66 protein-coding genes and 3 pseudogenes are annotated in these 85,561 nt (G+C 74.6%); 38 read left to right on the top strand and 31 right to left on the bottom strand.

What is annotated here, in order from left to right:
• Nucleotides 1-374: 374 nt before the first annotated feature.
• Both aceB and IF83_RS0124005 read right to left on the bottom strand, forming a co-directional pair.
• Nucleotides 375-2,006, bottom strand: coding sequence for a malate synthase A (aceB, locus tag IF83_RS0124010; protein ID WP_030547502.1), 1,632 nt, complete (start codon nucleotides 2,004-2,006; stop codon nucleotides 375-377).
• 411 nt (nucleotides 2,007-2,417) lie between these two features.
• On the bottom strand, nucleotides 2,418-3,194 hold the full coding sequence (locus tag IF83_RS0124005) for a nucleotidyltransferase family protein (RefSeq protein ID WP_078843798.1): 777 nt from the start codon (nucleotides 3,192-3,194) through the stop codon (nucleotides 2,418-2,420).
• Nucleotides 3,195-3,546: 352 nt separating this feature from the next.
• Between IF83_RS0124005 and IF83_RS0124000 the strand changes: the two genes are divergently transcribed.
• Nucleotides 3,547-3,858: a DUF5955 family protein gene (locus IF83_RS0124000; protein ID WP_030547498.1), complete on the top strand. Its 312-nt coding sequence runs from the start codon at nucleotides 3,547-3,549 to the stop codon at nucleotides 3,856-3,858.
• Nucleotides 3,859-3,985: 127 nt separating this feature from the next.
• On the opposite strand, the gene IF83_RS0123995 is transcribed toward IF83_RS0124000, so the two are convergent.
• The gene (locus IF83_RS0123995) at nucleotides 3,986-4,789 is read right to left on the bottom strand and encodes an IclR family transcriptional regulator (RefSeq protein WP_030547496.1); all 804 of its coding nucleotides are present in this window, start codon (nucleotides 4,787-4,789) and stop codon (nucleotides 3,986-3,988) included.
• Nucleotides 4,790-6,005: 1,216 nt separating this feature from the next.
• On the opposite strand from IF83_RS0123995, the gene IF83_RS0123990 reads away from it, so the two are divergent.
• The 7 genes from IF83_RS0123990 (at nucleotide 6,006) to IF83_RS35020 (ending at nucleotide 13,861) form a co-directional block, all read left to right on the top strand.
• Entirely contained in the window at nucleotides 6,006-7,238 is a 1,233-nt protein-coding gene (locus IF83_RS0123990) for a cytochrome P450 family protein (RefSeq protein ID WP_051723268.1), read from the top strand.
• A gap of 201 nt (nucleotides 7,239-7,439) precedes the next feature.
• Nucleotides 7,440-8,246: a GntR family transcriptional regulator gene (locus IF83_RS0123985; RefSeq protein ID WP_051723282.1), complete on the top strand. Its 807-nt coding sequence runs from the start codon at nucleotides 7,440-7,442 to the stop codon at nucleotides 8,244-8,246.
• Between the two features lie 486 nt (nucleotides 8,247-8,732).
• A complete protein-coding gene (locus IF83_RS0123980) occupies nucleotides 8,733-9,683 on the top strand; it encodes a sugar ABC transporter substrate-binding protein (protein ID WP_037681115.1) in 951 nt (316 codons plus the stop codon).
• Complete coding sequence (locus IF83_RS0123975; RefSeq protein WP_030547488.1) at nucleotides 9,680-10,747, top strand: ABC transporter permease; 1,068 nt, start codon at nucleotides 9,680-9,682, stop codon at nucleotides 10,745-10,747. Before IF83_RS0123980 ends, IF83_RS0123975 begins: the two co-directional genes overlap by 4 nt.
• Nucleotides 10,714-11,652, top strand: coding sequence for an ATP-binding cassette domain-containing protein (locus IF83_RS0123970; RefSeq protein WP_030547486.1), 939 nt, complete (start codon nucleotides 10,714-10,716; stop codon nucleotides 11,650-11,652). Before IF83_RS0123975 ends, IF83_RS0123970 begins: the two co-directional genes overlap by 34 nt.
• Nucleotides 11,653-11,864: 212 nt before the next feature.
• A complete protein-coding gene (locus IF83_RS0123965) occupies nucleotides 11,865-13,004 on the top strand; it encodes an ROK family glucokinase (protein ID WP_030547484.1) in 1,140 nt (379 codons plus the stop codon).
• Nucleotides 13,001-13,861 carry a hypothetical protein gene (locus IF83_RS35020; protein ID WP_244177184.1) on the top strand — a complete coding sequence of 287 codons (861 nt, stop codon included), beginning with the start codon at nucleotides 13,001-13,003 and terminating at the stop codon, nucleotides 13,859-13,861. The genes IF83_RS0123965 and IF83_RS35020 overlap by 4 nt, the downstream gene beginning before the upstream one ends.
• Before the next feature lie 208 nt (nucleotides 13,862-14,069).
• On the opposite strand, the gene IF83_RS0123955 is transcribed toward IF83_RS35020, so the two are convergent.
• Nucleotides 14,070-16,031, bottom strand: coding sequence for an SMI1/KNR4 family protein (locus tag IF83_RS0123955; RefSeq protein WP_037681069.1), 1,962 nt, complete (start codon nucleotides 16,029-16,031; stop codon nucleotides 14,070-14,072).
• Between the two features lie 154 nt (nucleotides 16,032-16,185).
• Between IF83_RS0123955 and IF83_RS32525 the strand changes: the two are divergent.
• A pseudogene (locus IF83_RS32525) lies at nucleotides 16,186-16,409 on the top strand (IS5/IS1182 family transposase); the annotation flags it as partial.
• 76 nt (nucleotides 16,410-16,485) lie between these two features.
• Here the strand turns inward: IF83_RS32525 and IF83_RS0123950 are convergent.
• Nucleotides 16,486-18,396, bottom strand: coding sequence for a hypothetical protein (locus IF83_RS0123950; protein ID WP_030547478.1), 1,911 nt, complete (start codon nucleotides 18,394-18,396; stop codon nucleotides 16,486-16,488).
• Nucleotides 18,397-18,674: 278 nt separating this feature from the next.
• Between IF83_RS0123950 and pcaDC the strand changes: the two genes are divergently transcribed.
• The 3 genes from pcaDC (at nucleotide 18,675) to IF83_RS0123935 (ending at nucleotide 21,626) form a co-directional block, all read left to right on the top strand.
• Nucleotides 18,675-19,982: a bifunctional 3-oxoadipate enol-lactonase/4-carboxymuconolactone decarboxylase PcaDC gene (gene pcaDC, locus IF83_RS0123945; protein ID WP_030547477.1), complete on the top strand. Its 1,308-nt coding sequence runs from the start codon at nucleotides 18,675-18,677 to the stop codon at nucleotides 19,980-19,982.
• Nucleotides 19,983-20,099: 117 nt separating this feature from the next.
• Nucleotides 20,100-20,744, top strand: a complete 645-nt coding sequence (locus tag IF83_RS0123940; protein WP_030547475.1) for an MBL fold metallo-hydrolase — start codon at nucleotides 20,100-20,102, stop codon at nucleotides 20,742-20,744.
• Nucleotides 20,745-20,846: 102 nt separating this feature from the next.
• Nucleotides 20,847-21,626, top strand: coding sequence for an exodeoxyribonuclease III (locus tag IF83_RS0123935; RefSeq protein WP_030547474.1), 780 nt, complete (start codon nucleotides 20,847-20,849; stop codon nucleotides 21,624-21,626).
• A 347-nt stretch (nucleotides 21,627-21,973) separates the two neighbouring features.
• Here IF83_RS0123935 and IF83_RS0123930 read toward each other — a convergent pair whose 3' ends face one another.
• Complete coding sequence (locus IF83_RS0123930) at nucleotides 21,974-23,767, bottom strand: SGNH/GDSL hydrolase family protein (RefSeq protein ID WP_030547472.1); 1,794 nt, start codon at nucleotides 23,765-23,767, stop codon at nucleotides 21,974-21,976.
• Between the two features lie 288 nt (nucleotides 23,768-24,055).
• Here IF83_RS0123930 and IF83_RS0123925 point away from each other — a divergent pair, with 288 nt between their 5' ends.
• Entirely contained in the window at nucleotides 24,056-24,508 is a 453-nt protein-coding gene (locus tag IF83_RS0123925) for a DUF6278 family protein (protein ID WP_030547470.1), read from the top strand.
• Between the two features lie 235 nt (nucleotides 24,509-24,743).
• Here the strand turns inward: IF83_RS0123925 and IF83_RS0123915 are convergent, their stop codons facing one another.
• Both IF83_RS0123915 and IF83_RS0123910 read right to left on the bottom strand, forming a co-directional pair.
• The gene (locus tag IF83_RS0123915) at nucleotides 24,744-26,366 is read right to left on the bottom strand and encodes an alpha/beta fold hydrolase (RefSeq protein ID WP_030547467.1); all 1,623 of its coding nucleotides are present in this window, start codon (nucleotides 26,364-26,366) and stop codon (nucleotides 24,744-24,746) included.
• 245 nt (nucleotides 26,367-26,611) lie between these two features.
• Nucleotides 26,612-27,370, bottom strand: a complete 759-nt coding sequence (locus tag IF83_RS0123910) for a hypothetical protein (protein ID WP_030547466.1) — start codon at nucleotides 27,368-27,370, stop codon at nucleotides 26,612-26,614.
• 413 nt (nucleotides 27,371-27,783) lie between these two features.
• Here IF83_RS0123910 and IF83_RS0123905 point away from each other — a divergent pair, with 413 nt between their 5' ends.
• The 7 genes from IF83_RS0123905 (at nucleotide 27,784) to IF83_RS0123875 (ending at nucleotide 40,246) form a co-directional block, all read left to right on the top strand.
• Nucleotides 27,784-28,200, top strand: a complete 417-nt coding sequence (locus IF83_RS0123905) for an effector-associated constant component EACC1 (protein WP_051723267.1) — start codon at nucleotides 27,784-27,786, stop codon at nucleotides 28,198-28,200.
• A complete protein-coding gene (locus IF83_RS0123900; RefSeq protein WP_030547462.1) occupies nucleotides 28,197-32,549 on the top strand; it encodes a caspase, EACC1-associated type in 4,353 nt (1,450 codons plus the stop codon). Before IF83_RS0123905 ends, IF83_RS0123900 begins: the two co-directional genes overlap by 4 nt.
• Before the next feature lie 274 nt (nucleotides 32,550-32,823).
• The gene (gene ggt / locus IF83_RS0123895) at nucleotides 32,824-34,701 is read left to right on the top strand and encodes a gamma-glutamyltransferase (RefSeq protein ID WP_030547460.1); all 1,878 of its coding nucleotides are present in this window, start codon (nucleotides 32,824-32,826) and stop codon (nucleotides 34,699-34,701) included.
• Between the two features lie 254 nt (nucleotides 34,702-34,955).
• Nucleotides 34,956-35,336 carry a PPOX class F420-dependent oxidoreductase gene (locus IF83_RS0123890; RefSeq protein ID WP_030547459.1) on the top strand — a complete coding sequence of 127 codons (381 nt, stop codon included), beginning with the start codon at nucleotides 34,956-34,958 and terminating at the stop codon, nucleotides 35,334-35,336.
• A 212-nt stretch (nucleotides 35,337-35,548) separates the two neighbouring features.
• A complete protein-coding gene (locus tag IF83_RS0123885; RefSeq protein WP_037681066.1) occupies nucleotides 35,549-37,243 on the top strand; it encodes a hypothetical protein in 1,695 nt (564 codons plus the stop codon).
• Between the two features lie 175 nt (nucleotides 37,244-37,418).
• Entirely contained in the window at nucleotides 37,419-38,288 is an 870-nt protein-coding gene (locus tag IF83_RS0123880) for an inositol monophosphatase family protein (RefSeq protein ID WP_051723278.1), read from the top strand.
• Between the two features lie 545 nt (nucleotides 38,289-38,833).
• On the top strand, nucleotides 38,834-40,246 hold the full coding sequence (locus tag IF83_RS0123875) for a phytoene desaturase family protein (RefSeq protein WP_208605935.1): 1,413 nt from the start codon (nucleotides 38,834-38,836) through the stop codon (nucleotides 40,244-40,246).
• Between the two features lie 126 nt (nucleotides 40,247-40,372).
• Here IF83_RS0123875 and IF83_RS35015 read toward each other — a convergent pair.
• The 3 genes and pseudogenes from IF83_RS35015 to IF83_RS0123865 all read right to left on the bottom strand — a co-directional run.
• Nucleotides 40,373-40,597: pseudogene (locus tag IF83_RS35015) on the bottom strand (Clp protease N-terminal domain-containing protein); the annotation flags it as partial.
• A 207-nt stretch (nucleotides 40,598-40,804) separates the two neighbouring features.
• Nucleotides 40,805-40,993 (bottom strand): annotated as a pseudogene (locus IF83_RS35715) (Clp protease N-terminal domain-containing protein); the annotation flags it as partial.
• 4 nt (nucleotides 40,994-40,997) lie between these two features.
• Nucleotides 40,998-41,222, bottom strand: a complete 225-nt coding sequence (locus tag IF83_RS0123865) for a hypothetical protein (RefSeq protein WP_030547450.1) — start codon at nucleotides 41,220-41,222, stop codon at nucleotides 40,998-41,000.
• A 298-nt stretch (nucleotides 41,223-41,520) separates the two neighbouring features.
• Here IF83_RS0123865 and IF83_RS0123860 point away from each other — a divergent pair, with 298 nt between their 5' ends.
• Both IF83_RS0123860 and IF83_RS0123855 read left to right on the top strand, forming a co-directional pair.
• Complete coding sequence (locus tag IF83_RS0123860) at nucleotides 41,521-43,068, top strand: DNA-3-methyladenine glycosylase 2 family protein (protein ID WP_030547448.1); 1,548 nt, start codon at nucleotides 41,521-41,523, stop codon at nucleotides 43,066-43,068.
• Nucleotides 43,069-43,445: 377 nt separating this feature from the next.
• The gene (locus IF83_RS0123855; protein ID WP_078843794.1) at nucleotides 43,446-44,030 is read left to right on the top strand and encodes a methylated-DNA--[protein]-cysteine S-methyltransferase; all 585 of its coding nucleotides are present in this window, start codon (nucleotides 43,446-43,448) and stop codon (nucleotides 44,028-44,030) included.
• A gap of 379 nt (nucleotides 44,031-44,409) precedes the next feature.
• Here IF83_RS0123855 and IF83_RS0123850 read toward each other — a convergent pair whose 3' ends face one another.
• Together IF83_RS0123850 and IF83_RS0123845 are read right to left on the bottom strand one after the other, a co-directional pair.
• Nucleotides 44,410-45,180 carry an SIR2 family NAD-dependent protein deacylase gene (locus IF83_RS0123850; RefSeq protein ID WP_051723263.1) on the bottom strand — a complete coding sequence of 257 codons (771 nt, stop codon included), beginning with the start codon at nucleotides 45,178-45,180 and terminating at the stop codon, nucleotides 44,410-44,412.
• A gap of 313 nt (nucleotides 45,181-45,493) precedes the next feature.
• Entirely contained in the window at nucleotides 45,494-46,090 is a 597-nt protein-coding gene (locus IF83_RS0123845) for an NUDIX domain-containing protein (protein WP_078843792.1), read from the bottom strand.
• Between the two features lie 383 nt (nucleotides 46,091-46,473).
• Between IF83_RS0123845 and IF83_RS0123840 the strand changes: the two genes are divergently transcribed.
• Nucleotides 46,474-47,661, top strand: a complete 1,188-nt coding sequence (locus IF83_RS0123840) for a glycerate kinase (RefSeq protein ID WP_244177183.1) — start codon at nucleotides 46,474-46,476, stop codon at nucleotides 47,659-47,661.
• 337 nt (nucleotides 47,662-47,998) lie between these two features.
• Here IF83_RS0123840 and pssA read toward each other — a convergent pair whose 3' ends face one another.
• From pssA to IF83_RS0123795, 9 genes are all read right to left on the bottom strand, one after another.
• Nucleotides 47,999-48,781: a CDP-diacylglycerol--serine O-phosphatidyltransferase gene (pssA, locus tag IF83_RS0123835; RefSeq protein ID WP_078843801.1), complete on the bottom strand. Its 783-nt coding sequence runs from the start codon at nucleotides 48,779-48,781 to the stop codon at nucleotides 47,999-48,001.
• 55 nt (nucleotides 48,782-48,836) lie between these two features.
• Nucleotides 48,837-49,484 carry a phosphatidylserine decarboxylase gene (locus IF83_RS0123830; protein WP_030547436.1) on the bottom strand — a complete coding sequence of 216 codons (648 nt, stop codon included), beginning with the start codon at nucleotides 49,482-49,484 and terminating at the stop codon, nucleotides 48,837-48,839.
• A 190-nt stretch (nucleotides 49,485-49,674) separates the two neighbouring features.
• Nucleotides 49,675-50,880: an acyl-CoA dehydrogenase family protein gene (locus tag IF83_RS0123825; protein WP_030547434.1), complete on the bottom strand. Its 1,206-nt coding sequence runs from the start codon at nucleotides 50,878-50,880 to the stop codon at nucleotides 49,675-49,677.
• On the bottom strand, nucleotides 50,880-51,392 hold the full coding sequence (locus IF83_RS0123820; protein ID WP_019710957.1) for a MaoC family dehydratase: 513 nt from the start codon (nucleotides 51,390-51,392) through the stop codon (nucleotides 50,880-50,882). The genes IF83_RS0123825 and IF83_RS0123820 overlap by 1 nt, the downstream gene beginning before the upstream one ends.
• A 3-nt stretch (nucleotides 51,393-51,395) precedes the next feature.
• The gene (locus tag IF83_RS0123815; protein ID WP_030547431.1) at nucleotides 51,396-52,376 is read right to left on the bottom strand and encodes an HpcH/HpaI aldolase/citrate lyase family protein; all 981 of its coding nucleotides are present in this window, start codon (nucleotides 52,374-52,376) and stop codon (nucleotides 51,396-51,398) included.
• Complete coding sequence (locus IF83_RS0123810) at nucleotides 52,373-54,394, bottom strand: protein meaA (protein ID WP_030547429.1); 2,022 nt, start codon at nucleotides 54,392-54,394, stop codon at nucleotides 52,373-52,375. Before IF83_RS0123810 ends, IF83_RS0123815 begins: the two co-directional genes overlap by 4 nt.
• Nucleotides 54,395-54,410: 16 nt before the next feature.
• Entirely contained in the window at nucleotides 54,411-55,748 is a 1,338-nt protein-coding gene (ccrA, locus tag IF83_RS0123805) for a crotonyl-CoA carboxylase/reductase (protein ID WP_030547427.1), read from the bottom strand.
• Between the two features lie 595 nt (nucleotides 55,749-56,343).
• Complete coding sequence (locus IF83_RS0123800; protein ID WP_030547426.1) at nucleotides 56,344-57,213, bottom strand: TetR family transcriptional regulator; 870 nt, start codon at nucleotides 57,211-57,213, stop codon at nucleotides 56,344-56,346.
• An 85-nt stretch (nucleotides 57,214-57,298) separates the two neighbouring features.
• Nucleotides 57,299-59,113 carry a 3-hydroxyacyl-CoA dehydrogenase family protein gene (locus tag IF83_RS0123795; RefSeq protein WP_030547424.1) on the bottom strand — a complete coding sequence of 605 codons (1,815 nt, stop codon included), beginning with the start codon at nucleotides 59,111-59,113 and terminating at the stop codon, nucleotides 57,299-57,301.
• 915 nt (nucleotides 59,114-60,028) lie between these two features.
• Between IF83_RS0123795 and IF83_RS0123790 the strand changes: the two genes are divergently transcribed.
• Entirely contained in the window at nucleotides 60,029-60,709 is a 681-nt protein-coding gene (locus tag IF83_RS0123790) for a HEAT repeat domain-containing protein (RefSeq protein ID WP_107046859.1), read from the top strand.
• Nucleotides 60,710-60,784: 75 nt separating this feature from the next.
• Here the strand turns inward: IF83_RS0123790 and IF83_RS32510 are convergent, their stop codons facing one another.
• Both IF83_RS32510 and IF83_RS0123780 read right to left on the bottom strand, forming a co-directional pair.
• Nucleotides 60,785-61,585: a peptidoglycan-binding protein gene (locus IF83_RS32510; protein WP_030547420.1), complete on the bottom strand. Its 801-nt coding sequence runs from the start codon at nucleotides 61,583-61,585 to the stop codon at nucleotides 60,785-60,787.
• Nucleotides 61,586-61,788: 203 nt separating this feature from the next.
• Entirely contained in the window at nucleotides 61,789-62,817 is a 1,029-nt protein-coding gene (locus tag IF83_RS0123780; protein ID WP_030547418.1) for an Rv2578c family radical SAM protein, read from the bottom strand.
• Nucleotides 62,818-62,972: 155 nt separating this feature from the next.
• On the opposite strand from IF83_RS0123780, the gene IF83_RS0123775 reads away from it, so the two are divergent.
• The 8 genes from IF83_RS0123775 to IF83_RS0123740 all read left to right on the top strand — a co-directional run bounded on the left by IF83_RS0123775 (nucleotide 62,973) and on the right by IF83_RS0123740 (nucleotide 72,334).
• Nucleotides 62,973-63,416 carry an SRPBCC family protein gene (locus IF83_RS0123775; RefSeq protein WP_030547416.1) on the top strand — a complete coding sequence of 148 codons (444 nt, stop codon included), beginning with the start codon at nucleotides 62,973-62,975 and terminating at the stop codon, nucleotides 63,414-63,416.
• A 257-nt stretch (nucleotides 63,417-63,673) separates the two neighbouring features.
• Nucleotides 63,674-64,510 carry a M55 family metallopeptidase gene (locus IF83_RS0123770; protein WP_030547415.1) on the top strand — a complete coding sequence of 279 codons (837 nt, stop codon included), beginning with the start codon at nucleotides 63,674-63,676 and terminating at the stop codon, nucleotides 64,508-64,510.
• A complete protein-coding gene (locus IF83_RS0123765) occupies nucleotides 64,503-66,047 on the top strand; it encodes a M20/M25/M40 family metallo-hydrolase (RefSeq protein WP_078843790.1) in 1,545 nt (514 codons plus the stop codon). The genes IF83_RS0123770 and IF83_RS0123765 overlap by 8 nt, the downstream gene beginning before the upstream one ends.
• A gap of 326 nt (nucleotides 66,048-66,373) precedes the next feature.
• Nucleotides 66,374-68,455: a S9 family peptidase gene (locus IF83_RS0123760; protein ID WP_030547411.1), complete on the top strand. Its 2,082-nt coding sequence runs from the start codon at nucleotides 66,374-66,376 to the stop codon at nucleotides 68,453-68,455.
• A 112-nt stretch (nucleotides 68,456-68,567) separates the two neighbouring features.
• Nucleotides 68,568-69,410 (top strand): 4'-phosphopantetheinyl transferase superfamily protein, encoded by an 843-nt coding sequence (locus IF83_RS0123755; RefSeq protein ID WP_078843789.1) that lies wholly within the window; start codon nucleotides 68,568-68,570, stop codon nucleotides 69,408-69,410.
• Between the two features lie 120 nt (nucleotides 69,411-69,530).
• Nucleotides 69,531-70,082: a GNAT family N-acetyltransferase gene (locus IF83_RS0123750; protein ID WP_037681086.1), complete on the top strand. Its 552-nt coding sequence runs from the start codon at nucleotides 69,531-69,533 to the stop codon at nucleotides 70,080-70,082.
• A gap of 285 nt (nucleotides 70,083-70,367) precedes the next feature.
• Nucleotides 70,368-71,264 carry an arginase family protein gene (locus IF83_RS0123745; protein ID WP_030547406.1) on the top strand — a complete coding sequence of 299 codons (897 nt, stop codon included), beginning with the start codon at nucleotides 70,368-70,370 and terminating at the stop codon, nucleotides 71,262-71,264.
• Nucleotides 71,265-71,419: 155 nt separating this feature from the next.
• Nucleotides 71,420-72,334, top strand: coding sequence for an NADP-dependent oxidoreductase (locus IF83_RS0123740; RefSeq protein ID WP_030547405.1), 915 nt, complete (start codon nucleotides 71,420-71,422; stop codon nucleotides 72,332-72,334).
• A gap of 220 nt (nucleotides 72,335-72,554) precedes the next feature.
• Here IF83_RS0123740 and IF83_RS0123735 read toward each other — a convergent pair whose 3' ends face one another.
• From IF83_RS0123735 to IF83_RS0123710, 6 genes are all read right to left on the bottom strand, one after another.
• Nucleotides 72,555-72,911, bottom strand: a complete 357-nt coding sequence (locus IF83_RS0123735; RefSeq protein ID WP_030547403.1) for a VOC family protein — start codon at nucleotides 72,909-72,911, stop codon at nucleotides 72,555-72,557.
• Between the two features lie 149 nt (nucleotides 72,912-73,060).
• A complete protein-coding gene (locus tag IF83_RS0123730; protein ID WP_030547402.1) occupies nucleotides 73,061-73,912 on the bottom strand; it encodes a methyltransferase domain-containing protein in 852 nt (283 codons plus the stop codon).
• Between the two features lie 545 nt (nucleotides 73,913-74,457).
• Complete coding sequence (locus IF83_RS0123725; RefSeq protein WP_030547400.1) at nucleotides 74,458-75,969, bottom strand: bifunctional phosphatase PAP2/diacylglycerol kinase family protein; 1,512 nt, start codon at nucleotides 75,967-75,969, stop codon at nucleotides 74,458-74,460.
• Between the two features lie 654 nt (nucleotides 75,970-76,623).
• Nucleotides 76,624-77,103 carry a CBS domain-containing protein gene (locus tag IF83_RS0123720; RefSeq protein ID WP_051723261.1) on the bottom strand — a complete coding sequence of 160 codons (480 nt, stop codon included), beginning with the start codon at nucleotides 77,101-77,103 and terminating at the stop codon, nucleotides 76,624-76,626.
• Nucleotides 77,104-77,361: 258 nt separating this feature from the next.
• Complete coding sequence (locus IF83_RS0123715) at nucleotides 77,362-77,871, bottom strand: DUF2795 domain-containing protein (protein ID WP_347877121.1); 510 nt, start codon at nucleotides 77,869-77,871, stop codon at nucleotides 77,362-77,364.
• Nucleotides 77,868-79,034: a baeRF2 domain-containing protein gene (locus tag IF83_RS0123710; RefSeq protein ID WP_030547396.1), complete on the bottom strand. Its 1,167-nt coding sequence runs from the start codon at nucleotides 79,032-79,034 to the stop codon at nucleotides 77,868-77,870. The genes IF83_RS0123715 and IF83_RS0123710 overlap by 4 nt, the downstream gene beginning before the upstream one ends.
• A 269-nt stretch (nucleotides 79,035-79,303) precedes the next feature.
• On the opposite strand from IF83_RS0123710, the gene IF83_RS0123705 reads away from it, so the two are divergent.
• From IF83_RS0123705 to IF83_RS0123680, 5 genes are all read left to right on the top strand, one after another.
• Complete coding sequence (locus IF83_RS0123705) at nucleotides 79,304-79,549, top strand: DUF6158 family protein (RefSeq protein WP_030547394.1); 246 nt, start codon at nucleotides 79,304-79,306, stop codon at nucleotides 79,547-79,549.
• Between the two features lie 449 nt (nucleotides 79,550-79,998).
• Nucleotides 79,999-80,424 carry a phage holin family protein gene (locus IF83_RS0123695; RefSeq protein ID WP_030547392.1) on the top strand — a complete coding sequence of 142 codons (426 nt, stop codon included), beginning with the start codon at nucleotides 79,999-80,001 and terminating at the stop codon, nucleotides 80,422-80,424.
• A complete protein-coding gene (locus tag IF83_RS0123690; protein ID WP_030547390.1) occupies nucleotides 80,421-80,690 on the top strand; it encodes a DUF3618 domain-containing protein in 270 nt (89 codons plus the stop codon). Before IF83_RS0123695 ends, IF83_RS0123690 begins: the two co-directional genes overlap by 4 nt.
• 11 nt (nucleotides 80,691-80,701) lie before the next feature.
• A complete protein-coding gene (locus IF83_RS0123685; protein WP_019706331.1) occupies nucleotides 80,702-80,956 on the top strand; it encodes a DUF4235 domain-containing protein in 255 nt (84 codons plus the stop codon).
• Nucleotides 80,957-81,596: 640 nt separating this feature from the next.
• A complete protein-coding gene (locus IF83_RS0123680; RefSeq protein WP_030547386.1) occupies nucleotides 81,597-82,412 on the top strand; it encodes a SigB/SigF/SigG family RNA polymerase sigma factor in 816 nt (271 codons plus the stop codon).
• A gap of 504 nt (nucleotides 82,413-82,916) precedes the next feature.
• Here IF83_RS0123680 and IF83_RS0123675 read toward each other — a convergent pair.
• Nucleotides 82,917-84,278: a PAS domain-containing protein gene (locus IF83_RS0123675; RefSeq protein WP_078843788.1), complete on the bottom strand. Its 1,362-nt coding sequence runs from the start codon at nucleotides 84,276-84,278 to the stop codon at nucleotides 82,917-82,919.
• A gap of 232 nt (nucleotides 84,279-84,510) precedes the next feature.
• On the opposite strand from IF83_RS0123675, the gene IF83_RS0123670 reads away from it, so the two are divergent.
• Complete coding sequence (locus IF83_RS0123670; protein WP_078843787.1) at nucleotides 84,511-85,359, top strand: ANTAR domain-containing response regulator; 849 nt, start codon at nucleotides 84,511-84,513, stop codon at nucleotides 85,357-85,359.
• Nucleotides 85,360-85,561: the final 202 nt, after the last annotated feature.

Here is an 85,561-nt window from a genome sequence, read left to right as displayed (position 1 = left end):
GACATCCCACGCTCCCCATCCCGCCAACGACCATAGCCATCAGCAAGACGAACGACACAACCCTGCTCGAATCACGAGTTTCCCAACGGAGTCGTTCACACCCGGGAGGAATCGCATTTTCCGGCCCCGGGCCGCGCGGCGGTCCGGTAGCCTCTTCGTATCCGTTCGCGAGCCTGCAAGGCACGAACCGGTTTGCCGGGGATACGGCTCCGATGGCGCTGACCGGGTGGATGTCGCCGGGCCTGTCCCGGCGTGGGGCCCCGTCAACGGTCCCGCACCGCGGCTCCGCGGTGGATGTGACTCCGGGCGTGGAAGCCGGCCGCGCAGGAGAGCATGAACCGGTGTGACCGACTGAGCCAACAAGCTCGGTCCGTTCACGACCGAGAAGTTGACTCCAGCAGTTCGTAGGCCGGCACGGTGAGGAAGTCCTCGTACTTCTCGTCGAGGGAGACGCGGAGCAGCAGGTCGTGGGCGCGCTGCCACTTACCCGCCGCGAAGGCGTCTTCGCCCAGTTCCCGGCGGATCGCGGCCAGTTCGTCCGCGGCGATGCGGCGGACCAGTCCGGCCGTGGCCTTCTCGCCGTTCTCGAACTCCACTCCGGCGTTGACCCACTGCCAGATCTGGGAGCGGGAGATCTCGGCGGTGGCGGCGTCCTCCATGAGGTTGAAGATGGCGACGGCGCCTGTGCCGCGCAGCCAGGCTTCGATGTAACGGAGGCCCACCTGGACGGCGTTGACCAGGCCGTCGTAGGTGGGCTCGGCCGTCAGGGAGCCGACGGCGAGCAGGTCGGCGGCGGAGACGTGGACGTCCTCGCGGAGCCGGTCCTTCTGGTGGGGCCGGTCGCCGAGCACGGCGTCGAAGGACTCGCGGGCCACGGGCACCAGGTCGGGGTGGGCGACCCAGGAGCCGTCGAACCCGTCGTTCGCCTCCCGGTCCTTGTCCGCCTTCACCTTGGCGAAGGCGGCCTTGTTGATCTCGGAGTCGCGGCGGGAGGGGATGAAGGCCGCCATGCCGCCGATGGCGTGCGCGCCGCGCTTGTGGCAGGTGCGGACGAGCAGTTCGGTGTACGCGCGCATGAACGGGGCGGTCATGGTGATCGCGTTGCGGTCCGGGAGGACGAACGCCGCTCCGGCGTCGCGGAAGTTCTTGACGATGGAGAAGAGGTAGTCCCAGCGGCCGGCGTTGAGCCCGGAGGCGTGGTCACGCAGTTCGTAGAGGATCTCCTCCATCTCGTACGCGGCGGTGATCGTCTCGATGAGGACGGTGGCGCGGACGGTGCCCTGCGGGATGCCGAGCCGGTCCTGGGCGAAGACGAAGACGTCGTTCCAGAGCCGGGCCTCCAGATGGGACTCCAGTTTCGGAAGGTAGAAGTACGGTCCCTTGCCGAGGTCGATGAGGCGCTGGGCGTTGTGGAAGAAGTACAGGCCGAAGTCGACGAGGGCGCCGGGGAGGGCGCGGCCGTCCTCGCCCCGGAGGTGGCGCTCGTCCAGGTGCCAGCCGCGGGGGCGGGTGACGACGGTGGCCAGCTCCTCGGCGGGGCGCAGCGCGTAGGTCTTGCCGCGCGGGTCGGTGAAGTCGATGCGGCGCTCGTAGGCGTCGATCAGGTTGAGCTGGCCGAGGATGACGTTCTCCCAGGTGGGGGCGGTGGCGTCCTCGAAGTCGGCGAGCCAGACCCTGGCGCCGGAGTTGAGCGCGTTGATCGTCATCTTGCGGTCGGTGGGGCCGGTGATCTCCACACGGCGGTCGTTGAGCGCCGCGGGAGCCGGGGCGACGCGCCAGTCGCCCTCGCGGATGTCGGAGGTCGCGGGCAGGAAGTCCAGGGTGCCGGTGCGGGCGATCTCCTCACGCCGCTCCTTGCGGAGGGCGAGGAGTTCGTCGCGGCGCCGGGTGAAGCGGTGGTGCAGCTCGCCCAGGAAGACGAGCGCTTCCGGGGTCAGGACCTCCTCCTGCCGTTCCACTGGCTCGGCGTTGACGACGGTCGGCGCGGTCGGCACCGGTGCGGACATTGCGGTCACTCCTTCTGGGGCGGTGGGCGGTGGGCGGTGTGAGGGGGGAGGGAAGAGGGCCGGGGCTCGTGTGTGCGGGGTGGCGCGGAGGCTGTGCCGGGGCCCGGGTGGCGGGCTCCGGGGTGCGTGGGGGTGCGCAGGCGGATGAACCTCTGTTAATGGAGAGTAGTTTCCTCATTGTGGAAGTTCAATGCCGGGTGCCGGGTGCCGGGTGGCGGGGGCGCCGGGGCGGGGACGCCGGGGCAGGGGCACCGGGTGGGATGACGGCGAACGGGACCCCGGGTCCGGACGGCGCGCAGGGGTCAGGGCCGTGCAGGGCCGAGGGGTGATGGCGGCGAGTGGTGGCAGGGGCGCGGGGAGGGCAGGCGTAAAAGGCTCGTACCGGCCGTCCTTGGCGTCCCGTGCGGCGGGTCAACCGCCGCCGTCCAGCAGTCGCAGGTCTCCGGGGGTGTCGATGTCGTCGGGGGCCGCGATGTCGGAGCAGTCGACCAGGTCCAGCGCGTCACGGTGCTCCGCCAGGTAGGCCCGGGCGCCCTGGTCGCCCGCGGCCCGCTCGGCGACGGCGGCCCAGTGGGCGGCGCCGAACAGCACCGGATGGCCGCGCCTGCCGTCGTAGGCGGCCGCGGCCAGGCTCGTCCGGGAGTGGCAGGCCGCCCGTACCCGTGCGACAGCCTCCGCGCCCACCCCGGGCTGGTCCACCAGGGCGACGAGCACCGCCGTCACCTCCCCTGCCGTCGCTCCCGCCGCTGTCACCCCGGTGGTGATCCCGTACGGGGTGGCGCGGGGTGAGCCGGGCGGCGCCGGTGAAGCGCCGGGACGGGGAGGAGCCGGCGACCCGAGCGCGATCGGGGAGAGGGAGGCGAGCCCCGCGCGCAGTGAGGAGCCCATGCCCGCCTCCCACTGGGGGTTGCCGACCAAGACGCAGCCGGGGAGTTCCGCACGCGCCCGTACCTCCTCCTCCGCCGCGCCCAGCACCACGTGCACCGGCTCGCAGCCGCCGTCGCGGAGCGCGCGGGCCGCGTGTTCGACGAGCGGCCGTCTCCGGTGGGGCAGAAGCGCCTTGGGCCGGCCGCCCAGTCGCCGGCCGCCGCCGGCGGCCAGCAGCAGACCGGCGACCCGGGGTTCGGGGAGGCCCCTCCGGGCGTCGGTCGCGTCCGTCCCGGGTGCTGTCCCTGCCGGCTCCGTCATGTCCCCTGCATACCGCACCGGTGGCCGTGATGCTGTCCGCCCGTGGCGGGCGGGGCGGACGCTTGCGGCCCTTCCCCGTGCGCAGTCCCGGCCGGTCATCGGCGAGGTTGTCCGGTACGGACGGAATCGTACGGCTGAATTTCGCCCTCTGTGTAGCGCCCGCAGCGGAGAGTGGCGTTAACTGTCCGCAGCCCGGTGCGACTGACTCGTGAGCCCGGGGCCGGTAGGGCCCGTAGCGCCATGTCGAGGAGCGAGGGGAAGCGCGTTGCGAAGTGATCGGACGGACTGCGGCAAGCGGACGGCCATCGTCGCGAAGGCGGGGACCACGGCGGGCGGCCGGGGGCACCGGCCCGTGGACGGAAGCGGTGGCCCGGACCCGCGCGTGGAGGAACTGTGCACCGCGGTGTCGCGGCTCCGCCGGGAGCTGGCGGCCCATCCGGCCGACCTGCGGGACCGGGGCATAGCCGAGGACGAACTCGCCGCCCTCTCCGCCATGGTGAGCGCGGGAGTGCCGGAAATCCCGCGGATGCGGCGCTCCTTGCTCCTGGTCGCGGGAGCCGTGGGCTCGGTCAGCGCGCTGGCGCTGGCGCTGGCGCGGGTGCGCCAGGCGATCGAACTGTTCGGCAGCAGACCGGAGCAGAGGTCGGGCGGCCGGGCCGTGTAGAGAGGCCGGCCGGGCCGTGTAGAGGCCGCGCCTCCCCGGCTGTGCCCGGGCTCGGCGGGGAGGGAGGGGCGGCCGTGTCCGAGGGGCCGGTGGCGCCGGCGCCCCGGCGGGCAGGCGGGGTGGAACGCTAGGCGGGCGTCTCGGCCCCGGTCAGCGTCTCCGACAGCTCGGCCGCGACCTCCCGCAGCAGCGGAACGATCTTCTCGGTGGCCTCTTCCGTGAGTCGTCCCGCCGGCCCGGAGACGGAGATGGCCGCCGCGGTCGGTGAGTCCGGTACGGAGACGGCGAGGCAGCGGACCCCGATCTCCTGCTCGTTGTCGTCCATGGCGTAGCCGGAGGCCCGCACCTCCTCCAGGGCCGTGAGGAAGTCGTCCGGCCTGGTGATGGTCTTCTCGGTGGCGGCGGGCATGCCCGTGCGGGACAGCAGCGCGCGCACCTCGTCGGCCGGCAGGTGGGCCAGCAGGGCCTTGCCGACCCCGGTGGAGTGCGGCAGCACGCGGCGGCCGACCTCCGTGAACATCCGCATGGAGTGGCGGGAGGGCACCTGGGCGACGTAGACCACCTCGTCACCGTCGAGCAGGGCCATGTTCGCCGTCTCCCCGGTCTCCTCCACGAGCCGGGCCAGATGCGGCCGCGCCCAGGTGCCGAGCAGGCGGGCCGAGCTCTCGCCGAGCCGGATGAGGCGGGGGCCGAGGGCGTAGCGGCGGTTCGGCTGCTGGCGGACGTAACCGCAGGCCACCAGGGTCCGCATCAGCCGGTGGATGGTGGGGAGGGGCAGGCCGCTGGTGCCGGAGAGTTCGCTGAGCCCGACGGCGCCGCCTGCGTCCGCCATCCGTTCGAGCAGGTCAAAGGCCCGTTCGAGGGACTGCACGCCACTGGAGCCGTTGGCTGGCCTGGCGGCTGCGGTGGTCCTGTCGCTGGACGGCGGCACGTCGCATCCTTTCGGGGCGGTCGGGCCGGTCGCCGTTACGGGTGGTTACAGGTGCGGGCGGGGGCGGCGGACCGGGTGCCAAGAAGCCTACCGGGCCGCCTCACCGACCCCATGGGGAGCGGTTGTCGGGGCCGGTGGAGGCCGGTGGGCCTCGGGCGGAGGCGTCGGGTGGTGGGCAGGCGGTGGGCAGGCGGTGCGCGGGGGACGGCAGGGACTGGTGGCCGGGGAGGGGCATCGGATGGTGCCGTGAAGTGATCTTCGTGCGGGTCCTGTGAATGCCGTGCGAACATCTGCCAGGTGTGCTTGAGACGGGATCTCTACGCGCGTCATGCTGGGAAAGCGCGGATCCCCCCATGGTGCCCCCCACCTGGTGGCGGCCGTCCTCCCCCACGGGCGGCCGCCGCACCACAGATCGGATTCACGCCGATCGCGGCCCGTCCGCCGCCGTCTGCTCGTCATCCCCCCTCCGTCGACGAGCGGATGCCGCGGCGGCGGTCACCGCGAACCGCGGACCGCAGGTCGGGGGCCGGGGGCTGAACGAGCGGGTGTGCTGCTGAACGAGCGGGCCCGCGGCTGAACGGGAGGGATCGCGCGGCCGGTGCGCCCGTCTCCTCCCACCCCCCGTCCGGCGCAGCCCCGGGCGCGGTTTTCGCGCCCCCGCTGCCCGGCGTCGCGCCGTCGTGGCAGGCGTCCTCCAGGCCGCAGCCCGCCTGAGCGCCTACCGCATCCGCTGTACGGGGCCGTACTGCCGGCGAAGGACCGGTGGAAGGATGCCTCCCTCGCTGGGTCGACGCCCCGTCGGCGGTGCGGCTCGTAGGCTCCCGGTACGCCGGTACGCCGGCGGGTCCGTGTCCGTGTCCGTGCCCGCGGTTGTGCCAGACGCGTAGGCGGTCACATGCGGGGGCACGGTCACGAACGGGGCCATGCCACCACCGTGGGCAGGTCGCGAACACGGTCACGTCACGAAGGGGGCCGGGCCGTCACACCCGTCCACGGACACCGGGCCGGGGCCGGAGCCGGACAACAGCATCCAGAGGAGCGGTAGATGGCGGAGCAGACCGATACGCGGTTAGCGGAGCCGGCGCGAGAGGGGACATCCGGGACCGGACCGCACCACCCGGGGGCCGGCGCGCCGGACCTTCCCGTCCAGCCGGCTCCCGAAGGGCGAGAGGCGCCGGACGTGCCGGGCACACAGGACACACAGGACAGGCCGGGGATGCCGGACGCCCCCCACGGGCGGCCGGAGGCGTCGGGCACGCCGGACCCTCAGATCGTCGATCTCACCGCCTACGGCGACCGCTTCACCTCCGATCCCTATTCCGTCTACGCGGAGTTGCGCGCCCGGGGCGCCGCGCACAGGGTGCGCCTCGACGAGCGGAGCACGGTCTGGCTGATCGTCGGGCATGACGAGGCCCGTGCCGCGCTGGCCGACCCCCGGTTCAGCAAGGACTGGCGCAAGGCGCCGCACATGGAGTTCACGGACTCCCCGATCAACGCCAACATGCTGGACTCCGACCCGCCGGACCACACGAGGCTGCGGCGGCTCGTGGCCCGGGAGTTCACCGCGCGCCGGGTGGAGGCGCTGCGCCCGCGGGTGGAGGAGATCACCGCTGAACTGCTCGACGCGATGGCGGCGGCCCCCGGCGGGCGGGCGGATCTCGTCGAGGCGCTGGCCTTCCCGCTGCCGATGTCGGTCATCTGCGAACTGCTCGGGGTTCCGTCCCTCGACCGCGCGGCGTTCCGCGCCTGGAGCAATGAACTCGTCTCCCGCACCAGCCCGGACGCGGAGAACGCGGCGGTGCACGCGGTGGCCGAGTACCTCGCGGGTCTGATCGAGGAGAAGCGGCGCCATCCCGGGGACGACCTCCTCAGCGGTCTGATCCGCACCACCGACGAGGACGGCGACCGGCTGGCCCCGGACGAACTCGTCGGCATGGCGTTCCTCCTGCTCGTCGCCGGTCACGAGACGACCGTCAACCTGATCACGAACGCCGTGCACGCGCTGTTCCGCCACCCCGACCGCCTGGCCGAGCTGCGGGCCGAACTCTCGCTGACGGAGCAGGTGGTGGAGGAGACGCTCCGCTGGGACGGACCGGTGGAGAATTCCACCTTCCGCTTCGCCCGGGAGGCGGTCGGGATCGGCGGTGTGACCATTCCGGCCGGTGAGGGAGTCGTCATCTCCCTCGCCTCGGCGGACCGCGACCCGGCCCGGTTCCCGGACGCGGACCGGTTCGACCCCGGCCGCCGGGCGGGCGGGCATCTCGCCTTCGGGCACGGCATCCACTACTGCCTGGGCGCGCCGCTGGCCCGGATGGAGGGGCAGATCGCGATCCGCCGGCTGCTGGAACGCTTCCCGGACCTGGCCCCGGACCTGCCGGCCTCGGACCTCCCCTGGATCCCGGGGCTGCTGATCCGCGGCCTCCGCCGGCTGCCCGTGCGGGTCCGCTGAGGCGGCCCGCGGGCGGGTGGGGCCGCGACGTCCGTGACGACGGCCTCCTGACGGGCGTCCGGAGCCGCACGGCGGGCGCGCGGGGCGTCGGCGGCGGACGTCCCGGAGCTCTACGGCGGACGCGAGCGCGCCGCATTGTCCGGACAATCCGACCGGATCGCTGTCCCCGGCCCACCCCGGAGGGCTACCCTCCCCCTCGTGGTGAAGCGTGACGGGGGGCGGACCGGGGAACGGGCCGGGGGTCGCGCCGGGGAACGGGCCGGGGCGGCGTCCTCGCTCCCGCTCGGCGTCGACCGGGGCAGCCCCGTACCGCTCTATTTCCAGCTCGCCCGGCAGTTGGAGGAGTTGATCGAGCGGGGCCGCCTCGCACCCGGCAGTCTGCTCGGCAACGAGATCGAGCTGGCCGCGCGGCTGGGCCTGTCCCGTCCCACCGTCCGGCAGGCGATCCAGTCACTGGTGGACAAGGGGCTGCTGGTGCGCCGCCGCGGGGTCGGCACCCAGGTGGTGCACAGCAAGGTCAGGCGCCCGCTGGAGCTGAGCAGCCTCTACGACGACTTGGAGGCGGCCGGGCAGCGCCCCGCCACCCGGGTGCTGCGCAACACCGTCGAACCGGCCGGTGCCGCGGTCGCCGCGGCGCTCGGGGTGCCCGAGGGGGCGGAGGTGCGCCTCGTCGAACGGCTGCGGCTGGCGCACGGCGAACCGGTGGCAAGGCTCCGCAACCACCTGCCGCCGGGCCTGCTGGAACTGGGCACCGAACGGCTGGAGGCCACCGGCCTCTACCGGCTGATGCGGGAGGCCGGGATCGCCCTGCACAGCGCCCGCCAGTGCGTGGGCGCCCGGGCCGCCACCGCCGCCGAGGGGGCGGAGCTGACGGAGCCGGCGGGGGCCCCGCTGCTGACGATGGAGCGGACCACCTACGACGACACGGGGCGGGCGGTCGAGTTCGGCTCCCATGTCTACCGGGCCTCCCGTTACTCCTTCGAGTTCCAGCTGCTCGCCCGGCCCTGAGGGTTCCGTCGCGCTGCGTGGCCGGGGTGTGAACAGAGCGTCGACCGGGGGCGGATGGGCGGCGGGCGCGGGTGGCGGGTGTCACCGCGCCTGACGCGGCCCCCGGGTGGCTCCGGCAACTTCTCGCGCGCTCCGGGCCGTTGGGCTGTGGCCGAACCGTGTCCCGGACTCCGGGCTGTGCCAGCCGAACCCGGGGAAGGACCTGCGGGGAACAGCACGGCCGGCGGTGACGGATACTTGACCGGCCTGCCGGGACGGGCAGCAGAGCGCGACGGGACGGGCGGGACGGGAAGGACCGGCCGGACACGGGCGGACCGGGCCGGACGGGACGGACCGGACGGCCGGACCGGCCCGCTCCCGGAGCGGCGGGCACCGCACCGGCGACCGCGTACCGCCGGATACGGACAGCGAGAAAGGTATGACACGGTGGCAAGGGCTCACAGAGGCGTACGGACAACGGGCGTGGTGCTGGCGGCAGCGCTGGGCATGACCCTGGCGGCGTGCAGCAGCACGGGCGGGAAGCAGGCCGAGGAGCGGTCCGGGGACGGGGCCGGCGGGCGCTCCGCCGCGGGCACCCCGCAGTGGACCTTCGCCATGGTGACCCACTCCGGTGACGGTGACACCTTCTGGGACATCGTGAAGACCGGCGCCGAGAAGGCCGCGGCCAAGGACAACGTCAAGTTCCTCTACGCGCGTCATGACGAGGGCCAGCAGCAGGCCGAACTCGTCCAGTCCATGATCGACCAGAAGGTCGACGGGCTGATCGTCACCCTCGCCAAGCCGCAGGCCATGAAGGACGTCGTCGCCAAGGCCGTGAAGGCCGGGATCCCCGTGATCACCGTGAACTCCGGCTCCGCCGAATCCGAGAAGTTCGGCGCCATCACCCACATCGGCCAGGACGAGACCATCGCGGGCGAGGCCGTCGGCGAGGAGCTCAACAAGCGCGGGAAGAAGAAGGCCATCTGCGTCCTGCACGAGCAGGGCAACGTCGGCCACGAGGAGCGCTGCGACGGCGCCCGCTCCACCTTCGACGGAAAGATGGAGAACCTCTACGTCGAGGGCACCAACATGCCCGAGGTGCAGTCCGCCATCGAGGCCGAGCTCCAGTCGGACAAGTCCGTGGACACGGTCCTCACCCTCGGAGCGCCCTTCGCCGCCACCGCCGTCAAGGCCAAGGAGAGCGCGGGCAGCGAGGCGGAGGTCAACACCTTCGACCTCAACCCCGCGGTCCTCAAGGGCCTGGAGAAGAAGGACCTCGGCTTCGCCGTCGACCAGCAGCCCTACCTCCAGGGCTACCAGGCCGTGGACCTGCTCTGGCTGTACCGGTACAACGCCGACGTCCTCGGCGGCGGCAAGCCCGTGCTCACCGGCCCGCAGATCATCCACCGGGAGGACGCCGGCAAGCTCAAGTCCTACATCGAACGGAAGACGCGGTGAGCGCGCCGGCCACGACCGCGCCCCCCGCGTCGCCGCCCCCGGCGAAGGCGGACGAGCGCCTGGTGCGCCGGTCCCTGCCGCGCAGGCTGCTCGGGCGGCCCGAGCTCGGCGCCGTGGTCGGCGCGGTCGCGGTCTTCGTGTTCTTCGCGTTCGCGGCCGACAGCTTCCTGACGCCCGCCGGCCTCGGCACGGTGCTCTACGCCTCGTCGGTCATCGGCATCATGGCCGTCCCGGTGGCGCTGCTGATGATCGGCGGCGAGTTCGACCTGTCGACGGGCGTCATGGTGACGTCCTCCGCGCTGGTCTCCTCGATGCTCAGCTACCAGATGTCGGCGAACGTCTGGGTGGGCGTCGGGGTGTCCCTGCTGACGACCCTGGCCATCGGCTTCTTCAACGGCGTCATGCTGGTGCGGACGAAGCTGCCGAGCTTCATCATCACGCTCGGCACCTTCCTGATGCTGACCGGTCTGAACCTCGGCTTCACCAAGCTGATCAGCGGCGGCGTCTCCACCGACACCATCGGTGACATGGAGGGCTTCGAGTCGGCCCGCACCCTCTTCGCCTCGCACCTCCAGCTCGGCGGCGTGCGGCTGGAGGCCACCGTCCTGTGGTGGCTCGGCCTGGTGGCGCTCGCCACCTGGATCCTGCTGCGCACCCGCGCCGGCAACTGGATCTTCGCGGCGGGCGGCGGCGCGGACGCGGCCCGCGCGGTCGGCGTCCCCGTCAACCGCACCAAGATCGGCCTCTACACGGGAGTGGCCTTCGCCGCCTGGATCTCCGGGCAGCATCTGCTGTTCCGCTATGACGCGGTGCAGTCCGGCGAGGGCGTCGGCAACGAGTTCCTGTACATCATCGCGGCCGTCATCGGCGGCTGCCTGATGACCGGCGGCTACGGTTCGGCGATCGGTTCGGCGATCGGCGCGCTGATCTTCGGCATGACCAGCCGGGGCATCGTGTACGCGCAGTGGGAGGCCGACTGGTTCAAGTTCTTCCTCGGGGCGATGCTGCTGCTGGCCACGCTCCTCAACGCATGGGTCCGCAAGCGGGCGGAGGCGACCAAGTGACCGACACGGCCGGTACGGCGGAGAACACCTCGGGAGCGGACGGCGCGCCGGAGGCGGCGGCAACGGCGGAGTCGCCGGGCCACGGCACGCCTCTCGTCGCCCTGCGCGGCGTCAGCAAGTTCTACGGCAACATCAGGGCGCTCCAGGACGTCAGCCTGGACGTCCACGCGGGCGGGATCACCTGCGTCCTGGGCGACAACGGCGCGGGCAAGTCCACCCTGATCAAGATCATCTCGGGGCTGCACCAGCACGACGGCGGGACCTTCGCCGTCGAGGGCGAGGAGCGCCGGCTGTCCTCCCCCCGGGAGGCTCTCGGCCTGGGGATCGCCACGGTCTACCAGGATCTGGCCGTGGTTCCGCTGATGCCGGTCTGGCGGAACTTCTTCCTCGGCTCGGAACCGACCGTCGGCCGCGGCCCGTTCAGGCGGCTCGACGTGGCCACGATGCGCGCGACCACCCGCCGGGAGCTGCTGCGGATGGGCATCGACCTGCGCGACGTCGACCAGCCGATCGGGACCCTCTCCGGTGGTGAGCGGCAGTGCGTGGCGATCGCCCGTGCCATCCACTTCGGGGCCAAGGTCCTCGTCCTGGACGAGCCCACGGCGGCCCTCGGCGTCAAGCAGTCGGGGGTGGTGCTGAAGTACGTCGCGGCGGCCCGGGACGCCGGTCTCGGCGTCGTCCTGATCACGCACAACCCGCACCACGCCTACCTCGTCGGTGACCGGTTCGTCCTCCTCAAGCGGGGAGCGATGGCCGGCAGCCACGCACGGGACGCGATCGGGCTCGACGAGCTCACCCGGCAGATGGCGGGCGGCTCGGAGCTGGAGCAGCTCAGCCACGAACTGGAGCGCGCACCGGCACCGGACCTGGCCCCGCCGGAGGCGCACCGCACCGCGACGGCGTGACGGCGCCGGGGCGCGGGCCCGCTCCCGGCCGCGGCCCGGGCCGGGGCCGTGCCCGCGCCCCGCGCCGGGCAGGGGCCCCGGTCCGCCGTTGTGCGCCGTCCGCCCCGTCTGAGGCACAATCGTCCCTCGGGCGACCGACCATCGCCGACCGGCGGCGCCCGTGCCGTCCGCGCACCGGGCCCGCCGACCATCCCCGACGACCTTGTGAGCCGATGAGCACCTACCGCGAGTTGACCCACCGGGGATCGGCCCGGGCCACCGTCCTGCGGACCGTGGGAACCCGCGAGCGGCGCTCGCACCTCACCGCCCCGCGCGTCCCCACCGTCGGCATCGACATCGGCGGCACCAAGGTCGCCGCCGGGGTCGTGGACGCGGACGGCAACATCCTGGAGAAGATCCGCACCGAGACGCCGGACAAGTCCAAGAGCCCCAAGGTCGTCGAGAACACCATCGTCGAGCTGGTCCTGGACCTCTCCGACCGGCACGATGTCCACGCCGTGGGCATCGGCGCGGCCGGCTGGGTCGACGCCGACCGCTCCCGGGTGCTCTTCGCCCCCCACCTGGCCTGGCGGAACGAACCCATCCGGGACGCGCTGACCGCCCGGCTCGCCGTCCCCGTCATGATCGACAACGACGCCAACACCGCCGCCTGGGGCGAATGGCGCTTCGGCGCCGGGCGCGGCACGGACCACCTCGTCATGATCACCCTCGGGACCGGGATCGGCGGCGCCATCCTGGAGGAGGGCCAGGTCAAACGGGGCGCGTACGGGGTCGCGGGGGAGTTCGGCCATATGCAGGTCGTGCCCGGCGGCCACCGCTGCCCGTGCGGCAACCGGGGCTGCTGGGAGCAGTACAGCTCGGGCAACGCCCTGGTCCGGGAGGCCCGTGAACTGGCCGCCGCGGACTCCCCGGTGGCGTACAACATCATCGACCGGGTCGGTGGCAACATCGCCGACATCACCGGCCCGCTCATCACCGAGCTGGCCCGCGAGGGCGACGCCATGTGCGTTGAGCTGCTCCAGGACATCGGCCAGTGGCTGGGCGTCGGCATCGCGAATCTGGCGGCGGCCCTGGACCCGGCCTGCTTCGTCGTCGGCGGCGGGGTCAGCGCGGCCGACGACCTGCTGATCGGCCCCGCCCGCGACGCCTTCCGCCGCCAGCTCACGGGGCGCGGCTACCGGCCTGAGGCCACGATCAGCAAGGCGCAGCTCGGCAACGAGGCCGGTCTGGTGGGGGCCGCCGACCTGGCGCGGCTGGTGGCCCGCCGCTTCCGCCGCGCCAACCGGCGCCGGGTGGAGCGGCAGGAGCGCTACGAACGGTACGCACAGGTGGTACGAGGAGGCCGGGCATGACCACGGACGAGATCGGGCCCCGCGTCCGGACGGGCGCCGGCGAGAAGGGCACGGGCGGCCCCGGGGCCGGCGGGCGGGACGGCGAGCGCGGCGAGCGCACCGGGCATGGCGAGCGAACGGGACGCGAGGAGCGAGCCGGACGCGGCGAGCCAGCCGGCCGCGACGAGCGCACCGGACGCGAGGGGCACGGCGGTGGCCCCGGCGCGGGAGGCAGCCCCGGCGCGGGTGACGGCATGGCTGGTGACGGCCCGCCCGGGGACGGCCCGGGACCCCGGCGGCACTCGTCGTGGAAGCACCCCAGCAACCGCCGCCGCTGGTTCATCCTGTTCGTCGTCGTCCTGCTCATCGGCGTCCCGGCCGGCTACATCGTGATCTCGGCGGGCCAGAGCCGGGACAGCGGACAGGACAAGCAGGCGCGGGCGGCCGCGGAGGGTCTGACGGCGGAGTGGCCGCCCCGGGTGACCCGCCGCATCTACGAGGTGCCGATCACCGGCTACTCCGCCGATGTCGCCTTCTACGAGACCAACAGCTGGAACACCAGCAAGCTGTATGTGCAGTTCACCACGTCCGAGAACGGGCTGAACCTGTTCCTGGACCGGATCGGCTCCGCCCCCGGAGAGCTGGACCCGGGCAGGGTCACCATCAGCGGCAAGGAGGCCGCCGAGGTCGGCTGGCACCTCGGCGCCGGCCATCCCTCCGCGTCCTCCCGGGCCGTGAGCACCGTGCCCACCGACAAGGAGGACTGGTCCGGCCTGGTACGCAACCTGCCGGGTCCGCGCCCGCGGCTTGAGGTGACCGTCGACCGCAGCAACCCGGAGCATCCGATGGTGTACGTCGTCTCCACTGTGACGCTGTGACCGTGTGAGCCGCGGGTCGCGACGCGTGAGCTGTGACGTGTGAGCCTGCGACGTGTGACCCCGTGAGGTGGGCCGGCACCGGGGCCGGCCCTCGCAGGCACCACGGCCCACCTCGGCCCGGCGGGGCTCGGCACTCGCCCGGATGACGATGGGCATCGGACACGTCCGGGTTCCGGCGCCGTCGGCAGCCCGGGTCCCGGCGGCGTACTCACCGGCCCGCGGTCTCCTCTCCGCTCGTCTCCCCTCTGCCCGCCGCCCGCTCGCCGTGGGGCCCTTCTGTCCATGCGGACCAGTACCACTCGCCGTCACGGGGCGGCCGTGTCCAGGAACGGCTGGTGAACGTGTGCAGCCGCCCGTGAACGATCGCGTGGCGCGGCAGGTGGACACCGAACTCCCCGGCCACCGCCTCCAGCAGCGGCCGTTCCGCCTCGGCGCCGCCCTCCGGGCCACCGAAGAAGCGGCTCGGGTCCAGCACCGGCGGTATCTCCCCGCTCCGCCGGACCTGTCCGTCCACACAGGTGAAGGCGTACTGCTCGGCGCCGTCCCGCGCCACCGACAGGTGGAAGAACGGTTCCCCGTGCCGCGTCCTCAAGTCGCTCCACACCACCACCACGCGGGTACCCGCACTGGCGGCCGCGGCCGGGGAGACGAACCGCTGCCGGTCGAACGAGGCCGGATGGCCGTCGAAGGCGAAGCTCCAGCCGGGTCCGGCGCGGCCGACCGCCAGGAGAGCCCGGTCCTCGTATGACGAGACCTCCCCCCGGCCGTCCAGCAGCCCGCGGTGTGCCTCCCACGAACTCATGGGCGGGTTGAGCGCGGTGCCGTCCCCGTCCGCGAGACGTCCGGGCAGCTCCGCCGGTTGCACCCCCTCCACCAGGACGAACCGGTAGGACGTGCGGCTGCTGAGCGGGTCCGGCTCCGCCAGCCACGCCAGGCCGCCCGGGTCGAGCCCGGCCGTCGGCTCCGGCGTCTCACCCGCCTGCCCGCCCCGCGGCGTGGACAGCAACTCGCGGCCCCGCTCCGGGGTCAGCAGCGGCCCGAGCACCGGGTCGGCCACCCACCCCAGCGGCGCCAAGTGGTCCGGTCCCAGCGGCTCCCACCGGGGCACGGCGTCCACCAGTGTCCGCCACGCCCCGTCGGTGTCCCCCCACCGCGCCGGCTCCCGCGCCCGCTCGACCGCCTCCCCGAACGGTCCGGCGGCCGTGTAGCGGTAGCTGCCGTTCCGCATCCGCTCGAGCAGCGCGTGAGTCAGTGCCCTGACGTCGTCACCGGCGCCGCCCAGTTGGGACGTCAGCGCGGACTCGCCCCGGTACGAGTGGGCCGCGTGCTCGGCCACCAGCGGTGGCAGCAACTCGCTCGCGTACCGCGGGTCCGTCACCAAGTCGCCGAAGGACACCGTGTAGGTCCGTCCGAGCAGGCGGCGTATCTGATCGCCCAACCCTCTCGCCCGCGGCCTGCCGTACTTCCCGGCCTCGTCCAGCGCCTCGACGGCCCGTTCCCACCTGCCGCGCAGGGCCTCCAGCCGGGCCTCCTCCACCAGCGCGTCCAGCTTCCGCGTCGTGTCGTTGACGAACGCCGGCCTCCTGCCGCCCGGGCGCGCCCGTAAGCGGTGGAACTCCCGGTACATCTGCTCCATGAACGCCCTGAAGTTCGCATGCCGCTCGGGTGGCTCGGCCCGCCAGCTCGCCCAGGTGTACACGGCCCACTCGCCGTCTTCGTCCACGTCCTCCGGGTCCATCAGGACGTGGGTGATGTCGGACTCCACGTCGAGCTGCAGACCGCGCCGCCAGATGTCCGCCTCCCGCCGCGCCTCGGGCCCGGCGTCCTCGTCCAGGTACTGCTCGAACATCTCCGCCAGCCCCGACTCGTTCTCGTGCCGGCGCGCGTCACCGGTTCCGGCCAGCAGCCACACGAACCCGCCCGCGTGCCGCCACCCGTCGCTGACTCCGAGGAACTCCCGGTAGGACGGGGGCATCCGGCGGCCGAGGCGCTCCTCCATGGCCGCGATCCGCTCCTCGGACGCGGGCGGGAACCCCAGCCACCGTGCCTGCCGCGCCGCTTCGTCGGCCTCGCTCCGCGTCTCGCCGGCCGGCAGGGCATCCGCCCACTCCCCGCTCCACCGGCGCAGGAAGGAACGCCAGTCGAATCCCGAAGCCGTGGTGTCCGTCATGCGCCCGATGCTGGCACCCGCCACTGACAGCGCCGCGCCGCCCACCGCGTCGTGCAGGACCCGCCGGCCCGTACACGACCGCGCAGCCGTCCGCTGCCCCGGACTCGGCCCGGACTCCGCCGCAGGCGACATGATCCGCGGCGGCCACGGCGTGGTCAGCGGCGACAAGGCCTACAGCTCCCGCCGAAACCGCCGCTACCGGCGACGACGCGACATCGAGCGCACCATCCCCGAGGCCAGGGACCACCAGCGGGCCAACCGCCGGCGCAGAGGCAGCGCAGGGGCAGACCCACCGGCTTCGACCGCGAGCGCTACCGGCGACGCAACGAGGTCGAGCGGACCATCAACCGGCTCAAGAACTCCCGAGCCGTCGCCACCCCGCCCATGATCCGCCGGCTAGGCGTAACGGAGTTCGGCGTCGGACCATCACGGCCGCCGTGCAGGGTGTCGGTGTTCAGCGCGGGGCTGCCGTAGCCGCGGTAAGGATGCGGTGCAGGACGGAGACCGGGATGGCCGGGTTGGTGACCGCTGCGCATGCTGTCTCGCGGTCGTGCAACAGCCCGCCCAGGACGCGGGCCGGCAGCCGCGGACTGCGCACCGCGGTGTCGCGGACGTGGGCCTCCGGGTCGTTCAGTAGCCGCACCGCGTCGGCCGGGGACAGCCGAGGGTCCTCAGCCGCGCGGCGGCGCACCTCGGCTTCGGGATCCCGGGCCAGGCGTGCGACGTCGGCCGGTGTCGACTCTGGATCGTCCAGGGCAAGGCGGCGCATTCGCCCGCTGGGGTCGGCGGCGTAGCGCAACAGGCCCGCACTGGGGAAGTTGGGGTGGCTGCGGGGCCGGCCGGGGTGGCTGAAGCTGCCGTCCCACCAGCGCCAGACCTCCAGCAGCATGTCGGCCGGCGCGTCCTCGCAGGATTCGGCGAGGAACAGGCGGACCACCCGGTCTCCGTCGCGCGCCAGGCGCGCCACGACATCCGGCGGGAGGTGCCGGGCTCGAGCCACACTTCGGCGGACCAGCGGGTGGGACGACGCGGCGAGACGGCGCATCGCGTCGGCGTCGCCGTGCAGGTCCTCGACCCAGGGCAGGGTGTGCGACATCGACGTCGGGTCGAAGTCGTGGCGGACTGCGGCACGTTGCTCCTCGGTGAGGTCGGGGCGCAGCGCCACCGCGGAGCGGATGTCGTCCCGCGGGTCCTCCGCCAACACGGCGACGCCGTGCGCGCCCAGGCCGGGGTTGGCGGCGAGAGCCCGACGCACCTCCGCGTCCCCGTCCCGGACCAGCTCCGCCTCCAGGTCGGGCGCGAGGCGGCACCGTTCGAGCGCCTGCCGCGGGTCGGCCAGGTCGGCGAAAACCTCGCGAGGCATGGGTACGCCGGTGTGGTGGGCGAGCAGCGCAGCCGTGCGCACCGCGTAGTCGGTGTCGGCCAGCAGCCGCTCCCGCAGCTGCGCAGCAAGGTCCTCCCACCGGGCACAAGCGGCCGCCCGCACCCGGGGATCGGCGTCGGCCGCGAGGCCAGGGAGGTGTTGTGCGGGGAGCCCCGGGAGCTCGGCGGCTCGCGCGCGGGACGGGCCGGTGAGGAGGTCGTCGTACAGGTCCTCGGGGAGTTCGGCGCCCCAGACGCAGGCGTGCTCCGCCCAGAGCACGCGTCGATGGGGGGACGGCTCGGCGCGGACCAGACGTACCCACTGATCGGACGTGAGCTTGGGCCGGAAGGTGTCGGCGGGCCTTGACCGCACCCGCGGATCGGGGTGCGTCACGGCGGCGTCGAGGACGGCGGGCCGGTCGCATCCATGCAGGAAGCCCTCCTCCACATCCAGCAGCCGGATCAGCAGGTCGTCCGTCGCAGCCCGATTGAACCCGATCCCCTCCGCCCAGTGCAGAGGCCACGCACGTCGGCCGGGCACCGCCGCCCACACCTTGGCGCGCTCGACCTCCGTCTCGCGCCCGGCGGCCGCGGCGGCCTCCTCCAGCCGCTCCGGCAGTCGGTCGAGGGCCGTCACCCGAGGCCCGCCCTCGCCGGGCACCTCGGCCAGCAGCACCTGCCCGTCGAAGGAGAGCGCCACGAACCCGGGGTCGCCGGTCAACTCCGGCACGCCGCTCCCAGCGTGCCGGACCCGGGTCCACCAGGAGTCGTTGCCGCCGATCCGGTGCTTGAGGACGGCCACCAGAAACTCGCCGTCGATGTCGCGAAGACGGCGCCACCACACGGCATCGAGCGCTTCCCGGGCCACGCCGTCCGGCGCCGCGATCCCCCGCGCGATCCGCCAGCCGGCCTCCGGCGGAAACAGGCTGCCCGGGCGCACGTCCTCGACGACCGTGAGTCCGGCGTGTTCGAGTAGTTCGTGGAGTTTCTCTTGGTGCCGCACGCGGTCATGATCCCCGTCGGCTCGCGGTGGGAGAAGGCCCTCAGCCCGGGCCCAACCGGCCCTCACTCGCGCACATGTCATTGACTGCGACGTCGTCCGGGCGGCCCCACCCGGGCGGCTGAAATCGGCCCCCTTGAGAATCGGCGGCTTTCTCAGACTCCGACAGAGACTTGCCCTGAGGCCGTCGGCAGTGCCCGACGAGTCGAGCCGTGGGTGCGTCGGGCCGCCGGCTTCCCCGGGCTGCGTGAGATTTCGTGACACGTGAGAGGCTCTGGGGCGTGAGCGAGTCAGCACCGAACCCCCTGCACTACCGCTGTGACGGCCCGGAAGACGCCCCCGTACTGGTTCTCGGCCCGGCCCTCGGCACCACCTGGCACATGTGGGACCGGCAGATACCGGAACTGAGCGGGCACTGGCGCGTCGTCCGCTTCGATCTGCCCGGACACGGCGGTGCCCCCGCGCACCCCGCCGGCTCCGTCTCCGACCTCGCCGACCGGCTCTTGGCCGCCCTCGACTCCCTGGGCGTCGACCGCTTCGGTTACGCGGGCTGCGCGCTCGGCGGCGCCGTCGGTGCCGAGCTGGCGCTGCGTCACCCGCACCGCGTCGCCTCGCTCGCCCTGGTCTCCGCGGCGGCCCGCTTCGGCACGGCCGACGAGCACCGGCAGCGCGGGGTCATCGTCCGCACCAACGGGCTGGACCCGATCGCCCGTTCGGCGCCCGAGCGCTGGTTCACTCCGGCCTTCGCGGCCGCGCAGCCCGCGATCGTCGAGTGGTCCGTGCAGATGGTGCGCACCACCGACCCGGGCTGCTACATCGCCGCCTGCGAGGCGCTCGCCATCTTCGACGTGCGCGAGGAACTCGGCCGCATCGGCGTGCCGACGCTCGTGCTCGCCGGGTCCGAGGACCGGGTGACCTCGCCCGCCGACGCCCGCGTCCTGGTCGCCGGGATCCCCGACTCGCGTCTCGCCCTGGTGCCCGGCACCTCGCACCTGGTGCCCGTGGAGCAGCCGTCCGCCGTCACCGACCTGCTGGTACGGCACTTCGCCGGCTCCTGGCCGGGCGCCGCCGACCGTACGCCCGGTGCCGTGCCGGCCGCCGTGTCCGCCGACCGGCGGGCCATCGCCACCCCGCCGCCCGGGGCCCGCGGCGGCCCCATCGGGGAGATCGCCCCGGCGGAGATCCCCGCGGAGACGGCGGCCGGCCGGCCCGACCCGTACGAGCCGGGGATGAAGGTGCGCCGCGAGGTGCTGGGCGACGCCCACGTGGACCGGGCGATCGAGACCACCGACGACTTCACGGCCGACTTCCAGGAGTTCATCACCCGCTACGCCTGGGGCGAGGTGTGGACCCGCCCCGGCATCGACCGGCGCACCCGCAGCGTCATCACCCTCACCGCGCTCGTCGCCGGCGGCCACCTCGACGAGCTGGCCTTCCACACCCGGGCCGCGCTCCGCAACGGGCTGACTCCCGCGGAAATCAAGGAAGTTCTGCTGCAGACGGCGGTCTACTGCGGGGTGCCGGCGGCCAACTCCGCGTTCAAGGTGGCGCGCGAGGTGATCCTGCAGGAGACCACCCCGCCGGTGTAGCAGGATGGCCGGCGGCAAGGCGGCCGGTGGGACGGCGGAGGGCCGGCGGTGCGGGGCCGCCGCCCCCGCCGGGCGCCCGGCAGCACCGCGGCACCGTACGGACAGGAGGAGCGATCAGTGCAGCTCACCAAGAAGGGCCACGCCTGCATCCGGCTGGAGAAGGAGGGCCGGACGCTCGTCATCGACCCGGGCGGCTTCAGCGAGCCCGACGCGGCGGTCGGCGCGGAGGCCGTGCTCGTCACGCACGAGCATCCGGACCACTTCGCCGAGGACCGGCTGCGGGCCGCCCTGGAGGCCAGCCCGGAGGCACGGATCTGGACGCTCGACAGCGTGGCCCGGCAGCTCACCGCGGCGTTCCCCGGCCGGGTGCACACCGTCGGCCACGGGGACACCTTCACGGCGGCCGGGTTCGAGGTCGAGGTGCACGGCGAACTGCACGCCGTGATCCACCCGGACATCCCGCGCGTCACCAACGTCGGCTATCTGCTGGACGGTTCGGTGTTCCACCCCGGGGACGCGCTGACCGTGCCGGGCCGCCCGGTGGACACGCTGATGCTGCCGGTGCACGCGCCGTGGAACAAGGTCGCCGAGATCATCGACTACGTCCGCGAGGTGCGGCCGCGGCAGGCGATCGACGTCCACGACGGCCTGCTCTCCGCACAGGCCCGGCCCATCTACGACCGGATGCTCGGCCCGGGCGGGCCCGGTGTGGCCGGGGCGGAGCACAGCCGGCTGGAGCCGGGCGGCAGCATCGGGCTCTGAGAGGGGATCCGCCCGGGCCCTGGCGGCGGCTCCGGGCGGCGGGTCCGTGCGGTCGGTCACGGCGGGTCATGACTGTCGGCGGTCCCGGGTAGATTCGGTGCCATGCGCATCGCGACCTGGAACGTCAATTCGATCACTGCCCGGCTGCCCCGGCTGCTGGCCTGGCTGGAGAGCAGCGGCACCGACGTGCTGTGCGTCCAGGAGACCAAGTGCACCGACGAGCAGTTCCCCCGCGAGCAGCTGCGGGAGCTGGGCTACGAGTCCGCGGTCAACGCCGACGGGCGGTGGAACGGCGTGGCCCTGGTCTCCCGGGTGGGCCTGGAGGACGTCACCTCCGGCCTCCCCGGCGACCCGGGCTACGACGGCAAGACGGAGCCCCGCGCCATAGCGGCCACGTGTGGCCCGGTGCGCCTCTGGTCGGTCTACGTCCCCAACGGCCGTGAGGTGGGCCACGACCACTACGCCTACAAGCTGCGCTGGCTGGAGGCGCTGCGCGCGGCGGTCGCGGCGGACGCCGCCGGTGAGCGCCCCTTCGCGGTCCTCGGCGACTACAACGTGGCGCCCACCGATGAGGACGTCTACGACCGCTCGCTCTTCGAGGGCTCCACGCACGTCACCGAGCCGGAGCGGGCGGCGCTGGCCGCCCTCCGCGACACGGGCCTGTCCGACGTCGTGCCGCGCCCGCTGAAGTACGCACACCCGTACACCTACTGGGACTACCGCCAGCTCTGCTTCCCCAAGAACCGCGGCATGCGGATCGACCTGGTCTACGGCAACGCGGCCCTGGCGGGCGCCGTCAAGGACGCGTACGTCGACCGCGAGGAGCGCAAGGGCAAGGGCGCCTCGGACCACGCCCCGGTGGTCGTCGACCTGGACGTCTGAGGCCCGGACGGCCGGGCAGCCGGGCACCCGGGCGTGCGAGCCCCGGCCGTTCGGACGCCCGGCCGGCCGGTCCGGGAATCCGCGGAGTCCGGGGGCGGTGACGGCCCGTTCCGGGAGACCGGGTGACACCGGGTCGCGCTTCCGGCGGGCGGTCCCGTCGGCCGGGTTCCGGGAGCGGAGGCCGAGGGGCGGGGTCGGGGCCGGATCGGGGCCGTGGACCGGCCCCGCGCTGCGGCCGGCCCCCTGCCGGGCTCACCGCTTGCGCGGCTCAGCGCCTGCCCGGCTCACCACTTGCCCGGTCAGTGCCTGCGCGGATCCGCGCTTGCCGGGCTCAGCGCCCGCCCGGCTCACCGCCCGCGCGGCGCCAGCTCCCGCAGGTCGATCGAGTCGGCCAGCGCCCGGAGCCCCGCGTGGCCGGGGTGGAGCCCGTCGCCGCTGTCGTACGCGGGCAGCATCCGGGTGGGCTGCCCGGGGTCGCGGAGCACCTCGTCGAAGTCGAGCAGGGCGTCGAACGGCCCGCCGTCCTCCCGCGTCCCCCGCTCGCGCAGATACGTGTTAACGGCCGTCCGGCGGGCGTCCACCTCGGGCGTGCAGTCCGGGTAGCCCTCGCAGGGCGTCAGGGTCGCCGCGACGGCGCGCAGCCCGCGGGCCCGCAGCCGCTCCCCGATGGCGCGCAGCCCGTCGATCACCTGCTCCGGCGGGGTGTCCCAGCGCACGTCGTTGATCCCCTCGAAGACGACGACCGTGCGGGCGGAGGTCTGCGCGAACGCGTCCCGCTCCAGGCGGTGCTGTGCACTGACGCCGGCGGTGTCCCGGTCTGTGCCCTCTCCCGGGTAGCGGTCGGTCACGACGCGGTTGGCCGAGATGCCCTGGTTGAGCACCCCGTACCGGGGCACGTCGTCCTGGGCCAGGAGGCGCCGCGCCAGCACGTCCGGCCAGCGCCGGTTGCCGCCCTCCTCCGAGTAGTTGCCGTCGGTGATGGAGTCGCCGAGCACCACCACGGACCCGGGGCCGCCGCGCACGTCCACCCCGGTCAGGAAGGGGTAGGTGGTGAGGGAGCCGGTGAACGCCGTGCCGCTCGCGTCCCCGGTGCGGTCGCCGCTGTGCTGCTCGCTGAGGTAGGAGCGCTGGATGGCCTTGGTGTGCACCGGTACGGCCGTCACCGTCTCCGGCAGATGAAAGCTGACCAGCAGGTTCGTGTCGGACGGCACGGAGAAGCCGAGCGGGTCGCTCCACGCCTGGGCACCGGCGGGGATCTCGGTGCCGGACCGGCCGCCGAAGGTCAGCCGCGCCGGCTCGCCCCGGGCCTCCGCGCCGTCCCGCTGGACGGCTACGGTGGCGCCGCCGATCCGCACGGGTGCGTCCGCGAAGGTGTTGTCGAGCCGGATCCGGAGCCCGCGCCCGCCGGTGGTGGTGTGCACGACGAGCCGCAGCGTCCGGTCCTCCCACGGCCCGACCTTCGCGTAGCCGCCGACGGCCCGGGACCAGCTGCCGGACCAGCCGGCGTCCGCCTCGCGGACCGAGGCCGCGAAGACGTGCAGATCGGTCTCCGGCCCGGGGTCGCGGGGCAGCGTCACGGAGGCGATGGCCCGGCCGCGCTCCGCGGGCACCGTCACCGCGTACAGCCGGGCCTTCTCGGTGAGTTGCCCGTCCGGGGTGTTGACGTGGGGGAGGGTGACGGCCTTGGTGGCGGCCGGTCCGGAGCGCCAGTCGGGGGCGGTCAGGGTGTAGGTGCCGCGCGTGCCGTCCCGGTAGCGGATGGTGCCGCTGCCGCTCGCGGTGCCGCCGGTGCCGGCGACGAGGAAGGTGACGGAGCCGCCGCGGCCCCTGAGGGCCACGGTCTGGCCGTCGGCCCGGACGTTGTCGGGCTCCCCGGGTGCCGAGCGCGGCCAGGTCAGCCGGGCCGCGTGCAGGGCCAGGGAGCGGCCCGGGGTCCAGCCGGCCGCTCGGAGGTCGCCGGCGGAGAGGGAGCGGCCGTCCCCGTCGAAGTCGGCGTCGTCCGGCCGGGTGTCGTCGCTGATCGCGGTGTTGTCGAACAGCCGGTGGAGAGGGAGCGGGCGGTGCTGGGCGGGCGCGCGTTCGGCGGGGCCGGCCAGGGCGGGGGTGCCCGTGAGGACGAGGGAGAGGCTGGTGAGGAGCACCGTGCCCCAGCGTCCGGGAGGTGCTTTCCGGCGCGCCCGTCCGAGCCGTGCTTCCCGGCGTGCCCTGGACCTCGGCATCGGCGACCAACCCCATCAGTGGCGACAACGACGGCGACGGCGCTCGCACGGCCGCGGGCGGGACGCGGGCGGGCGAACGCGCAGCAGCGATACGACAGGTGCCGGATGAAGCCCCGGAGAGTCCAGGATGACATCGGTGCGAACAATCGGCCAGATGGGGACCGCGCGCCTTGTGGCATCCGGGTGGCCGCGGGTGCCACGCTGACCGGTATGGACATCCCTTTTCTGGGCACATGGCGCAGGCGGCGGGGGCCGGGACGCGGAGTGGCATTACGGAGCCGGGCGGGAGAGCTGTGGGGCGAGGAGGGCGAGGGACCGGCGGAACTGCTCGCGGAATGCGAGCTGTTGCGGGCCCGGGCGGAGTCCGCGGGGATCGAACTCGACGGCAGTCCCGCCTCGTTGGCGGCCCTGGACCAGCTGCTGCCGCGCTGGCGCGACGACCCGGAGGAGCTGTCCCGGCTGGGGAACGACGCGGGTCTCTATCTGGGCACGGTCGTGGTGCGCACGGTGCCCGGTGCCCAGTGGCAGCTGTGGCCGGGCGTGGGGCCGGTGGTGCGGCTCCCGTCGGGGCGGGACCTGGACGCGGTGGGTGACGGCGTCGACTGGGCGGTCAGCGGGGCGCCGGAGCTGTCGCAGGTGTACGCGGAGGCGGCCGAGGCCTGAGCCGTGCCGCTGCCGTGCGGCCGCTGGGGCCGCTGCCGGCGCGCGGGCCCTGGCGCGGAACGGTGCCGTCCCGGGCCGTGTTCCGCGCCGCCGGGGTGCGGCGCACCGGTTCCGCCGAACCGGTGTTCCGCACCCCGGGGCCCCGCCCGGCCGGATGAGGGCCCGGCCGGACGGGAGTCCGCGGAGGGTGCCGCCGCCGTCGGCAAGCGGGCTGTGCCCTGCCGTGCGGCCGGCGTCAGTCCCGCAGGGGCACGGAGACGTACGAGGGGTCGCCGGCGGGTGAGGAGAAGACGAGGTCCGCTCCGCTCGGGTTGTGCTCGATGTAGAGCGGGTCGACGGAGTCGACGACCACGGCCAGCCGGTGCCCGGCGGGCACGTCGTACGCGGTGGAGTACAGCTCCAGGTCCACCGTGAACGGCTTGCCGGGGGTGCGGTCGTGGAAGGTGACGGGCGCGTGGGTGACGAGCTTGCCGAGGCCCAGCGGGCCCACGGAGTAGAGGTAGGCGACGGCCGTACCGCTGGACTTGTCGCTGGTGACGGTGGTGTGCAGCTTCACGGTGCCCCGGACGCGCTGTTCGGTCGGGTAGCGCTCCGACTGCCAGACGGCGGCCAGGGAGCGGGGCAGCAGCGGGATCGAGGCCATGGGCGGGAGCCGGAAGAACTGGTCCAGGATGCTGGAGAGCATGAGGGTGCCGCCGTTGGCCCCGGAGTCGAGGTTGGTGTTGATGTGCTGGGTGGTGCCCAGCGCGATCCGCTCCGTCTTGGACGGGACGGACTTCCAGTCGGCGTAGCTCTCGTAGGCGCCGGTGGAGCGGGACTTGAGCCGGACCGGCAGCTCGCGGTCGACGCCGTTGTCCTCGCCCTTGAGGTGGTGGTCGAGCCAGCGGTGGGCGCTGGTCCAGGCGTCGTTGGGCAGTCCGAGCAGGCCGGTCGCCTCCGCGGTGGCGTGGTCGCCGGGGCGGAACTCCAGCCGCTTCGGGACGGTCAGCTTCTCGAAGAAGTCGGCGTACTGGTTGGGCGGGAAGATCGAGTCGCCCCAGGCGTTGCCGAGCATGACGGCCGCGCCGCCCGCGTTGATCCGGTCGATGTAGGTGACGGGGGAGCGCTTCTTCCCCCAGGCGAGCATGGACTCCTCCTGGGAGAGGTCGGAGGCGAAGAAGCCCTTCAGCACCGTCTCCAGCTCGTCGCTCGGGCGGCCCGTGAGGTAGCCGGCGCCGGTGAGCAGCGCGGCGGACTGGAGGTGCTGGGTCCGGCCGCTGTAGATGGAGTCGATCAGATCGGCCCAGCCGCTCAGCGCGACGACGGCCTTGACGCGGTGGTCGAACCCGGCGGCCAGCAGCCCAATCCCCGCCCCGTACGAGACGCCGGCCATGCCGATGGCGCCGGGGTCGGCGGGGGTGTTGGCGAGGGCCCAGTCGATGACCTTGGACGCGTCCCCGATGTCCTCGGGGCCGGCCACCTCGATCTCGCCGCCCGACTGCCAGAAGCCGCGGGAGTTGTAACTGAGCACGACGTAGCCGTCGTCGGCGAGCTGCTGGGCCTGAGCGAGGTACTCGATCTGCGGCATGGACCAGCTGGTCGGCAGGACGACGAGGGGGTAGCGCCGGGAGCCGTCGCTGCCGGCGGGCGTGACGACGTTCGCGGCGAGCTTCGTCCCGCCGTGGCCGGCGATCTCGACGAACCGGACGGTGGGGGAGGCGAGGGTCGTGTCGGCCGTGATGGAGGAGGCGGAGGGGACGGGTTCGGCCGCCTGGGCGGGCGCGGCGGGGGCGAGGGAGAGGGCGGTGCCGGCGAGCAGGGCGGCCGAGGCCACGCCGGCGGTGGAGGCACGCAGGGGCTTGCGACGAGGGTGTCCCATGGGGGTCAGCTCCTGACATCGGTGCCGGGTGGGTGAGGCCCGGCACGCGAACACGCGGAAGTGACTCGACGGTAACCTCTGGGTTTACCGGGGGTAATAGGCCGGGATGTTACGCGACGGTAACAATGCGGCGGCCCCGGTCGCGGAAGTGGGATGCGGCTGGGCACCGGTGGCCGTCCGACGACCGAGGGGCGCCGGGCGCGTGCGGCTCCATGCCCGGTCCGGAACGGTGATCGTCCCGCAGCTCAGCCGCTGCTCGCCGCCCGGCGGGAGGCGCGGGGACCCGGGACCGGGGCCGGCGTGGTGGCCGCCTCCGTCACATCGGCCACCAGCTCGACCATGTCCGGCCCGTACGCGGCCGAGTTGACCACCTTCAGCAGCAGGACGAACGTGCCGTCACCGTGCTTACGGGCCAGTTTGGCGTGATGCCGCGCCAGATAGCGCACCGCCGCCTGGTTGGCGATCGAGTGCTGTCCGCTGGCCAGGAACACCGGCCGCTTCTTCTCCTCGGCGGTGAGCCGCGCCACGATGACGTGCTCGACCCTGCCCGGCTCCCAGCGGTACCGCTCGGTGCCGATCTTGAACGAGCCGCGGTCCGGGCCCGGCTCCGGGTCGGTGTTCACCGAGATCCCCGGCAGCATCGAGTACAGGTGGGCGGCCATCCGCTGATTCGACACCGGGCCGCCGATGCAGAACTCCGTGCGGTCGCCGAAGCCCTGCTGCGCCGTGTCGTGGGCGACGATCTGCGCGTGCGACTCGCAGTCCTTGATGAGCGCGGAGAGCTCCAGCAGCGCGAACACGTCGCGCCGGGCGACGGTCCAGTCGCTCGCCCCCGCCGACCGGTTGACCACCAGCAGGCACTCGGAGTTGGTCGGCAGCCCGAAGAAGCGCTGCTTGCGGCGGAGTTTGCGGCGCCAGAGGTAGGTCCGGGCGAACCAGCCGATGGACGCGCTGAGTCCGGTGCCGATCACGCCGAGGACGAGGTTGCGCACGTCGTCGTTCATGGCCGGGGATCGTAGCGCTGCGGCGCATCCGTGTTCGAGCGCGGGCGGGTAGTCCGCACCGATGGTGCCTTCCCCGGCGAGCCGTGGGAGAGGGCGGCGAGGAGGCGGGGGCGGGGCACCGGCGGCGGGGTGTGGGCTCCTTCGGTACCGTCTCCGGCTTCCCGCCCGGGTGGCCGGTGAGGTGGCCGGTACCGGTGAGCAGTGGGGGACCGGAGGTGCCGGGGCCGGCCGCCGCCGTCTCCGAGCCGCCGTGATCGAACCGCACGGCACCGGCGGGTGCGGCGGCTGTCCCGTGTGCACGGTGCCGTCGGCACGGCTGCGGGGCGACCGGCGGCCGAAGGGCAACCCTCCCACCCCTAGCGGCCCGGGGCGTTACGCTCTCGCGGAGAGGATTCCGTGCGGACGGGGGGACCATGCGTCTGGTGGTGACGGTGCGCGACGACGCGGAGGAGGGAAGCGGCGCCGCGGAGTTGCGGAGCTGGCTGACCGGCCTGCCGGAGCTCCGCGGCCGCGTGGACCGCGTCGACGCGGGGGAGCCGGAAACGGCCCCGGCGGGCGCCATGGGCGCGGCCACCGACGCGCTGGTCGCGGTGCTGGAACCCGGCGGTGTCGCCGCGGTGTTCGCCGGAGCGGTCGTCGCCTGGGCTCAGACCCGCCGTGCGAGCCACACCATCACCGTGACCCGCCCCGACGGCACCGAGATCACCATCTCCTCCCGCCAGGCACGTTCGATGACCCCCGAGGAAGCCGCGGCCCTCGCCGAACGCCTGGCACGACCAGGAGGAAACGCCCCGGCGCAAGAAGGTGACTCCTCCTCCTCACCGTCATGACGGGCAGCCTCGCGGACGGGGAGGTCCGCGCGGTCCTCTTCGGCACCGGGGCCCATGCCCCGGGATCACGGCTCGCCCCTCTGCCGTCGGTCGACACCACACTCGACGAGGTGCAGCGAACGCTGGCCGACATCTGCGGGATGGACCCGGCGCAGGTCACCCGTGTTCCCGCCGACGCGGGCCCGGCCCAGGTGATCGCCGCGGTGGAGGAGACCACCGGCCGCGCCGGCGGACCCGTGCTGGTGTACTACGTCGGCCACGGTCTGCTCGGCCCCCGTGACGCGTTGTACCTCGCCACCCGCGCCAGCAGGGGCGCCGACCGCGTTGCCCAGGCGGTCCCCTACCGCACCCTGCGCGATCTGCTCGGTGAGGCTCCCCACGGCAGCCTGGTCGTCCTCGACTGCTGCTTCTCCGGACGCGGCACCCCGCCACCGTCCGACGGCGGAGCCCGCAGGCCGTTCGCCACCGCCCGGCCGCGGGGCAGTTTCCTCCTCAGCTCGGCCTCGCACTTCGCGCTCTCCTTCGCCCCCGAGGGCGAACGCCACACCTTGTTCACCGGGCGGCTGCTGCGGCTGCTGCGCGAGGGCGATCCGGCCGGACCACCGTGGCTGACGGCCGACTCCCTCCACGCCGCGCTGGACCGGGCCTTCGCGGAGGACCCGCGAGTGCGGCCCGCCCGCCACAGCGAGGGCATGCTGGGCTCACTCGTCCTGGCCCGCAACCGCGCCTACCCCGCCGCCCCGGCCGCTGCCGCCGGCGGAGCGGAGCCGCCGGCGGACGTGCCCTGCCCCTACCCCGGCCTGGAACCGTTCCGGGCCGAGGACAGCCCGTACTTCTTCGGCCGCGGAGACCTCTCCGCCCGCCTCCTCGACGCCGCCACGGACGACACGGACAGGGGGCCGGTGGTCCTGATCGGGGCATCGGGCGCGGGCAAGTCCTCCCTGCTGCGCGCCGGCCTGCTCGCCCGGCTGGAGGCCCGCGGGCCGGGCGGGACACCGGCCCGCACCCCCGCACTGCTCCTCGCGGCCCCCGGCAGGAACCCGATGCGCACGTTGGCCCGGGCCTGGGCCGCCGCGGCCGGCCTGACACCGGACGAGGCGGCCGCGGGCCTCGGAAAGGGCCGCTTCCCCGACCCACGCCCGGGCCGGCCGGCCTGCCGGCTCCTGGTGGTCGACCAGTTCGAGGAAGTCTTCACCCGGTGCGACGACCCCGGGGAACGCGCCGCGTTCCTCGACCTCCTCACCGGTGACGGACCCGGCCCCCGTCCGAAGGTGGTGCTGGGACTGCGCGCCGACCACTACGGCAACTGCCTGGCCCACCCCGGGCTGCAACGTGTTCTCCCCCGCGCCCTCACACTGTCCCCGATGGGGGAGCCGGAACTTCGCGCCGCCATCGAGGAGCCGGCCGCCGCCGTGGGCCTGACCCTGGAAGACGGACTGACGGACCGGCTGCTGCGCGACCTGACCCAGGGCCAGGACACCGACACGGCAGCCGCACTCCCCTTCCTGGCCCACGCGCTGCGCGAGACGTGGCGGCGCCGCAGCGGCACGCGGCTCACCCTCGCCGCCTACCAGGCCACCGGCGGCATCTGGGAGTCGGTGGCCACCACGGGCAGGGATCTCCATGGATCCCTGGACAAGCAGGGGCAGCGGACACTCCGCACCCTGCTCCTCCTCCTGGTGCACCTGCCTCCGGACGGGGGCACGGCCGTCGTGCGCCACCGGGTCCCGCTCAGCGACCTGCCCGACGGCACCCGGGAGATCCGCGACCGGCTGGCCCGCCACCGGCTGCTGACCGTGGACCACGACACCGTGCAGATCGCCCACGAGTCGCTGCTGCGCGCCTGGCCCACGCTCCGCGACTGGATCCGGGAGGACGCCGCCGGCCTGCTCCTGCGCCAGCGGCTGCGCGCGGCCGCCGCGGAGTGGGACGACGGCGGCCGCAGACCCGAGTTCCTCTACCGGGGCAGCAGACTCCGGGCGGCCCTCGAACTGGACGAACTGCCCGCACGCGAAAAGGAGTTCCTGGACGCCGGCGTGCGGGCCGCCGACCACGAACGGCACCGCGAGGCACGGCGCCGCAAGGTGCTGCAGCGCGTGGCCCTGGCTCTGGCGCTGGCACTGTGCGTGACGATCGCCTCGACGGTGATCGCCCTGCGCCAGTGGCAGGCCGCGGACGAAGCGCACGAGCTGGCCACCCAGCGGGCCCTGCTGGCACAGGCCGGAGCGGCGCGAACGGCCGACCCGGACCACGCCCTCGATCTGGCCCTCGCCGCGTACGCCCTCAAGCCCTCCGCCGACGCCCGCCAGAGCCTGTCCGAGACGCTGTCCGGCCCGTACCGCGGCAGCTTCTCGCGCCGCGGCGGTTTCTTCGACACCGCGCTCAGCCCCGACGGTCGGACGCTGGTCTCCTCGTCGGCCGACGAACTGCACCTGTGGGACGTCGGCCGGATCCCCGCCCCCGACACCCCGCCGGTCAGGCTGCCGTGCGCCTCGGACACCCTCGGACGCGCCGCCCTCGGCGGTCGGGACGGTCACCTCCTCGCCGCCGTCTGCGGCGGCCGGGTGACGCTGTGGGACATCACCGGATTCCACGAGGGCACCGCCCCCCGGCGCCTCGCGTCGCCGCACGTCCGCGACATGCCCGGCCGGGCCGGGGCCGTCGCCCTGGACCGGGACGGAACCAGGCTGGCCGCGGTGGGACGGCGCGGCGAGGACGCCACCGCCGGCGCGCTCACCCTGTGGGACCTCTCCGGCCCCCGGTCCCCGCGCCGGACCTCGGTCACCGGGGACGTCACCGGGACGGACGCGGTGACGTTCGCCCCGGACGGCCGCACACTCCTCACCGTCTCGGAGGAGACCGGCGCACGGGAGGCCCGCCTGTGGGACGTCGCCGACCCCCGGCGCCCCGAGCCCGGCGACCGGCTGCCGGGATCCGGCCCCGCCGCGTTCAGCCCGGACGGCCGCCTGGTGGCGGTCGCCTCATGGAAGGACGTCGGACTCATCGACGTCACCTCCCCCGACGAGACCGAGCCCGTCGCCCGGTGGAGCGCGACCACCAGCTACGTCGAAGGGCTCGCCTTCACCCCGGACGGGACGCGGCTGTCAACCGGGCACCTCGACGGCACCGCGGCCGTCTGGAGGCTCGGCGACCGCGGCACACCGCGCCGGGAGGCCGGCCTGGCGGGCCACGGCCGCGGCCCCGTCGACACCCTGGCTTTCGGCCCCGACGGCCGTTCGATGGTGTCGGTGGGCCGCCAGGAGGCCGTGCGCTGGGAGTTCGCATCCGCCCGTGTCGCGGCGGCCATTCCCGGTGACAGCGACACGATGGACATCGAACTCGCCCCGGACGGCTCGACCTTGGCCTTCGTCCGGCGTGGCCGGATCGAGCTGTGGGACCTCTCCGACCGCGCCGCGCCCCGGCGCACCGCCACGCTCCCGGCCCGTGGGGGAGGCACCTCCGACCTCGCCCTCAGCGCCGACGGCACCCTGCTGGCCTGTGCGTACGCCGACGCCGTCGAACTGTGGGACGTCACCGACCCCGGACGCGCACGCCTCGCCGGCAAGCTCCGCGGGGCGCCGGACGACGATCTCGGGCCCTCCCTCGCCTTCGCCCCCGACGCCCCGCACCTGGCCGTTCTGGGAGACGGACTGCGCCTGTGGGACGTCTCCCGCCCGGCCGACCCCTCGGTGGTCTCCGAGGTCGCCGGCCACAGCGCGCTCGGCGACCTCGCCTTCAGCCCCGACGGGCGCCGGCTCGTCGTCCCCGAGCGGGACGGGGGCGTCAGCCTGTGGGAGGCCGGGGCGGGCCACGACGGCTTGGTGCCCCTGTCCCGCGATGCCCTGGCCGACGTCCGCAGCAGTGAGGTGTTCAGCGCGGACGGCCACATCGCGGTGACCGGTACCCAACTGTGGGACGTCCGCGGCCGCGACGGCCCCGAACTGCTCGGCACCATCGACGGGCGCGCACAGGCGATCCACCCCGACGGAACCCTGGTGGCCACGGCCCCCGGAGTATGGGGCAGTACCGTCACGCTCTGGAGCGTCACCGAACCGGCCCGGGCCCACGTGGCGGGGACCCTCCCGCATCCCGGGTCGGTGTGGGACGTGGTGTTCGCCCCCGACGGCCGGACCGTGCTCACCACGAGCGAAGGCAGCGTCCGCCTGTGGGACCTCGGCGACGGCCCGGCCATCGCGGCCGACCCCCTCGGCATGGCGTGCCGCGTCGCCGACGGTGGTTTCGCGCCCTTCGAATGGCGTGTTCACCTGCCCGGCGTACCGTTCCGGCGGAGCTGCCCCGCGACGCCCTCACAGAGCCGGGACGACGACGCGGCACACGGCACGGGCTGACCCGGCCGACACAGGGATGTGCCGTGACGGCGGGCCGGGCGGCGGGCGCGTGGCGCTGCTGACGGGCAGCGGGCGGCGCGGTTAGGCTGCCGCGAACGACCGCTGCCGGAGGCCTGGTTGGAGCTGTTCGGTCCGGTGGTGCGCGGCCCGCGCGCCGTGTGCGCCGTGTGCGCCGGGTTCCCTGTCCGTGTCCGTGTCGCCCCGCCTCCCGTTCCCTCCCCCCGTACTTCCGTGCCCCCGCGTCCTACCCGAGCCCGTGCCGATGGAGGTTCGCATGACCCGTCCCGCCGCCGTACGGAGTCTGTCGCTGCTCGCGGCCATGGCCGCCGTCCTGTCCACGGCGGCGGCCGCGCCACCGACGGGGGCGGGGACGGGGGCGGTGCCGGCGGACAGCGCCCGGGCCGGCGGGTTTCCCGCCGCGGCCCCGCCCGCCAAGGCACCGGTGGCCACCGGATACGGCGGTGCCGTCGCCAGCGTCGACGCGGACGCCTCGGCGGCCGGCATCGAGATCCTGCGGCGCGGCGGCAACGCCGTGGACGCGGCCGTCGCGACCGCGGCCGCGCTCGGCGTCACCGAGCCCTACTCCGCCGGGATCGGCGGCGGGGGCTACTTCGTGTACTACGACGCGAAGCGGCGCACCGTGCGCACCATCGACGGCCGCGAGACCGCCCCGCGCACCGCCGACGAGACCCTCTTTCTCGGCGAGGACGGCGAACCGGTCCCCTTCGGCGAGGCCGTCACCAGCGGCCTCTCCGTCGGCACCCCCGGCACGGCCGCCACCTGGGACACCGCTCTCGGCGCCTGGGGCACCAAGTCCCTCCGGTACGTGCTGCGGCCCGCCCAGCGGATCGCCCGGCACGGCTTCACCGTCGACGAGACGTTCCGGCAGCAGACCGCCGACAACGAGGAGCGCTTCCGGGACTTCCCCGCCTCCGCCGAGCTGTTCCTGCCCGGCGGCGAGCCGCCCGCCGTCGGCTCGACCCTCCGCAACCCCGATCTCGCCCGCACCTACGGCGAGTTGGCCCGCGGCGGCGGCCGGGCACTGTACCGGGGCGAGCTGGCCCGCGACATCACGGACACCGTCCGCCGCCCCCCGGTCCGCCCCGGCGCCGGCCGCGAGCCGCGGCCCGGTGACCTGACCACCGCCGATCTGCGGGAGTACCGGACGAAGCGCCAGGCGCCGTCCCACACCGAGTACCGAGGCCTGGACGTGTACGGCATGGCGCCGTCCTCGTCCGGTGGTACGACCGTCGGCGAGGCGCTCAACATCCTGGAGAACACCGACCTCGCGGCGGCGGACGAGCGACGTCATCTGCACCGGCTGATCGAGGCGAGCCGGCTGGCGTTCGCCGACCGGGGCCGGTGGGTCGGCGACCCGGCGTTCGAGGACGTCCCGGCGCGGGAGCTGCTGTCGCAGCGCTTCGCCGACTCCCGGGAGTGCCTGATCCGGGACGACGCGGTGCTGAGCAGCCCGGTGGCGCCCGGCGATCCGCGGGACCCGGCCGCCTGCCGCGCGGGCGGCGCGGCGGCGCCGACGACGTACGAGGGCGAGAGCACCACGCATCTCACCACGGCCGACCGCTGGGGCAACGTCGTCGCGTACACCCTCACCATCGAGCAGACCGGCGGCAGCGGCATCACCGTGCCCGGCCGCGGCTTCCTGCTGAACAACGAACTGACCGACTTCTCCTTCACGCCCGCCGGCCCCGGCGTCCCCGACCCGAACCTCCCCGGCCCGGGCAAGCGGCCGCGGTCGTCCATGGCCCCGACGATCGTGCTCGACGCGGACCGCCGGCCGGTCGTGGCCCTCGGGTCGCCGGGCGGCTCGACGATCATCACCACCGTGCTGCAGACGCTCACGAACCACCTGGACCGCGGTATGCCGCTCGCCGAGGCCATCGCCGCCCCGCGCGTCAGCCAGCGCAACACGGCCACCACGCAGATGGAGCCGGGCCTGTGGGACGACCCGGTGCGGCAGCGGCTGGAGGCCGTGGGCCACCGCTTCGCGCGCAACCCGGAGATCGGCGCGGTGACGGGTGTCCGGCTGCTCCCCGACGGCCGCTGGCTGGCCGCGGCGGAGAAGGAGCGGCGGGGCGGCGGTTCGGCGATGGTGGTGGCGGAGGCGGAGGCGGAGGACGGGGAGGAGGGCTGACAGAAGCGGCGGGTCTCGGGCGCGTCGAGTCGAAGGCGTCACGGTCGTCCCGGCTCTCGGCCTCTCGGCCTCCCGGCTCGGCTGTCCGGGGCCGTCCTGGCCCTCTCGGCTGTCCTGGCCTTCTTGGTCTCTCCGGCCGTCTGCCCGTCCGGCTCCGGCATGGGAGCCGGGAGGGGCGAGGAGGAGCCGAGGCGGAGGGGCCGGGCCCCCGGGGCCGGGCATGGCCGTGCGGGTCCGGCCCGTAGGGTTGGCGCATGGTCCCCGACGAACTCGCTCGCGCTCCGTACGTCCGGCTGGTGACCCACCGGCGGGACGGCACCCCCGTGCCCACCCCCGTCTGGGCGGCCTCCGACGGTGAGCGGCTCTACATCTGGACGAAGAGCGACACGGGGAAGGTCAAGCGGATCCGCAACAGCGGCCGGGTGACCGTGACGCCGTGCGACGTGCGGGGTCACGTGGAGGAGGGCGCACGGTCCGTCCCGGGCGAGGCGCGGCTGCTGGACCCGGCGGGGCTCGTCCTCGTCCGGCGGGCCCTGACCCGCAAGTACGGCTGGCGCTTCCGGGTCGTCGACCTGGCCGGAGCGCTGGCGCGGCTGGGCAAGCGGCCGCACACGGGGATCGCCGTCACCTTCTGACCGGGTCCCTGCCCGCCCGGCCTCCGCTCTCGCGGGGCGGCGCGCGCTCCGCTGTCGGCGCGCGCACCGCGCCGTCACATCCGGAGGAAAAGCGTCCGTAGCGTCGCCGTCACTCCCACCGAACACGCGCGGTGTCCAATGCCACGGAGTGGCACGTACCGCGCGGCGGGGAGAGAGACGCGAGAGTGACGGACGGACAACACCTTGCTGCGATGGGGCAGTTCACGCAGGCGCTGGGGGAGCTGACCGCCGCGCTGGAGCCGGCCGACGGCTGGTACGCGGTCTTTCTGAGGCGCGACCCGGAGGGTATGGACGCCTGCTCCCAGGGGCGGGAGATGCTCCCCTGGGATGTGGCCGAGGCCCTGCTCCAGGACTTCGCGGCGTTGTACGGCATCCCCGCCACCGAGCAGGTGTACGAGAGAGTGCGGGAGGCGTACCGGGTGGCCGCCGCCGCGTACGACGCCCGTCCGGGCGGGCGGCAGGCACTCCTGGGCCGGCTCGACGTGATGATCCGGGAACGCCGGTACGCGGCGGTCCGGCTCCGGAGGCTGGCCGGCTCCGCCCCGGGCGCCGGGTCCGCTGTGGGCGTGAGCGCCCGGAACGGTACCGAACTGGCCTGGGCGGAGGACGATGTGAACCGGGCCTCGGCCCGTTGCGCGGAGCTGCGCAGGCGGCTGGAGGCCCTGGACGTCCGGGAGGCCGGGGAGGGCCGGGAGTCCCGGAACGCCGCGGAAGCGGCTGCCCGGGCGACGGGATCGGCCGGGGCCGTTCCCCGGCGCCCGGGGGCGGGCGGCGTCGGCCCCGGGCGTTCCCGGACCGGGGAGGCAGCCCCCGCCGGTCCTGGTTCGGCCACCGGTCCCATCGCCCCGTCCGCGTTCCCAGCCGGACTGACCGGTCCCGCGGCCGGGGCATCGTTCGGTGCGGGGGCACCGTCCGGACCCCGGGCACCGCTCGGACCTGAGGGCTCGCTCGGACCTGCGCCGTCGTCAGTTCCCCCGGCGTCCTCGGAACTCCCCACCGAACCGGGTACCGGACGCCGGCCCCGGAGCCCCGGGCCGGCCGCCGGGCGTGCCGGTGAGCCGGAGTCCCCTCGTCGGGCCGCACCGAAGCGGGCGGTCCGGCCGCGCGGGGCGCGCTTCGCAGGACTGGAGACCGAGGAGGTGGACGAGAACACCGCGCGCGCCGAACCGCCGGCGGCCACCGGCCCCGGCCCGGATCCCGGCCCCGGTTCCGTCCCCGGTCCTCCGGCGGCCGCCCCGGCCGCACCGCGCGGGGCGCGGTTCGCCGGCGCGTACGAGACCGGTGAACGGGACGAGGACGGCGAGCGGCGCGAACGCGCCTCCGCCCGGAACCGGGAACTCCTGGCCGCGGCGCGCGACGAGGCGCGGGAAACGGCGGCCCGGCTGCGGGTTCTGCGGGCCGCGGGCCGCGGCGGCGAGGCCTACGCGCTGCTGTGCGAGGCCGTCTCCGGAGCGCCGCACCGGTTGCCGCTCCTCGCCGGGGCACTGGAGCGGGAAGGGCTGGCCGCCGAGGTCGCCACGCTGGTGTGGGAGGCCGCCGCGCTGCCCCCGCCCGCGCTCGCCGCGGTGGCCGGAGCCCTCGCCGACGCGGGGCGCGGCGACGACTGCCGGGCGCTGCTGGCCCAGTGCGCGGGCCGCCCGGCGGCCGAGGTGGCGGACACCGCGCTCGCCCTGCGCGCCGCGGGCCGCCACGACGAGACCGCGGTTCTGCTGGGCGGGATGCTCCGGGCCCGTACGGACGAGCAGGCGGTCCGGGTGGCGGAGACCGCTCCGGGTGAGCTGGTGCCGCCGTTGCTGGAAGCGGCGGCCGGCTCGCCCCAGCGGTACCGGAACCTCGCGCATGTGCTGCGCGGCGCCGGCCTGCCGGGCGTCCCCGACACGGTGTGACGGCGCCGGGCCGGCCGTGGACGTGGCTGAGCGGTCAGTGGCACCGGTCGTGGTCCGGCCGGTCCGGCTGGCGCGGTGGTGCCGTGACCGGCACGGGGGTCTCGTGCGTGTGGTGCTTGGTGCCGGATGTCCCGGCAGGGGCGGGGTGTCCGACGGTCGTGATTCGATGGACCACATGATCGATGACTTGTCCGCGGAGGAGTGGGCCAAGCTGCTGGACGCCGCCGAGCAGGCCGTGCGCGAAGCCGTGGCCGCCGAGGTGATGCCGCGTTTCCGGCAGCTCGCCTCGCACGAGATCGACGTGAAGACCGGGCCGCACGACCTGGTCACGGTCGCGGACCGGCTGGCGGAGGAACGGCTGACCGCGGCACTGCCCGCGCTGCTGCCGGGCTCCGTCGTGGTCGGTGAGGAGGCCGTGTCCGCGGACCGGCGGGTGCTGGAGGCGCTGGAGGGCCCCGCGCCGGTCTGGATCGTCGACCCGGTGGACGGCACCCGCCAGTTCGTCCACGGCGACCCGGGCTTCTCGACCCTCGTCGCGCTCGCCCGCGAGGGGGAGGTGCTGGCCTCCTGGACGTACGCGCCGGCCACCGACCGGATGGCGGTCGCGGTGAAGGGCGGCGGCGCCCGCCTCAACGGGGAGTTGCTGCGCTGCGGTGCCGCGCAGCCCGGCGAACTGCTGGAGATCGCCACCTCGCACCCCGACTTCACCTCGCTGGAGGAGGACGAGGCCTTCGCCCGGCTCGTGGTCGACGGGGTGGCGCCCCGGCCGTGCGGCTCGGCGGGGCTGGAGTATCTGCACGTCGCCCAGGGAACGCTGGACGCGGTCGCGTTCGGCTGGGAGAACGCCTGGGACCACGCGGCGGGCCTGCTGCTCGTGGCCGAAGCGGGCGGGGCGAGCGCCACCATGTCGGGCGAGCCGTTCCACCTCGCCGGCGGCAACGCCCTGCCCTTCACGGCCGCCCGAGACGGGCGCACGGCCCGGCGGATCCTGGAACTGATGCGCGGCTCGGACCTGCCGAAGCGCAAGGACCAGAGCGGTCACTGAGCCGGTCCCGCGCCGGGGGCCGGGGCCGGGGCGAGGGCCGGCACCGGGGCCGGCCTGCGCTCCCGGAGCTGCCGGGCCTGATCGCGGAAGAGAGCGCGCAGGGCCGCCGAACGCAGACGGCTGCTCGTTGCCCGGCGCCCGGCCGGAGGCCCGGGCCGGAGCGAGAAGCCGGGGCCGGCGCCGGGCCCGGGCGTGGCCGGGGAGACGGTGCCGGGGCGAGGCCGGGCCCAGTGCCCGGGGCGGGCAGTGGGGCCGGGGCCGGGCCCGCACCGTATCCGGTGCTCCGCCGCCGGGCGGGCCTATCCTGGCCACCGGCCGGTAACCGAGCCGCCCGCCCGGCCCGCTGACGGACGTTCAGCGGAACGGGCGGACGCGCGGTGCCGGCCGGAGACCGCACCACCGGGAACGCCGCCGGCCGACCCACCGCAGACCGGGAACCGAGCGGAAGCCGTCAAGGGCCGCCCGGGAACACCGCGCGCGGCGGACCGGACCGGCGGGCGGGCCCGGGGGACCAGCAGCCGAAGGGGAGTCGTACGGTGCCGTCGATGCTCGATGCGGTGGTGGTGGGAACGGGGCCCAACGGCCTGACCGCCGCCGTCGAACTGGCCCGCCGCGGATACGCCGTGGCCGCCTACGAGGCCCGGGACGAGGTCGGCGGCGGGGCCCGCACCGAGGAGCTGACGCTCCCCGGCTTCCGCCACGACACGTGCTCCGCCGTCCACCCGCTCGGCGTCGGCTCGCCCGCGTTCGACACCATGCCGCTCGGCCGCTTCGGGCTGGAGTGGCTCCATCACGACCTGCCGCTGGCCCACCCCTGGGAGGACGGCACCGCCGCCGTGCTGGCCCCGTCGGTGGCGGAGACCGCCGCCTCGCTCGGTGCCCGCGACGCGGGCGCGTACCGGCGGCTGCTGGAGCCGTTCACCGGGCACTGGGAGACCCTCTCCGCCGACTTCCTGCGCACCCAGTGGCTCGGCATGCCCCGTGATCCGCTGCGCTGGGCCCGTTTCATGAGCCTCGCCGGTCTGCCGGTGGCCGTGCTGTCCCGCCTGTTCCGCGGGGGGAAGGCGCGCGCCCTGCTGGCCGGACTGGCCGGGCACGTGATCGCCACGCCGACGAGCATCGCCTCCGGCGGGGTCGCGCTGATGTTCGCCCTCGCCGCGCACGAGCGGGGCTGGCCCATCGCGCGCGGCGGCTCGCAGGGAATCTCCGACGCCCTCACCGGCTACTTGCGGGAGCTGGGCGGCACGGTCCACACCGGCGTCACCGTCAAACGGCTGGACGAGCTGCCGCCCGCGCGCGCGTACGTCTTCGACACCGCGCCGGGCGCCCTCGCGAGGATCGCCGGACTGGGCAACGCCTACCGCGGCTTCCGGCACGGACCGGGCGTCTTCAAGATCGACTACGCGCTGTCGGGCCCGGTGCCGTGGACGGCCCCGGAGGCGCGGCGGGCCGGCACGGTCCACATCGGCCCCACGTACGGGGAGATCGACGACGCGCTGCGGCGGGCGGTCGGCGGACGGGACCCGAAGACGCCGCTGCTGCTCACCGCCCAGCCCACCCTGATCGACCCGAGCCGCGCGCCGGAGGGCAAGCACACCTTCTGGGCGTACGGCCATGTGCCGAACGGCTGGACGGGCGACGCCACCGAGGTGATCGAGCGGCAGCTCGAACGGTTCGCCCCCGGATTCCGCGATCTGGTCCTGGCCCGTGCCACCGCCGGACCGCCCGAGATGGCCGCGAAGAACGCCAACTACGTGGGCGGCGACATCGGGTGCGGGGCCTTCGACGGCCTCCAGTCGGCGATCCGGCCGAAGCTCGCCCGGGTGCCGTACAGCACCGCGCACCCCGCGGTCTTCCTCTGCTCCTCCGCGACCCCGCCCGGCGGCGGCGTCCACGGCATGTGCGGCCACCACGCCGCCCGCCAGGTCTGGCGCCGGCTGCGGGGGATGGCCCGCTGAGACGGCGGTCCCTGTGGGCGCCGTTCGCCGGCGGCCGGGCCGGGGCCCGTGGCGGGCCCGGGGCACGCGCACCGGCCGCCCGCCGGGCCGTTCCGTCCGGCGGGCGGCCGCTCCGCCGCGGCCGCGTCAGGCCGCCCGGCGGAGGCCGGACAGGATCGCGGCGCGCGCCGTGCCCGGCTCGACGCCCATCCGGCGCAGTACGGAGGTGGTGACCTTGTCCTCCGGGTTGAGCAGCCCCAACAGCACGTGTTCCGTACCGATATGACGGTCCTTGAGGGAGAGCGCCTCGCGCAGGGAACGCTCCAGTGCCTTCTTGGCGCGCGGCGTGAAGGGCAGATGCCCGCCGGGGCGGGAACCGCCGCGCGGGTCGCGCCGGAACGGGAACAGCCGCCGGAGACCCCGGCCGGGTGCCGTCCTCTCCGGGGCGGGGTCGAGTGCCCCGGGTCCGAAGGCCGCCTCCGCGCGGCTGCGGATCTCGTCCAGGTCGATGCCCAGGGAGCGCAGGGACTCGGCGTCGTCCGGGCCCAGTCCGCTGCCTCCCCGGTCCGTCAGCCGCTCGACCTCGGTCCGTAAGGACCCGGACGTGACGCCGAGCCGGGACAGTGCCGCGGCGGCCGGGTCGTCCCGCCGGGACAGCGCGGCGAGCAGCAGATGCTCCGAACCGATCTCCGGGTGTCCGAGGTCCCGCGTCTCCCGCTGCGCCTGAACAACGATCTGCCGTGCCTGGTCGGTGAACCGCTCGAACATCCCGTTACCTCCTCGCGTGCTTCTTGTGGACGGCCTGCCTGCTCACGCCGAGCGCGGTGCCGATCTCTTCCCAGGACCAGCCCTGGCGGCGCGCGCTGTCGACCTGGAGTGCCTCCAGCCGCTCCACGAGCCGCCGCAGCGCCGCCACCGCGCGCAGCCCGACCGCGGGGTCGCGGTCCATGGCGGCCTCGGCCGTGTCGCGGGTTTCTCTCGCCTCTGTTCCTGCCATGCTCGTCAATCTAGGTTGACGAGGGATTCCTGTCAACCGTGGTTGACGGGATGGGGGGTGCCGAGCACGGCAGGCCAGAACGCCGCCGCGTACGGGAGGGCCGCCGCGTACGGGAGCGCCGCCGGTTCCGGTGCGGCGCAGGGGGGAACTCCCGCACCCGCGGGCGGACGCACGGCCGTCGGCCGCAGCGCGGCCGGGGGAGACGGGCGGGCCGGGGCCGGGAGCCGGGCACTGCCCCGGGGAGGCTCATGTCGGAAATCCGCCAGTACCACGCCGCGCCGTCCCCGATGCTGGAGGCATGCACACCGACACCGAGAGCTGCGTGCGGGCCGTGCGGTCGAAGGACGCGCGGTTCGACGGCTGGTTCTTCACCGCCGTCCGCACCACCGGCATCTACTGCCGTCCGAGCTGCCCGGCCGTGCCCCCCAAGCCCGAGAACATGACCTTCCACCCCAGTGCCGCCGCCGCCCAGCAGGCCGGCTACCGGGCCTGCAAGCGCTGCCGCCCCGACGCCACCCCCGGCTCACCGCAGTGGAACGAGCGCGCCGATCTCACCGCCCGCGCCATGCGGCTCATCGCCGACGGCGTCGTCGACCGCGAAGGCGTTCCCGGGCTCGCCGCCCGCCTCGGCTACAGCACCCGGCAGATCGAGCGCCAGCTCCACGCCGAACTGGGCGCCGGACCGCTCGCGCTCGCCCGCGCCCAGCGCGCCCAGACCGCCCGGCTGCTCATCGAGACCAGCGAACTCCCCATGACCGACATCGCGTTCGCGGCCGGCTTCGCCAGCGTCCGGGCGTTCAACGAGACGGTGCGGGAGGTCTTCGCGCTCGCGCCGACCCAGCTGCGCACCCGGGCCGGGCGCGGCCGTGCCGGCGCCGGCCCGGGCGGCGCTCCGTACCGGGAGCGCCAGGCCCCGCACCCCGGCGCCGGCCTCCCCGGTTCCGTTCCCGCTCCCGCCACCCTCACCCTCCGGCTGCCGTACCGGGCACCGCTGCACCCCGACAACCTCTTCGGCCATCTCGCCGCCACGGCCGTGCCCGGCGTCGAGGAGTGGCGGGACGGCGCCTACCGGCGCACCCTCCGCCTTCCCTACGGACACGGGGTCGTCAGCCTGCACCCCGGGCCCGGACACATCGGCTGCCGCCTCTCCCTCACCGACCCGCGCGACCTGACCGGGGCCATCAGCCGCTGCCGCCGCCTGCTCGACCTCGACGCCGACCCCGTCGCCGTGGACGAGCTGCTGCGCGCCGACCCGGTCCTCGCGCCGCTCGTGGACAAGGCGCCCGGACGCCGGGTGCCGCGCACCGTGGACGCCGCCGAGTTCGCCGTACGGGCCGTCCTCGGCCAGCAGGTGTCCACCGCGGCCGCCCGCACCCACGCGGGACGGCTCGTCCGCGCACACGGCGATCCGGTGGACGACCCCGAGGGCGGCGGCCTCACCCACCTCTTTCCGTCCCCCGAGGCGCTCGCCGGCCTCGACCCGGAGAAACTCGCCCTGCCCCGCAGCCGCCGGACCACGCTCACCACGCTCGTCGCCGCGCTCGCGTCCGGCGATCTCGCGCTGGACCCCGGCAGTGACTGGCGCTCGACCCGCGAACGCCTCGCCGCGCTGCCCGGGTTCGGGCCCTGGACCGTCGAGACCATCGCGATGCGCGCCCTCGGCGACCCCGACGCCTTCCTCCCCACCGACCTCGGCCTGCGCCGCGCCGCCGCCGCGTGCGAACTGCCCGCGACCCCGGCCGCGCTCACCGCCCGCGCCGCGGCCTGGCGCCCCTGGCGCGCCTACGCCGTCCAGTACCTGTGGGCGACCGACGACCACCCCATCAACCACATGCCCGCCGGGTGAGGACCCCGGACCCGCGCCACCACCCGGCCATCCGCCGACCACATGCCCGCCGGGTGGGTGAGGAGTTCGGACCCGCGCCACCGCCCGGCGGCACCACCGGCCCGGCCATCCGCCCGGCCGCACGTGAGTCCGCACCCAGCTCGGCCGCACTGCGTCCGCACCCGGCCCGGCCGTGCCGCACCCCCCGATCGGCCGCGGAGCGCATCCGCACCGCTCGGCCGCGCACGGCTCCCGCACCCCCCGGGGCGCGGGAGAAACCCGCACCCGCGGACCGTCCGCGGACCGCACACGCACCCGCATCGCACCGCCGCCCCGCGCACCGCACCGCCGGTGCCCCGTACTGTACGAACCGGCCCCTCACGGAGGAACGCAGCGAGATGTCCCAGCCCACCACCACCCACACCGTCGTCGACAGCCCGGTAGGCCCGCTGACGCTGGTCGCCACCGACGGCGTCCTCTCCGGCCTGTACATGACCGGTCAGCGCCACCGCCCCGCCGAGGAGACCTTCGGCAGCCCCACCGGCCCCGGCGGCGCACCGTTCGGTGACGTCGTCCGCTTCCTCGACGCCTACTTCGCCGGGGAGCGCCCGGACTTCGACCTGCCGCTGCACATGGCGGGAACGCCGTTCCAGCGGAAGGTCTGGGCCGCGCTGCGCGACATCCCGTACGGCGAGACGCTCAGCTACGGCGAACTCGCCACCGCGCTCGGCAGGCCGACGGCCTCCCGTGCCGTCGGCATGGCCAACGGCAGGAATCCGATCGGCATCATCGTCCCCTGCCACCGCGTGATCGGTGCGGGCGGCGGTCTCACCGGCTACGGCGGCGGCCTCGACCGCAAGCGCCAACTCCTGGCCCTGGAGGGCGCGATCCCGGCCCCGGCCCTGACTCCGATCCCCGCGCCCGGCTCGCCCGCGGTGTCCACCCCGGCCGGAGCGGGCTCCGCCCACGCGGTCCTCTTCTGAGACCCGGGCCCGGAGCGCGGCGGGACACCGGAGGGCGCGCGGGGAGGCGGCCTCGCGCCGCCGTTCCCCCGTTTCCCGGCCATCTGCCGCCCTCCGGTCGCTCTGCTGACGCCGGGCCCCCGCGCGGTCCGGCCGGGAGCGCCTCGCCGGCCCGCGCACTCGGCCCCTTCTCCGGGCCGGCCCACGGCGCGGGCACCCCAGGGGCGCCGGATACACAGGACGGTGCGGGCAGGCCGGTCCTGCGCCATCCACCGCCCTTCCGGCCACCTGCCGCGCTCCCGGTGCCGCGCCGGCGCTCCGGGCGCGCAGCTCCGGCCCGGGCCCCGGGCCCCGGGCCCCGGGCACCGGGCAACCTGGAGCCGCCCGCGCTCGGCCGGGGCTACGCGCCCTCCTTCGCGATCCGGTCCAGCAGCTCCGGGAGCGCGGTGCCGATCGGTTCCCGCACGACCTCGTCGGCGTGGTCGTCGTACGGCGTGGGCTCGGCGTTGACGATGACGAGCCGGGCGCCGTGCCGCGCCGCCGTCCCGGCCAGCGAGGCGGCGGGCTGCACCTGAAGACTCGTCCCGACCGTGACCATGACCTGGCACGCCTTCGCGATCGCCGTCGCCTGCCCCAGCACCTCCGGGTCCAGACGCTCGCCGAACATCACCGTGGCCGACTTGAGGATCCCGCCGCAGACCCGGCACGGCGGGTCCTCCTCGCCCGCCGCCACCCGCTCCAGCGCCTCCTCCATCGACGAGCGCGCGTGGCACCGCGTACAGCGCACGGCCCGCGCCGTGCCGTGCAGCTCCAGCACCTTGCGGTCGGGCATCCCGGCCATCTGGTGCAGCCCGTCCACGTTCTGGGTGATCACCCGCACCGGCACCCCCGACCGCTCCAGCTCCGCGACGGCCCGGTGGGCGGCGTTCGGGCGGGCGCGCAGCGCGGTGCTGTCCCGGCGCATCCGCCAGGAGCGACGCCGGATCTCCGGATCGCCCATGTAGTACTCGTACGTGACGAGCTTCTGCGCCTCCGGGTCCCGCCGCCACAGTCCCGCCGGGCCCCGGTAGTCGGGAATGCCCGAGTCGGTCGAGATCCCGGCCCCGCTGAGAACCGCCACCAGCGGCGGCTTCCCCTCCGTGCCGCTGCCATGTCCATTGCCGCTGCTCATGCGCCCGAGAGTAAGCGGCGGAACACGGCCCCGCGAGCCGTTTGCGCGTGCTCCGCCGGTCCGTGCCGCCGGGCCGCCCGCGCCGGCCGGTCATGCCGCCCGGCGGCGGGACGGGACCCCCGCGTGGCCGGACAGCGGCCGGGCGGTCCCCCCGTCCCGGCCGGGAGCCGGTACGGCGCCGGCCCTGTTGCGCCGTACCGGCCGGCTCGCTGGCGGGCAGCGCGTCCCGGCGGCCCGGGTCACGGGTCTGGGGGCGCAGCCGGGGCCGGGCCGCCCTGGCGGCGGGCGGCGCGTCCCGGCCGGAGAACCCGGCTCAGCCGGCGAGCGTGCCGCCCGGCTCCCGGCCGTGTTCCAGTTCCACCGGGGACCTGCCCGCCGCACGGGCGGCGAGGGCGGCGCGGACGCGGCGGTCCATGTCGGGGCTGAGGTAGCTGCCGAGCTCGTCCGGGTGCACCAGGCGCCAGGCGGTGAGCTCCTCCTCCTGGAGCCGGATGGCCGCGAGCTGCCGTTCGTCCAGGACTCCGCCGTCGTAGAGGTACGAGACGATCGGCGGGCGGCCCGGGCCCGGCACCCAGTCGACGGCGAGCAGCGGGCCGAGATCCACGTCGAGGCCGATCTCCTCCGCCGTCTCGCGGCGGGCGCCCTGCCGGGGGGTCTCGCCGAGGTCGGATTCCACGGTGCCGCCGGGGAAGATCCACCGGCCGTCGTCGCGGTAGTTGGGCTCGACGACGAGGACGTGGCCCCGGGCGTCCTGGAAGAGGGCCGCGGCACCGGCGAGAATCTTGGGCAGTCCGGCGATGTAGGCGGCGTAGTCGGCGTCGGCCCCGGTAGCGGCGGTCTCGGCGCCGGTGGTCCCAGCGGTCCCGGTGTTTCCGGCCGTCTCCGTGTCGTGAGTCTCGGTGGTGGTCATCCCTCCGAGCGTAGTGCCCCGCCGGAACCCGAGGCTCGGCCCGTCAACCCGGGTAGACGCGGGAGCCGGCTCCCCGGCTCCCCGGCTCCCCGGCTCCGTACTCCGGGCCCCGGACCCGACGGCAGCGCCGCGGGGTCCGTCCCCGGCCGCGTCCCCAGCGGCCTCCGCGGCCGCGTCCACGTTCGCGGCGTCCAACACCGCCACCGCTTCCAGGGCATCGCCGCCCCCGCCCGCGGTCGGTCCGGCCCGTCCGGCCATGGGGTGAATCGGCTACCGCGCCCGGTTGACGCGCGGTTCCCGCGGTCCGGGGGTGTGGGCGGCCGGGTGCGGCGCGGGTAGGGTCACGGCGTCATCACCGTCCGTACGGAAGCGAGGGGTGCACGGTGCCCGACACCGCAGGGGCAGAGACGGGGACGCAGGCGGGAGCGGGGGCCGGGGCGGCGGTGCTGATCGCCACCGACAAGTTCAAGGGCTCGCTCACGGCCGCCGAGGTCGACCGGTACCTCACCGAGGGCATCCGCCGGGCCGCTCCCGGGGCGCGGATCGAGGCCGTGCCCGTGGCCGACGGCGGGGACGGCACGGTCGACGCCGCCCACGCCGCCGGGTTCGAGCGCCGCGAGGCCGTCGTCACCGGGCCGCTCGGCGCCTCGCACACGGCCCGCTACGCGCTCCGCGGTTCCACCGCCGTCGTCGAGATGGCCGAGGCGTCCGGGCTCCGCCACCTCCCCGCCGGGCGGTTCGCCCCGCGCACGGCCACCACCTACGGGACCGGGGAGCTGCTGCGGGCCGCACTGGACGCCGGGGCGCGGGAGATCGTCCTCGGCGTCGGCGGCTCCGCCACCACCGACGGCGGCGCCGGGATGCTCACCGCGCTCGGCGCCCGCTTCCTGACGCCCGCCGGTGAGCCGGTCCCGCCCGGGGGCGGCGGGCTCCGGGAGCTGGCGACCGCCGATCTGTCCGGCCTCGACCCCCGCCTCGCCGCGACGGACCTGGTCCTGGCCAGTGACGTCGACAACCCGCTGACCGGCCCGCACGGTGCCGCCGCCGTCTACGGGCCGCAGAAGGGCGCGACCGAGGCGGACGTGCGGATCCTGGACCACGCCCTCGTCCACTACGCCACCGTGCTGCACCGGGTCCTCGGGGCGCGCGCGTCCGAGTGCGCCGCCGCGCCGGGCGCCGGTGCGGCGGGCGGCGTCGGGTACGGAGCCCTGGCCGTGCTCGGGGCCCGTTTCCGGCCGGGGATCGAGGTGCTGCTGGAGGTGCTGGGCTTCGACGCCGCCCTGCGGCGGGCCGGTCTGGTCGTCACGGGTGAGGGCTCGCTCGACGAGCAGACGCTGCGCGGCAAGGCCCCGGCGGGCGTGGCCGCCGCGGCACGGGCGGCGGGGAAGCCCGTGGTGGCCGTCTGCGGACGGCTGGCCCTCTCCGCCGGGCAGCTCGCCGGGGCCGGGATCGGGCACGCCTACGCCCTCACCGACTTGGAGCCCGACCCGGCGGTCTGCATCGACCGCGCGGGGCCGCTGCTGGTGCGGGTGGGAGAGCGGCTGGCCGCCGACCGGCTGGGGGCCGTCTAGCCACGGCCCGGCTCCCATCCGGCCCTCGTCTGCCTTAGTCCGGCCTGCCTCCGTCAGCCGGCCTCGGCGGCCCCGGCCGTCCGCGCCCGGGGCCGGCTCGCGGGCCTCCTGGCGCACCCGTGGCAAAGCGGGGCGGCAGTTCTCCGGAGCCGGCGGCAGAGGCCCGGTCCGGTACTCGGCAGGGGGCGACGGCCCCGGGCACGGAAGCCCGGAAACGCCCGGACGGGGGCCGGAGACCCGGAGCGGGCGACCCGGACCCCCGGTCGCGAACCGGAAACGCCCGTGGGCCCGAGCGGAGTGCTCGGGCCCACGGGCGCGTACGACGGGCAAGGGAGTGCTACGGCAGCTGGGCCGCCCGGGCCTCGCGGCGGTTGTCGCGGAAGGTGTTCACCCGCCGCGCCGTGGCGAAGAGCGGGATCACCGCGCCCAGCACCACCTGGAGCGCGCAGCCCGTCTGGAGCAGGAGCTGCCCGCCGGGGGAGTCGAAGGCCCAGGCCGCGAGCATGCCCATGCTCGCGGCGATCCAGGCGAGCATGGCGACCGCAAGCGGCCCCCGCGGCTTCGGGTACTCGACCCGGCTCACCATCAGCCACGCCACCCCGATGATCGCCAGCAGCGTCGGGAAGAACGGCAGTTCCAGCAGCACGATCGACACGACCGTCAGGGCTCCGAACGGCGAGGGCATCCCCTGGAAGATGCCGTCCCGCAGCGTGACGCAGGAGAACCGCGCCAGCCGCAGCACCACCGCCAGCAGCACCACGATGGCGGCCACCGCGGACATCAGCTGGTGGGCGCCGTCGGTGACCATGCCCCACACCACGACGAAGTACGCCGGCGCCAGACCGAAGCTGACCAGGTCGGAGAGGTTGTCCAGCTCCGCGCCCATCGCCGAGCTGCGGAGCTTGCGCGCCACGAGCCCGTCGAAGAGGTCGAAGACCGAGGCGAGCAGCATCAGCATGACGGCGGTCGCGGCGCTGTGCCGCGCCATGCCGCTGACCTCGCTGCCCGTGATGTGCGGGATGAGCACCCCGGTGGTGGTGAAGTACACCGCCAGGAAGCCGCAGGTGGCGTTACCGAGCGTGAGGGCGTCCGCTATCGACAGGCGTGTCGACAGCGGCATGTCGTCGTCCTCGTCGGCCTCGGTGTCGGGGACCCACGAGCCGCTGGCCCGGGAATCAATCACGGTCAAGACGAGTCACCCCTGCCTGTGTGGCCTGGCCCACCTCGACGTCCACCTCGACCCCTTCCGGGAGGTAGATGTCGACGCGTGAGCCGAAGCGGATCAGGCCGATGCGCTCACCCTGCTCGACCTTCGTGCCCTGCGTGACGTACGGGACGATGCGGCGCGCCACGGCGCCGGCGATCTGCACCATCTCGATGTCGCCGAGCTCGGTGTCGAAGTGCCAGACCACCCGCTCGTTGTTCTCGCTCTCCTTGTTGAACGCCGGGACGAATCCGCCGGGGACGTGCTCGACGGAGGTCACCGTGCCGGCGAGCGGGGCACGGTTGACGTGGACGTTCAGCGGGCTCATGAAGATCGCGACGCGGGTGCGTCCGTCCTTCCACGGCATGATGCTCTGCACCACACCGTCGGCCGGCGAGATCACTCTGCCCTGGGTGATCTCGCGCTCGGGGTCGCGGAAGAACCACAGCATGCCCGCCGCCAGAGCGGTGGCGGGCACGGCGACCGCTGCCGCGCGCCCGGAACGCCGGGCGCGGGACAGGCTGATGGCCGCGGTGGCCACGGTCGGGAGGAGCCACGGCGACGCGCCGCGCGCGAGGCGGACCCGGCCGCGTGGTGCAGAGGGTTGGCTGTGGGGCATGGATGACCTTCGTAGCGGATGATGCCGCGCTTCGACTGGGGACGGCGGCTTTCCGGGATGGTATCGGTTACGAGCGGCAACTGGGCAAGCCAGAAGCTCAGTCGATGTCCGAACAGTGATCACCCCGGGTGAGCTTCCGTGATCTTCCCGCAGGGAGGAATCGGTACCGAAGCGGAGCGATCCACTGCGATCACCCCTGGAACCGGTATTCCTCCAGCAGACGGCGGCCAATGATCATTTTCTGAATCTCGGCGGTGCCTTCTCCGATGAGAAGCATCGGCGCCTCGCGGTAGAGACGCTCGATCTCGTACTCCTTGGAGAAGCCGTAGCCGCCGTGGATCCGGAAAGCGTCCTCGACGACCTCTTTGCAGTACTCGGAGGCGAGATACTTCGCCATGCCCGCTTCGAGGTCGTTCCGTTCCCCGGAGTCCTTTTTGCGTGCTGCGTTCACCATCATCGCATGAGCGGCCTCGACCTTGGTGGCCATCTCGGCCAGTTTGAACTGGATCGCCTGGTGCTGGGCGATCGGCTTGCCGAAGGTCGTGCGCTGCTGCGCGTAGGAAACGCCCAGCTCGAAGGCGCGCTGGGCGACTCCGCAGCCGCGGGCGGCGACGTTGACGCGGCCGACCTCGACCCCGTCCATCATGTGATAGAAGCCACGTCCGGTGACGCCGCCGAGCACGCGGTCGGCGGGGATCCGCAGTCCGTCCATGATGAGTTCGGTCGTGTCGACGCCCTTGTACCCCATCTTGTCGATCTTGCCGGGGATGGTGAGGCCCGGGCGGACCTCGCCGAAGCCCGGCTCCTTCTCGACGAGGAAGGTCGTCATCGACTTGTGCGGGGCGGTGCCCTCGGGGTGGCCCTCGTCCGTGCGGCAGAGCACCGCGACGAGCGTGGACGTGCCGCCGTTGGTCAGCCACATCTTCTGCCCGTTGAGGACGTACTCGTCGCCGTCCCGGACGCCCTTGGAGGAGATCGCCGAGACGTCGGAGCCGAGCGCCGGCTCGGACATCGAGAAGGCGCCGCGCACCTCGCCGGCCGCCATCCGCGGAAGGAAGTGGTCCTTCTGCTCCTGGGTGCCGTGCTGCTTGAGCATGTACGCCACGATGAAGTGGGTGTTGATGATGCCCGAGACGCTCATCCAGCCGCGGGCGATCTCCTCCACGCACAGCGCGTAGGTGAGCAGCGACTCACCGAGGCCGCCGTACTCCTCGGGGATCATCAGGCCGAAGATGCCGAGTTCCTTGAGGCCCTCGACGATCTGGGTGGGGTACTCGTCGCGGTGCTCCAGCTCGGTGGCGACCGGGATGATCTCCTTGTCGACGAAGTCCCGGACGGTGGAGAGGATCTCCTGCTGGATGTCGGTCAGGCCGTGGGTCTGCGCGAGACGGCTCATCACTTCTCCTGGGACTTGAGCTGGGGGCGGCCGGGCTGCTCGCCGCCGCGCGCCTCGGTGTACTTCGCCGTCGGGACCATCACCTTGCGCCGGAAGACGCAGACCAGGGTGCCGTCCTGCTTGTAGCCCTTGGTCTCGACGTAGACGATGCCGCGGTCGTCCTTGGACCGGGACGGGGTCTTGTCGAGGACCGTGGTCTCGCCGTAGATGGTGTCGCCGTGGAAGGTCGGCGCCACGTGCTTCAGCGACTCGATCTCCAGGTTGGCGATGGCCTTGCCGGAGACGTCCGGCACGGACATGCCGAGCAGCAGCGAGTAGATGTAGTTGCCCACCACGACGTTCTTGCCGAAGTCCGTCGTCTTCTCGGCGTAGTTGACGTCCATGTGGAGCGGGTGGTGGTTCATGGTGAGCAGACAGAAGAGGTGGTCGTCGTACTCGGTGACCGTCTTCCCGGGCCAGTGCTTGTAGACCGCGCCGACCTCGAACTCTTCGTAGGTGCGTCCGAACTGCATGGCTCAGGCCTCCGGCGGGGTGAACTTGGTGGTACGGGTCATGCCGGCGGCGCGGCCCTTGCCGGAGATCACGAGCGCCATCTTGCGGCTGGCCTCGTCGATCATCTCGTCGCCGAGCATGGCGGAGCCCTTCTTGCCGCCCGCCTCGGAGGTGCACCAGTCGTACGCGTCGAGGATCATCTCGGCGTGGTCGTAGTCCTCCTGCGAGGGGGAGTAGATCTCGTTGGCCGCCTCGACCTGGCCGGGGTGCAGCACCCACTTGCCGTCGAAACCGAGGCCCGCGGAGCGGCCGGCGACCTCGCGGAACGCGTCCACGTCGCGGATCTGCAGGAACGGTCCGTCGATGGCCTGCAGGTTGTGCATGCGGGCGGCCATCAGGATGCGCATCAGGATGTAGTGGTAGGCGTCCGCCGGGTAGCCGGGCGGCTGCTGGCCGACGACCAGGGTCTTCATGTTGATGGACGCCATGAAGTCGGCCGGGCCGAAGATGATGGTCTCGATGCGCGGCGAGGAGGCGGCGATCGCGTCCACGTTGACCAGGCCCGCGGCGTTCTCGATCTGCGCCTCGATGCCGATCTTGCCGACCTCGAAGCCCATGGTCTTCTCGATCTGGGTGAGCAGCAGGTCGAGGGCGACCACCTGCTCGGCGTTCTGCACCTTGGGCAGCATGATGCAGTCGAGGTTGGGGCCGGCGCCCTCGACGACCGTGACGACGTCGCGGTACGTCCAGTGGGTGGTCCAGTCGTTGACCCGCACGACCCGGGTCTTGCCCGTCCAGTCGCCGTTGTTCAGGGCGTCGACGATGGTGTGCCGGGCGCCTTCCTTCGCCAGCGGGGCGCAGGCGTCCTCCAGGTCGAGGAAGACCTGGTCGGCGGGGAGACCCTGGGCCTTCTCCAGGAAGCGCGGGTTGCTGCCGGGCACGGCCAGGCAGGAGCGGCGCGGGCGGAGACGGTTCTCGCCGGCGGCGGGGGCGGGGGCGGTCATGCGGAGTCCTCCTGGAGGTCGAGAGGGTCGAGCTTGTTCGCGATCCGGATCTCGTCGGCGATGCGGCCGATGATCTCCGTGATCCCGAAGTCCTTCGGGGTGAAGACGGCGGCGACCCCGGCTTCCCGGAGCGCCCGTGCGTCGGCGCTCGGGATGATCCCGCCGACGATCACCGGCAGGTCCGCGGCGCCGGCCCGGCGGAGCCGTTCCACGACGTCCGGCACGAGCTCGGCGTGCGAGCCCGACAGGATCGACAGACCGACGCAGTGCACATCCTCGGCCACGGCCGCGGAGACGATCTGCTCGGGGGTCAGCCGGATGCCCTGGTAGACCACCTCGAAGCCCGCGTCCCGGGCCCGTACGGCGATCTGCTCGGCGCCGTTGCTGTGCCCGTCGAGGCCGGGCTTGCCCACCAGCAGCCGGAGCTTGCCGCTGCCGAGCTCCTCGGCGGTGCGGGCCACCTTCTGCCGGACGGCGGCGAGCGGGGTGCCCTGCTCGGCCGCGACGGCCAGCGGGGCGCTGCTGACGCCGGTGGGGGCGCGGAACTCGCCGAAGACGTCCCGCAGCGCCCAGGCCCACTCGCCGGTGGTGACGCCCGCGCGGGCGCACTCCAGGGTGGCGGGCATGAGGTTGGCGTCGCCCGCGGCGGCCGCCTTGAGGGCGGACAGGGCGTCCTGCGCGCGGGCCTCGTCGCGCTCGTCGCGCCAGCGGTGCAGGGCCTCCACGACCCGGGCCTCGTTCTCCGGGTCGACCGTCATGATCGCGGTGTCGAGGTCCGCGGTGAGCGGGTTCGGCTCCGTCGACTCGTAGCAGTTGACGCCGACGATCTTCTCCTCGCCGGATTCGATCTTCGCGCGGCGTTCGGCGTGCGAGGCGACGAGCTGGGACTTGAGGTAGCCGGACTCGACGGCGGCCATGGCGCCGCCCATCTCCTGGATCCGCTCGATCTCGGCCAGGCACTCCTCCACGAGGGAGTCGACCTTGGCCTCGATGACGTGCGAGCCGGCGAAGATGTCCTCGTACTCCAGCAGGTCCGACTCATGGGCGAGGACCTGCTGGATGCGCAGCGACCACTGCTGGTCCCAGGGCCGGGGCAGGCCCAGCGCCTCGTTCCAGGCGGGGAGCTGGACGGCGCGGGCGCGGGCGTCCTTGGAGAGGGTGACGGCCAGCATCTCCAGCACGATGCGCTGGACGTTGTTCTCCGGCTGGGCCTCGGTGAGGCCGAGGGAGTTGACCTGGACGCCGTAGCGGAAGCGGCGCTGCTTGGCGTTCTCGACGCCGTACCGCTCGCGGGTGACCTGGTCCCAGATGCGGCCGAAGGCGCGCATCTTGCACATCTCCTCGACGAACCGGACGCCCGCGTTGACGAAGAAGGAGATGCGGGCGACGACGTCCCCGAACTTCTCCGGCGGCACCTGGCCGGAGTCGCGCACGGCGTCGAGCACGGCGATCGCCGTGGACATCGCGTACGAGATCTCCTGGACCGGGGTGGCGCCGGCCTCCTGCAGGTGGTAGCTGCAGATGTTGATCGGGTTCCACTTGGGGATGTTGGCCACCGTGTACGTGATCATGTCGGTGGTCAGCCGGAGGCTCGGCCCGGGCGGGAAGACGTGCGTCCCCCGGGAGAGGTACTCCTTGACGATGTCGTTCTGCGTGGTGCCGGACAGCTTGGTGATGTCGGCGCCCTGCTCCTCGGCGACCACCTGGTACAGCGCCAGCAGCCACATGGCCGTGGCGTTGATGGTCATCGAGGTGTTCATCTGGTCCAGGGGGATGTCCTGGAACAGCCGGCGCATGTCGCCGAGGTGGGAGACCGGGACCCCGACCCGGCCGACCTCGCCCTTGGCGAGGACGTGGTCGGGGTCGTAGCCGGTCTGCGTCGGCAGGTCGAACGCGACCGACAGGCCGGTCTGGCCCTTGGCGAGGTTCCGCCGGTAGAGCTCATTGGAGGCTTCCGCGGTGGAATGCCCCGCGTAGGTCCGCATCAGCCACGGACGATCCTTGCGACGCTCAGTCATCGGTGAAAGACCCGTCTCAGACGTTCCGGAAGCGGTTGATGGCGTCGAGGTGCTTGGCGCGCATCTCGTGGTCGCGGACGCCCATGCCCTCCTCGGGGGCGAGGGCGAGCACGCCGACCTTGCCCTGGTGGAGGTTGCGGTGCACGTCGTACGCGGCCTGGCCGGTCTCCTCCAGGCTGTACGTCTTCGACAGCGTGGGGTGGATCTTGCCCTTGGCGATCAGGCGGTTGGCCTCCCACGCCTCGCGGTAGTTGGCGAAGTGCGAGCCCACGATCTTCTTCAGCGACATCCACAGGTAGCGGTTGTCGTACTCGTGGTTGTAGCCGGAGGTCGAGGCGCAGGTGACGATGGTGCCGCCCTTGCGGGTGACGTACACCGAGGCGCCGAAGGTCTCGCGGCCGGGGTGCTCGAAGACGATGTCCACGTCCTCGCCGCCGGTGAGCTCGCGGATGCGCTTGCCGAAGCGCTTCCACTCGCGCGGGTCCTGGTTGTGCTCGTCCTTCCAGAACTTGTAGCCCTCGGCGTTGCGGTCGATGATCGCCTCGGCGCCCATCGAGCGGCAGATGTCCGCCTTCTGGTCGCTGGAGACGACGCAGATCGGGTTGGCGCCGCCGGCCAGCGCGAACTGGGTGGCGTAGGAGCCGAGGCCGCCGCTGGCGCCCCAGATGAGGACGTTGTCGCCCTGCTTCATGCCGGCGCCGTTGCGGGAGACGAGCTGGCGGTAGGCGGTGGAGTTCACCAGGCCGGGGGCCGCCGCCTCCTCCCAGCTGAGGTGGCCGGGCTTCGGCATCAGCTGGTTGGACTTGACGAGGGCGATCTCGGCGAGGCCGCCGAAGTTGGTCTCGAAGCCCCAGATGCGCTGCTCCGGGTCGAGCATGGTGTCGTTGTGGCCGTCGGCCGACTCCAGCTCCACGGAGAGGCAGTGCGCGACGACCTCGTCACCGGGCTGCCAGGCGTTGACGCCGGGGCCGGTGCGGAGCACGACGCCGGCGAGGTCGGAGCCGATGATGTGGTACGGCAGGTCGTGCCGCTTGGTGAGCGGGGAGAGCCGGCCGTAGCGCTCCAGGAAGCCGAAGGTCGAGACGGGCTCGAAGATCGAGGTCCAGACCGAGTTGTAGTTGACGGAGCTGGCCATCACGGCGACGAGGGCCTCGCCCGGGCCGAGCTCGGGCACCGGGACGTCGTCCAGGTGCAGGGACTTGCGGGGGTCCTTGTCGCGGCTCTCGACGCCGGCGAACATGTCCTGCTCGTCCTTGTGGACGGTCACGGCCCGGTAGGACTCGGGCAGCTGCAGGGCGGCGAAGTCGGCGGACGTCGTGCCGTCCGCGACGATGGCGTCCAGGATCTCATTCACGGTGGGGCCTCCGGCGAAGCGTTCGGGGACGCTTGAGGGAACGCTGGGGTCTTGTCGGGTCACTGTGCCGCCGGGGCGGCACGGGTGTGCGGCTCGCCATGCGGTCCGCACGGGTGGTGCTGTGTGGCGGCGCTGGTGAGCGCTCTTTGTTGTCCCCGGACGGGTCCGGGGTGCCTGTGACGCAGGCGTCAGGGCGCACGGCGGGGAGCCGCGGGGACAGCGCCCTGGACGAGCACCACCGTATGGCACGGCGTGCCACTCGACAAGACACTGCGTGCCAAGAATTTCTCTCACCCGTCGTGGAGCATGCGCACATGAGCGGGGAGGGGGTGGGCGGGCGGAGCGGGAACGGCCGAACGGCCGCCGGGGAGGCGGCCGTTCGGTGCGGGTGCGGTGCCGGGCGGCCGTCCGGCCGGGGCCGGCGGGCTCCGGTGTCCCGTCCCGGCGCGGGTCCCGGGTCTCACGTGCCGGCGCTCCGGTTCCGGGGTTCCGGGGCCTGGGTTCCGGAGTGCCGGGTTGCCGGGGTGCCGGGGTGCCGGGTTGCCGGGGTGCCGGGTTGCCGGGGTGCCCTCTCGTCCGTGGCGGGGCGGGCGGCTCAGTCCTGTCTGTGCTTGAGGGCCCGCTCGATGGTGCGTATGACCTCGCTGAGCGGGGCGTCCGTCCGGGCCACGGTGACCAGCACCTCGTCGGTCGCCGAGGCGGTCACGGCCGGAGGCTGCGCCGGCTCGGCCTCCGCGTCCTCCTCGGCTTCGGCCGCGGGCCGGACCGCCCGGCCGATGCCGCTGCCGAAGGTCTCCCGGACGATCGCGAACGCGCGGTCCAACTGCGCCTCCACGTCACCCTCCCCGCCGGCCCGCAGCCAGCGCCGCAGCACGTGGTTGTGCGCCGTCACCACCGCCGAGGCGGCGACCTCGGCGAGCAGCGGGTCGTCGTCGCCGTCCCGGTGGGCCCGCTCGTCGAAGTGCCCCAGCAGATACCGCGTGAACAGCCGCTCGTACCGGGCCACCGAGGCGATCTCCCGCTCCCTCAGTGTGGGCACCTCGCGGGTGAGCCGGTAGCGCTCCACGGACACGGCCGGGGAGGCCGCGTACATCCGCATGACCTCCTTGATGCCCCGGCAGACCGTGTCCAGCGGATGCTCCTCCGCCGGGGCCGCGGCCAGCACGGCCTCCGCCCGGACCAGGGTGTCGTCGTGGTCCGGGAAGATCGCCTCTTCCTTGGAGCGGAAGTGCCGGAAGAAGGTGCGCCGGGCGACCCCGGCCGCGGCGGCGATCTCGTCCACCGTCGTGGCCTCGTAGCCCTTCGTCGCGAAGAGCTCCATCGCCGCGGCCGCCAGCTTCCGCCGCATGGTGAGCCGCTGCGCGGCGGCCCGGCGGCTGCCGGCCGTCGTGTCCGAACTGTCCTGCTTTGACGGGCCTTTCACGGCCGTACGCGGGGGTCGGGCGGACTTCACGGGATGGGACATGTGGGGAACGTAACACGGCTCTTCGGGGCCGTGCCGGGACGGACCGCCACCGGGCTCCAGCAGTCCGCCCCAGCCCCGGAACCGGTCAGGCCCTCGCATACTCGCGGAAGCCGCGCCCCGTCTTGCGGCCCAGGCAGCCCGCCGCGACCAGGTGCTCCAGAAGCGGCGCCGGCGCCAGGCCCGGCTCCCGGAACTCGTTGTGCAGCACCTTCTGGATCGCCAGGGAGACGTCCAGGCCGACCACGTCGAGCAGCTGGAACGGGCCCATCGGGTAGCCGCCGCCGAGCTTCATCGCCGCGTCGATGTCGTCCAGCGTCGCGTAGTGCTCCTGGACCATCTTGACCGCGTTGTTGAGATACGGGAACAGCAGCGCGTTGACGATGAACCCGGCACGGTCGCCGCAGTCCACCGGGTGCTTGCGGACCTTGGCGCAGACCTCGCGGACCGTCGCGTGGACGTCGTCCGCGGTGAGCACCGTGCGGACCACCTCGACCAGCTTCATGGCCGGGGCGGGGTTGAAGAAGTGCATCCCGATGACGTCCTGCGGGCGGGAGGTCGCCCGGGCGCAGGCCACGACCGGCAGGCTGGACGTGGTGGTGGCGAGCACCGCGCCCGGCTTGCAGACCTTGTCCAGGGTGCCGAAGAGCTGCTGCTTGACGGCCAGGTCCTCGGCCACGGCCTCCACGGCCAGGTCGACGTCCGCGAAGGCGTCGAGCGAGCCGGCCGCGGTGATCCGGGCCAGCGTCTCGTCCCGCGCCTCGGCCGTCATCCGGCCCTTGTCCACGGACCGGCCCAGGGACTTGGCGATCCGGGCCTTGGCCGTGTCGGCCTTCTCCTGGCTGCGGGCGGCGAGCACCACGTCGTAACCGGCCTTGGCGAACACCTCGGCGATACCGCTCGCCATGGTGCCGGAGCCGGCCACGCCCACACTGCTCACGGGGCGGCCCGCGACGGCCGCCGCGTCCGCGGCCGGGGTCAGCTCGTCGGGGACGACGGTGCCGCTGCCCGGCGCCTCGTAGCTGTAGAAGCCGCGCCCGGCCTTGCGGCCGGTCAGCCCGGCGGCGCTCAGCTGCTTGAGGATCGGGGACGGGGCGTGCAGCCGGTCGCCGGACTCCGCGTACATGGCGTCCAGGACGGTGCGGGCGGTGTCGATGCCGATCAGGTCCAGCAGGGCCAGCGGGCCCATCGGCAGGCCGCAGCCCAGCCGCATGGCGGCGTCGATGTCCTCGCGGGTGGCGTACTTGGCCTCGTACATCGCCGCGGCCTGGTTGAGGTAGCCGAACAGCAGGCCGTCGGCGAGGAACCCGGGACGGTCGCCGACCGCCACCGGCTCCTTGCCCAGCTCGCGGGCGAGCGCGGTCACCGCGGCCGTGGCGGCCGGGGCGGTCAGGACCGTGGAGACCACCTCGACGAGCTTCATGGCCGGGGCCGGGTTGAAGAAGTGCAGGCCCAGGACGCGCTCGGGGCGGGCCGAGTCGGCGGCCAGCCGGGTCACGGAGAGCGCGTTGGTGCCGGTGGCCAGGACGGTATCCGGGCGGACGATGCCGTCGAGCGCGGTGAAGACCTGGCGCTTCGTCTCGTACTCCTCCGGCACCACCTCGATGACGAGGTCGGCCTCGGCCGCGGCCTGGAGGTCGGAGAAGGTGCGGAAGCGGGCGAGCATGTCCTGCCGCTCCTGCTCGGTGATCCGCTCGCGGGCCACGGCGTGCGCGGTCGAGCGCTCCAGGGCCGCCACGGCGTCACGGGCGGCGGCCTCGCTGATGTCGATGCCGATGACCTCGCGGCCGGCGCGGGCCAGCACCTCGGCGATGCCGGTCCCCATGGTGCCCAGGCCGACGACGGCGACGACCGGGAGGGTGACGGCGGAGGAAGCGGGGTCGGGAGTGGAATTGCGGTCCATCGCGGACTCCAGAAGGTAATCCCCGGACACGGACGGGGAGAGTGACGACTGAGGAGGACGGGGCCTGCGGGCGCCGAACGGGCGCGCGCGACCGGGGAATCGGGCGGTGCGCCCGAGACGGGCACCGCTGTTCGGGCTCTGCGGATCACGCCCCGGGCGGGCGCGGGCGCCCGGCGGGGCATCGGCGGGCCCTGTCCCCGGGACCGCGCCGTGCGGCCGGACCGGTGGGAAACCGGGCCGGCGGTGCCTCCGGCGGCTGCGTCACCAGGCCGCTGGAAGCGGGTCCGTACCGTCCGCTGTGGCGGCGTACGAACTCCTGCGACGAGGGTAGGCGGGCGATCCGTTCCGCGCCACCCCTGCGCCCATGTGATCTGCGCCGCTCACAAGTGAGCGGTCGGGTCATGAGGCGGGGTGGGGCGGGGAGTTGAGACGGCGGTGGGTCGGGGCGGTGGTGGGTCGGGGCGGCGGGTAGCTGAGGTGGCGGGGTGGCCGGGGGCCCGGCGCCGGTGGGGTGGACCGGGCGGTGAGCCGGGCGGCCGCCTGTGGAGAGCGCCGGGGTGGCGGTGGCAGCCGGCCTCCGGCGTTGACGGGGGACGGCTCTGCGGTGGGAGCGGTGCGGCGGGGAGGGACGGGACGGCGGAAGCTGAGAAGGCAGGGACCCGGGAAGGCGGGCGCCGGGAGGCGGGGACCGGGCGGGCGAGGACCCGGGCAGGGGAGGCGGGTGGGGCCCTCGGGGCAGTTGGTCCGATGGCCGGCGGTCCGGACGGCCATGCGCGGAAGCCGGACCCCGCCCGGAAGTGACCCCGGGGCCCGGGCCGGGTAGAGACGTTAAACCCGCCGGTGCCGGGAGCCGCGCCCGCGCGGGGCGGTCCGGTGCCGGGGCGTCCGGCACCGCGGTGGGGAGGGGGAAAGGACATGTCGGCCGGAGGCCATACGGCGGGACGCGAGGACCGGGCCGCGCTCGGCACGCTGCTGGAACGGGTGGGCCGCGAAGCGGCCGGAGCCGGGGAGACCGCGGACTGCGGCACCCTGGCCGCGCTCGCCCGCACCACCCTGTCCGGCGGAGGAGGGACCGCCGCGCTGGACGAACTGGCCGCCGTCCTCACCCGCACCGGACAGCCCCTGTGGGCCCGCGAACTGGCCGCCTTCACCCTCGGCTGCCGCGGCGACCGCCGCGCCTTCGAGACCCTCGTCCTGCTCCTCAACCACCGCGACCCGGGCCGTTGCGCCACCGCCGCCCACGCCCTCGCCCGCCTCGGCGATCCCCGGACCGCGCGCGCCGCCGCGGCCCTGGCCACCAACCCGCTGCGCACCGCCTACGCCCTGCACCCGGTGCGGCTGCTGACGGCGCTTCGGGCCCCCGAGTCCGTACCGGCCCTGATCACCACCCTGGAACGGCTGGTGGGTTCCTCGCGGCGCGGCGGGCCCGCGGGGTACGGGCAGATCGCCATGGCCTGCGTCGAAGGGCTGGCGGTGCTCGGTGACCGGCGGGCGATCCCGGTGCTGAACGCGGCCCGGGAGCATCCCCGGCTCGCGCCCGCGGCCTCCGCGGCGCTGGGGCGGCTGACCGGGACGGGGCCGGCGGGGAAGCCCTGAGGCCCGGTGCGGCGGGGGCGGGTTCGGGCGCGGGTTTCGGGTGCGGGGTTCCGGTGCGGGGGCGAGGCGCCGGGCTCAGGTGCGGGACTCCAGGTCGCGGCGGGTGTCGTCGCCGTAGACCCCCTCCTCGTCGCCGCGGATGCCGTACCAGTGCTGGAAACGGGCGACGGCCTCGGCGAGCACGTCGTCGTACTGGCCGTCGGCCCCGCGCTCGGTGTAGACGTCCGGGATCCGCGAGAGCCGGTCCTGGAGTTCGGAGACCGCCGGTCCGCTGTCCCCCGGCTGGAGCACGCCGCCACCCTCCGGCTCCGCCTCGCCGGGCTGCGGTATCGCCGTGGGTTCGGCGGGCGGGCCCGAGGGGGCGGGGGCCGCGGGAGCCGCCGTTCCGGGCTCCGTTCCCGACCCGGCCTGCAGGAACAGCAGCACCGCGAGGACGGCCGCTCCGGCGCCGACCGCGAGGAAGCCGGCCGTACGGGAGGGAAGGCGCCGTCCGGTGCGGATCCCCCGCGTCCCCCGTGCCGCGCCGGCCACCGGAGGGAACAGGCCGGGCAGGAGGCGGGGAGGGGGGTGCTCAGAGGTGGCTGTGGTGTCCGTCCTGGCACCGGGGGGCGCGGAGTCCCCAGGCCGGGCGGAGTCCCCGGAGCGCGCGGAGTCCCCGGGCCGCGGGGACCCGCTGCCGGTCCCGGGCAAGGGGGTCCCGGGCAGTTGCTCGGTCGGTGGGTCCTCCGCCGGGGCGCCGGAGGGCGCTTCGGCCGCCGGCTCCGGGCGGAAGAGCTCCAGGTCTTCCAGCCGGCTGCTCCGGCGCGGACTGATGACCCTGGTCGGCTCGACCACCCGGCGTCGCCGCGGCTGCCCGAACTCGTCACCGCTGTCCACGTCGACCTCCCTCGCTCCGCCGGCCGGCGCCTGTCGAGCCGGCACCCGCCGTGTCGTCGCACTGGGGTACGGACGCGGCGCCCGGGAGACTCATCCGCGGCCGCGCCCGGGCGGTGCGTGGGGGAGAGGGGGAGAGGAACCGGGCGGATGGGAGCGGCCCGGAGTGCTCGGAGGATGGCCGGTTGCCCGGGAGGACGGGCCGCTCAGAGGAAGGTCAGCTGGGTGGGCCCGGGCGCAGGGGGCGGTACGGGCTCCGGTGCGCGGACGCGGCGTGCGGCGCCGGGGTGTGAGGGACCGATGCCGTACTCGTCCGCCAGCTCGTGCACCCGCCGGGTGATCCGGCGCTGGTACCAGGTGGGCGCGTAGGCGCCGTTGGCGTACAGCACTTCGTAGCGCCGCACCAGGCGGGGGTGGTGCCGGGCGAGCCACTCCATGAACCACTCGCGGGCGCCGGGCCGCAGATGGAGCACCAGCGGGGTCACGGAGCCGGCGCCCGCCGCGGCGATGGCGCGCACGGTGTCCCGCAACTGCTCCGGCGAGTCGCTGAGATAGGGGAGAACCGGGGCCATCAGCACGGAGCAGGGGATGCCGTTCGCGGTGAGCGTGCGGCACACCTCCAGCCGGCGTTCGGGGGAGGGGGTGCCGGGCTCGACGGTCCGCCACAGCTCGCGGTCGGTGAAGCCGACGGAGACGGAGGTGCCGACGTCCGTCACCTCGGCCGCCTGCCGCAGCAGGTCGAGGTCGCGGAGGATGAGGGTGCCCTTGGTGAGGATCGAGAACGGGTTGGCGTGGTCGCGGAGCGCGGCGAGGATGCCGGGCATGAGCTGGTATCGGCCCTCCGCGCGCTGGTAGCAGTCGACATTGGTGCCCATCGCGATGTGCTCGCCCTGCCAGCGGCGGGACGCCAGCTGACGGCGGAGCAGCTCGGGCGCGTTGACCTTGACGACGATCTGGGAGTCGAAGCCGAGGCCGGTGTCGAGGTCGAGATAACTGTGCGTCTTGCGGGCGAAGCAGTAGACGCAGGCGTGGGTGCAGCCGCGGTACGGGTTGAGCGTCCATTCGAACGGCATCCGGGAGGCGCCGGGCACGCGGTTGAGGACCGAGCGGGCGCGGATCTCGTGAAACGTGATGCCCTGGAACTCCGGGGTGTCGAAGGTGCGGGTGACCGCGTCGGTGCCGAAGAGGGCGGGGGCTCCGGAGGAGTCGTCATGGCTCAGGCCGTCCCAGCGCATGTGTCCACGCTCCTTCCGTCCGTGCCTGTTCCCACAAGTTAGAACACCTATTCGAATAGCGCCAGCCGGGTCCGATTTGGGCGTGTCCGCCGCCGGTGATTGGCTGTGCGGAAGACGACCGGCCGAGTGGGCCGGCGACCGACTGGAGGACGGACATGGCGCAGGTCGAGGCCACGACGGAGCGGATCATCGCGGCGGCACCCGAGGCGGTGTTCGAGGCGCTCGCGGACTACTCCGGCACCCGCGCCCGGCTGCTGCCCGAGCAGTTCAGCGAGTACGAGGTGCGCGAGGGCGGCCGGGGCGCGGGCACGCTGGTGCACTGGCGGCTGCAGGCCACCAGCAAGTGCGTCCGGGACTGCCTGCTGGAGGTCTCCGAGCCGACCGCCGGGCAGCTCGCCGAGAAGGACCGCAACTCCTCGATGGTGACCACCTGGACGGTGACCCCGGCCGGTGAGGGGAAGTCCACCGTTCGGGTCACCACCGTCTGGAACGGGGCGGGCGGAGTCGGCGGCTTCTTCGAGCGGACCTTCGCGCCGAAGGGTCTCGGCAGGATCTACGACGCCGTGCTGGCGCGGCTCGCGGCCGAAGTCGAGAAGTAGAGAAGCCGGGAAGCGGAGGAGCGGCTGCGGGGAGAAGGCCGGAAGGGGAGAGGCCGCCCCGTCGGTTTCGCCCGGCCGGGTGAGACCGGCGGGGGCGCGGGGGCGGCGGGCGGCTTCTCCCCGGCGGCGCTCCGAGGTCACCGCGCCGTGCCGCGCGGTGCGATGGCGGGGGTGCGATGTCGGGGTGTGGCGGCGGGGTGACGGAAGGTTATCCACAGGTCTGGCAGGGCCTCTCGGCACCGCGTACGGTTTCGGGCATGAAGATCCTCATCTCCGCCGATATGGAAGGCGCGACGGGCGTCACCTGGCCCGCCGACGTCCTGCCGGGCCATGAGCAGTGGCAGCGCTGCCGCCGGATGTTCACCTCGGACGTCAACGCCGCCGTGGCCGGGTTCTTCGAGGGCGGAGCGGACGAGGTCGTCGTCAACGAGGCGCACTGGACCATGCGGAACCTCCTGCTGGAGCGGCTCGACGAGCGCGCGGTGATGCTCACCGGCCGGCACAAGGAACTCAGCATGGTGGAGGGCGTGCAGCGGGGAGATGTGGACGGAGTCGCCTTCGTCGGGTACCACACCGGCGCGGGCGCGGAGGGCGTCCTCGCGCACACCTACCTCGCCAACTCCATCACCGGGGTCTGGCTCAACGGCGTCCGGGCGAGCGAGGGCCTGCTCAACTCCCGTGTCGTCGCGGAGTTCGGCACCCCCGTGGTGCTGGTCACCGGCGACGACCGCACCTGCGAGGACGCCCGGGGGTACGCCCCCGGCGCCCGCACCGTGGCCGTCAAGGACTGCGTCTCGCGCTACGCCGCGGTCTGCCGCCCGCCCGCCCGTACGGCCGAGGACATCAGAGCCGCCGCGAAAGAGGCGGTCGTGCTCGCGATACGGCATCAGCCGGCGCGGGACGCCGGTCCGTTCACCGTCGAGCTGGAATTCGACGCGGAGCATCTGGTGGGCGCGGCGACCGTCGTGCCCGGAGTGGAGCGCACCGGTGAGCGCCGGGCCGCCTACACCAGCGACACCATGTACGAGGGAATCCGCTGCTTCAAGGCGGTCACGACCGTCGTGTCGGCAGCGGTGGAGGAGCAGTATGGCTGACACAGCGGTTCCCGGCACGGCGGCGCGGGCCCCCGGCGCGGGGGCGTCCGGCGAAGTGGTGTCCGGCGGGGCGGTGTCCGGACAGGCGTTCCCCGGCGGCGCGTTGGGCGGGCCGGGGGCGGATGCGGGACCTCCGGCCGGCGGGGTGGACGAGCGGGCGCTGGAGGAGGTGGTGGCCTTCACCTCCGAGCTGATCCGCATCGACACCACCAACCGCGGCCGCGGCGACGGCTGCGAGCGGCCCGCCGCCGAGTACGTGGCCGAGCGGCTCGCCGAGGCGGGGCTGGAACCCGTGCTGCTGGAGAAGGCGCCGGGCCGGACGAACGTGGTCGCCCGGATCGCGGGCAGCGACCGGGACGCGGAGGCCCTGCTGGTCCACGGCCATCTGGACGTCGTGCCCGCGGAGCCCGCCGACTGGACCGTGCACCCCTTCTCCGGCGAGATCCGGGACGGCGTCGTCTGGGGACGGGGCGCCATCGACATGAAGAACACCGACGCGATGATCCTCGCGCTCGCGCGCTCCTGGGCGCGGACCGGGCACCGCCCGCGCCGCGATCTCGTCCTGGCCTTCACCGCCGACGAGGAGGACAGCGCCGAGTACGGTTCCGGCTTCCTCACCGGCGCCCATCCGGAGCTGTTCGAGGGCTGCACCGAGGGCATCAGCGAATCGGGGGCCTACACCTTCCACGCCGATTCCGGCCTGCGGCTCTACCCGATCGCTGCGGGCGAGCGCGGCACCGCCTGGCTCGAACTCACCGCGCGCGGCAGGGCCGGGCACGGCTCCAAGGTCAACCACGACAACGCCGTCACCCGCCTGGCCGCCGCCGTCAGCCGCATCGGTGAGCACTCCTGGCCGCTCCGCATCACCCCGACGGTGCGGGCCGCCCTCACCGAACTCGCCGCGCTGCACGGCATCCCGGCGGACGCGCCCGAACTCGGCCTGGACGCCCCCGGATTCGACCCCGGCCCCCTGCTGGAGCGGCTGGGGCGGGCCGCCGCCCTGGTCGAGGCGACGCTCCGCAACAGCGCCAACCCGACCATGCTGAGCGCCGGTTACAAGGTCAACGTCATCCCGGGCAGCGCCACCGCCTTCGTGGACGGCCGGATCGTGCCCGGCGGCGAGGAGGAGTTCCGGGAGACCCTCGACCGGCTCACCGGCCCCGGCGTCGACTGGGAGTTCCACCACCGGGAGATCCCGCTCGGGGCACCGGTGGACTCACCGGCCTTCCACGCCATGAGAGAGGCCGTCGAGCTGTTCGACCCGGGCGGCCGGGCCGTGCCGTACTGCATGTCGGGCGGCACGGACGCCAAGCAGTTCTCCCGGCTCGGGATCACCGGCTACGGCTTCTCGCCGCTGAAGCTGCCGGAAGGGCTCGACTACGCGGCCCTGTTCCACGGCGTCGACGAGCGCGTCCCCGTCGACGCCCTCCACTTCGGCGTCCGCGTCCTGGACCGGTTCCTGCTGCGCACACCGGGCCGGGCGGCCCCGGACAGCGGGGCGGCGGCATCCTCCGGGCCCGCCGGGGTACCGGGGTGAGCGGCGGCCCCGGCCGCCGGAGGGCCGTGCCGCGGACCGGCCGCGGAATCCGCGGCCGGATGGGTTGAACGACCGCGCTGTGGTGAAGGGGTGGGGACAACAGACGGTGAACGGAGGAACGGGCGGAAGGCCGGGCGGGAGAAGCGGCCGGAAGGAGCGAAGCGGCTGAAGGGCCCTTGCGGGGGCCCCGGCCGGACGGCCGGCAGGGCGGGCGCACCGAGAGGTGCGCCCGGGCAGAAGGGCCGGGGCTCAGGGACGCGGCACGGCGCCGGGCGTGACCATCCCGGCGGAGTTGAGCAAGGGCAGCACGCAGGAGGCGTTCGGAAATGGTGTCCACGGCCCCGTACGGCGCATGGCAGTCACCGATCGATGCCGGGCTCGCGGCGGCCCACGACGGGCGGCCGGAGTATCCCGGCACCGTGGGCGAGGAGGTGTGGTGGACCGCGCCCCGTCCGGCCGAGGGCGGCCGCCGCACTCTGGTGCGCCGCCGGTCCGACGGCACCGAGGAAGCCGTCCTCCCCGCCCCGTGGAACGTCCGCAGCCGTGTCATGGAGTACGGCGGCACGCCCTGGGCCGGAACCGGCCGGGGGCGGCGCGGCCCGCTGATCGTCTTCGTGCACTTCGCCGATCAGCGGCTCTACGCCTTTGAGCCGGACGCCCCCGGCGCTCCCGCGCCGCGTCCGCTGACGCCGCTCTCGGCGATCGGCGGCGGGCTGCGCTGGGCCGACCTCCGGCTGCACCCGGACCGCGGCGAGGTGTGGTGCGTCCTGGAGGAGTACACCGGTGAGGCCCCCGGCGACGTACGGCGCGTCATCGCCGCCGTGCCGCTGGACGGTTCGGCCGCGGAGGACCGCGCGGCGGTCCGCGAACTCAGCGACGCCGGCCACCGGTTCGTCACCGGGCCGCAGTTGTCCCCGGACGGCTGCCGCGTGGCCTGGATCGCCTGGAACCACCCCGGCATGCCGTGGGACGGCACCGAACTGCGGGTCGCGGAGCTGGCGCCCGAGGGCGTCTTCGCACGGGCGCGCACCGTGCTCGGCGGTCCCGCGGAGTCCGTTCCGCAGGCCGAGTGGGCGCCCGACGGCGCTCTGCTCGCCGTCTCCGACCGCAGCGGCTGGTGGAACCTCTACCGGCTCACCGGGCCGGGGATCGGCCCGCCGGCCGCGGACGGCCCCGCGTCCGCCGCGGGCCTCGGGGACAGCGCCGCCGGTTCGCACGCCGGGTCGCCCGCCGGCGAGGTGACGGTCACCTCCCTGTGCCCGCGCGAGGAGGAGTTCGGCGGCCCGCTGTGGAAGATCGGCAGCCGCTGGTTCGCCCCGCTGCCCACCGGTCTGATCGCCGTGGTGCACGGCTTCGGCGCCACCTCCCTCGGCGTCCTCGACCCGGAGAGCGGCGACCTCTACGACGCCCCCGGCCCGTGGTCGGAGTGGGACCCGGCCCTGGCCGTGCAGGACACCCGGGTCGTCGGGGTGGCCGCCAGCCCGCGCAGCGCCTACGAGGTGGTGGAGCTGGACACCGCCACCGGTCACGCCCGGGTGGTCGGCGCGGAACACCGCGACCCGGTCGATCCCGCCTACTACCCCGAGCCGCAGATCCGCACCTTCACCGGCCCCGAGGGCCGGGAGATCCACGCGCACATCTATCCGCCCTACAACCCCGACTACACCGTGCCGGGGGACGAGCTCCCGCCCTTCGTGGTGTGGGCGCACGGCGGGCCCACCGGCCACGCCCCCCTTGTCCTCGACCTGGACATCGCCTATTTCACCTCCCGCGGCTTCGGCGTGGCCGAGGTCAACTACGGCGGCTCCACCGGATACGGCCGGGCGTACCGGGACCGGCTGCGCGGACAGTGGGGCGTCGTCGACGTGGAGGACTGCGCCGCGGTCGCCGAGACCCTCGCGGCCGAGGGCACCGCCGACCGGGCCCGGCTCGCGATCCGCGGCGGCAGCGCCGGCGGCTGGACGGCCGCGGCCTCGCTCGCCGCCACCCGCCTCTACGCCTGCGGCACGCTCATCTACCCCGTGCTCGACCTGGAGAGCTGGGCCGAAGGCGGTACCCACGACTTCGAGTCCCACTACCTCGACGGACTCGTCGGCACGCTCGCCGAGCACCCCGACCGCTACCGCAGCCGGTCCCCGCTCCGCCATGCCGGCCGGATCACCGCGCCCTTTCTGATCCTGCAGGGCCTGGACGACGTCATCTGCCCGCCGGCCCAGTGCGAGAGATTTCGGCGGGCGGTCGCGGGCCACGGTGTTCCGCACGCCTGCATCACCTTCGAGGGCGAAGGCCACGGCTTCCGCCGCAGCGAGACCGTGACCCGCGCGCTGGAGGCCGAACTGTCCTTGTACAACCATGTGTTCGGTATCGCGGCGCCGGGCGTGAAGGAGCTGGAGCTGCGCACGGAGTGAGCGGCGGGCCTGGCCAAGGGTTCGGCGGCCGGCCGCGGCAGGCCAGACGCAGGCAGGGGACAGGGGGCGCGGCACGGCAGCCGGCCACCGCACAGAGACGAGGGGGAACCGCATGCCACAGCGCACCGTGCCGGATGAGGCTTCCGGATGGCACCGTGGCGGCCCGGCCGCGCGGGACACCGTGCGGGAGCCAGGGCCCGCCGGCGGTCCGGGGCCGGCCGTCGCCCGGTGGCTGGACCTCGCCGGATGGACGCCCGGCCGCCCGTGGTCCGCGGGCGGCGGCGGGTCCGCCGACGGGGAGACCGCGGACGGGGGGACGGTGTTGTGGTTCGTGCGGGTGCCGGAGCAGGCCGCTTACGCGGAAGCGGAGCGCGCCGTGCTCGACGAGGAGGAGCGCCGGCGCGCCGACGCCTTCCTGCGGCCCGCCGACCGCGACCGCTACCAGGTGGCGCATCTGGCGCTGCGCCGGCTCCTCGGCGGCTATCTGGCCACGGAGGCGGCATCGGTGGAGCTGGCGAGAGAACCCTGTCCCGGCTGCGGCGGCCCGCACGGGCGTCCCGCCGTGCCGGGCTCCCCGCTGCACTTCTCGCTCTCGCACGCCGGAGACCTGGTGCTGCTGGCGTTCGCCCCGGTGCCGGTGGGCGCCGATGTGGAGGAGCTCCCGGCACAGCGGACGGTGGCGCAGGTCTCCCCGGCCCTGCACCCGGACGAACGCGCCGAACTGGCCGCGCTGCCCGCTGCCCGGCGTCCCGCCGCCTTCGCCCGCTGCTGGACGCGGAAGGAGGCGTACCTCAAGGGCACCGGTTCCGGGCTGTCGGAGGACCTGGCGGCGACCTACGTCGGCGCGGGCCCGGCACCGGCGCGGCTCACCGGCTGGGTACTGGCCGACATACCCGCCGTCCCCGGATACGCCGCCGCCTGCGCGGTCCGCGGGGAGAAGCCGCCCGGCGGTTGACAGCGGTTGGCTGCGGCTGGCGGCGGCCCCGGTGTCTTCGACGGCTCCCGGGTCCCCGTCTCCGGCGTCCCGGCGTCTCCCGCCCGGCCGGGCCGGACGTCGCCGATCTACGATGGCGGGGTGTCCGACGACGCGTATCTCCTGACCGGAGCCCGGGTGGGGCTGCGGCACCTCCACGAGGAGGACATGGCGGAGTTCACGGAACGAGCGCGGCAGAGCGCGGAGTTCCACCACCCCTGGGTCGCCCTGCCCGCCCGCCCCGAGGACTTCACCGCCTACCGGCAGCGCTTCGACGAGCCGGACCGTGAGGGCTTCGTCATCTGCGAGCTGGAGAGCGGCGACATCGCGGGCGGCGCCGCCGTCAACAACATCGTCCGCGGCGCCTTCCAGTGCGGTGCGCTGGGCTACGGGGCCTTCGTCCACGCGGCCGGGCGCGGACTGATGGCCGAAGGGCTGCGTCTCCTGCTGCGCCACGCCTTTGGCGAGCTGGGGCTGCACCGGATCGAGGCGAATGTGCAGCCGGGCAACGAACCGTCGCTGCGGCTCGTACGGCGGCTCGGCTTCCGCCGGGAAGGGCTCTCCCCGGACTTCCTCTTCATCAACGGCGCCTGGCGTGACCACGAGCGCTGGGCCGTCACCACCGAGATGACGCGGAGCGCCGGGCCGGGCTGACCCGGCGCCGGTGCTCCGGGGGCGGGGGCGCGGGGGCGCGGGGGCCGCCGGCGTATCGGCAGGGGCGGGCCGCGCCGGTGAGGCTCCGTACCGGCGTGCCGCGCCCGTGACCCGGACGGCGGGGACCCGGACAGCGCTGATCCGGACAGCGCTGATCCGGGCAGCGGTGACCCGGGCAGCGGTGACCCGGAGACCGGGAACCGTGGCCCCCGGCCGGGCGGCCCGATGCTCCGATCCGCCGAGCATGACCTCATGCCCCGGCGGATGTCGTGCCAGAGTGAAAACATGCGCCGCACTGTGCTGATCGATGCCCCGTCCAACCTCGGCCTGCGCCCGCCGGTCCCCGGCACGGTTCCCGGCTGCTACAAGCTCGCGGGCGCGCTGCGCGAGCAGCGGCTGCTGGAGCGGCTCGGCGCCCACGAGGGCGGGGTGGTGGTGCCGCCCCGCTACGACCGGGGCCCGTGGCGGGACGGGGACGGCGTGTTCAACGCCGCCGCCATCGCCGCGTACACCCCGAAGCTGGCGGACCGCGTCGAGCAGCACGTGCGGGCCGGAGACTTCCCCGTGGTCCTCGGCGGCGACTGCAGCATCCAGCTCGGCGCCGCGCTCGCCCTGCGCCGCATCGGCCGCTACGGCGTGGTGGTGCTCGACGGCAGCTCCGACTTCCGTCATCCCGGCAACTCCACCCGTGTCGGGGCCGCCGGCGGTGAGGAGCTGGCCCTGTCCACCGGGCGCGGCCAGCCGGACCTGACCGACCTGGAAGGGCTGCGCCCCTACGTGCGGGACGAGGACGTGCGGGTCATCGGCATCCGCGACTACGACGAGGCCCGCCCGGAACTGGGCGAGCTGAGGATCCCCGCCTACAGCGTCGGGGAGGTCCGGAGCCGGGGCGCCGGCCAGGTGGCGCACCGCTGCCTGGAGAGCCTGGAGGCCCATACGCTGAACGGCTTCTGGGTGCACTTCGACGCGGACGTGCTCGACCCGTCCGTGATGCCCGCCGTGGACAGCCCCGACCCGGACGGGCTCACCGTCGAGGAAGCGCACGACCTCCTGCGGCCCCTGGTGCGTTCGCCACGCTGCGCCGGGCTCAACGTCACCATCTACGACCCGGACCTCGACCCCGAGGGGGAGGGCGCGGTGCTCCTCGCCGACCTGCTGGAGTCTGTGCTGTCCCAACCCTGACCGCCCCGCAGCCTTGCCGCCCCCGCCGTCACCCCCGCCGTCACACCGGCCGTCACCGGAACGCGCCCCGGCCGTCACCGGGAGACGGGGCCGATTGCGGCGATCATGTCCACGACCGGGAATGCCCCCTTCCCCGAGCCTTGTTGGAGTCCCATATGAAGGCAGTGACGATCAACTCATACGGCGAAACGCCGAAGCTCACCGAAGCCCCCGAGCCCAAGGTCGGCCCGGACAGCGTGCTCATCCGGGTCAAGGCCGCCGGGGTCAACCCCGTGGACTGGAAGGTCACCGCCGGCTATCTGGACCAGGTCCTGCAGGCCAACTTCCCGCTGATCCCCGGCTGGGACGTGGCCGGAGTGGTGGAACGCGTCGGTCCGGCGATCACCGAGTTCGCCCCGGGCGACGAGGTGATCGGCTACAACCGGCAGGACGTGGCGCAGTTCGGGACCTACGCCGAACTCGTCGCCGCCCCCTTCCGCACCCTGGCCCGCAAGCCCGCCTCCCTCAGCTGGCAGCAGGCGGCCGGGCTGCCGCTGGCCGGGCTCACGGCCCACCAGTCGCTGCGCGCCGCGGAGGCGGGCAAGGGCGACACCGTGCTGGTGCACGCGGCGGCCGGCGGTGTCGGATCGTTCGCGGTGCAGATCGCGGTGGCGCAGGGCGCGCGGGTCATCGGCACCGCCAGTGAGCGCAATCACGACTATCTGAGGTCGCTCGGGGCCGAGCCCGTCACCTATGGCGCCGGACTGGCGGAGCGGGTGCGGAAGCTGGCGCCCGAGGGTGTCGACGTGGCGCTCGACTTCGTGGGCGGTGACGCGATCGCGGCATCGCTGGAGCTGGCCAAGTCGGCCGCGCGCGTCGTGTCGGTCGTGGACCCGTCGGTCGCCGGGTCCGGCGGCCGCTACGTCTTCGTACGGCCCGACACGGCCGACCTCACCGCACTCGGCGAGCTGGCCGATGCCGGGAAGCTCACCGTCAACGTCGACAGGGAACTCCCGCTGGAGCAGGTGGCGGAGGCGTTCCGGCTCAGCCAGGAGGGGCGCACCCGCGGCAAGATCGTCCTGACGGTCTGACGGTCTGACGGTCTGACGGTCTGATGGTCTGACGCGCTGCGGGCGACGGCCTGATGGCGTGACGGGCGGCCGGGCTGACGGCTGATGACCGGCTGCCGCCGCGACGCCCCGCGGGCTGACGGTCCGGCCGTCCGGAGCCCCCGAGGCCCGGAGCCCCGGCAGCCCGAGCGGACCGGCCGGTACGGAGCGTCCGCCGCGGCCGGGCCGCCGCGGACGGGCGTCACCGGGCGTCCGGCGCACCGCCGTCGACGTACTCGAAGATCGAGCCGTCCGGGTGGAGGGCCAGCAGATTCCGTCCCGGGGTGGGCAGCGGGCCCGCGAGGATCCGCGCGCCCACCTCGGTGAGCGTCCGGTGCGCCTCGTCCACGTCCTTCACCGCGATGGTGGCGGTGACCTTCCGCAGCAGTTCGAGCTCGGCCTCGTCCCCGCTCATCAGCAGGAACGCGCCCACCGCCGCGACCGTGACGCCGCCGCGCCGGGAGCGCACCGCCCGTTCGCCGGTCAGGCGCTCATAGACGCCGACGGCGGCGTCCAGGTCGTCCACGCAGACACGGAGTGAAGTACCCAGGATTTCCATGCCGCTTGAGCCTAGTGCCCCGACCGGCGGCGTTCGCCCCGCCGGGGCGGCCCGGCAGCCCCCGGGTTCTCCGGGCCCGGGGAACGCGCTGCCCGGGTCACGCGCCGGACGGCGCTCCCGGAACGGGTGAACGTCGCCCGCCGGGGCACTCAGCCGGCGGTGCGGCAGAGGATCTCGCCGTGCAGGACGGCGAACCAGCCGTCCGGGCTCGTGCTCCACTCCCGCCAGGCACGGGCGATCCGGCGCAGCTCCTCTTCGCGGGCGTGACCGCCGTCCACCGCGAGGCGCGCGTACGACGAGTCCACGGTGCGGTCCGCCCACAGGCCGCTCCACCAGGCGCGGTCCTCCTCGGTGGCGTAACACCAGGTGGACGCGGAGGCCGTGATGTCGGTGAAACCGGCCTGCCGGGCCCAGGACAGCAGTCTCCTTCCGGCGTCCGGTTCGCCGCCGTTGCCGCGGGCGACCCGGCGGTAGAGGTCCAGCCAGGCGTCGAGGGCGGGGGAGCCCGGATACCAGGTCATGGCCGCGTAGTCGGAGTCTCGGGCGGCGACCACGCCGCCGGGGCGGCAGACGCGGCGCATCTCGCGCAGCGCGCCGACCGGGTCGCCGACGTGCTGGAGGACCTGGTGGGCGTGGACGACGTCGAAGGAGTCGTCGGGGAAGGGCAGATCCGAGATGTCGGCCACGATGAAGTCGACGGTTTTCAGGCCGCGTTCGGCTGCCACCGACCGGGCCCGGTCGAGGATGCCCGGGGCGGCGTCGATCCCGGTGACCCGGCCGGGGGCGACGAGCCGGGCGAGGTCGGCGGTGATGGTTCCGGGGCCGCAGCCGACGTCCAGGACGGTCATGCCGGGGCGCAGCTCGCCCAGCAGATAGGCGGCGGAGTTGGCCGCGGTCCGCCAGGTGTGCGAGCGGAGCACGGACTCGTGGTGGCCGTGGGTGTAGACGGCGGCCGGGGCCCCGGAGGGCTGTTCGGCCTGCCCGGGCTGATCGGCCGGCACGTGTTGCCGGGTCTGCGTGTCTTGTCCGTCCTGCGGTGGCCTGTCGGCTCCTCCGTGCTGTTCCTGCTCTCCGGTGTCGTGGGTTCCGCCGGGCTCGGCGGGCCCGCCGGTCTCCTCGGCTGCTCCGGCCCGCGCGGCCGGCTCGTCTCGTACGTCGGTGCGGTCGGGCACGGCGGCCCCTTCCGGTCGAGGCGTGCGGGGAGCCGCAGTGTAGAACGGAGTCTCGCATGGCGAGAACTATGTCTCACTATGTGGTTGACGCGTCGCGGGCCCGGGACCCACCACCGGTGCCGCACTGGTGCCGGAGGGTGCCGTGCGGTACCCACCGGCCGCCCCGGGTGGAGACGGCCACCGACGACCTCTTCCCGCCGCAGGCGCCGGGCCGGGACGCGCGTCCGCCCGCGAGGCGCCGGGGGCCGCCGGAGCGAGCCTGAGAGCCTGGGCCGGTGGGCCGGTGGGCCCGAAGGACCGGGCGAGTCCGGGGCCAGGTGAGCCGGAGGGTGGCCGGCCGCCGGTCCGTCAGCCCGCGCCCCCGGGCCGAACGCTCAGTCCGGGACCGCCCGGTAGACGGTCAGCGCCTCCTCGGCCTTGTCGATGACGAAGGCCGGGGGAGCGGGGGCGACTTCGCCGTCGTACGCCATGTGGGTACCGGTCGGCAGCCCCGAGACGCGCAGCCGGCGCGGACGCGCGGCGGTGTAGAAGGGGGAGCGGGCGAGCGCGCCCGTGAGCGCCGCGGTGACGAGGCGGGTGCGGGCGAACCGGCCGCCGTGCGCCACCCGGACGTCGAGCAGGCCGTCCGCCAGGTCGTAGCGGCGGACCGGGGCCAGCCCCACGCTGCGGTAGGCGCCGTTGCCCGCGAACAGCAGCCACATGGAGCGCGGCACGCCATTGACCACGGCCTTCACCGGACGGGAGGTGCGCAGGACGTGCGCCACGCCCAGCAGGGTCGCGGCCGGGCCGCCGATCCGCGGCGACCAGTGCCCGCGCAGCCGCACCAGCTCCGGATAGGAGCCGAGGCTGAAGGTGTTGAGGAAGTAGGTCGGTTCGCGCAGGGCTCCGGGGCCGTCGCTCGGGGTCAGCCGGCCCACGTCCACCCGGACGGCGTCGCCGCGCTCCACGGCGGCGCAGGCGTCCTGGATGTCCTCCACTCCGAGGTCGGACGCGAAGTGGTTGAAGGTGCCGCCGGGAAGGACGGCGAGCGGCACCCCGTACTGGAGGGCGACCGTCGCGGCCGCGCTGACCGTGCCGTCACCGCCGATGACGCCGAGCGCGCCGCCCCGTTCGGCGGCGTCCCGCGCGGCGGTCTCCAGCACGGTCGTCAGCGGGGCCCGGTCCGGGGCGTGCCGCACGATCTCCGCCTTCGGCAGCGTCGCCCGCAACAGCCGCACCGGGTCGGCCCGGTGAGGCAGGGCGCCGGAGAGCGGGTTGACGACGACGAACAGACCCTCGCCCGCGGGCAGGGCGGGAGCGTCGCCGCGCGGGCGGGCGGGAGGCGGCAGTTGGTGCCGCGACGGCACGAGGCCCCGGACGGCGTAGGCCGCGCCCGCGCCGAGGGCCGCGCCCGCGACGACGTCGCTCGGGTAGTGCACGCCGGTGTAGACCCGGGAGAAGGCGACGGCGGCGGCGACCGGCGCCAGCAGCGTGCCCAAGGGCCGGGACTCCAGGGCGACGCCCACGGCGAAGGCCGCGGCGGAGGCCGAGTGCCCGGACGGGAAGGACGTGGTGGTCGGCTGCCGCTTGGCGCGGCGGAGGTGCGGCACGGCGTCGATGATCGGGCGGTCGCGGCGCACCGACCGCTTGCCCAGGGTGTTCACGGTGGCCGAGGCGAGTGCCAGTGAGGCCATGCCCCGGGTGGCCGCGCGCCGGCCCCGGGCGCCGCCGAACGCCCACAGGCCGGCGGCCAGGCCGAACCACAGCCGGCCGTGGTTGGCGCTGTGGGTGAGGCGCGGCAGGAAACGGTCCCCGGCCGGCCAGTGGTGTGCCGCCACCCGGGCGAACACGGCCCGGTCCCCTTCGCTGAGCCATCGGTGCCAGCGGCCCCTCGTGTCTTCCGTCATGGACACACGCATACCCGCTGCCGGGCGGGGCACCGCCCCCGGCGGCGGGCGAGCGGGGCTGACGGGGGGACGCGGGGCCGAGGGGGCACGGGCCCTGCGCGGCCGAGGTGAGCCGACGCGTGGGATCAGGGGGGCATGGGGGCGGCGGGCCGGTGGGCGCGGCGCCTACTGGGCGTGAGGGGCGTTCGGGCCGAGCGCGCCAGGGGGCCCTGCGCGGTCGAGGCGAGCGGGCGCGTGGGGTCAAGGGGCCCCGGGGCGGCGGGCCGGTGTGGACGCGGGGCTCGCTAAACGTGAAGGGTGTTCGGGCCGAGCGCGCCAGGGGGCCCTGCGCGGTCGAGGCGAGCGGGCGCGTGGGGTCAAGGGGCCCCGGGGCGGCGGGCCGGTGTGGACGCGGTGCCCACTGGGCGCACGTGCGCACCTGCACGTATGGACCCGGGCCCGGTGGGGCCAGGGCGGCGGCGGGAGGTGGCGAGCCGGTGGGGACGCTGCGCTCGCTCGGCTCACGTGCGCAGCCGGGCGTGAGTTCGGGGGCGCACGCCGTCCGTTCGGGCCGAGGGCGCACGCGGTCCGTTGGGGCTGAGGGCGGCGTGGGCCAGCGGGGGCGCGCGGTGCCGTGTGGCTCGGGGGCGAGGCGGCGTGCGAGGCCGGCCGGGGTCAGACCGCCTGGACCGGCCAGGTGTCCGGGGTGGCGCGGCTGATGTCGGCGAGGGCCGAGCCCGGGTCCCGGGCCAGGGCGAGGTCGCCGATGCTGACCATGCCGAGCGGCCTGCCGTCCTCGACGACGGGCAGCCGCCGGACCGCGTTGGTCCGCATCAGCATCACGGCGGCGTCCACGGATTCGTCCGGCCCGACCGTGACGGGACGCGGGGTGCAGACGGACAGCACGCTGATCGTCAGCGGGTCGACGCCCTCGGCCACCGCGCGCAGCGTGATGTCCCGGTCGGTGAGGATGCCGACGAGCCGGCTGTCCTCCACGACCGCCACGTCGCCGATGTCATGAGTCCGCATCAGCTCCGCGGCCTCGACCAGCGACGCGTCGGGACGCACGGCGGTCACCGCGGGGGTCATGATGTCGCGTACGTGTTCCGCCTGTCCGTGTCCGTGTCCGGTCCGGTGTCCGTTTCCGTGTGCCATGGCTGCGTCGCCTCCTCGGGGCGCGGGGCCCGCGGGGCGCTCCGTCGGCCCCGTCCCCACGCCGTCCCCGCGGGTTCCGGGCGGGGAGCGGGTTCGTCCTCCGCCCCGGAGTACCCGCGGGGGCGCGGCGTATGCGGGGGGCCGGGAGGGCGCGGCGCCGCGCCGGTGCGGCGTTCCCCGGGTCCGGGCCCACAGGGCCGGGCCGCCGGCCAGGGGCGCCCGGGGCGCGGCCGCGGCTCTTCCCTGTCTCCGGCCGGGTCAGGACCGGGGCTTGCGGCCGAGGGCCACCATCACGTCCTGCACATTGCGGTAGTCCTGGTCGCCCGGGAGATCGCCGATCAGGCCCACCAGGCGGTCGGGGGCGTTGCGTTCGCGCAGTGTGGTCAGCAGCTGGTCGCGCCGGCCGGGGAACGGGGTGCGGCCGAGGTACCGGGCCAGTTCGGAGCGGAGGGCCTCCGCCTCGGCCTCGTCGCCCGCGTCGGCGGACGGGGCCGGGCGCAGGCCGGTCGCGGGGTCGTCCTCGGCGGCGGGCTCGGGGTCGTGCCACTCCTCCGCCCGGGTGGAGTGCCCGGAGCGCAGCATGCCCTGGAGCTGGTGCTTCATCTCGTCGTCGTGGTGCACGTTGAGCCGGTCGCTGCCTCGCTGCATGTCGTCCTCCCGCTGCTGTTGCGTTCCGCGCTGCTGTTGGGCCGCCGCCGGGTCGGGCGGGCGGCCCGTGTGGTGGTTCCGGCGGAAGGGGTTGCGGAGGAGGGAGTTCTTGAGGGTCACAGCGATTCCTCCAGACGTTCGCCGCGGGCGCTGGGCCAGCGGAGCAGGGCGCCCAGCCCGCCGGACGGCAGATCGCCGTCGACGTCCTCCGGGCGGTGCACGATGAGTGCCTCGGCGCCGCTCGCGGCCGCGGCGCGCAGCAGCGCGTCGTCGGCCCGGACGGCCACCGGCTCGGTGTCGCCGAGGTACGGGATGTCGGTGTGCCGTACGGCGATCTGGTCCGGTTCCCGGCCCACCCACACCTCGCGGTGGACGTCAGGGCCGTCGGGCCGGATGACGAGCGAGCCGATGCGGTGCTCGCGGGCCGCCTCGACCAGCGCGGGCACGCCCTCCGCCGCGTCGTGCGGCACATCGCTGGGCACCTGGGCGCGGCGGGAGCGGAACCGGTCGAGCATCTCCGCCGTGTGCCGCCGGACGTAGGCCTCGCGGGCCTCGTCCACCGCCTCGTCCAGCCGTTCCCTGCGGGCGCCGGCGGCGCGGCCGCCGTACTCGGTCTCGGTGCAGGCGGACTTCAGCGGTTCGGGGAGCCGGTCGTGCACGGCGCGGCGCTCGCGCACGTCCCCCGCGAGGACGAGCATCCGGGCGCCGGTCTCCTCCCAGGTCTCGGCGAGGGCCCGGGCGATCTCCCCGGCGTTGTGCTCCCAGGTGTCCTCCACGGAGAACTCCCAGTGCCGGACGGACCAGTCCGCGCCGGACTTGGTGCGGTGAATCGGCCACGGGCGGCCCTCGTGGTGCCCGGCGTTCTCCCGTCCGTAGTCGTCGCGGATCTGGAAGTCCGCGCCCTTGCGGTCGATGTACGCGATCAGGCACCGCGGGTTCTCGCTGCGGTGCTCCAGCAGCGGCCCGAGATGCGGCACCGGCGACCAGCTGACCTCCGAGCGGCCCTGCGGGGCCTCGCCGAGCGGCACGTCCAGCACGACTTCCCCACCGGTGGCGAAGAGGGCCCGTCCGGGAGCGCCGGTGCGGGGCAGCTCGCTCAGCACCTCGCGCAGCGTGCGGCAGGTGCGCTCGTCGGCGCCCTGCGCGGCCAGTTCGTCACAGGCCTCGCGGGCCGCCAGCTCCTGCTCCTTGAAGGCGTACTGGGACGCGCGGGAGGTGTCGAAGTAGACCGACGCCCAGGGGCCGGGCCGCTCCACGACCGGGTTGAGGAATGCGAGTTCCATTGCTTCCTCCGAACTGTCTGTATCGGTGGTCCGATCCGGGTACCCGATGGATCCACGGCAACACGACCGGCACCGGTCCCGGGGGAAACCCGCCGGGGCGGGGAACCCGGGGCCCGGGGTGAAGCGGGCCGCGGGACGGTTGCGCGGCCGGTGACGGAGTAGACGAGGGGAAGACGCCTCGGCAGGGACGAGCGGGACCCCAGCCGGACCGGGACCCGCCCGGCCACGGGCGGGGCCGCGCGGCGAGAGACGACGAGAGAGGTGGAGCCATGGCGGACGCGGAGCGGCGGAGAGCCGGGGTCGACCCCGGTGACCTGGACGAGCGGCAGCTGCTGAAGGAACTGGAGTCGGTCCACCGGACCCGGCACGAGACGCTGCTGCACGGCGCGCCGGACGCGCTGGACGCGCACAACACGCGGATGGCCGAACTGGAGGGCGAGTACCTGCGGCGGCACCCGCGCCGGCAGGTGGCGGCGTCCCGGACCCGGGAAGGGGCGCGGGCGCGCGCGTCCTGAGCTTCCCCCGGCCCGGTACGGCGCCGGGCCGGGGGACGGCACCGGACCCCACCGGCCCGCCATGGCCCGCGCGCGGCCTGCGCGCGGGGTTCGCGCGGTGTTTGGCGGATACGGGCGGGGGGACCCGGTGCACGGCCGGAGTGGCCGTGAGTGGGGAGCAGGAAAGGGCTCGGACCCGGGAATTCAGGGATCCCGGGTCCGAGCCCCGCCCGATGGCGGAACGAGCCGGCCCGGGAACGGACTGGCCAGCAGAAAGTCCGGTTTAACCCGATTGGGAGCGGTCACTCGCCTTCAAGGCCCGTGACGTTCGTCACAGAGCGTGACAGTTCCCCAGGGAAGGACCAGGGCCATGGCGGTATTCGCCGTACTCATACCGATGGCCATGCTCGGCCTCGTTCTGGCACTGGGCCGCTACGAGGAACTCATGTTCGTGAGGGAGGAAGACACCAGTGACCACGACCGTGAACCGGCGGCCGACCGCCGGCGACACCGGCGAACCGTCGGCAGGCGACCTCGTCAAGCAGGCCGCCGAGCAACTGTCCGACCTGGTACGCGGTGAGATGAGGCTCGCCCAGGCCGAGCTGGCCCGCAAGGGCAAGCGGGCCGGCCTCGGGGGCGGGCTGTTCGGCGGGGCGGGCGTCGTAGCCTTCGTGGCGTTCCAGGCGCTGGTGGCGGCGGGGATCGCCGCTCTCGCCCTGGTCCTGCCCGTATGGGCCTCCGCCCTGATCGGGGCGGCGGCGCTGTTCGCCTGCGCCGGGATCCTGGCGGCGCTCGGCCGCAAGCAGACCCGCCGGGCGGCACCGCTGGTGCCCGAGGAGGCGATCAGCGGGATGAAGACCGATGTCGAACGGATCAAGGAGAGGGCGCACCGATGACGAGCACTCCCGAGGAACTGCGCCGTGAGGTGATCCAGGCGCGGGAGCGGCTCGGTGACACGGTGGAACAGCTGGCGGCCCGCGCGGATGTGAAGTCCCGCGCCAGGGCCCGGGCCGCCGAGATCCGGGAGGAGGTCCGGGAGCAGGCCGGGGAGGCCCGGGAACGGCTGGGCGGACCGCCGCTCGCCGCGGTGGCGGGCGGCGTCGCCCTGCTCCTCGTGCTGATGGTGATACGCGGCAAGCGCGCCGAGAAGGGCAAGGGCTGAACGTGAGCACGGTGTACAAGATTCTGAGCGCGCTCTTCGGCATCCTCGGCGGTGTCATCGCCGGTGCTCTCTTCAAGCAGCTGTGGAAGCGGGTCTCGGACAAGGACGAGGCCCCCGAGCCCACCGACCCGGACTACACCTGGGCGCAGATCCTGCCACCCGCCATCGTCAAGGGCGCCATCGTGGGCGGGGTCCGCGCCGTGGTGGAACGGAGCGGCGCCAACGGCGTCCGCCGGGTCACCGGGAGCTGGCCGACGAACGACTGACCGCGCCCTCCGGACGGCGGGCCCGGCGGAGGGCGGCGCGGCGGCCGTGCGGCAGCCGCCGCGGTCTCCGGGCCGCCCCTTCCGGACCGTCCCGCAGGCGCCCCGGCCCACCCGGCCGGGGCGTTTCCGTTCCCCGGGGAGGCCCCGGCGGGCGGTCGCGGGTGACGCGGCTCCCGGTCGCGGGAAGCGGGCCGTGCGGCGGCCCCGAGGCCCGGCCGTCCGCCCGGTCGTCACGGAACCGGCCGCGGGCGCAGCGGAGGTTCCGGAAAGACGCGTCCCGCACCTCGGCCCGGGCGGGCTCCCGGCCCGGCCGGCACCCCTCCCACCAGCGATTCCTCCAGGGCGGAAGCCGTGCGCGCGAGGCCACCGGGGGCGGTCGCCGCTGCCTCCGGTCGCGGACCCGGCGGACCTGGTGGAGCATGGAAGTGAACCTGTTCCAGCGGGCTCCCGCCGCTGCCGGAAGGGCTCGAAGGCCGTGTGTTTGCGGCCCGGGTCCGGGGGCAAGCGACAACCGTGCTTCGGACCGTAGGCACGCCCGTGGGACCAGCTCTGTCTGCGGCCCCGAGCGCGCCTCGGCCCCGTACGTCGTGCCTGCTCCCGCGGTGAACCAAGTCCGACCGTCCTGGGAGCGATTTTCCTCATGACGACCGTACGCGCTCACGCTCACACCAAGCGGCCTCGCTCGAGGCACCCGCACGACGACGCACCCGACACCGCCGAGGACTTCCGCAGGCTCTCCCGGATGCCCGACGGCCCGGAGAAGGACGCCCTGCGCCAGCGGGTGGTCAGCGCCTGGATACCCATGGCCGAACGGCTCGCCCGGCAGTTCCGCAACCGGGGCGAGTCCATCGAGGATCTCCAGCAGGTCGCCGCGCTCGGACTGGTCAAGGCCGTGATGCGGTATGACCCGGACCGGGGCACCGCCTTCGAGAGCTTCGCCGTGCCCACGGTCGTCGGCGAGGTCAAGCGGCACTTCCGCGACCACATGTGGGGCCTGCACGTACCTCGTCGGGTGCAGGAACTGCGCAACCGGGTCCGCGTGGCGTACCGCGAACTGTCCACCACCCTCGACGGACGCGGCCCCAGCATCCGCGAGGTCGCCGAGCACACCGGGATGTCCGAGGAGGACGTGCTGCTCGGCATGGAGGCGCTCGACAGCTTCACCCCGCTGTCGCTCGACGCGGAACTCCCCGGTTCCGAGGACGGCTACGCGCTCGTCGACACGCTGGGCAAGGCCGAGCCGGGCTTCGACCTGATCGTGGACCGGGAGGCGATCAAGCCCAAGCTCAGCCGGCTTCCGGAACGCGAGCGGCAGATCCTCTACATGCGGTTCTTCTGCGACATGACGCAGAGCCGGATCGCCGAGCAGCTCGGCATCTCCCAGATGCACGTCTCCCGGCTGATCAGCCGGACCTGCGCCACGCTCTGCGACCAGGTGATGGCCGACGCGAACTGAGCCGCCGCGGCCCGGCGTGCGCGGGGCCGCGGCGGCTGCGCGGGGCCGTCCACCGGGAGCCGGTGGCCGTCCGGTGGAAGCCGGGCCGTCCGGAGGAGCGGAGCGGCCGCCCGCAAGGGCCCGACCGGTCGGCCCGACGGCCCCGATCCACCCGGCGCCCCGCCTCCGGTCCGCCCGGACGGCGGGGCGACCGCCGTTGCCGGGACCGCGGTCCGGGCAGCCTCGCGCACCCGGGCCTCCCACGTGAGGACGGTCCGGTGCCCGGGCCGGCTTCGCGCGCTGTGCGGTCCGGCGCTCCGGGCGGCTTCGCGCGCCGGGGCGTCTCATGTTCCGAGCAGCCCCCGCGCACCCGGGCCTCTCACGCGCGGGCGGCCGCGCGTTCCGACCAGCCGCACGCGCCCGGCGGCCTCACGCAACCAGGCCCCTCACGCTGGGGGGCCGACGTCCGGGGCGTACGTTCCGGGCAGCCTCGCGCACCCGGGCCGTCCCGCGCTCCGTTCCCGCTCACATCGGGGCGGCGGGAGTCGTCGGGGTGAGCGGCACCGGGGCCGCGGGGGACGACGGGCCGGCGGGGGAGGGCGGGCCGCCGGGCGCGGCCGCGTCCCGACCTGCCGTGCGGCCCAGGGCCAGCGACAGATGCCGGGCCATCCGGTGCACCGCTCCCGCCTCCGCCGTCCCGAAGGTGCGCCGCCCGCCCGTACGGAAGAGCGTCAGCGCCCCGAACGCCGGGGCGGCGGTGCCCGCGCCCGGCGGCGCCGGCTCCTCGCGGGGCGGCGGGCACAGCGGTACGCAGAGCAGCGAGGTGACCCGGGCGGACACCAGCACCGCGGCCCCCGACGCGTCCCGCCCGAAGGCCTCCGGGTCCTCCGGGCGCACCCGCAGGGCCGGCACCCGGTCGCGCACGGCCTCCGTCACCAGCGGGCAGTCCGCCGGGTCCTGGCCGGCCGGTCCGCTGCCCGGCTCCGGCAGCGGCTCGGGACCGAGCACCACCAGCCGGCGCAGCGGGCCGGGCGCGCCGCCGGCCTCCGGGGCGGGGGCGAGATCGGCGATCACCCAGTCGGCGAACCGGCCGTGCAGCAGCCGTGCCGCCCGGCCGAGGACGTCCGCGGGCGCGCCGGGGGAGACGGTCAGCAGTGCGGTGGCCATGTCGTCGACCAGGTCCAGCAGTTCGGCCTGCCGGGACACCTCGGCGAGGTCCGGGCGGGGGAGGCGCGGTGGCGCGGGGAGCCCGGTCGCCCCGGCACCGTCCGCCGCACGTCCGGGGGCCCGGCGCGGCTCCCGCTCAGCCTCCGCGGCCGGCACGGTCTGGAAGACGGCGAGGACGGTCGGCTGCCGCTCGTCCGGTGGGCGCAGCGCCGTGAGGGTGGCGCGCAGGGCGGTTCGCGCCCCGTCGTCCGAGCCGGGCTCCCGCAGCCGCCGGACCAGCAGGCTGCGGCCGCCCTCAGCGCGTGCCACGGCGGCCGTCTGGGAGCGGAACGCCGCTCGGGTGTCGTGGGCGAGGACGCCGGTCAGCGCGCGGCCGGTGGCGTAGCCGGCGCGCAGGGCGAAGAGGTCGCCGGCGGCGGCGTTGAGCCGCCGGACGACGGTGGCGCGGTCCATGAGCACCACCGGCAGCGGCAGCCGCTGGAAGAGACCGCGCAGCAGCCGCAGTTCGGGGTCCTCCCGCGGGACGCCTTCGTGTCCGGGCTCCGCCGCGAGTTCCTCGAAGCGCGGCCACAGGACGTCCACCACATGCTGGAGTTCGAACAGCGCGGCGTCCAGTGCGGTCCCGCGCTCCTCGGACGGAAGCGACCGCGCGGACTGCAGCTCCGCGACCCGGCTTCGGAAATCGGCCAACTCGGCACCGAAATCGATCGACTCGCCCATGTGCCCACCGTAACCGCACTCGGCCCCGGGGGAGTTGTGCCGCCCGTGACCACGGGGCAGCAGAGGCCCGGGGGTCCGGCGGGGAGACGGACACCCTGCCCGTTTCGCCGGCTCCGGCCCGGGCAGGCGGCCCTGAGGGGGACACCGGGGGACGTGACGTCGTCATGGCCGGTGTGCGTGTGCACCGGCGGCTGCGTGGAACCGCGGAGCGTGAGGAGGGCCGTCCGCAGGTATGGCCGAGTACAGGGGAGCCGGGCCGGACCCGGCGCCGGACACGGTGACGGACGCGGCGCCGGAGGCGACGGCGGACGCGGTGACCGACGCCTCGGAGGCCGGCCTGGCGCGGCTCGCCGAACGGGCGGCCGCCTGCCACCCCTGGTGCTGCGGCGCCGGCGCGACGGCCTTCCCCGTCTCCCGCCTCTCCGGAGCGCGGGAGGCCGCCGCGGCGTTCGCCGTCGCACCGCTCCGTACGGCCGTGACCCATCCCGACCTCACGCCGCTGGTGACCGTGCAGCGGGAGACCGGCGAGGGCCCCGTGCCCGCCGTCCTGGAAACCGGCCGCCCGGCCGTCTCGGAGGACCTGCTGTACGACGAACGCTGGCCCCGCTACCGGGCCCGGGCCCTGGAGGCGGGGGTCCGCTCCAGCACCACGCTGCCGTTCCGCCGCGAGGACCTGCTCGTCACGCTCACCGTCTACGGTTTCCGGCCGGGCCTGCTCGTGGACCCGGCCCACGGGGTGACCGCGCTCCTCGGCGATCTGGCCACCAGCGAGATCGTCCGCGGCATGGAGCAGCGCCGGCTGCACGCCGAGATCGACCAGCTCGGCACCGCGCTGCGGGCCCGCCCTGTGGTGGACCAGGCCTGCGGGATCATCATGCACGTCCTGGGCTGCGACGCCGGCACAGCCTTCGGGCTGCTCCGCAGCACCTCCCAGCGCACCAACCAGAAGCTCTCCGACCTGGCCGCGGCCCTGGTCCGGAGCCGGGGCCGGGGCGCCGAGGCGGAGATCTTGCGCCTCGCGGGCGGCCGGCCGGCCGCGAGACGCGAACGGCCCCGCTCCGGCAGGGACCGGCGGCCGTAACCCCGTCGCCACGACCGCCGGTCCCGGCCGCGGCAGCGGGAACGGGGCGGAACGGTGCGGGCTGCGAACCGGGGCGGGACGGGCGCTTTCCCGGGGGCCTGAGTCCTGGCGCCCGAGTCAAGGCTCGCGAGCCCCGGCAGCAGCCACCGACCCCGGCCCCCGGGCCCCCCGGGCCCCCCGGGCCCCCCGGGCCCCCCGGGCC

The organism is Streptomyces albus subsp. albus, assembly GCF_000719865.1.
Classification (GTDB): Bacteria; Actinomycetota; Actinomycetes; order Streptomycetales; family Streptomycetaceae; genus Streptomyces; species Streptomyces albus_E.
The sequence above is the reverse complement of the archived record's forward strand: the minus strand, read 5'-3'. Positions and strand labels throughout refer to the sequence as shown.

Bases quoted from the DNA above. Each gene is read 5' to 3' on its own strand.
- IF83_RS0123725 (WP_030547400.1), bottom strand. From the start codon at position 75,969: ATGACGGAAGACACGAGGGGCCGCTGGCACCGATGGCTCAGCGAAGGG.
- IF83_RS0123755 (WP_078843789.1), top strand. From the start codon at position 68,568: ATGCCACAGCGCACCGTGCCGGATGAGGCTTCCGGATGGCACCGTGGC.
- IF83_RS0123760 (WP_030547411.1), top strand. From the start codon at position 66,374: ATGGTGTCCACGGCCCCGTACGGCGCATGGCAGTCACCGATCGATGCC.
- IF83_RS0123880 (WP_051723278.1), top strand. From the start codon at position 37,419: ATGATCGATGACTTGTCCGCGGAGGAGTGGGCCAAGCTGCTGGACGCC.
- IF83_RS0123675 (WP_078843788.1), bottom strand. From the start codon at position 84,278: ATGGGCGAGTCGATCGATTTCGGTGCCGAGTTGGCCGATTTCCGAAGC.
- IF83_RS0123710 (WP_030547396.1), bottom strand. From the start codon at position 79,034: ATGGAACTCGCATTCCTCAACCCGGTCGTGGAGCGGCCCGGCCCCTGG.
- pssA (WP_078843801.1), bottom strand. From the start codon at position 48,781: ATGCCGCTGTCGACACGCCTGTCGATAGCGGACGCCCTCACGCTCGGT.
- IF83_RS35020 (WP_244177184.1), top strand. From the start codon at position 13,001: ATGACCACGGACGAGATCGGGCCCCGCGTCCGGACGGGCGCCGGCGAG.
- IF83_RS0123670 (WP_078843787.1), top strand. From the start codon at position 84,511: ATGGCCGAGTACAGGGGAGCCGGGCCGGACCCGGCGCCGGACACGGTG.
- IF83_RS0123915 (WP_030547467.1), bottom strand. From the start codon at position 26,366: ATGGGACACCCTCGTCGCAAGCCCCTGCGTGCCTCCACCGCCGGCGTG.
- IF83_RS0124005 (WP_078843798.1), bottom strand. From the start codon at position 3,194: ATGACGGAGCCGGCAGGGACAGCACCCGGGACGGACGCGACCGACGCC.
- IF83_RS0123910 (WP_030547466.1), bottom strand. From the start codon at position 27,370: ATGAACGACGACGTGCGCAACCTCGTCCTCGGCGTGATCGGCACCGGA.
- IF83_RS0123955 (WP_037681069.1), bottom strand. From the start codon at position 16,031: ATGACGGACACCACGGCTTCGGGATTCGACTGGCGTTCCTTCCTGCGC.
- IF83_RS0123900 (WP_030547462.1), top strand. From the start codon at position 28,197: ATGACGGGCAGCCTCGCGGACGGGGAGGTCCGCGCGGTCCTCTTCGGC.
- IF83_RS0123855 (WP_078843794.1), top strand. From the start codon at position 43,446: ATGTCCCAGCCCACCACCACCCACACCGTCGTCGACAGCCCGGTAGGC.
- IF83_RS0123860 (WP_030547448.1), top strand. From the start codon at position 41,521: ATGCACACCGACACCGAGAGCTGCGTGCGGGCCGTGCGGTCGAAGGAC.
- IF83_RS0123885 (WP_037681066.1), top strand. From the start codon at position 35,549: ATGGGGCAGTTCACGCAGGCGCTGGGGGAGCTGACCGCCGCGCTGGAG.
- IF83_RS0123925 (WP_030547470.1), top strand. From the start codon at position 24,056: ATGGACATCCCTTTTCTGGGCACATGGCGCAGGCGGCGGGGGCCGGGA.
- IF83_RS0123815 (WP_030547431.1), bottom strand. From the start codon at position 52,376: ATGACCGCCCCCGCCCCCGCCGCCGGCGAGAACCGTCTCCGCCCGCGC.
- IF83_RS0123800 (WP_030547426.1), bottom strand. From the start codon at position 57,213: ATGTCCCATCCCGTGAAGTCCGCCCGACCCCCGCGTACGGCCGTGAAA.
- IF83_RS0123935 (WP_030547474.1), top strand. From the start codon at position 20,847: ATGCGCATCGCGACCTGGAACGTCAATTCGATCACTGCCCGGCTGCCC.
- IF83_RS0123790 (WP_107046859.1), top strand. From the start codon at position 60,029: ATGTCGGCCGGAGGCCATACGGCGGGACGCGAGGACCGGGCCGCGCTC.
- IF83_RS0123780 (WP_030547418.1), bottom strand. From the start codon at position 62,817: ATGCGCTGGGACGGCCTGAGCCATGACGACTCCTCCGGAGCCCCCGCC.
- IF83_RS0123850 (WP_051723263.1), bottom strand. From the start codon at position 45,180: ATGAGCAGCGGCAATGGACATGGCAGCGGCACGGAGGGGAAGCCGCCG.
- IF83_RS0123795 (WP_030547424.1), bottom strand. From the start codon at position 59,113: ATGGACCGCAATTCCACTCCCGACCCCGCTTCCTCCGCCGTCACCCTC.
- IF83_RS0123690 (WP_030547390.1), top strand. From the start codon at position 80,421: ATGACGAGCACTCCCGAGGAACTGCGCCGTGAGGTGATCCAGGCGCGG.
- IF83_RS0123745 (WP_030547406.1), top strand. From the start codon at position 70,368: ATGCGCCGCACTGTGCTGATCGATGCCCCGTCCAACCTCGGCCTGCGC.
- IF83_RS0123820 (WP_019710957.1), bottom strand. From the start codon at position 51,392: ATGCAGTTCGGACGCACCTACGAAGAGTTCGAGGTCGGCGCGGTCTAC.
- IF83_RS0123735 (WP_030547403.1), bottom strand. From the start codon at position 72,911: ATGGAAATCCTGGGTACTTCACTCCGTGTCTGCGTGGACGACCTGGAC.
- aceB (WP_030547502.1), bottom strand. From the start codon at position 2,006: ATGTCCGCACCGGTGCCGACCGCGCCGACCGTCGTCAACGCCGAGCCA.
- IF83_RS0123845 (WP_078843792.1), bottom strand. From the start codon at position 46,090: ATGACCACCACCGAGACTCACGACACGGAGACGGCCGGAAACACCGGG.
- IF83_RS0123965 (WP_030547484.1), top strand. From the start codon at position 11,865: ATGAGCACCTACCGCGAGTTGACCCACCGGGGATCGGCCCGGGCCACC.
- IF83_RS0123830 (WP_030547436.1), bottom strand. From the start codon at position 49,484: ATGCCCCACAGCCAACCCTCTGCACCACGCGGCCGGGTCCGCCTCGCG.
- IF83_RS0123705 (WP_030547394.1), top strand. From the start codon at position 79,304: ATGGCGGACGCGGAGCGGCGGAGAGCCGGGGTCGACCCCGGTGACCTG.
- IF83_RS0123740 (WP_030547405.1), top strand. From the start codon at position 71,420: ATGAAGGCAGTGACGATCAACTCATACGGCGAAACGCCGAAGCTCACC.
- IF83_RS0123680 (WP_030547386.1), top strand. From the start codon at position 81,597: ATGACGACCGTACGCGCTCACGCTCACACCAAGCGGCCTCGCTCGAGG.
- ggt (WP_030547460.1), top strand. From the start codon at position 32,824: ATGACCCGTCCCGCCGCCGTACGGAGTCTGTCGCTGCTCGCGGCCATG.
- IF83_RS0123775 (WP_030547416.1), top strand. From the start codon at position 62,973: ATGGCGCAGGTCGAGGCCACGACGGAGCGGATCATCGCGGCGGCACCC.
- IF83_RS0123865 (WP_030547450.1), bottom strand. From the start codon at position 41,222: ATGGCAGGAACAGAGGCGAGAGAAACCCGCGACACGGCCGAGGCCGCC.
- IF83_RS0123970 (WP_030547486.1), top strand. From the start codon at position 10,714: ATGGGTCCGCAAGCGGGCGGAGGCGACCAAGTGACCGACACGGCCGGT.
- IF83_RS0123980 (WP_037681115.1), top strand. From the start codon at position 8,733: ATGACCCTGGCGGCGTGCAGCAGCACGGGCGGGAAGCAGGCCGAGGAG.
- IF83_RS0123810 (WP_030547429.1), bottom strand. From the start codon at position 54,394: ATGACTGAGCGTCGCAAGGATCGTCCGTGGCTGATGCGGACCTACGCG.
- IF83_RS0123765 (WP_078843790.1), top strand. From the start codon at position 64,503: ATGGCTGACACAGCGGTTCCCGGCACGGCGGCGCGGGCCCCCGGCGCG.
- IF83_RS0123720 (WP_051723261.1), bottom strand. From the start codon at position 77,103: ATGGCACACGGAAACGGACACCGGACCGGACACGGACACGGACAGGCG.
- IF83_RS0123990 (WP_051723268.1), top strand. From the start codon at position 6,006: ATGCCGGACGCCCCCCACGGGCGGCCGGAGGCGTCGGGCACGCCGGAC.
- IF83_RS0123905 (WP_051723267.1), top strand. From the start codon at position 27,784: ATGCGTCTGGTGGTGACGGTGCGCGACGACGCGGAGGAGGGAAGCGGC.
- IF83_RS0123770 (WP_030547415.1), top strand. From the start codon at position 63,674: ATGAAGATCCTCATCTCCGCCGATATGGAAGGCGCGACGGGCGTCACC.
- IF83_RS0123875 (WP_208605935.1), top strand. From the start codon at position 38,834: ATGCTCGATGCGGTGGTGGTGGGAACGGGGCCCAACGGCCTGACCGCC.
- IF83_RS0123890 (WP_030547459.1), top strand. From the start codon at position 34,956: ATGGTCCCCGACGAACTCGCTCGCGCTCCGTACGTCCGGCTGGTGACC.
- IF83_RS0123825 (WP_030547434.1), bottom strand. From the start codon at position 50,880: ATGAGCCGTCTCGCGCAGACCCACGGCCTGACCGACATCCAGCAGGAG.